This is a genomic window from Prosthecobacter sp. Pr1, from assembly GCF_057652315.1.
Map to the genome: position 1 here is coordinate 1 of NZ_JBYFBS010000015.1, position 115343 is coordinate 115343.

The window sequence follows — 115343 nt, forward strand, 5'->3', positions numbered from 1 at the left end:
TCGGAGGTCCGCGCGCCTGGGACGCTGGGCTTAACCGATCCTCATTCGAGCAGTCATTTTTTCTTCTCCAGCGACATCAGCTCGATCTTTCGGAACCACACGGGCTGGCCTTCGGCCTGAAGGGCGATGTGGCCGTAGCCCAGCATCACATCGCCGCCGGCTTCCACGATGTCGCCGGCAGGAGCGATCTTGCATGCTGCGTCGAGCTGCGGGCGCTGGTAGCGCAGGACCTCGACGCCGTTGATGCGGTGGATGATCTCGTCATTGCCACGCACTTCGACTTCGGCACGCACCCATTCTTCGGCAGGAAAAGTCGGCGCGCTGGATTTGACGATGTGCTTGGTGATCAGCTCTCCGCCCATCTCGACATGTGTGCCGGGTGTACAGAGATTCCCCGTGGAGCGCGGGCCTTTGCCCTCATCGGCCAGAAACTGCATTTCGAGGCTGGAGGGGAAGCCCTGATCAAAGCGCATGCTCTGCGGCGGCTGGGCATGCAGCATCACGCCGCTGTTGAGGTTCACATACTTTGGGGCGTCCGCCATCATCTTGCCGGTGAAGCGGTACTCCATGCGCAGGATGTAGTGGGAGTAGGCCACGTTGGTGAAGAGGTGGCCGTACTGCTGGTCAAACTTGTCGTAGCCGTCGTAGCTCACCTTCAGGATGCCATCCTCCACCTGAAACGTTTTTGCGAAGTTTTCGCCGAGCGGGTGCTTGGCGATCTTGATCGTCCAGCCCGTGAGGTCCTTGCCATTGAAGAGAGGGATCCACTTGGGTTCGTCGGCCATCGCCACGGAGGTCAGGCATGTCAGGGCGAGAAGGAAGGTTCGAGTGGTTGGGAACATGAGGTCATCTTGGCGGTGGCAGCGCTGTTTCCAATCAGAACCTTTCACGGCGCGTCGCACATACGGCTGAAAAATTTTCACCCAAAACGCACGCTTCATTCGACGCCTCGCGAAGTGCCGCTAGGGTCGGCGGATGGACAAACAATGGAACGACAAGATCGTCATCGTCACCGGTGGTGGCGGCGGCATGGGACAGAGCGCAGCGAAGCGATTTGCGGATGCTGGCGCGAAGACATTTATTTTTGGACGCACGCTGGAGTCACTGCAGGCGACGGCGGCGCTTTCCCCGCGCATCACCTCCATCGTGTGTGATGTGGCCGATTCCGCCAGCGTGGCCACCGCGCTCGCGCAGGTGCTGAAGCACGGGCCTGTTGCCGCTTTGATTCACACTGCTGGGATCAACACCCCTGACCGCTTCATGGCGCATGCCGACCCGAGCAAACTGGCCAGCGAAGCCAGCTGGCGCAGCGTGCTGGACGTGAATGTGATGGGCGTGGTGAACATGATCCAAGCCGTTTCCAAGCCGATGGCCGAAAGCGGCGGCGGCAGGATCGTCGTTGTCTCCTCCACGGCCGGGCATGGCTTTGACTCGTTTGCCGGCGTGCCTTACACGGCCAGCAAGTGGGCCGTGCATGGCCTGCTCTTCACCGCCCGCATGCAGCTCAGCGCGCATGGCATTGTCCTTTCCGAATATGCCCCCGGTGAAGCCCTCACGCCCCTCGTGGAAAAGCGCCCTGTGAAGCCCACCGCTGAGCACCGCAGCGCCATGATCCAGACGGAAGACTGCGCCGAGACGCTTTTCTTCATCGCATCGCAAGCGCACTGCATGAGCGTTCTCCAGCTTCCCGCGTATCAGCCTTTCGGCGGAATGCCGCCGCAGATCACGGCACCGTGGCTGGCGGGTTTGGATATTGGGCCGAAGAAGTAGCCTTTTATCCTTCTCTTCCTCCCCCAGGTAACATTCGCGCCAAGGGAGGAAGAGTATGAGGAAGCACCAGACGTTGAAAATACGTCGGTTCATTCGCGTTCACTCAGCACTCATGATTCGCGCCCTGCTACTCTATCTCGCTCTCTCGACCTTTACGGTCAATGCCGCCGACCTCTCCGTCGCCGCCTATCCCTCCATTCAGGAGGCGCTGAATGCGAATCCGAACCGCATGCTCTTTGTGCCGGCGGGGGATTACTTAATTACCGAGAAGATTCGCATCCGTGGCGAGCGCAGCGGGTTGTTTGGGCCGGGGCGCATCGTTCAGCAGAGTGCAGATCAGCCGATCATCGAGATTGAGAATGCAAAGGGGGCGGAGGTTCGTGACCTGACGCTCACGCGGCCGGAGGGGAAGATGGAATCCCGCAATGAGGGCGTGCTAGCCATCAAGTGCCGCGATCTTGTGCTCGACAACGTGCGCGTCATCGACAACCGCAGCCCTGCCGGAGCCATCAGCGTGCGCGAGAGCAAGGACACACGCATCAGCCGCTGCGTGGTGCGCAACTACATGCGCGTGAGCATTGATGACCGCACGCAGAGCACGGACTGGGGCTACGCCTTCAACTGCACCGACGGCACCGGCATCAGCGTTAGCTACAGCACCGGCACACTGATCGAGGGCAACCGCGTCATCGAGGACAACTTTGTTCCCACTCCGGAAGTGAAGGCCAAGTACAAGCTGGGCGACTACGTGAAGAAGAACGCGGTCAAAGGCACCATCATGAACCAGCAGGCCTGGGACTCGAACTACACCGATGCCTGGCAGCAGGGCTCGGGCATCGTGGTGAATGCCCCGGAGGTGAATGATCTGACGCGCGTGATCGGCAACCACATCGAGAACGCCGCGCAGGGCTTGGACATTCATGCGGATCACGTCATCGTTTCACAGAACATCATCACGAATGCCTTCATCGGCATGAAGGCCATGCACGGCTCGCGCAACGTGCTCATCACAGGCAATCAGTTTGTGCGCAACTCGCTCTGGGCCATCGGCCTCATGCCCGGTGCCGGCGCGCATCCTGCCGCCGATGGCAAACCGGAGAACGCCGACGGCGGCTCCATCATCAGCAACAACATCATCTCCGACTTCGGCCACGGCGACGCGCATTGGATCTGGGGTGATGAACGCTCTCCCATCAAATTCGACAACGGCCAGCAGCCCGACGACCCACCGCTCGCTGATGTTATCATAACCGGCAATGTCATTCACAGCATCGGCAAGCCTCGCTATAAGTATGCGGTGATTATTCCGGGTGGGCCGAATGCGCCGAGGGGGCTGCATTTTTCGAATAATTTGTTTCATCCCGGCGCGCAGGGCGTGTGCAATGGGGAGTTGCCGGAGTGATGCAGGGAATTCGAATGATCACGCAGCTCAGCTGACACTATATAGTGGAAGGTTCGGGTTCTGGTGAGTACGATAGACACTCCTGTCTTTCGGTCAGCGTTCCGCTGGAACTAAGAGCTTGCAAGTCACTCTTCCAGGTCGCCGCCGCAATCTGACGGCTTTCGCCGGTCAATTTGAAACTCGGTGCATATCTGGAGAATGTCGGTGCCGCTGACCGACAGACAGGAGTGTCCGTCGTACTTCAAGCCATGCTTCGCACGGCTCGCTTGAGTCTCCGCTGGTTTCTAACTGTTATCTCCGAAACTCGCTGAACCTCACCTTGAGCTTGTCTTCGAGCTGGGTGATCTGCCATTTTTCCTTGGCGTTGATCAGCGCGAGTGACATGCCTTTCTTCCCGGCGCGGGCGGTGCGGCCGCTGCGGTGGGTGTAGTATTCGAGCTGGTCGGGGAGCTGGTGGTGGATGACGAAGGACAGGTCTGCCACGTCGATGCCGCGTGCGGCCACGTCGGTGGCGACGACGAACTGGACGCGCTGCTTTTTGAAGGCGCGCATGACTTTGTCGCGCTCCTTCTGCATGAGGTCGCCCTGCAGCACATCCACGGGCAGGCCGAGGTCGGCGAGCTCCTGATAGAGCTCCATGGCACCGGCTTTGGTGCGGCAGAAGATGATGCCGCGGCGGTCCTTCTGGCGCTGGAGGAAGTCGAAGATGTAGGCGGTTTTTCCGTCCCCTTTGCAGATGGCGAAGCGGTGGTCGATGTCGCGATTGACCACATTCGCCTGATCAATCTGGATCGAGTGCGGGTTGGCGGACATGCTGCCCTTGATGAGGTCCTGGATTCCCGGGGGGAAGGTGGCGGAAAAGAGCCAGGTGCTGCGCCGCATGGCCGCGAGCTTGAGGATTTCCGAGAGCTGCTTCTTGAAGCCCATGCTGAGCATCTCATCCGCCTCGTCCAGCACGACATAGCGGACGAACTCCAGTGTCAGCGCATCGCGCTCGATGAGATCCAACAGGCGGCCTGGTGTGGCGACGACGATGTGCGTGGGGCGTTTCAGCGCGTCGGTCTGGCGGTCGATGTTGTCGCCGCCGCTGACGACTTCGATGAAAATTTTATCCGTGTACTTGGTGAAGCGGAAGAGCTGCTTGCCGATCTGCTTGGCCAGTTCGCGTGTCGGTGCGAGCACGAGCCCCTGGATGTCCCGGTGCTTGGGGTTCATCTTGGTCAGCAGCGGCAGGCCAAAGGCGGCCGTTTTGCCGGTGCCGGTCTGCGCCTGAGCGATGAGATCGCTGCCGTCCTTGAGCAGAAAGGGGATCACCGTGGACTGCACCGCCGTGGGGGTGACGATGCCCAGCTCCTCCAGACCACGGATCATCTCCGGTGGAATTCCGAGGGCGGCAAAGGGATGGGGGTCGGTTTCTGACATCCTGTGTCTTCCATCACAATGGCCCGGAATGCCAGCAGCAATGCGGTTTAACGCGGCAATCGCCACTCGCTGAAACGGCCGGATTTAACGCTCGCACTTGGAATTGAAAGCCTCACGGGCCCTTTCGTGGCGGGCAGTCGTGCTGCCAGCGAATACCGGTCATGGACAAAGACCTCGACCCTGTCGTCTTCGACCACCAACGAGACCTTCAGCAGCCGCCCCTTTGGCAGATCGACGGGCAGTTCGCTCCAGCATTCGCCAGCGGCATCGAGAATGCGAAGCTGGTCGCGCTTCAAAAGGACCTCGCCAAGAGGAGCGAGGCTGATTCGCACCTCACCCGTGCCTTCAGGCAGCGTGAGCGTGAATTCAGCGACTAAATGGCTCCACGCACCGGCTTCACGCTGCCAGGGCAGTTTTTCGAAGTGCTTCAGCAGTTTCGCAGGCAAGTGCGTGCCGAGCCTGCCATCTGGCAAGGCATGTACTTCACGAGGCAGCGCAAGATGCCCGCCCCAGGGCTGTTTGCCTGGTTTCGCGGGTGTGAGCGGTATCCAGCCAAACAAAACGGGCGTCTCACCATTGAAGGCGATTTGTGCGGCACAGAGGTCTTTGCCGTCCAGCACGCCGTCGGGTTCGTTTTTCCACGGCCCAAGCGGAGAGGTGCTGCTCCAATACACAGGCTGGCCCACCGCGCGGTCATAGATGCTTGCGAGCAAATACCAGCGCCCCGCCAGCTGAAACATCTGCGGGCACTCGGGCTCGCCGATGGTGCCAGGATCCAGAATGGGACCGTGATCTTTCCAGTGCACCAAATCGGGCGAGGTGGCGAGGCTTACCGCTCCGCAGGTTTCCTTGGGGCGTCCTTTCATCCAGGTGGTCATCACACAAGCGTACTGCTTCATCTCGGGAATCCAAAAGATGAAGGGATCCCGGCGCCGCTGGTAGTAGCCAGAGGCAGGCACATGAAACTCCTTCGGCGCGCAGGCCCAGTGTAGAAGATCGTCGCTCACAGAACTGACCATGCGTCCCTGTGCATGCCCGTAGAAACTGCGGAAGACCCTGGCCACCGGGTCATGAAAGACGCCGAGCACGAAATAGGGACTCATCCAGTCCGCAGGTTTGACCTCATCGTGTGTGAGCGGCGTTTCAGTCCAGCGCAGCCAGTCTTTTGACCGCGCAAGCACGGACTCATACTTCCCGGGCTTCAGGTAGTAGAGGAAGCACTCCCCCTGATGGAAGAAGGGGTGTACATCGCCCAGCGCATGATCGCGCGGCTTGAAATGCAGCATCGTCGCCTCTTCCTGCGCTTTGATGGGCGGCGCGAAAAGTTGGAGGACAGCAAGGAGCCAAAAAATGCGCATGAATAACAGAGGTAAAATGATGCCTGCCGAGATCGTTCATGCATTCATCCATTTCATGAAGTTTTTTCTCCTCACGTTTTTCATCAGCAGCGTATCGCTTCTAGCGGCTGAGAAGCCCATTGTGCTTTGGCAGGCGGGAGCTCCGGGGGCTCTGGGCACGGCGCCGAAGGACATCTCGACGCTCACGCCTTATGTGCCTGAGAAAGCCAGCGGTGCGGCGATGCTGCTGATTCCGGGCGGCAGCTACTCAGGCATCTATGAGGGGCAGGCGGAACCGTTTGCGCGCTGGCTCAATGAGCAGGGCATCACGGCCTTTGTGCTGCGCTACCGGCTTGGCAGTGCGGGTTATCGCTACCCCGCGCAGCTGCAGGATGCGGTGGAATCCATGCGGCAGATCCGCGGCAATGCCGCACGCTGGAAGATCGACCCCGCGCGCATCGGCGTGATGGGTTTCTCCGCTGGAGGACATCTCGTCTCCACCTTGATCAACCACCCTGAAGACGGCGAGATCGAAGGTCGCACCCCCGGCGTGAGTCCACGGCCGGATCTCGCCATCCTCTGCTATCCCGTGATCAGCATGATCACCAAGCCGCATGCGACTTCGCGCAAGATGCTCATCGGTGACAAGCCCAGTGACGAACTCGTGCGCCAGACCTCCAGCGAGCTGCAGGTGCGCCCCGGCCTGCCGCCCTGCTTCCTGTGGCACACCAGCGAGGACAAACTGGTGCCAGTGGAGCATGCGCAGCTGTATGCCGCCGCGTTGCATCAAAACGGCGTGCCCCATGAGCTGCATCTCTACCAGCATGGTGACCACGGCACCGGTCTCATCGGCACGCAGCACCCGTGGTTTGCGGATCTGGTGTTCTGGCTGAAGGCGCAGAAATGGATCTCTGAACCTTGAGTTCAACTCGCTGACACAAATCCCGCACCTTCACGTTCCTTTAAGAACATGAAGTTTGTACTGACCAGTCTTGTCCTTCTGATGGTCCACACTGCGGCAGCCGCAGCGGGGCCGAATTTTGTGTGGATCATCGCGGATGACATGTCGCCGGACATCGGGGTCTATGGTTTGAAGGAGGTGAGCACGCCGAATCTTGACCGGCTGGCCGCCGAGGGGCGGCGCTACACACGGGCCTACGCCACGGCGCCGGTGTGCAGCGCCTCGCGTTCGGCCTTCATCCTGGGGTGCTATCAAACGACGACCGGGCTGCATCCGCACGATGTGGAAAACCCGCAGCCGCTGCCTCCGCGCTACAAACCGCTGCCGGACCTGCTGCGCGAAGCGGGGTGGTGTGTCACGAATGCGGCGGCTCCTGATACGGTGCGCAACGGACGTCCCGTCACCAAGGCCAAGACGCACTACAACTTTGCCCACGATCCGGCGAAAATGTATGATGGCAATGACTGGCGGAAGCGCAGCCCCGGCCAGCCGTTTTTCGCGCAGTTTCAGATCACCGAGCCGCACCGGCCGTTTCCGATTCCGGAGGAGTATGACGAGGCGAAGCTGAAGGCCATCCAGATCCCGCCCAACTACCCCGATCATCCGCTGGTGCGCCGTGACTGGTATGCGTATCAGCGCAGTGTGGAAATGGTGGACCAGCGTGTCGGCGTCATCCTTGATCAGCTCAAGACGGAAGGCGTGCTGGACAACACGATCGTCATGTTCTTCGCTGATCACGGCCGGCCGATGCCCTGGGGCAAGCAATGGCTGAGTGTGGAAGGGCTGCAGGTGCCGCTGATCATGCGCGGCCCGGGCGTGGCTGCCGGGGGCGTGGAGGAGAGGCTGGTCAGCCTCATCGACCTCGCGCCGTCCATGCTCCAGCTCGCGGGTCTGCCCGTCCCGCCATGGATGGAAGGCCGGGGTATTCTAGGTCGTGAATTCCCCGAACGCAGCAGGCTGTTTGCCGCGCGCGACCGCTGTGGTGATGCGATGGACCGCATCCGGGCGGTGATCGAGACGGACGCGCTCTTTGTGCGCAATTTTCAGCCCTCCCGCTCACGGCTGAACTGGTCCGGTTACAAGGAGTACAGCTATCCCGGTATGCCGCTCTTGCGAGTCCTGAACGAGACCGGCAAGCTCAATGAATTTCAGGCGCAGTGGCTGGCACCACGCCGTGAGGCACTGGAGTTTTACGATCTCAAAGCGGATCCGCAGGGGCTGCACAACATCGCCAAAGATGCCAAGGTGGCGGACCGCATGGCGGCCATGCGCAGCGCCATGGACAAGTGGATCAACACCAGCCCGGACCGTGGTGCGCAGGGAGATCCGCCCACAGATCCGCCGCTGAGCGCCATCCAGCGGGTCAAGCGCCTCGAATACGAACGCATCTGGAAATCCCGCGTTAAGAAAGCCCAGCCCAGCGATGCCGAGCGCGTGGCGTGGTGGGAGAAAAGCTACGGGCTCTCTGCAGACCCACGCATTCCCTGATCTCAGGCGGAAGATTGGCGGCGCTGGCTTCGTTCGCAGAGGTTCATGAAATCTGTTTTCGCTTTGTTGTCCCTGGGTTTGGCGGCGGTGTCTGCTGCTGAACCGTCACGCCCCAACATCCTCTTTCTCTTTGCCGATGATCAACGGTGGGACACGCAGAGCTGTGCGGGGCATCCCATCGTGCAGACGCCCACGGTGGACAGTCTCGCGGCACAGGGGGTGCGTTTCAGCAATGCACACGTCACCACGGCAGTGTGCTGGGTCAGCCGTGCGGTGGTGCTGACGGGCCAGTGGGCGCGGTCTCATGCGCAGCGCGATGCCATCCCCACGGTGAAGCCGGAGGCGCTGGCCACCATGTATCCTGTGCTGCTGCGTGCGGCAGGCTACCGCACGGGCCATTTCGGCAAATGGCACATGATCGCCCCGCAGGGTTTCAAACCACAGGAGCAGTATGACGAGTACGAGGCCATCGGCCGCAATCCGTATTTCAAAACGATGCCGGACGGCACGAAGCGCCATGAAACCGATCTCGTGTGTGACAAGGGCATCGAGTTCATCAAATCCCAGCCCAAGGACAAACCCTTCGCGTTGAATCTGTGGTTCAATGCGGCGCATGCGGAAGACAATGATCACCGCCCGGGCATCGGGCTCTATCCATGGCCGCAATCGGTCGATGGCATGTATGAAGACCGCTCCATCCCGCCCGCGCGTCTGGGAGATCCCGCCATCTACGAGGCGCACCCGCAGTTCCTCAAAGACTCGATCAACCGCGAGCGCTGGTTCTGGGGCTACGACACGCCGGATAAATTCGAAACGAACGTGCGCGCCTACTACCGCATGATCAGCGGTGTCGACAAAGCCATCGCGCGTGTGCTTGCCGCGCTGAAGGAGGCCGGGCTCGCGGACAACACGATCATCGTCTATTCCGCCGACAACGGCTACTACCTCGGGGATCGCGGCTTTCAGGGCAAGTGGTCGCACTATGAGGAATCGCTGCGCGTGCCGATGATCGTCTATGATCCGCGCCTTCCCAAGGAGCAACGCGGCCGCGTGGTGGATGACCTCGTGCTCAATGTCGATTTGCCTGCCACCTTCATTGACTGGGCCGGAGTGAAGCGCCCGGACGCCTACGAAGGCCGCAGCCTTTCGACGCTCATCGAAGGGAAGGGGAGCGACAAACCCTGGCGCGAGCATTTCTTCTGCGAGCACCTCGACCTCGCGCCCACGCTCACCTGGGAGGGCATTCGCGGCCAGCGCTACGTGTATGCGCGCTACTTCGATCAGAAGCCTGCGTATGAGTTTCTGCATGATTTGGAAACGGATCGCGATGAGCTCAAAAATCTCGCCACCGATCCGGCACACGCCGAGGCACTACAGAAAATGCGTGCGCTGTGCGATGCCGAGATGAACGCCCGCGGTGGTGCGCTGCTGCCGATGGACCAGCGCGGTGCGCGCAAATTCACCCCCAATAAAAAGAAAGGCGCAGGCAAGAAGGCCAAGGCCGAATAATGACAGGTTTTAGATCACACTCAGCTCTCCCAATCATGAAAGCCCTCCTTCTCCTCCTTTCGTCATTGTGCCTTTTGGCATCGTCATTTGCCGCTCCGGCAAAGCGTCCCAACATCCTCTTCATCGTCGTGGATGACCAGTCACCCTTTGACTTCAAGTTCTACAACCCGAAGTCGCCGCTGCAGTCCCCGAACATCGACATGCTTGCGGCGGAGGGCATGGTCTTTGATTCTGCGCGGCACATGGGCTCCTTCAGCGGTGCGGTATGCACGCCTTCACGACACATGATCATGAGCGGACGCAGCGTGTGGCATCTGCCCATCGGCCCCGGGGCGAAGGAGCATTGCCCGCCGAATCTGGAGCTGAACACGCTGGCCGCAGTGTTCAATCGCGCCGGCTACGACACCATGCGCACCTGCAAGCAGGGCAACTCCTATGAGGGCGCGAACAAACAGTTCACCGTGCGGCATGATGCCACCAAGCGCGGCGGCACCGATGAGACCGGCAGCACCTGGCATGGCGACCGAGTGATGGAGTACCTGAACGAGCGCGAGTCGAAGAAGGACACCGATCCCTTCCTCATCAACTTCGGCTTCTCCCATCCGCACGACACCCGCGACGGCCGTCCCGAGTTGTTGGCGAAATACGGTGCGACCAATCATGAAGATCCCAACACGCTGCCTGCATTGAACCCCAAGCAGCCTGCACTTCCCGCGAACTACCTCCCCGCGCATCCCTTCAACAACGGCGACGCCAACGTGCGCGATGAAGTGGAAGTCAGCGGTGTGTGGAAGAACCGCGATGAAGCCACCATCCGCAACGAGATCGGCCGCGAGTTCGCCTGCAATGAGAACATCGACATCCAGATTGGCCGTGTGCTGGAGAAGCTCAAAGCCATGGGTGAGCTCGACAACACCTACATCGTTTACACGGCTGACCACGGCATCGCCATCGGCCGCCATGGATTGCAGGGAAAACAAAACCTCTACGAGCACACCTGGCGCGTGCCCTTCATCGTCAAAGGCCCCGGCATCAAGCCCGGCTCCCGCGTGCCGGGAAACATCTACCTGCTCGACATCGTGGCCACGCTTTGCGACATCGCGGGCATCCCCGCACCGGAGAGCAACGAAGGGGTCAGCTTCAAGCCGGTGCTCGAAGGTAAAAAGACCGCCGTGCGCGATGTGATGTACGGCGTTTACTGCGGCGGCACCAAGCCCGGCATGCGCTGCGTGCAGCAGGGCGACTGGAAGCTGATCAAGTATGATGCCATGAACGGCGCCGTGCATGAGACGCAGCTTTTCAATCTCGCCGCGAATCCCGACGAACTCCTCAAGGAGCACGGCAGCAAAGACCCGCTGAAGACCAATCTCGCGAGTGATCCGCAGCATGCCGCGAAGCTCGCTGAGATGGAGGCGCTGCTTCTTGCCGAAATGCGCCGCCTCGATGATCCTTATCGCCTTTGGAACCAGCCGGATGATGGACTGCCGCCAGTGCCGGAGCCTGCGCCGAAGCAAAAAAAGAAACAGAAGTAATATGGATATGAGTAAGGACTGGCCGTTCAAGGATGCGACCAACACCGCGACTTTCGCATCCCAGTACATCTTCAAAGGCGAGCCGATCCTTCGTGTCTATCACGATTGGGATGATGGCTCATGGCAATTCCATCCTGATCGAGACCCTGAGCAATCCGATATAAAGATTGTGTGCTTGGAAACAGTGTTCAAGCTCGATCCGACCGTCGGAGAGCTGAACGATCTGCCTCCGGGCTGGAAAGCCGAACGCACTAACTCACATGCCGCGTGGGTACGGTCACGGCATCATCCCTACCCTGTTTTCAAAGATGACGGCTTTTATCTTGATGATGCCACTGCGTATTCAGAGTTCTGCAAGATTCCGGATGCGAAGGATCGCGACGGACTTAAGACAGGACAAGTAGCGCAGCTGATATTCCGATTTGCAGACGAATGGTCAGAACGCCATGACAACGACTGCGAACGTATGTGGGTGGAGGTGATTGAGGTGAATGATGATTACGGAGATTATCGAGGACGCCTCTTGAACCAGCCTCATCTGCATACCGCCATCAATGAAGGCGACGAGATTTGTTTTCATCCCACCCATGTGTTTGCAATCAATGGCTGATTTACCAACAAATTTCCGCTGATCAGTTTCCCCACCCATGAAGCACCTCACTCTCATTGTTTCGTCATTCTTCATTGTGGCTTCGTTGTTCGCTGCGGAGCAGCGGCCCAACTTCCTGATCATCTACGCTGACGATCTCGGCTACGGTGATGTCTCGACTTACCATCCCTCGGACTGCCACACGCCGAACATCGACAAGCTGGCGGCGGAGGGCATGCTCTTCCAGAACATGCGGGCGAACTGCACGGTGTGCTCGCCTTCACGGGCCGCGCTGCTCACCGGGCGCTTTCCAGATCGCGTGGGGGTTCCCGGCGTCATTCGCACGAACCCGGAGGACTCGTGGGGTTATCTTGCGCCCGGCATTCCGACGATTGGGAATGAGTTGAAGAAGGTCGGCTATCATACGGCGGTGATTGGCAAATGGCATCTTGGGCTGGAATCCCCGAATACGCCGAATGAGCGTGGCTTTGACCTGTTTCACGGCTTCCTCGGCGACATGATGGACAGCTACACGACGCATCTGCGTCAGGGGCACAACTACATGCGCCGCAATGCGGAGGTCATCGACCCGCAGGGCCATGCTACGGACATTTTCGCGGGCTGGGCGGCGGATTACTTTCGTGAACGGGCGAAGGAGAAGCAGCCCTTCTTTCTCTACCTCGCTTTCAATGCGCCGCATTTCCCCATCGAGCCGCCGGAGGAATGGGTGGCCAAGGTGAAGGCGCGCGCTCCGCAGCTGGATGAAAAACGCGCGATGAATGTCGCGCTGGTGGAGCATCTGGATGATCGCATCGGGCAACTGCTGGCCGTCTTGAAGGAAACCGGGCTCGATCAAAACACCGTCGTTGCTTTTGGTTCTGACAACGGCGGCTCGCTGCCGCATGCGCAAAACAACGACCCCTGGCGGGATGGCAAGACCAGCCACTACGATGGCGGCCTGCGCGTGCCTTTCATGTTGCGCTGGCCGGGGCACATCAAGGCAGGATCACGCAGCGACTACGCAGGGCTGAACTTTGACCTTTTCCCCACTTTTCTCGAACTTGCTGGTGCGAAAGCTTCACCTGGCATTGATGCCATCAGCCTCGTGCCGATCCTCAACGGTGGCAGCATCGACGCACCGCGAGATCTCTACTTCGTCCGGCGTGAAGGTGGTGCGGCCTACGGCGGAAAAAGCTACGAGGCCATCATCCGGGGCGAGTGGAAGCTGATGCAAAACACGCCTTACAGCCCGTTGGAGCTCTACAACCTCAAGAACGATCCGCAGGAGAAAAACAACCTCAGCGGCAAGGCACCCAAGGTTTTCAAAGAACTCTCCACCGCCCTGAGTACGCACGTGCAGATCGGCGGCGCCACGCCTTGGCAGAAGCCTGAAACTCACGAGCCATGAAAAGCTTCTTGTTGATCCTTTCGACATTCGTTCTCTGGCATTCGTCATTCGCGGCACAGCCGAACATCATTCTCATCATGGTCGATGACTTCGGCTACGAGTGCGTCACGGCGAATGGCGGGGAATCATACCAGACGCCAAACATCGACAAATTCGCGGCCAGCGGGGTGCGTTTCGAAAACTGCCATGTGCAGCCGCTGTGCACGCCCACGCGTGTGCAGCTCATGACCGGACGCTACAACGTGCGCAACTACATCAACTTCGGCACGCTGCTGCGCACGGAGACGACCTTTGGCAATCTCATGAAAGGCGCTGGCTATGCCACCGGCATCTGCGGCAAGTGGCAGCTCGGGCACGAAGTGGACTCACCGCAGCACTTCGGCTTCGACGAATCCTGCCTGTGGCAGCAGACACGCCGCCCGCCGCGCTACGCGAACCCCGGCCTGGAATACAACGGCGTGGAGAAAGATTTTACTCACGGCGAGTACGGCCCCGCGCTGGTGAACGACTTCGCGCTCAGCTTCATCACCCGGAACAAAGAGAAGCCCTTCTTTCTGTACTACCCGATGATCCTTACGCACAATCCGTTCCAGCCGACGCCGGACAGCCCGGACTGGGATCCGACGATCAGCAGCGAGAACAAGCAGCAGTCGCCCAAGCACTTCGCCGAGATGACCGCCTACATGGACAAGCTGGTGGGCAGTGTCGTTGCCAAGCTCGAAGAACTCGGCATCCGCGACAACACACTGCTGCTCTTCCTCGGCGACAATGGCACCAACTCCGGCATCACCAGCCGCTTCAAAGGCGCGGACTACAAGGGCGGCAAAGGCAGCACCACATCGCACGGTACCCATGTGCCGCTGATCGTCAGCTGGCCCGCCGTGATGAAGCAGGGCCGCGTCTCCGCCGATCTGGTCAGCAGCACTGATTTTCTCCCGACCCTCTGCGCCGCCGCAGGTGTGAAGGTGCCTGAAGGCACCGATGGAGTGAGCTTTCTGCCGCAGCTCAAAGGTGACGCAGGCACGCCGCGCGAGTGGCTCTATACCTGGTACTCACCGCGGCAGAGCCAGGATATGACCGTGCGTGAGTACACCTTTGACCAGCGCTTCAAACTGTATCGCACCGGCCAGTTCTACGATCTGAGTACGGATGAACTGGAGAAGCAGGATATTGCCGCTACCACGCTGAGCAGCGAAGCGACCGCCGCCAAGACCAAACTGCAAACCGCTCTCGACCAATTCAAAGACGCCCGACCCATTGAGCTTGATCGCGAGTTCCAATCCTCGGGCAAAGGCAAGGCTGCGAAGAAGGCCAGGAAGAAGAACAAGAAGGAGTAGCGCAATGAGTTCTGAAATTAATTCCAAGTCGACGCAGAGTTGGATCTCAGGCGGGTAATCCATACACAACTATCCACCACTCCTATGAAACACTCCATTCTTGCCACCCTCCTCCTTGCCTGCCTGCTTTGCTCTGTGACTCAGGGCCAGCCCGCACCTTCTGTCCCCAGCCCAGCAGCCGTTCCTGAAGTTCAGCTCATGGGCACGCTCGAGCAGCGAGTCGCCATCGGTGGTGAAACCACCGGCTGGGTGCTGCGTTACGGTGAAAAGCAGCGCGTTCAGGTGCTCCTGCCGCCAGCGGCTTTTGCGTGGATCAGAGATGGCGTGGTTGTTTCCGTCAGCGGCGTCCATGCCACGAAGCATTACCCAGAGCGCGGTGATGTGGCGGTCTTCATCGTGAAGAAAATCAGCGAGGTGGTGCAATGATTCATCCGTGGTATGTTTGAACCTGCTGCTGCGTGTGCTGCGGCTCAGTTCTGAACCCCACCCCGCCGCACCCGATGTCCGACAAAAAATGGCAGATCAAGTGCCCGCATTGCCAACGCAGCATGCAGCTCAATGCGGACCAACTCAGTGCGCGGCACATGATCGGCAGCATGTCGGTGCTGAAGGATCCCGCCAATGCGCGGCGCATGCTGGAAGACTACACCATCGCCTGTCCGCAGTGCGACGCGCTGATGCCTTTTGAACCGCGCAGTGAATACCGCCGGCGCAAGGCGCTCGCTGTCAGCCGACGCATCGAACGACTGGTCTCTGAGCTGGAAAGCCTCAAAGGCAGTGAGCGCGATTTTCACGCGATGGCCGGCCAGCTGGGTTCCATTGTCCTGCAGATGCTGGAGACGGACATGCCTCTCGAAACGCTCTTCGACAGCGAGGACAAGCTGCTCGCCGTGTTTGCCGACGAAATCCGCAAAACCGATGCCGAGCCCAAGCGGCACCGCGCGTGGCGCTGGTTGCAGGAAACCTTTGCCATCGCCTGCTCCGGCATTGGCGAGCGTGATGATCTGCCGACAGCGCCAGTCGAAGACGTGGAGGAAAAGAGGGAGGCCCTGCTGCGTTCTCTGGATGAGCTTCATCAGGAGCAGCGCCAGTCGGCGACCATGGCTCAGCCGGCTCCCGCATCTGGGGCAAAGACGCAGGAAAGCCTGCGGTTTCAGTTCAAGCGGGCGCACGACAACAACGTGGAGGCCTTGGCGATTTCGCGTGATGGACGCATCGGGCTATCTGTCGGCTGGAACTCTTTCGTGCGCGTCTGGAACCTGGAGACCGGACAGGAACTGCCGCCCTTGAAAGCGGATGGCAACTTTCTCACCTCCGTGATCTTCCTGGGCGATGAATCACGGGTGGCCGCTGCGGGTCAAAGCGGTGCGTTGTGGATTTGGGACCTGGCGAGCGGCCGGGTGCTTCACTGCTTGCGCAAGCATTCCTTCACCATCTTCAGTCTCGCGGCCTCGGCTGATGGACGGCTGTTGATCACCGGCAGTGGCGACGGCACCGCACGGCTGTGGGACACGGTCAAAGGATCGCATGTGCGGAAGTTTGGAGGCTTCTTTGGCGGTACGCTTAACGGGGGTGTGGCTGCGGTGGCCCTTTCCCCTGATGGCGCGTGGGCGCTCACGGGCGGCGGAGATCATGCAGACACGGTCAAAGTCTGGGATACCAGCAACGGACAGCTGGCCAAAACGGCCCACTTTCTCGCACGTGCAATCAGTGCGGTCGCTTTTATGTCCGTGCGCTGGAAGGCCCTTGTGCTTTCGGGGTCCAAGCTGTGCGTAATGGATGTCACGGAAGGCAAAATCATCGATCGCCTGGCTGATTCCAATGACGATTATTTCACGGGGTTCCAGCTCGCTTCAGGTGGCCAATGGGCGGCGGCGGGATCTGGCGCCGAGGTTTGTGTCATCGAAGTCGGTGCCGATTCAAAAAGCAGCATCAGGCAGCGCCTGCGCGGCCATGAGCCGGGCATGTCGGTCAATGCCTGCGCGATCACGCCCACCGGTGGACGTGTCATGAGCGGAGGACATGACTGCTCGGTGATGGTGTGGGACACCGGCCTTTGATGGCCTCAGTGGCACAGCAGGCAGAGCACTGCCAGTCCCAGACTGCCTGCCAGCAGACCTAGTACGATCACTGCGCAGCCGGACTTTCCAGACGACCCAGAGGCGGGTCCGTTCATGAGGGTGCCACCCACATCGGCATTGGCAGAGCCATACCAAAAGGCCTTTTGTTTTTTGGTCATGTCTTCGTCCCATTTCAGGCTGGGCTGGGCATCCAGCAGCTTCTGGTATTCGGACGGCACCTGGGTCTCCGGTGACATGCGACGGATCAGACTGATGAGATTGCCAAAACAGAGAATCCCGTCGTCCCAGCTGTAAAACAAACGCACGGCGACCACGCGTGCGCGGATCTCTTCAATGAGCTTTGCGGCATCACGCAGGTTGCCCGTTTTGGCCAGTGCAGCGGCTTGATTGAGCTTCTCCGTCAGCCATTCCTCACTCGGTGAATCCACATGTCCGCGGCTGGCGGAGTTGCAGAACCTTTGGAAGTCATCATCCCAGTCGTAAGCCATGATCAGTGCAGGGTGAAATCATCGGAGCCGGAGCAGCGCAGTTGTCGCTGGGTGATGATCCGGCACTGACACATGCCAAGGAATAATCGACGGCGGTGCAGCCGTCAATCCGCCTCCTGCAAACAGGGAGCAGTCGTCTCTGCGTCACGAAGTGAAATTATTTTCAGGCCTCACGCAGAGTCGGCGCACGGACCGGTAATCCATCTGCAGAGAGGCAAATCAGCCGATCAAACTTAACCAACAAAATACAAACAACATCCGCATCCCATGAAAACGAAACTCATCCAAACCCTGCTGCTCCTTGTCGCCGTCTCCTCCATCACCGGAGCCCAGGCCGGCGAGTCGCTCTCCGATCGCATCAAGGAAATCTGCAAAGACCCACCCCGCCCTCGTGGGCCCACCGCCGTCGCCGCCGTCCGCGGGTAAGACTCACCACATCCTTCCACCCTTCACCCACTCCATCCCATGAAAACATCAATGCTTCACCTCTGCCTCCTCACCGCCGCCACACTCGCCTTTCATCCGAGCGCCCAGGCTGACACATGGATCCGCCCGCTGCCCATCAGCCCGCTGCCCCTGTGTCCGCTACCCATCTACCCGGCGCCCACTCCTGAATTGCCCAAGCCCTGCCGTCCCTGCGTGCCGCTGCCACCTACCGCTGATCCCTGGGATCAGCTGGCAGTGACCGGGACAGACGAGGGGTGCGTCAGGCTGCCGGGGAAACCCACCCGTCCGTCTTCCGCCAGCACAACGATGATTCCTGCCTGAATCGCCCCTGCATCAAACCACCTCATCTCTACTCATCATGAAAACATCAATCCATCTCGCGCTTCTCCTGCTTGTCACCTTGAGCGCTCCGCTTTCAGCAGCGGATTCCGATGACAAGCTCGACGCCGCCAAGAAACTGGTGGAGCGCATCAGCGAGGCGCAGCCTCCACGCGAAACCGGCAGCGGGCGCACGCCGGAACAGGCCATCAAGGAATACAAGGAGTCTGGCAGAGCGCCCGGCATCCGCCTGGAAGTCCACCCGGTGCCGCCGCCTTCTCTCTGAGAGGTCGCGTCAAACACAACGGCAAGCCCGGTTCCATGCGGGCTTGCCGTTTTCGTTTTGCCCCGTAGCCTGCGCGGCATGAGCAACGACGGCGAGATGTTTCCGCAGACGCGCTGGTCACAGCTGGCGCGGCTGAAAGACGGTGATGAAACGACCAAGAGCGAAGTGCTCGGCACGCTGTACCAGCTGTATCGCAAGCCGGTGCTGGCCTATCTCGCGCGGCGTGGCTTTGGCCATGAAAAAGCCGAGGATCTGGTGCAGGACTTCTTCCTCCACTCCATGCAGCATCAGTTGTTTGAGAAGGCGGAGACGGCGCGCGGGCGCTTTCGAGGCCTGATGCTTTCCGCGCTGCAGCATTACGCCGCCAATGCGCACCGGCATGATCAGGCGCAGCAGCGGCGGCCAGCGGGCGGATTCATTTCCGCAGATGAAGTGCTGGAAGAAGGCGGCAGCGCTGCGGTGATGGGTGTGGACAACCACACTCCGGAGGATGCCTTCACCCAGTCATGGGCGCGCATGCTCCTGGCACGTGTGGTGGACGCTCTGGACCGCGAGTGCCAGGCCACTGGCAAGCAGACGCACTTCAGCATTTTCAAACGCTTCATGCTTCTGCCCATTCTCGATGGCGTCGCGGCACCTTCGCAGCGCGACATGGCGGCCGAGTTTGGACTCACGGAAAAAGAAGTGGCCAACCGACTCGTCACCGCACGGCGCGCCTACCAACGGCTGCTGCGCGAGGAGATCGCCCAGTATGCGACGGACAGCGATGAGGTGGACGCGGAGGTTCGCGATCTCTTCGCCGCGCTCAGCCGCCCCGCTTGAATTCCGCCATGCCACCCGATGCCAATTCCCGCAGCTTGCGTGATCTGCTTTCCGCCCTTAGGCGCGGGCTGATCGATGCGAGTGAAGCGCGTTCCGCCATGACACCGGGTGGTTCGGTGATCGCACGCTTGGAGCGCGGCAATGCGCTGGAGGCAGGCGGTCTTGCAGACTTGCTTGGGCTGGACAGCGGCTCACAGGAAGAGGCCGATCTCACCCGCCAACTCCAGCACGAGTGCCGTTTTTTGGAGCAGGTGCCCTTTCAGCCCGGAGCCTGCATCGGCGGGAAATATGAGGTGCTCAAAATCCTGCATGGGGGGTTCGGGCTGGTGTACCTCTGCCGCAGCCTCGGACCGGAAACTTATCAGCGAGGGGATTCGCTCGCCGCATTGAAGAGCCCGCTGCCGCAGCATCTGACTGATCCGGATCTGTGCGAGCAATTCGTGGCGGAAGCTGTGAACTCCGTGGCGCTCACGTTGCATCCCAACCTCGTGCTCGCCTACGGCGTGGAAACGCACAACCGCATTCCCTTCCTCGTGATGGAGCACATCACCGGCGGGCGGACTTTGGCGGAGGAGATAGCGAAGGGCCGTACTGACTGGCGCAGTACTCTGCGTCATGGTCTCGGCATGGCGCGCGGACTGGCACATGCCTTCAAAGAGGAGCAGCTGGTGCATGGCGATCTGAAGCCTGCCAATGTACTGATCACCGCCGATGGCGTGGCGAAGGTCAGCGACTTCGGGCTTTCGCTCACCGGAGGCGATACCGGTCCTGCGGGACTCATTGCCGGCACGGACGGCTTCATGGCTCCTGAGATGGTGGCGCTGCGTTCGGGCCGCAGCATCGCGGCAGACGTGTATGCCTATGGCGTCACACTGCTGTGCGCGGTGCTTGGTCACTTTCCGCAGGCAGCATGTCCTGCGGAGCTCTGCACCACCGCCCGCATGCCGGAGCCGCTGGCCGTGCTGCTGCGGGAGTGCCTCGCCATTGATCCCGCTGCACGGCCCGCGAATTTCCAGGTCATCGCTTCACGTTTGGAGGCCATGTTCACCTCGCTGCTCGGAGCACCGCCTCCACGCACGACGGCTCCTGATTCACCGCTGCAGACGGATGCTATGGTCAATGCCGCGCAGACCTGGCTCAATCTCGGTCAGCCGCGCAAAGCCCATGCCGAGGCTGAACGTGCGCTGCGCCTGAACCCCGCCAACTGGAAGGCGCATCAGATTCAAAGCTGCATCCACATGGAACGGCGTGAGTTCGACACCGCATTTCGCAGTGCCGCGAAAGCCCACCAGCTGGCCTCTGACGAACCCGGCCCTCCGGCCAATCTCGCGCAAGCCGCGATGGGTCTTGGCCGCCGTGAGGATGCTTTGAGCTGGCTGGATCAGGCGCTCGAGCTCGCCTATGAATCCAACCGCATGGGCGAACTGGATGGCACCTCGCATCTTTTCATCGAACTTTTGCCCGCAGAGCAGGCCTGCAGCGTGCTGGATGCCATCGTGACTTCTCAGCCCGGCGCAGCGATCACCTGGAACAATCGAGCCATCCTTATGCGGCGGATGAAACAGCCCGAAGAAGCGCTGGCCAGTGCCGACCGCGCCATCGCCCTCAATGCTGCGTATGCCAAGGCCTGGGTGAACCGCGCCAATGCGCTCATTGAGCTGCACCGGTTTGCGGAAGCACAGACCTCTGCCTCCAAGGCGCTCGATCTCGATCCCTGCCTGCCGGGTGCCTACTGCGCCAAAGCCACGGCACTGGCCCAGCTCAATCAGCTTGCTGAAGCCCGCGCCGTGATCCGCAGCGGCCAGTCCATTCTTCCTGCCGACCCGCTGCTCCAGAAAGCAGCGCAGATGTTTGCACGGTGATCCCGGCTGCGATCAGGCATGCTCCTTCAATTTGCCGAAGGAACCTCTCATGCGCATCGTTCCCTCGCCATGCGCCAACCAGCAGCCCTCATCCTTTCGTCATTTTTAGTTTTGGCTTCGTCATTCGCGGCAGAGCCGCCGCCAAACATCCTCTTCGCCATTGCTGATGACTGGGGACCGCATGCGAGCGCCTATGGCACGCCGTGGGTGAAGACGCCGAACTTTGACCGCGTGGCGAAGGAGGGGCTGCTCTTCAGCCAGGCATACACGCCGAATGCGAAGTGCGCGCCCTCACGCGCCTGCATCCTCACGGGGCGCAACTCATGGCAGCTCAAGGAGGCGGCAAATCACATCTGCTACTTCCCGCCAGAGTTTAAAGGCTGGGGCGAGGCCCTGGCGGAGAAGGGTTGGAATGTGGGTTACACCACCAAAGGCTGGGGCCCCGGTGTGGCGGTGGATGCGAATGGCAAGCCGCGCCAGATGACGGGCACGCCCTACAACAAGCGCAAAGCCGAACCGCCCACACCCGAGATCCTGAACTGCGACTACGCGGCCAACTTCAGCGACTTCCTCAATGCCGCACCTGCCGGCAAGCCCTGGTGCTTCTGGTATGGCAGCGTGGAGCCGCACCGAGGTTATGAATTCGGCAGCGGTGTGGCGAAGGGCGGTAAAAAGCTCACGGACATCGATCACGTGCCTGCCTACTGGCCGGACAACGAGGTGATCCGCAATGACATGCTCGACTACGCCTTTGAGGTGGAGCACTTCGACCGGCATCTAGGGCGCATGATCGCCGATCTCGAAAAGCGAGGCCTGCTGGAAAACACACTCATCATCGTCACCGCAGATCACGGCATGCCCTTCCCGCGCAGCAAAGGCAACGCTAATGTGCAGGCCAATCATGTGCCGCTGGCCATGATGTGGAAGAAGGGTATTCTTCAACCGGGCCGCACGCTGAGCGATTTCGTGAGCTTCGTCGATCTCGCGCCCACGCTCGTTGAAGTGGCCGGTTTGAAATGGGGAGACACCGGCATGGCGGAGTCACCGGGCCGCAGCCTGATGGATCTCTTTGCCAACAAGCCCGCGCATGTGCGTGATCATGTGCTCATCGGCAAAGAGCGCACCGATGTGGGCCGCCCGCATGACTGGGGCTATCCGATTCGCGCCATTGTGACGAAGGACAGCGTCTTCATCGAAAATTTCGAGCCCTCGCGCTGGCCCGGCGGCAATCCCGAGACCGGCTACATGGACTGCGATGCCGGAGCCACGAAGAGTTTCATCATCGACGCGCACCGCAAAAATCCTGCCGATCCGTTCTGGCAGCTTTGTTTTGGATTGCGCCCTGGTGCGGAGTTCTATGACCTCAAGTCCGACCCCGATTTCGTGAAGAACTCGCCCGCTGATCCACGCGCCACAGCACTGCGTGAGCAGCTTCACACCGAGCTCAAAGCACAGGGCGATCCGCGCATGTTTGGCCAGGGCGAGATCTTCGACAAATACGAGCACGCCTCCAAAGCGAATGTTGGATTCTACGAGAAGTTCATGAGCGGCAAGCCCATGAAAGCCGGATGGATCAACCCCAGTGACATTGAACCCAAGCCCGTCCTGCCATGAGATTTTCTTTTCTGCTCATCCTTGTTTCGTCGTTCTGCGTTTTGCAGTCGTCATTTTCGGCCCCGCCGAACATTCTTTTCATTCTCTCCGACGATCACAGCTACCCCTTCATCCACTGCTACGGACGTGAGGAGATGAAGACGCCGAACCTTGACCGCTTCGCCGCCGAGGGGATCATGTGCCGGCGCATGTTCACGGGTGCGCCGCAGTGCGTGCCTTCGCGTGCCACGATTATGACCGGGCGCTCGCCGGTGGCCTGCCGCATCACGCGGTTTTCATCACCGCTGCCGCGGGATGAGATCACCTTTCCGGAGATCTTGCGGAAGGACGCAGGCTACTTTGTTGGCTGCTGCGGACGGACGTATCATCTCGATGGTTCGGGGCGCAGCCCGGAGGCATCCGCGCAGGTGTTTGATGAGCATCACATGGTCACCTTCAAGGATCGCTTTAACTATGTCGATGCGAGCGGTCAGGAGAATGTGCCGGCGAAGATGAATGAGTTCTTTGACCAGCGTCCGAAGGACAAGCCTTACTTCCTGTGGGTCGGTTTCAGCGATCCGCATCATGCCTGGAACACCGGCAAAAATCCGCCTGACCCCGCGAAGCTCAAGGTGCCCGGTTTTCTGCCGGACCTGCCTGGCGTGCGCAGCGATCTCTCCGCCTACGAAGGGGAGATCGAGCATTGCGACGGCGATTTTCAGCGCGTGCTCGACATCGTCAAAGAGCGCGCCGGACTGGAGAACACGCTCATCATTTTCATGGGAGACAACGGCATGGCATTCCCCAGCGGCAAAGGCTCGCTGCATGATCCCGGATTGAACGTGCCGCTGCTCGCGTGGTGGCCGGGTGTGATCAAACCGGGAGGCGACTCCAGCGCGCTGATCTCTGGAGAAGACATCGCGCCCACCTGCCTCGAAGCCGCCGGACTGCCGGTGCCCGAGCGCATCAGTGGCGTGAGTTTTCTGCCGCTGCTCAAAGGCGCGAAGTTTGAAAAAGAGCGCCAGCACATCTTTGCCGAACGCGGTCCGCATGGCAGCGCCACCTTCAATGAAAGCACCACCGCCAGCGGGGTGGACTACAGCCGCTGCGTGCGCAGCGCGCGCTACAAGCTCATCTACAACGTCACCCCGAACCTGCGCTACACGCCTGTGGACAGTGCGGGCGATCCGAGCTGGAAGGACATCACCCAAGCGCACGAGGACAAGACGCTGGCGACCGAGTTTGAAGATCTCTGGTTCACGAGTCCGCGCCCTGTGTATGAACTTTACGACCTCAAGGAAGACCCGAATGAGCTGCACAATCTCTACGGCCAGAAAGGTCTGGAGGAAGCCACGCTGGAGCTGAAGACTGCGCTCCAAAGGAAGATGATCCTCGACTTCGATTATCTGCCGCTGCCCATCGCTGGTGAGGCGAGGCCCAAGGGCAAGGCGCAGGCGAAAAACAATCCCAACCGCGCCGAGCAGTTCAAGAGACTCGACATCGATCATGATGGCAAACTCAGTCGTGAGGAGTTCAGCGCCAAACGCGATCCCGCCGATGCCGCCGCATGGTTCAAAGCCCGCGATGTGGATGGCAACGGCTCCATCGACGCCGCCGAATACACCGCCAGCACCGTGCCCAATCCACCCAAATAATGATGCTTATGAAACGCCTCCTCATCTTCCTCACTCTCTGCCTCTCTCTGCGCGCCGACTTCATCATCCCGGTCTTTTCCGACGACTTCTCCCGTGATGAAGCCACGCCGGGCAAGGAGGACATCGGCAACGGCTGGACCAGCAACAGCGCGTGGCGCGCCAAGGGGCATCAGCAGGTGGATCTCATCGACGGCTACATGCATGTGACCAAGCATGCCGAGGCTGATCATGGCGTGGCGATCTTTCACGCGGCGGAGTTTCAGGACGGCATCGTGCAGTTGAAGTTCCGGCTGGGAGAAGGCGATGATCTCGGTGTCGATTTCGTGGATCGTGAGCTCAAGACCGTGCACGCGGGACATCTCTGCATCGCACGTGTGACCAACAAGGCGGTGACAATCACCGATTCGAAGACCGGCGGCATGGACAACGAGATCCGCGCCCGCCGCGAGAAAGGCGACAAGTCACCTGAACTCGCCGCTCTCCTCAAATCCAAAACCAAATCCTTCAAGCTCGACCTCAAGCCCAACGAATGGCACAGCATGAACATCAAGATCGTCGGCGACCAGATGACCGTCCGCATCGACGATCTGGAAGCCGTTTCATTCAGCAGCAAAGGCATCGCCCATCCAACGAAACGAATGATCACCCTCGCCGTGAACAAATCGGCGGATGTGGATGACGTGAAGGTTTCGAAACTGAAGTGAGTTTTTAACTCCTGCCATGCGCTTCATCCTCTTCCTCGGTCTCTTCGCCACGGCGTCTTTGGCGCAATCCCAGCATGAGGTTGTCCCTGGCTGGCCGCAGTTGCCGGAGGGCATGTGCTCGGCCTTTGTGCCGGGGTCGGTGTCGATGCGCAGAACCGCGTGTACGTTTTTCATCGCAGCGGCCGGGTGTGGTCCAAGCCGTTTCCCAAAGAGGCCATCGCTGCGCCAACCGTGAGTGTGTTTGATGGCGCGACGGGACGGCTTCTCAATAGGTGGGGGGCGAAGCGCTTCATCATGCCGCATGGGCTCACGGTGGATCACGCGGGCAATCTCTGGCTCACGGATGTGGGCCTGCATCAGGTCTTCAAATGTTCGCCGACTGGCGAGGTGCTGCTCAGCTTGGGCGGGGCGGGTGTGCCCGGCAGCGATGACAAGCATTTCAATCTGCCCACGGATGTGGCGGTGCTTTCAGACGGCTCTTTTTACGTGAGCGACGGCTACCAAAACACGCGCGTGATGAAATTCACCGCTGACGGCCGCTTTGATTTTCAATGGGGCACGAAAGGCCGTGGGCCGGGTGAGTTTCATCTGCCGCATGGCATCACCGTGGATGCGCAGGGACGCGTCATTGTCTGTGACCGCGAGAATGAACGGCTGCAGGTCTTCGATGCGAAGGGGGCATTCCAGCATGAATGGAAAGGCCCGCAGATCGGCAAACCGTATGGCATTGCTACTGCTCCTGACGGCCATCTGTTCGTCATTGATGGCGGTTCTCCCTCCTTGAAGCCGCAGATGCGGGGCAAGGCGGTGGAGCTGGATCCTGCCGGGAAGGTGCTGGACACCTTTGGCAGCCACGGCAAAGCAGCCGGGCAGTTTCAGCTCGGGCATGACATTGCGGTTGGCCCGGATGGTGCGGTTTATGTCGCTGAAGGAACCGGTGCGCGGGTGCAGAAGTTTGTGCGCAGGAAAGCGGCGGAGTGATGGTTGCCTCACCTCTCACACTGGTTCGGTGTTCGGACCAAGGGTTTGCTGCGAAAGCAAACACAGCGCTCGCGTAATCTCCAGCATCATGACTAATCGACGCCGCTTTCTTGCCACCACGACCTCCGCACTTGCCTTTCCGTTCATCGCCCGGGGAGCCGCGCCTGTAGCGAAGATCATTGAGACCAAGGTGATCTCCCAGCAGCCGGAATTTTATCATGGCTGGCCGACCGTGGTGCGCAGACAAAATGGCGAGCTGTGGGTTTCGTGGTCCGGCGGCCGTGAATCGCATGTGTGTCCCTTTGGGCAGGTGCATGCCATGACCTCGCGTGACAACGGCGCCACCTGGACCTGGCCGCGTGTGCTGCTGGACACGGCAACGGATGATCGCGACTCCGGTGTGCTGGAGACGGCCAAGGGCTCTCTCATTGTCAGCACCTTCACCTCGCTGGCCTATGAAGATCATTTCAAGAAGGCCAGCACCTTTGCCGAGCACACGGACAAGGGCTGGACCTCGAAAACCATGCCGCAGGAACAGTTTGTGAAGTGGAAGGCTGCGCATGAGCGCCTCAATGATGAAGAGCGCAAAGCGGAGCTCGGCGAATGGGTGATCCGCTCCACCGATGGCGGCAAGTCCTGGTCCACCCGCATCCCCACCATCGTGAACAGCCCGCATGGCCCCATCCAGCTCAAGGATGGACGCTTGCTCTATGCGGGGAAACAACTCTGGACCACCGACAAAAAGGTCGGCGTGGCGGAGTCGAAGGACGACGGCCAAACCTGGCAGTGGCTGGCGGAAATCCCCACGCGCAAAGGAGACAACGCCGTCAGGTCGTATCACGAACTGCATGCGGTCGAGGCGGCGGACGGCACGCTGATTGCGCAGATCCGCAATCACAATGACGCCAACAAGGGCGAGACGCTGCAGACGGAGTCCAAGGACGGCGGCAAGACCTGGAGCGAACCACACAGCATCGGTGTGTGGGGGCTGCCCACCCATCTGCTGCGCCTGCGCGACGGCCGCCTTGTTATGACCTACGGCCACCGCCGCAAGCCTTATGGCAATCAGGCCCGCATCAGCAGCGACAACGGGCAGACTTGGAGCGAAGCCATGATCCTCTCCGGCGATGGCATTGGCGGTGATCTCGGTTATCCCAGCACCGTCGAGCTGGCCGATGGGACGCTGCTGAGCGTGTGGTATGAGACGATGAAGGAGCCGAAGCTGGCGGTGCTGAGGCAGGCCACGTGGCGGATCGAGTGAGGGCGGCTCAAGGAGGGGAGCGCGGAATGAATTCCGTGCTCCTTGTGCAGCAGCACGGCACTGCGCTACATTGCGATCCTGCCATGAAATGTTTTCTGCTCCTGTCTGTCTTCCTCTTTGCGCTGTGCAAGCTGCATGCGCAAACCACACCACCCGAAGCCGCGCCTGCCCAGCTCAAACTCAACGCACCGCTCGATTACCAGGTCTTTCAACGCAGGGATGCTCACCAAGGGAACATCACGATCTCCGGCGTGTTCGCACAGATGCCGAACGAGGTCTTGGTACGATCCGTGGTGAATGGACAAACCAGTGGCTGGACACCGCTCAAGGCAGCGATCAATGATTTGTCATTCAGCGCAGGATATGAACTGCCCGCAGGTGGCTGGCACCGGCTCGAACTTCGCACCAAGCTGAACGGCAAGGTGATCGAAGAGGCGACGGTCGAACACGTCGGCATTGGTGAGATTTTCATTGTCGCCGGTCAGTCAAACTCGGCGAACCACGGTGAAGAAAAGCAATCCACGCAGACAGGTCGTGTCTCGGTCTGTGATGGCCGGCGCTGGCAGCTTGCGAACGATCCGCAGCCCGGCGCCAGCGGCCAGGGCGGCAGCTTCATGCCGCCGCTTGGCGATGCACTGGTGGAGAAATTCAAGGTGCCGGTCGCCTTCATCCCCTGTGGTATCGGGGCGACCAGTGTGCGGGAATGGCTGCCGAAAGGCGTGCCGTTTCCGCAACCTCCAACGATCGAATCCCGTGTGCAGAAGCTCCCCGACGGCGAGTGGGAAAGCAACGGCACGGCCTATGCCAGATTGCTTCAGCTCATGCAGGGCGCCGGCCAGCATGGCTTTCGTGCCGTGCTCTGGCATCAGGGCGAGAGTGATGCGAACCAGAAGGACCCAAATCGCACACTGCCAGGAAAGATGTATCGCGAGCATCTGGAAAAAATCATTGCCAGCTCCCGCCGCGACATCGGCTGGCAGGCTCCGTGGTTTGTCGCCCAGGCCAGCTACCATGTGCCGGGAGATGAAGGCTCCCCCGACATCCGCTTGGCACAGGCATCCCTGTGGCGGGACGGCATCGCTCTCGCTGGGCCGGACAGCGATGCCCTCAAGGGCGAACTCCGCGAGCGAGGTGGCAAGGGCGTGCACTTCAGCGGCGCAGGCCTGCGTGAGCATGGCAGCCGTTGGGCCGCTCAAATCATTCCCTGGCTGGAGCGGGAGTTGAAATGAAGTGTTCTGCGCGAAAGACTCGGGCCTGCCGCCCGCTTCTTATGTCCATGCTACTCCGCCATCTCCTGCTCTCCACGATATTCATCACTCCGTGTCTTGCTGAATCCAACTGGCCGCAGTTTCGGGGTGAGGGCGGGCTTGGGCTCGGCACGGGGAACCCACCGGTGGAGTTTGGTGCGGGGAAGAATGTGAAGTGGCAGGTGGAGGTGCCGTTTGGGCATTCGTCGCCGTGCCTCTGGCAGGACAAAATCGCGCTCACGGGGCTGGATGGCGGTAAGCTGGTGACGCTTTGCCTGAGCCGGAAGGACGGGCATGAGCTGTGGCGTGCGGCGTCCCCGGCGGAAAAGGTGGAAGGCGCGCACCGCATCGGAAGCCCGGCCACTCCGACGTGCTGCACGGATGGTGAGCGATTGATCACTTACTTCGGCTCATACGGTGTGCTGGCGTATGACTGGAATGGCAAGGTGCTGTGGCAGAAGCCGCTGCCTGCGCCGATCGTGGAGTTTGGCACCAGTGCCTCGCCCATCATCGCGGATGGCAAGGTGATCATCGTGGCGGATCAGGATGTGGGCAGCTACATGATCGCGCTGGATGTGAAGACGGGTGAGCCCGTGTGGCGCGTGGATCGCAGCGAATTCCGCCGGAGTTTTTCCACGCCGTTCGTGTGGAAGCATGATGGCATCGAGGAACTCATCGTGAGCGGATCGCTGCGGACGCGCAGCTATGATCTCAAGGACGGCAAGCTGCGCTGGTCTGCCAGCGGCATGGCGCGTGTGTCGAATACGAGCCCCATTGCGGTGGGGGATGTGCTGATCGTCTGCGGCTGGAACGCGGGCGGGGATCCGGATGACCGTGTAGAGATGGAGCCGCATGACGCCTTCCTTGCTGCGCATGATGCGGACAAAAACGGTCTGCTCAGCGAGAAGGAGTTTCCCGAGGGCCCCTTGCGCGACCGCTTCACGATCATCGATGCGGACAAGAACGGCACGGTCAACCAGGCCGAGTATGACGCCATGCGCGACATCTTCGCCAAGGCGGCGAACCAGCTCTTTGCCATCAAGGCCGGTGGCAGCGGCGACATCACGGACACGCATGTGATCTGGCGGCAGACGAAGCAACTGCCGTATGTGTTTTCTCCCGTCATTGCCAACGGGCGCGTCTTCACGGTGAAAGGTGGCGGGCTGGCCTCAGCGTATGATGCGAAGAGTGGCAGCCCGATCTTCCAAGCAGAGCGGCTTGATGCTTCCGGCGAGTACTATGCTTCTGCGGTGACTGCGGATGGGCGCGTGTATGTGACGTCCCAGCGTGGCGTCGTCTCGGTGATGGATGCGGCGACTGACACGCTGAAGGTGCTGGCGAAGAATGATCTCAAAGCGCCTGTGTTCGCCTCGCCTGCGATTGTGGATGGCGTGATCTATGTGCGCACGAACAAGCACCTGTGCGCTTTCGGTCACTGAGAGATGCGCTCATTGCGAATCAGCAGCCAGAACGCGGCGGCAATGATGTAAAGTGCGCCAAAGCCGGCCAGCACGGCATTCCAGCCACCGGCGTGGGCGAGCAGCCAGGGCACGAGGATGGGGAAGGCTGCGGCGCCCAGATTGCCGCACATGTTGGTCGTCGCGCTGAGGGTGGCCACATGGGGGCCGCCGATGTTCATCACGGTGGCGCCGAGGCAGGGATTGGCCGTGGCGGCGCAGAACATGCCCACGCTGATCACCAGCACGGCGATCACCGGATTCGCGACAAACCAGGCGCAGAAAATCAAACCTGCACACAGCAGCAGGGCGGTGGCGGTCAGGCCCTGCCGCGCAAGGCGCTGGCTGCCCGTCCGGCGCAGCAGCGCATCTGACAGCAGGCCGCCGGCCATGCAGCCCGTCACATCGGCCAGCAGCGGCAGTGTGGTGAGCCAGCCGGAACCGAGGATGGTCACCCCGCGTGCCTCCTGCAGGTAGGTGGCAAACCAGCTGGCAAAGAAAATGTACCCTGCCGCACGGCAGAACTGCTGGATACACAGGCACCACAGCGCCGGACTCCGCAGCAGCAGCCCCCACGGCACGCGCGGAGTTTCTGCGGGCTCATGCGGAGCGTCCTGTTCGATCTGTGCGCGTTCGGCGGCATTCACCGCCGGATGGTCCGCAGGCCGGTTCCGGTACCAAATCGCAAACCACGCCGCCCACAGAACGCCGGGCACGGCATACCACACGAACATCCAGCGCCAGCCGATGCTCACCACGAGCCAGGCCGTCAGCGGCGCGGCGATGATGCTGCCCACGGACATGAAGCCGCTGAAAGCACCCGAGGCCGAGGCCTGGGCCGTGCGTGGAAACCAGCGCGCCATCACCGTGGTGCCCACGGGCACCAGTCCGGCCTGCGCCATGCCCATGAAGGCGCGTGCGCCCGTCATCACGGCCAGATTTCCCCAGGCCAGACACGCGGTCGCCAAGGACCACAGCACGCCAAACAGCGACAACGACCAGCGCGAGCCCAGCCGCTGCGCCAGCATGGCCGCAGGGATCTGACACAGCGCATAGGGCCAGAAGAACGAGCTCATAAGCATGCCCGACTGCTCCTTGGTGATGCCGAGCTCCGCACGGATGGTGCTCTCCGCCGGTCCCACGCCGTTGCGCGTGAAATACGCCAGCGCCGCCCCCGCGCAGATGCCTGCGAGGACGATGAAGCGTGTGCGGGTGGGTTTCATGGCGTGAAGATCACCAGTCCGCGACGCCACCATCGGGGCTGAACTCACGCAGCACGATCTCCTGCTGGAAGGGATGCTTCTTCACTTCCGCTTCGTTGATCGTGATGCCGAGTCCGGGCTTGGTGTTCGGGCGGACGATGCGGCCTTGTTTTTCGATGATGAAGCCTTCCTCCACGACGTCCTGGCGCCACGGCACATCGTTGTGGACGGTTTCGCAGATGATGTAACTGGGCTGTGAAAAGCCGAACTCCAGTGAGGCGGCGGTGCTCACGGGTCCTTGCGGATTGTGCGGTGCGAGAGAGATGCGATGCGCCTCTGCCAGCGCGGCGATGCGCTTGGCGGCACTCAGCCCGCCGCAGTGGGTGATGTCGAGCTGGCAGATCTCGACCGCGCGTTTTTCAAACATGTCCTTGAAGGCCTCCAGGTTCGTCACGCGCTCGCCACTGGCCACGGGTGTGGTGAGTGCGGCATTGATGCGGGCGAGTCCGTCCACGCATTCGGGCCAGCAGGGTTCTTCGAAGAAGTAGAGGCCGAAATCATCCAGGGCTTTGCCAAACTTTAGCCCCATTGCGGGTGAGGGCCGCGCATGGCAGTCCACCATGATGTCGATGTCCGGCCCCACGGCATCCCGCATGGCGGCCACGGCGGCGGCAGCGGCGCGCACGGGCTTCTGGCCCTCGATGGGCATTGTGCTGGGCACCGCCATGCTTTTGAAGGCGGTGTAGCCATCTGCCACGGCGGCCTGTGCCAGCTCCGCGAAGCGTTTGGCGTTGTCGGCAGGTGTTTGATAAAAGTCCTCCATCTTGCCGCCGCCGAGGTGGCAGTAGGTGCGCACAAAATCACGCACCGGACCGCCGAAGACCTTGGAGAGCGGCATGTTCGCCACCTTGCCCACGATGTCCCACAGCGCGAGGTCGATGCCTGCGATGGCCGTGGCGCGCACGATGCCGTGCCCATGCCAGAAGTGCTGCCGGTACATCACCTGCCAAAGGTACTCCACCCGCGTCGGGTCTTCGCCGATGAGGAGATGCGACATGTCCTCGATGGCACCAACAATGCTGCGCGTGTGCCACTCCAGCGTCGCCTCGCCCCAGCCGATGAGACCGGGCTGGTCCGTGACGACCTTGACGAAGATCCAGTTTCGCATCCGCGCGTGGCAGACGAGTGTTTCGATGGCGGTGATTTTCATGGGTGGATAGTGGTGGGCAAGTCTTGGGTTCGAGTTTGAAGCCAGCTTTCATAGGCAGATGCCATGCTGGCGGCGGCATCGGTTGGATCAACACCTCCGACCAAGGTTGCCAGTCCTGGGCAAAAGACATCGCCATCAAGACAAGGTTCGCGGTCAATCAATCGCAACGCTGCACGCAATGCCCTGCCCGCGTGGGAGGCTGGGACTGTTTCGGGTATTTCCATCGTTGGAGCTACGATCAGGTATGGAATCTTTTCATGGCCCGTGCTCACTGCCAGCGCGGCACCCACAGGAAGCATTCCCTCGGGTCTGCGTTGAATGGCTGTTTGCACGGTGGACTGAATCGATGGCCCAAAGAAATGATAATAGGCCGCATCCATCCCGCCATCCATGTACCCGAAGCTGTTGGCAGGAGAGATGACACAATGCGAAGCTGCGGCGAGGATGTCGCCACAGATAACTTCAACCTCTTCGTGACTGGCAAACGCAGCCGCAAGGGCGTCGGCGACTGCTTGATTGATGTCCACGAAATGGAGTCTCATGGCAGGTCTTGCAGTCGTTTGGAAAGGGATTCGATTAACTGCTCCAGACTGCCAGCTGCGACAACAGCGATGGTCTCCTGATAGATGCCGGTGTCGTAAAGCTCACGCGGTGGCAGGTAGGAGGCGCCCCAGTCGGCGGCGATGGTGGCGACGATGATGACTTGATCCGGGAAACGGCGGCGCAGTTCGGTTTGCAGGAGGCTGTAGCTCTCTCCCTGCACGCCGACCCATACTGCATCGCCCATGTGCCAGACGACGACTTGCAGCGGGTAGCGGTCTCCCGGCGGAAGCTGGTGGAGACGATGCAGCAGGCGGGTTTTGCGCTCGCTCATCGCACGGCATTCGGCCGCGCGGGGCTCATCGCCAGCGGCGCGCGCGGCGGCCTCGGCGGCCTGGAATTGATCGAGTTCGGCCTGCACCTGCGCCACGGTGGGCTGGCCGGGGCGGTAGTGCAGCGGTTCGTGCCAGCGCTGGAGCTTCCACCCGGCTTTGGTGTCCAGATCGATCTTCTCGTGCTTCCACGCGCCGAGGGTCGCGCCGGAGACGACGGGGCCTTGATAAACGAAGGTGGTGCCTGCGGCGGGCAGTGCGGTGAGGGTGGAGAGCGCGGCGTAACCCAGCTCGCGACCGTTGCGATCCGCGACGGCGGTGTCGCCGACGAAGCCCTCGCGCGGGCCGAGCTCGCCGCTGGCACCTTGCAGAAACAGGCAGGGCGCGGAGGTCTCGCGCTCCACGAGCTCGCGCATCGCGCCGATGTAGTCGGGGCTGATGAGCGTGTTCTCCCACGCGAGCGTGGTGGGATGGCAGGCGTAGTTCACGATGCTGGCGAGCATCCGCCCGTCATCCGTCGTCACGCGTGCCACGATCACGCTGTCATCCGCAGGCACGCCGGGATTGTGGCCGCAGATGAACTGGCTGCCGTCCCAGAAATCGCGCTGCGTGGCCAGGCTGCAGCGGCCCCGGCCATAAACGATGCACGCCGGCACCAGCGAGGCGAGGCATTGCCGCACGAGCTGGCCTGCTTTCTCGCCCAGCGCATGCAGGTAGGGCGGGATCAAATCGCCACCTGGCAGTGCGGCGCGGTCCAGCCCCATGAGGCCCGCGCCATGGGTGTGGGAGAAGACCACGAGCACCTCCTCCGGCGCAACGCCGCCGATCGCGGCGGCTTGCTTGACGAGTTGCTCGTGCTCGGTGGCGCCCATCACGCAATGATCCAGCGCGAGGAGGATCTGCCGCTGCTTTGCATCCATGGACTCAAACACCGCCACCGTGGCCCGCAGCGGCCGGTGCACCCCGGTGGCGCGCTCATGCTTCGCCGCGCCCCACATGCGGTAGTAGATGTCCGCTGGAGGCGTGATGTCACACCACGCGAGCGCAAAGCGGCATCGGCTTTGCGGTGTGGGGTCTTCGGTGCGGGAGGGCTGGCGCATGAGACTTGGTAGAATGATGAGGGGTAAAATGATGAAAAGGCCCGAATCCTTCAAAACATCCTTTTACCCGTCATTATTTTACCGCCGGCTGCTTCGTGCTGCCATGAAGCTGTCTGCCTGTCCTTCTGGTCTGTTTGTCATACCAGAGATTATTTGACTATCTGGCTGCGTAGTTCTGCCATGAAGCTGATTCTCTTCTCCTGCCTGGTTCTTTGCTCCTTCTCTGCATTTGCTGCCGACGCCATCGACATCGGCTCCCGTCGCGAGCTGTTTGTGGATGACCTCCTCATCGCCAAACTGAGCGGCAAGGCGGAGCAACTGCTGCATCATCCGCAGATTCAGGAGATCGCTCTGGAGCATGACCTGCCGTGGGAGGGCAGCGGCAGCGGGTATCACAGTGTCTTCAAAGATGGAGACAAGTACCGCATGTACTACAAGAGCTGGCAGCTCACCGTGACAGCACCGGGCAAAGTGAACACCGGTGAGCATCCGCTCTTCACCTGCTACGCAGAGAGCGATGACGGCATCCACTGGCGCAAGCCGGAGCTGGGCCTGCATGACTTCAAGGGTTCGAAGGCCAACAACATCGTCATTCCCCATGGCAAGATGGGCAAGGTGGACCCCGATGGCGGTCATCCTGCCGTCTTCAAAGATGAAAATCCCGCCGCGCCTGCGGACGCGAAGTACAAGGCCATCGTGCGCTCGAATTCGCCGAAGGGACTGCTCGCGCTGAAATCGCCCGACGGCCTGCGCTGGTCGCCGATGGCAGATGCGCCTGTCATCACGGACGGCGCGTTTGATTCGCAGAACCTCGCATTTTGGGATGCGCACAGCGGGCAGTATCGTGCCTACTGGCGCTATTTCACCGGCGGCACCACGGATGAAAAGAACTGGAAGCCCACGGGAGACCGCGCCATCCGCACCGCGACCTCGAAAGACTTCATTCATTGGGAAAACCAGCACGATCTGAGCTACGTCGATTCCCCCAGCGAGCAGCTCTACACCAACCAGGTGAAGCCCTACCACCGCGCGCCGCATCTGCTGCTCGGCTTTCCCACGCGCTACACCGAGCGCGGCTGGTCCGACAGCATGCGCGCGCTGCCAGAGCGCGAGCACCGCGAATGGCGCTCCAAGGCCAGCGACCGCTACGGCATGGCCATCACCGAGGGTTTGTTCATGAGCAGCCGTGACGGCGTGAAGTTCAAGCGTTGGAACGACGCCTTCCTGCCGCCCGGCATCGAACGCCCCGGCACCTGGAACTACGGCCATCAGTACATCGCGTGGCATCCTGTGGAGACGAAGTCGGCGCTCGAAGGCGCGCCCAACGAGCTCAGCTTCTACGCCACCGAAAGCTACTGGACCGGCAAGAGCAGCCAGCTCCGCCGCTACACCCTGCGCCTCGACGGTTTTGTCTCCATCCGCGCTCCGATGAGTGGTGGCGAGCTGACCACGAAGCCCCTCACCTTCACCGGCAAGGCGCTCACGATGAACTTCGCCTCTTCCGCTGCGGGTGGCATTCAGGTGGAGATTCAGGATGCCGCTGGCAAGCCCATTTCTGGATTCGCGCTCGCCGATTCGCAGCCCGTCTTCGGTGATTCCATCAACCGCACCGTGACCTGGAAAAGCGGTAGTGATGTGAGCGCGCTCGCGGGGAAAGTCGTGAAGCTGCGCTTTGTGCTGAACGATGCGGATTTGTATTCGATCAAGTTTGAGTGAGGCGAAACTTTGACATTGTCGCTAAAATATTTGTTTCGAGTTTGACATTGTCAGACATCCGCTGTCTCATGCATTGGGAGAATGCATTATGCGTGATGACCTTCATAAATCCGCACCTGTTCGAGCCGTCTGGAAACGGTTCTTGCGCAGTTGCCTCAGAGAAGCAGAAAGAGGTGAGACTGCTGAACAGCGGTGTACCGAGGCATTGAGACAGGATTGCAATTCTGAATTTACGCCGAAGTTTTTGTCCGAATTGCGCCGCTTAGCCGCCGAAGCTGAATCCGACCTGTTTGGAGGCAATGTGCGTTATGCCAATTCTTCGGTGCCCCTCGGTGGTTCCGGCAGTGTCCTTGAAGAACAGTTGTTAACTTGCGTAAGGATGCAGGTTAAAACCAAAACCCTATCTTCTGAGACACTTAAAGACGCGATAACGGCAGTAATCAAACAACGTCTTTCAGCCATGGTAAACGCCGCGCATGGGCATGTGCAGCGTGAGGGCAAAGGGAGGGAGGCGGATAATACTCTAAAGGAAATTAGACGCTGCGCATCATTAGTCGTGCCTGGAGAAATTGCGCGTGAACTGATTGAGAATGGCGGGCATCTCGCAAAGCCAAAACGGGTGGCGTCCATGGTTTCATTGGACGAAAACCTCTTATCTTATTAATAGTCATGACTGAAGTCACTGAAGTTCAGGCTAGTTTTGATAAAATTAATCCTTCCAAAGGTAGCCATCTTTCATGCCTCATTGGCCGTGATGTTAAACTCTGTACAAAACGCCTTGAGAATTTCTGCTTTAAACCAGTCAGTGAACTCGATAACGAGTTAGTGTTGCTGGTTGGTGTGGTGTCATTTGCCGACCGATCTATTCGGCGGCACTTAAGTAAGGGCTGGTGTCGGCGAATTCGTATTGTTATGCCGGTCGGAAATCCCAGCTATTGGCAGCGCGCCACTATTAGGGATTCTCTAGAAGATGCCCTAAACTTCCTGACCGGTGATTCTTGGAGCTTTGAATTTATCCAACGTGATGAAAAGCTTCCAAAGTTAGACCAGCACGAACTTGATTTGAGTGCAGAAAATACCGTTGTGATACCTTATAGTCAATGGACTAGACTCTTTTGCGCAGTCTAAATTGCTTAAGCTTGATGGATTCGACCTCACCCCAATTCGAATCACAGCAGCCAATAAGGGTCTCTCTGGAAATAGGGATTGGATATATGATTCTGATGGGTCTCGATACAGGCGTGTTTCAGTGCCAGTTCACATCGCTGCAACAACCCACGCCGAGCCAACTTATCGCACTCGAACCTTTATTTTCTCGGTACTTGCGGGCCTGACTGCTCATTTGGCGAGTTCACAATATATTGTGATACCGGAGGCCGGTCAAGGCTCGTTTGGGCCTTCCTTGATTCCTGTTGGCGGAGAGTCGCCTCATCGAGGTTCTCATCCTGGCTTTACTCGGCGAATGACCGCATTTTTTAATGCATTCTGGGGAGAAAAGATCGAAATCAAACATCCTCAAGTGTGGCGCACCAAAGGGCAGGTTTTACTACGCTTGTTCGAACATGACAGGCATGAGGGTTGGCTTTCTACACACTCGTGCTCACAGGGTCCACGGCAAATTCGCACAGAAAGACGTAAAATTTTGCACTGCGGACTCTGTGCAGGTTGCCTCCTTCGCCGGATGTCAGTCCATTCAGCAGGTTTGAAGGAGCCAACTGATCATTATTTTTGGCCTTATCTGAAAGCACCTTCATTGGAAAGAGCAATATGCGGCGATGCACGGCGCGGACCAAGCGAAAATGACTTTGATATTGCAGCACATGCGGTAATGGCTATGGAGCTATTAGCACGTGCAGCGGATTCGACACATGATGATATAATGTTTAGACAGACACTTTTTGAAGCATTTGATACTGATGAACTTGACGATGCTGGCTATAATTTACTCGGGCTTCTAAAAGCACATAGGAGTGAATGGCGCACATTTACAGGCAGTCTTCCCAGTGATGCCTGGATCAACCAACAGATAGCCGCGTTATGAACGCCGTTGATGCTATCAACCCCATCAAGTTGGGCGAGAGACTTCGTATCGCTCGTGCAAATGTAGGAATCAAACAAGAGGAGGCGGCACGTAAGGCGGACATCTCACGGACAACGTTAGTCGCTATTGAACAAGGGCAGCGAAGGATTCGTGGCGAAGAACTGCGTGAACTTGCTGGACTATATCGAGTTAGTATCAATGATCTTCTTCGCACAGAAGCAATTCATGTAGACCTAGAGACGAAGTTTCGCAAAATTGAGCGAAACGACGCATCTGAAAATCCAGCAGCCGATGCAATGCGCATATTAACTAAACTTGCTACCTCGGCTGCTGAGATCGAATCGCGAATGGGGCAGAGTGCATCTTTGTCCTACCCTCAAGAATATGTAATTCTTCCGGGCAGTCTTGACCAACAAGCCGAAGACCTCGCTTTGGAATTACGGCAGCGTCTTGGTTTGGGACTGTCTGCTATCAGCGACATTGTTTCATTGGTCGAAATGGAATTAGGAATTCGGATTTTTTTCCGTCCGCTAGATGGCTCGATTTCTGGCGCATTTGTATATGATCGATCAATAGGCGGCTGCATTCTCGTAAACTCTAACCATAGAACTGAACGTCAGATTCTGACAATCGTCCATGAACTTGGACACTTTATGTGCACAAGAAATTCTGCCGATGTTTGTCTTGGTGGTGTGGATGCTACGCGTGAAGAAAAATTTGTAACATTGTTTTCTGTAGCTTTTCTCATGCCTGCATCGGCTGTTCGGCGCCGATTTCGAGAGTTTGTGGGACGTGGTGGGGCCTTTACTGTCCGGCATCTCTTGCTCTTGGCCCATTCGTTCGGAACATCATTTGAGGCAATGGCCCGACGCCTTGAAAGCCTTGCTCTGATTCCTAAAGGAACATTTGATTCGCTCAAAGATCGCGGTTTCTCTCCCGAGAAGGCGAAGTCGGCAACCGGACTGGCTCCCATGCTCCCAATTTCGATGTCGCCACCTCGTTCAGCACTACTTGCAATAGAGGCTCATAGACGAGGGGTGCTTTCTGAAGGCCAATTAAGCGAAATGCTTGTGCTTGATCGTCTGCAACTTCGAAAGTATCTTGATTCGATGGGCGGGGAGGAAATGAACGATGAAATCACCTTCCCAACTTAGAGACGCTGACGCACCACTCTTTTTGGATACGAGTGTGGTGGTCAACTTGATCGCGAGCGGTAGCTTAGAAGACTTGTACCGGGCTCTTCATCGTCCTTTCTTGATTGAAAAGGCTGTCATAGCCGATATAGGGCGACAGTCACGTTTGAACAAAGATGATGCGCTCGCCATTTGTAAATTAACTGGAGCCGGGGTGCTTAAAGTCGCTAACATGACCGAGGAACAAACAGAAGACTTCCTTCGCCTCGTGGCTGCTCCGATCCCAGATGATTTAGGCGACGGCGAGGCAGCCACGATTGCGTGTGCAATCCATGGCGGATGTGCCGCAATCGATGATCTGAAAGCGCGCAGAATCATTTCACAGTCGTTTCCTTCCCTTGTTACCTACGGCACGCTAGATCTTCTGTGCTCCGAACAAGCATTTAGAGCGATGAGTGCAGATACCATAACACGAGCAGTCAAATCCGTTATCTTTGATGCCAGAATGAGTGTCCCACAAGAATGGAGGCTTTTTGTGTCTGCGCTTGTAAACGCAGACACCAATGAGCCTACATAGCGAGCACGGCTTACTAATTACACCTTCGCCAAGATCGCATTGAACGTTGCGCTCGGGCGCAGCGCGGCATCGGCTTTCGCGAGGTCGGGCTTGTAGTAGCCGCCGACTTCGACGGGGTTGCCTTGCACGGCGAGGAGTTCGGCGACGATCTTGCTTTCGTTGGCGGTGAGCTCTTCGGCGATGGGCTTGAAGTGGGCCTGGAGTTCGGCGTCGGCGGTCTGGGCGGCGAGGGCCTGGGCCCAGTAGAGGGCGAGGTAGAAGTGGCTGCCGCGGTTGTCGATGGTACCGAGCTTGCGGCCGGGGCTGCGGTCGTTTTCGAGGAACTTGCCGGTGGCGGCATCGAGGGTTTCTGCCAGCACCTTGGCCTTGGGCAGGCTGAAGTTTTCGGCGATGTGCTCAAAGCTCGGGGCCAGTGCGAAGAACTCGCCGAGGCTGTCCCAGCGGAGGTAGTTTTCTTCGAGGAACTGCTGCACGTGCTTCGGCGCGGAGCCGCCGGCGCCGGTTTCAAACAGACCGCCCCCGTTCATGAGCGGAACGATGGAGAGCATCTTGGCGGAAGTGCCCACTTCGAGGATGGGGAAAAGGTCGGTGTTGTAGTCGCGCAGCACGTTGCCGGTGACGGAGATGGTGTCTTCCCCTTTGACGATGCGCTCGAGCGAGAAGGTGCAGGCTTCGGCGGGCGTCATGATGCGGATGTCGAGACCGCTGGTGTCGTGATCCTTGAGATACTTCTCCACCTTGGCGATGATCTGGGCGTCATGGGCGCGGGCCTTGTCGAGCCAGAAGATGGCGGGGGTGCCGGAGGCGCGGGCGCGTTTGACGGCGAGCTTCACCCAGTCCTGGATAGGAGCGTCCTTGGTCTGGCAGGCGCGCCAGATGTCGCCAGCTTCAACGGCGTGCTCTAGGAGCACGGCACCTGAGCTGTCGGTGACGCGCACGGTGCCATCAGCAGGGACTTCAAAGGTCTTGTTGTGGCTGCCGTATTCTTCGGCGGCCTGGGCCATGAGGCCCACGTTGGGCACGCTGCCCATGGTCTTGGGGTCGAGCGCTCCGTTCTTCTTGCAGAAGTCGATCACGGCCTGGTACACACCGGCGTAGCAGCTGTCGGGAATGACGGCCAGGGTGTCCTGCTCCTTGCCCGCGGCGTTCCACATCTTGCCACCGCCGCGGATCATCGCAGGCATGGAGGCATCGACGATGACGTCGCTCGGCACATGGAGATTGGTGATGCCTTTGTCGCTGTTTACCATAGCCAGCGCCGGGCCGTTGGCGTAGGCGGCCTGGATGTCGGCTTCAATTTCGGCCTTCTTGTCCGCTGGCAGCTTGGAGAGCTTCGCGACGAGATCGCCGAAACCGTTGTTCAGATCGACACCGATTTCAGCGAGCACGGCGCTGTGCTTGGCGAGGAGGTCCTTGAAGAACACGCGCACGGCGTGGCCGAAGATGATGGGATCGCTCACCTTCATCATGGTGGCCTTCATGTGCAGGGAGAAGAGCACACCGTCCGCCTTCGCCTTGGCGATCTGGCTTTCGATGAAAGCGACGAGCGCCTTCTTGCTCATGAGCGTGGCGTCGAGGATTTCGCCGGCCTTGAGCGGGGTTTTGTCCTTCAGCACCTTGGTGGTGCCGTCCTTGCCGATGAACTCGATCTTCACGTCGGTGGCGGCAGGCACGCAGACGGATTTTTCGTTCGAGAAGAAGTCGTCCTTGCCCATGGTGCCCACGCTGGTCTTGGAATCAGCGCTCCACTTGCCCATCGAGTGAGGGTGCGCCCGGGCGTAGTCTTTCACGGCCTTCGGCGCGCGGCGGTCGGAGTTGCCCTCGCGCAGCACAGGATTCACGGCGCTGCCCATGACCTTGGCGTAGCGGGCCTTGATGTCTTTCTCGGCGTCGGTCTGCGGATTCTCTGGGAGATTCGGCACGGCGTAGCCTTTGCTCTGCAGCTCGGCGATGGCGGCCTTGAGCTGTGGCTGGGAAGCGGAGACGTTCGGCAGCTTGATGATGTTCGTGGTGGGCTCCTGGCAGAGCTTGCCGAGGTAGGCGAGGTCATCGGGCTGCTTCTGTGCGTCCGTCAGGAAATCGGGGAAGTTTGCCAGGATGCGGCCTGCCAGGGAGATGTCGCGCGTTTCGACCGTGATACCGGCGGGCTTCGTGAAGGCCTGCACGATGGGCAGGAACGAAAAGGTGGCCAGCAGGGGGGCTTCGTCGGTCAGGGTATAAATGATCTTCGCGGACATGATTTAGAAGGGGAGAATTGAGAGCGGCAGAGCTAAACGAGACCACGCTCCGGCGCAATCCCAAGGTGCGTCGCGGCGCACTGAAAACAAGAGAAGCGGACCCGTTTGGGGCCCGCTTCTCCGCAGATGTTGCCTAGGCGATGCGCCGACTCAGCACGCTGGCGCTGGCTGGCCCGTGAGCAGGGCGTCCATTTTGTCCATGCAGGTGTTCCAGCCCTGGCTGTGATTGCCTCTGCTTTCGGCTGATGGGAAGCCGCTTTGGGTGAGGCGCAGCTCGGTTTGATCCCCGCTGGCGATGAACTCCACGGACACGACCGATTCGCAGCCTGCCCATTCCTCATCGCCTTCATATGTCCAGGTGAAAACCACCTTGGCCGGCGGCGTGATCTCACGATAGACGCCCGTGACAATGAAGGTCTCGCCGCTTTCCGGGGAATGGGTGACGAGGCGGTAGCTGCCGCCAACGCGGAAGTCCGTGGTGCAGGTGGTGGTTTTGCCGCCGCAGCCAAACCATTGGTCCATATATTGGGGGGTGGTGAAGGCGGCAAACACGCGCTCGCGCGGGGCTTTGAACAGGCGTGTGAGGTTGAGGGTGTCGGATTCGGTGGTGGTCATGGGTGTGGAATGGCGGTGTGGCGCCATTAGTTAACCAAAAGGTTAACAATGCAAGGGCGATTTTCTGGCAAGTTTGACCGCCCACATTCCACTCACCGCAAGACTCTGCGGATCGCCGGCACCAGCAGCTCCGCGACGAGCTGCTGTCCGAGGTCATTCGGGTGCATGCCGTCCAGCAGCATCCCCTCAATGGTGGTCTGGTGCTTGGCTGCGAATTCCGGGTAGGCCGCGCGGACATCCACCAGCGGCACTTTCAGCTCTGTGGCGAGCTTGCGCAGGGCTTCGTTGTAACCTGCGAGCGTGGCGGAATCGAAGCCATCTTCCGCAGCGGGATTGTAGGGCGGTTTGCCATACAGCTCGCGGAGCTTGGAGGTCCAGCGCAGCGGATTGGTGGTCATGAGGATGACCTTGGCCTTCGCCTCCTGGGCGGCGGCGATCATGCGGCGCAGATTGCTGAGGTATTCGGCCAGCGGCACGCGAGGCTCAGTGGCGGGCGGGTTCTTCCACACATCCATGGCTGAGTCATTGATGCCGAACTGCATCACGACAATGCGTGGCTGGTACTTCAGCACATCGGTTTGCAGACGCTTGAGCGCATCACGCGTGGTGTTGCCGGGGATGCCAGCATTGTGCACGCCGAGCGAGGAGCCGATGCTTTGCAGCATGGTCTCCACCCGCGTGGCATACACCTTCAGGCTGCCGCGCGGCGCGGTGGTGGAGTCGCCAAACATGACGATGCCGCCCGGTTTCGGCTCCGCCTTGGGCGGCGGGACAAAGACCGGGATCTCGCCTGCGCCGAGATCTGCTGTGTTGATTTTCATGCGCAGGCCGCCCTGCATCGTGGTGATCCACAGCTCTCCGGGCTTGCGTTCGTAAAGGTAGGGATAGGACACGCGGCCACCCGGCACGTAATTCGCCGCCACGATGACGGGTTTGGACCATGTGGCCGTTTCATCGTCCGAAAAGGCGAGCGACAGTTCCACCCGGCTGGAGCCGCTCTTCGGATCATGCCGCGGCGGTGCATTCCACAGCAGCGCGATGCGTCCGTCGCTCAAACGCGCCATCTGCGGGCAGCAGGTGACGGAGGCGATCTTCGTCTGCTTCAGCCCCTCCCATTTCAAACCATCGCGCGAAGTCGCCTCCCACAGAAACCCGGACTCCGTACGCAGCAGCAGGTAGAGCGAGCCGTCTTTGCGCTCAATGACCGTGCCTTCGAGGGAGCCCGCGTGATCGTGCGTACCGACGCCGTAGTCGAGCATGTCGCCGCGCTGCCAGCTTTTGCCGAGATCATCCGAAGCCCACATCACCGTGGCATGCCGCCACTGCGGGATGATCTCCTGCCCCACGAGCACGATGCGGCCCGACTTCATCTGGATCATCGAATGAATGCAGCCGCACCATGGCGTGCTGAGCAGCACGGGTTTTTCCCAGGTTTTGCCATCATCGGTGCTGCGGCAGGAGTACGTCGGCAGCACAAAGGCGTGCCAGTCCACGCCCGGCTCGCCCCAGTGCCAGCCTTTGGGCTCCTTGCGCTCCGCACCGTTCATCCAGGCGGAGATGATGACACCTTCGCGGGTGCGCAGCAGCGCGCGCTCGTTGCTGACGTTGAACTTCGCCGGTTCGGCAAACAACGGCGTGGTGCTCCAAGTGCGGCCTTCATCCGTACTGCGCAGCGCGTTCTTGGCATCAATGCACATCACGCCGCCGTCTGCCGTGGTGACAAACGGCCCCTGATGAGTGAAGGGCAGCGCCGCCGCCTTGGGATGAAGCTTGGGTGAGTCAGCGGCAAAGGCAGTGGCGGTGATGCCGAGGAGCAGCGTGAGGAGTCTCATGGTGGTTCATTTCTACGCGTTAAAACAGGAGCTTGTACTCATGGCGCTCTGGTTCTGTAAGCAGACCAGCACGGGCAGCGCTGGCAGGAGTGACCATCGTACCTTTCCTCACGCGATCACATTCTCACCGCGATTCTCCTTCTGCTGCAGCGTCACAGGCCAGCCGGGGAACTGATTGCCCGGCTGGCCGTCTTTCACATCGATGAGAAAGCGGAAGGACTCGATGAAGTAAGTCTTCTTCACTGTGTCGAAGGTGATGAAGCCGAAGCCGCTGCCTTTCTCATGTGCCTTCTCGTAGCGGTTTGCCGCCTGGCCGACCACGGGGTTGCCCACGGCGTAGACGTAGGCCTTGTTGCCGAGGCCGTCGATGAACTCGCCTGTGTCCGGCAGGCCATGCTTGGGCCGGTTTTCATGCGGCATCTTGAGCTCATCCGGCCGCCACCAGCGGGGATAACCGGCGGAAATGGCAGGCGTGCAGAAGGACCAGCTGCTGTCGCGCTGCTTTTCCACGCCGTACTGCGTCAGGGTGGTGAGATGCTGGTCGCCATTGATGTGCAGCGCCATGGAGGGGCGCATGATTTCCACCGCACGATTGCGCGGCGTCTGCGGCCAGCCGCCAGAATCGAGATCGGCCTTCAGGTAACCATCCGGCCCGCCATGATGCGTGGCCACATTCGCAAACACCGTCTGGCTGAGCATGGCCTTCAGCGTGTGCCCGCGCCAGTCCTGCGCCCACTTTTTGAGGAACTCCTCCTGCCGTTCGCCGAGCAGCACGAGGCCGGGTTTGTCGAGCGTGGAGGTGTCAAAGTTCGGATCGGGCACATGGTCGGCACGTGCGCCGCCGGTTTGCACATGCTCCGGCCCGCTCTTCCACTGGCGGTCAGCGATGATCGCGAAGCTCACGCCGCCATAGACCATGTCGCCATAATACACGCTGATGTCCTGCTGCACCGGCTTGGGATCATACGCATCCGGATGATGCGCCACATTCGTCTTGTGCACCGCATTGACCATGCGCGCGGGTTCGATGTAGCCGCCCTTTGAGGAGGCGCCCGTATCGCCCACGTCCATCTTCTTGCCGCCCTCGCCCCAGATGTTGCCCTGCAAGACATCATGATCATCCGGCAGGCACAGGGTGGGTGCATTGCGCATCACTTCGCGGAAGGCCCAGCCGTGCTGGTAAAACTTGCGCAGGTAGTTCAGGATCGCGGGTTCAGCGGGTTCACGGATGATGCCAAAGCCGCCGTGGTTCTCATAGATCTGGTCGCCGGAGAAGAAGACGAGATCAGGATCGAGCTTGAGCAGATTCTCCGCCACAGGCGCATAGGGGAAGCCGTAGTCGTTCTGGCAGGTGAGTGCGGCCATGCGCAGCGGGCGGCCTTCAGGGTTGGCCTTGATGGTGCCGGTCCACTCGTGCGGCGTCTCGCTGCCGTCCGTATGCTTTTCGCGATACACCAGCTTGTACGGCGTCGCCTGCTTCTCATTCCATTTGGGAATGCGGAAGGTCGCCACCCATGCATCAGGATCCAGCTTCGCCTCGCCAAGTGATTTCCATTTGCCGCCCTGTTGCACCTGCAATTCGACCACCTGACTGTCCTTCGCACCCATGGGACCTGTGAGCGCGCTGAGCTTCATCACAAAGCCCTCGTTCGTGCGTGAGTCGCTCAGCGAGTACATTGACCACAGCAGCGGTCCAAACTGGTTGCCCGGCGTCACGGTGAAGGCGCTGCCTGCCATGGTCCAGTTTTGAAACCGGTAGCGTCCTCCTCCTGCTGCACCCGCCTTGCCCTTGTTTTTCTTTGCCCCCGCCACAGCGCCGGCGGCGAAGTTGTTGGCGATCGAAACATTGCCGAGAATCTCCTCTGCACCGAAGGGGTGCGAGATCGTCCCCAGCTCCACGCCGGAGTCTGCGTTATGCGCCGTGAGTGTCAGCACGCACTTGTCTCCTTCAGTCGCGCCCTTGAGCGTCAGCCGCAGCTGTTTCAAAGCATTGCCGTCTTTGAGCTGAACGGTCTTTGGTCCCAGCACCAGTTGATCGCCCTGCCACCCGGCATTGATGCCCTTCTGCACAAAGCAGTTGCTGCGGTATTCGTTGATTTCACTGCGCAGGCCAATGCGGAAGCCCGCGCCGCCGTCGGCTTTGCCGATCTCCAGACGGGTCAGCGTCACGCTCATCGTGAAATTACCGCCTTGCGTCAGTTGATGCGTCAGTGAATGCACGCTGCGGCCACCGCCCATGCTTAGGCACTCCGCACCGCCTTCGCTCACGCGCCAGTCTTCCATGGGATTCGCCCAGAATTCACCGCCGAGAAATACGCGGTCATGCGTTTTGGCCCAGGCATCCGTTGGTGCGTCGGGTTTGGCCGGAGCGGCAGGTGCGTTGTCACGGGAACCAAGCCCCATGAGTGTGCCTGCTGTCATCAGCTTGAGTCCAGTGCGTCGGGAGATGTTCCGTTTCATGAGCCCGATGCAACGATGACGAAGGGGCCCGCCCATCATCAAATTTGGTTTTTATGAGGGCGGACAGACCCAATAATGATCGAGTGCGTGTTGAATGTGAGGGCGATCAAATTCCTCGTCGGGGTCGTTCAAGAGAAAGAGCAGGAAGCTCCGCACACTAAGTCGCTGCTCAGGTGACAGGAGATCGAATTTGGTATGATCGACTACAGCTGCATGGGCCAGATGAAATGTCATGCCCATGCGATCGCCGCCCTGCAGATTCAAAATAAGAAAGGCAGGCAGATGAAACCGCATTCCTTCAGCATCGAAGAAGCTTAGACTGCTATGGCAGCGATTCAGCTCCTCGGCGGTGATGCGCCTCCAGTCTTCTTTTTCATCCTTTTCTCGATAGGCAGCACAAGTCACCTCATCTGCATAATCATCCAGACCCTGGGCCTGAAGCAGGCCGACACCTGAGCCGAGCGTCACTCCATGGAATGCCGTTTCAATGACCTCGCATAGTTTCAGCGCCTCCTTGCCCCGTTCCATCTGCTGCACTGCCAGCCTGCTCGTTTCGGCTTCATAGCCTCGCGTCTTCATTTCAGCGATCTCTGCGGCTGTCGGATAATTCATGAGCCCGATGCAACGTGAGTCACGATCCACACTCATCAGCGAATTTTGACTTTTTCCTCAACTGCCTGCCGGAGCCTCAGAGGCGACGCGTCGATAGATTTCCTTCGCCGCCTCATACGCGCGTTTGGCGTCTTCCCGCTCTGCCGGGGCGATGTTTTTCTCCCGCACGCGCCAGAGCTGCTCAATGCAGCCGAGGCACCACTGCGCACTGCGGCGTGAGGCGCGGATGGGTTGTTCTGCGACTAAGACGTTCACCGGGTTCGTGTGAAGCTGTGGAAACTGCCGCACCGCCACCCAGCTGCTGCGGGGGATGTCGGCGCTGAAGGTGATCTCATGAATCTGATCATCTGCAGGCACCTCGCGCATGGCCACGGGCTGACCATTGACGATGAGCTCCACCTTGCGTTTGCCGCCGGCATAGGGCTGCGCTGCGGTGACATCATGATAGTTCACCGTGTCACCGGTCAGACGTGCACCTGCGACGGGTGTCGCGCCGCCGTAGGCGATCTCCAGCGGTGTCTCAGAACTGAACGCCACTTTGACGCTGACCTTCACGCGTCCCGGCTGCGCGAGCTTCACTTCACCGCCTGCGGTTTGTCCCTCGACCGCAAAGTTCAATGCGTGGGCGTAGCCATCGCTCACATAGGTGTCGCGACCGTGAGCCATGGCCTCGCACCACTTCGTGAAATCAATGCGGTCGGTCTTGCCGAGCTGAACATACGTGCGGCCCTGGCCCACGCGGGTGCCGCTCATGCAGGGGAAGTCGGTTTCGCCGGCGGCTTTGAGGGGAAAGCCGCAGTTCATGAGGTGGTACCAGGTGTTCCACTCCAGCAGGCGTGCTGTGTCCATCGCGCTGATGAAATCACACACGCCATGCGCGGTGGTGACGAAGATCTCATGGCCGCCCGCGTCGGGAATCGCGACATTCGGCAGGAGATCCAGCACGCGCTCATGGCTGCTGATGAGTTCGGCTTCGTTGAGTCCGCCATCGTGGTCGGCATCGATTTTATCAAACGGCTCCGGCAGCAGCGCGTTCTGCGCTTCGGCTGCCGTGAGCCGCGCATCCTTGCTGGCATCGTAGAGATCGAGCAGGCGCTTCGCCGCTGTGGCGGAGTTCACCTGCATGCCACTGCCAGAGTGCGGGTAGCCGGTGAAACCGCCCTGCTGCTTGGTCCAGCGCAGCGCGGGCAGGGTCCAGGTGGGCCAGCCTTTGATGCCATCGGCACCAGGATACACCAGCTCCCTCAGGTTCAGCAGACACACATGGCCCAGCGCCGCCGAGCCAAAGCCGCTCACTTCCATGTCATATTTCATCTGCGTCAGCGGCTCGCTGAAGAGATCGACCTTCGGGCCGAAGAACTGGCGCTGATAGTCGAAGCAGTAGCCCCAGGCGAGCACGCAGCCGACATTCAACCCCTCGCCCTTCACCTGCTGAAACATGTGCTCCGGCCGCATGCCTTCGGAAGGCGAGGTGTAGTGCGCACAGCCCGCCGCGTGGATGTGATGATCGCCGCTGTAATAACCGAAGTCCGCCGCATGGATCCAGCGCGCAAGCTTCACGGGAAGCGTGGTCTCCTTCGCTGAAGGGATCATCACCTTTGTCTTCACCGTGCGGTATTCCGGGCCTCGTGAGGCCTCCATCGTGAATTCTCCCGGTGGTAGCAGGACGCTGCCGCCGCTGGGGCGGTACAGGTGTTTTTGGAAAAAGAAATCCGGCGCAAGACGACGTGCCTGCGGCGGAAAGACCTGCCCCTGCGCATTGGTGAAGGTCAGGCGTGCTGTGGTGTCACTGCCGTCGAAGTCCTTAATGTCGAGCTTCACCGTCACTGCCGGTGAGACCTGAAACAGGACCGGGACCTCCGCGCGGAAGCCGAGATCCTGCGTTCCCTGGCCGATGTCGAATACGAGTGTGGCCTCGCGTTTGCCCGCCTCGCTCGAATAGACAAGTGCGATGGCGTATTCGACTTCCAGACCGCTGAGGTTTGCGGTCATCGGCGGTGAATCGTACACACTCACTTCCAGAAAGCGGTCGGCACCCTGCGTGTTCTCATTCTCCCGCAGATGCGTCTGCCGCTCGCGTTCCATGGTGCCCTTGGCCACGCCAGCGTAGGAGGGCCCGGCCTGCGGGCTGCCGATCTGCAGGCGCGCCACGCTGGTGGCGTGGTTGATCACCTTGATCAGCACAGGCGTGTAGCCTGCCTGCTGCACCTGCGCGGTGGCCGGGCCGCGCTGCGCCTTCACGCGTGATTCGGGGCTGATGTCCACCACGCACAGCACCTGCGGATCCAGCGCAGACTGCACGCCTGAGCCATCACGCGCCGTGATGGCGGTCTGCAGTTTCGTGCGCATTTCGTCCGCGAACGGCCTGCCGAGAAAATCCAGCGCCTGAACGACCCGCTGCGCATTCGCCGCCAGCGGCTGGCCTTCCACTTCGATCACTGGCAGCGACTCAGCGTAGGCTGCGAGGGAAAGCGTCACAAAAAGGGCGCAGAATTTGTTCATGACCTCTATACGTCACGAACACCCGCATCTTGGATCACGGGCCAAATTGCACAGGCGTGCTCACCATCGCATCGCGTTCATCGCTGACGGTGATGAACCAGGTGTTCGCCTCGGCGGGCGGTTTGAGGGCGGTGATGGTGCCGTCCTTGATCGTGGCGGGGACAGATTTCCATTCGCGCTTGGAGCGCAGGCCGGTGTCGGTGGTGTAGTTGAGCTCGGCTTTCTTGAGAGGCACTTTGCTCTCGCAGGTGACGGTGACGTTCTCACCAGACACGCTTGGTGCGCCCGGATTGGGCAGGGCATCACCGCCACGGCATTTTGAATCGATGAACAGTGCGATCTCCTTCGGAGCCCAGCCAGGAGGATGTCCATGCGGCATCTTGATCTGGATACGGATGTGCTTCTCGCCGGGGACGGCGTTGTAGCTCTTCATGTAGCTGTCGAGCACGTAGTGGACGTCGTTGGTGCCATTCACAAAGAGGATGGGCACATGGCAGCGTGGCAGCAGGCTGCCGGGATCGTATTCCTTCACCCACAGCGCGCGGTGCTCGGGGTCCAGCTTGTCGATGCTGGGCTTTTGCACGGACTCGCCTTCATGCAGGAAGCCGCAGCCATAGACGGGCACGGCGGCTTTGAAGCGATCATCCAACGAAGCCACGAGGCAGGTCGTGTACCCACCCCAGCTGATGCCAGTCACAGCGGTGTGCTCCGCATCCACTTCGGGAAAACTGCGCAGCAGGGTGTGCGCGCGCATCACGCTCGCGGCGGCGTGGAAGGGCCAGTCGTCGCTGGTGTCAGGGGTGATGATGCTGTCGAATTTTTCGGGATGACCGTGCATCGGGCCACCATTCGGCAGGCGTGTGCGCACACCGCGGTGACCGTTGCCAATCGCCATGCCGGTCTTGGGATCAAACTCGGGCTCAGGTGGGCGCGAGCCGCTCAAATCCATCGCGATGGCTGCGTAGCCGCGTTTGGCCCACAGGTGCACCCAGTCGGCAAAGGCCGTGCCGCCACCGCCGTGAATGAGCACCACGCCGGGGAACTTGGTGCCGGGTTTCACCTTCTCTCCCAAGGTGATCGGTGAGGCGTAAAACGCGAAGACCTCGGTGTCATGGCCCTGGTACTTCTCGCCCGCATAGGTCAGCGAATGAATCGGCTGATCCTGCCGCACCCACTTCATGGCGGGCACGTTGTTTTTGAGGGCATCAAGATCCCAGGGGCCGACTTTTTCGGCATGGAGTGATGTGGCGAGACAAACAGCGGCGGTGAAAAGAGAAAACCTCATGGCGGAAGATCAAACGCTCCCGCCAAGTCAATTCAGCATCTTTTTTCTACCGCTTCGGCACGCGGTTGTTCTCCTCGTGCCACGGGCGGATCACGGCGACATCAAAGCTGGCAGCACGCGAACTCTCCCGAACAAGGTGGCATTCGAATTCATGCTCATGCTCTGGTTCATCGTGGCACCCGTGCCCTCCAGAACCGCCGATACGGGAACCCAGTTTTTGAGATCACTGGACGATTCCACGATGTAGAGGCGTCCGGCCTTGGATTTCCAGGTCAACACCAGTTCGTTGCCGGGTACAGCATGCGAAATGCTGGGCGCCGTCTCCAGTCGGTCCAAGGCGGAACGAGGGTCCGTGCCAGCTTTGAACTCGGCAAGGTCGGTCATTCCATCCCCATCGCTGTCAGAGGCGGCCGTGGCGGCGGAAAGACTGCCGTAGAACTGCATTTCCCACCAGTCGGCAATGCCATCGCCATCAGAGTCGGCAATGGTGAAGGAAGCCTCATGGATGCGGCTGACTTCCGAGCCTTTGACGGAGATGGCGCGGATTTTGCCACTCCAGCTCATGCGGACGGGAGCCCCGGAGACAAGCCATGGGCTGGTGAAATCTGGTGCCGAGCCATCGACAGTGTAGTGGATTCTGGTGGTGGGATCCGCCGCACCGATGATCACGCCCACCGGCTGGTCAAAGCTGCCCCCGGGCGGCGTGAAGGTGATCGCCGGCTGCGCAGCCCATGCGGAGACGGTGCCGGTGGCCGGGCTGGAGATGATCAGCGCATCATCGACCACGGCAGGGCTTCCTCCGCGGTTCAGCGTGGCGATCAATGTGCTGTCGTAGCGGCCAAAGATAAACGTATTGCTGTCAGAGGCGGCGATGACGAGGTCATCCGTGACAATGGGCTGGCCGGAAAGGTAGGTGCCGGATGGCGTGTCATACGTGGTGATGAGGCTGCCATCCGCTGCCAGACGAGCCTGGACGACGTTCCCACTGAGTGCAAAGACGGTGCCGTTGGAGATGGCAGGAGTGCCGGTGAAGTCGCCATTCACAGACCAGACGACAGTTTGGGTGTCGAGATTGATGCAGGTGAGATCTTCATCGTAATAGACGGTCGTGGGGCTGTCGTTGACGAGATAGGCGCGGCGGCTGTCCAGCGCGGTGGTGCGGTCCATGCTGTAACCAAAACCGCCCCAGCCAAGAGACCGGGTCCAAAGGACGGCACCAGTCGAAGGATTATGGCGGACAAAGTCGCCATTCACAAAGGCGTAAACTTCGGAGTCCAAAATGGAGGGCGTCCATCCGGATGATTGTGGCTTGGTCAGAAAGAACTTCTGCAAACCGTCAGCGAGAGCGAAACCATAGATGCCGCCATAGGTGCCGCCATTGACGAAAACACCGAGATTCGTCACCGCTGGCGCCATGTAGCTCTCCGACTGCGCGGCAAAAGGTGCAGACCAGGCGGTGGTGCCGGTGTCTTCCTGCAAGGCAATAAGCTGGGAGTCGCCGCTATGATTGCCGCGCTGCACATACACACGTCCGTCATAGCAGGTGGGCGGATTCATGGAGTAGGCACTGGCGAAACTGCTTGACCAAAGCTGGGCGCCACTGCTGGCATCAATGGCGACGACGCGGCTTAAGGAGTCGCGGAAGGAGGCGAAAATCCTGCCGCTGGCGCTGACGACGGGCTGCAGGTTGTTGCCGCTGCTGCCCGTGCTATAGCTCCAACGCTGAGCCCAGCCGGTGCGGCCAAGTGCGGATGAGGAGTAGCCCGTATGTGCGGGGCTGTTGCCAAAGGTGGGCCAGGCCCCCGTGATGTTCTCCACAATGGAGATGACGACGTTCGCACTGGCGGTGGCCCCTGACGGATCGGTGATGGTGTAGCTGAACTGGGTGCTTCCCACGGCCACATCTGAAGGCGCACGATAGCACAGCGTGCCGTCTGAATTGAAGGCGACCGTGCCAAGCGTCGGCTGCGTGAAGGAAACAACGGTGAGCAAATCCCCGTCCACATCGAAGTCGTTGAGCCGTTCACGTAGAGGGCTGACGATCTGCCCCGGCTGCGCCACACGAGCATCCGCACGCGCAATGGGCGCATCGTTGACGGGCTGGACTATGACGGTGGCCGTGACTGGGGCGGAAACAGCCTTTCCATCGCTGGCCGCGAACTGGAAGCTCGTCAGAGGTGAGCCAAAGCGGTCGGCAGCTGGTTGGTAGATGACTTTGCCTGCTGCATTGGTGACCAGGGTGGTTGCTGTAGTGATGGGGGTGCCGACAGAGGTCCCATCACTTGTTTGATACAAGGTGCCGAGGGTTGGCAGGGTGGAGATCACAAAGTTCACAGAGTCATTGTCCGCGTCCGTGGCCTGCAGCGTGAAGGTTACGCGCGTATCCTCCGGTGTTGTGGCGGTCTGCGCCAGAGCCACCGGTGAGTGGTTCAGTGCATCTGGCACACCGAAGGCACGAATGATGCCGTTACTGGAGGCAATGTAGAGGGATTCACCAGCGAGGCTGATGTTGCCGCCAAAAGCGATGGTCTGGCGCAGGGCATGGCTGCCGAGATCGAAGACATAGGTCTTCGTGGCCGAAGAGGCGATGACGGAATCGTTGGTGACAATAGGCTGCACGGTGAGACCGGTGTCCGTCCCCGGCAGAGGGTACACTCCAATGTAAGCACCCGTGGTGGCATCATAGGATTTGATGGAGTTGCCATTGGAGATGGCAAACACGGACTGATGTGCCAGAGCAGGTGTGCCAGTAAACTTGCCCCGCACTTTCCATGCAGCCGAATGAAGGACGAGATCCACGCAGATGAGTTCTTGATCACCAGCCGGAATGGTCACGGAGTCATTGACGAGGTAGGCCCGGTCGTTCAAACAAGCTGCGGTCCGATTCATGGAATACCCCCCTGACCAGCCAAAATTCAGGTTCCACAGTGTGGCACCAGTGGTCTTGTTATGACTGCGGAAGACGCCTTTCACGAAGGAATACAGACCATCATTGTAAAGTGTGGGCGTCCACTGGTCATATTGGTCAAGGCTCTGGAAAAACAACTGCGCCCCGGATGATGGATTGAAACCATACATGCCCCCGTAGTTCCCACCATTAATGTAGACACCCGAGGCATCTGCTGCAGGGGCATAGTAGGTCTCAAATTGAGCGGAAAAAGGGGAATTCCAGAGTGTGGCACCGGTTGTCGCATTCAGATTGTAGAACCGGCTGTTGTAGCTGTTGCCGTTTTGCATGAAAACGTTCCCATTGAACCAAGTGGGGGGATTTGTGGAGGTCCCTGAGGGAAAGTTTGACCTCCACAGCTCCCCACCCGAGGCGGTGTCCACTGCGACCAAGCTCTGAGCTGTCAGACCATTAAAGTTTATCAGGCTGGCATAAACGCGCCCCTCGGCGATGGCGAGCTGTCTGGCGGCATAGGTCTGGTTTGACTGCCAGCGCTGCGTGAAGATCGTCGTGCCGAGCCGGATGGGCTGGAAGCCTGTGTGATCCGGACCCGCGCCAAAGGTGGGCCAGGCGCGACCCAAGGTGGTGCTGAGGGTGATGCTCACCGTGCCGGTGGCATGCACATCTGCAGCATCGCGAATCATGTAGGTGAAGGCATCCGTGCCCGTGGTGAAGCCCTCATCGGGAACATACTGCAGAGAGCCGTCTGCACTCTGCGTGACCTGCCCCGAAGTGCCTTGGGTGAAAGCCACCACCGAGAGCAGATCCCCGTCCGGGTCACGATCATTGGCTTCGGGGCGGAAATTCAGCAGGGGCTCGCCCGGACGAAGGGCCACAAGGTCAGAGACTGCCACTGGAGGGTCATTGACCGGCGTGATGTTGACGGTGATCGTGGCTGTAGCGGAGGAGGAGATTTGATCATGCGCCGTGAAGGTGAACGACCCGGCGCCTGCACCAAATACATTGAACGGGGCCTGGTAAATGATGGCACCAGTGCTGTTAAGCACCTGGGCCGGCACTTGGTTGATCACGGCCCCCTTGGTGGAACCGTCGGTCGTTTGATACAGAGTCCCCTGTGTCGGAAGTGTGCGAACCACATAACTGAGCACTTCTCCATTGCCATCCGTGCCTTCGAGTTTGATGGCGACCTCCGCCTCCTCAAGAATACCAACTTGAGCCGCCTGCGCAACGGGTGCCAGATTCGTCGGTACGCCTCTGCCATAGACGTGCACTTTGTTATCCGCGCCGGAAAGGTAAAGGAGATCGTTGGCGACGGCGATCTGACTGCCGAAACTCAGCGTCTGAATCAATGCGCGCGTAGCGAGATTGAAGATATAGGTCTTGCTGGAGGAACCGATCATCAGAAGGTCGTTGCTGACTACAGGAGCTCCGTTCAGGCTGGTTTCCGTGCCGGCGGTGTAATCGGCCACTGACCGGCCACTGGAAGCATTGAATCCTTTCACCACGCCACCGCTGCATGCGTACACGACGCCGTTGGAGGCGGCGGGAGTGCCGGTGAACGCCCCTGAGACACGCCACGTCACCGCCGGCCCTGCAAGATCGACACATACCAGCTCGCTGCCGCTTGCAGTATTGTTTACGACATAGGCTTTGCCAGAGTCCAGACAGATAACCCGGTCCATCGACCAGCCGGACCAATTCCATCCGAGATCCAGCGTCCATTGAGAGACGCCGGTGTCGGGATGATGCTGGCGCAGCTTGCCTTCGACAAAAGAATACACCTGCCCGTTATAAACTCCGGGTGTCCAACGATCATATTGAGCCAGAGTCGAGTTGAAAAACTTCTGTGTTCCCGTCGTGCGGTCAAACCCGTAGATGCCCCCGAAAGTGCCTCCGTTAATACACACACCAAGATCCGACACCGCCGGCGAGTAATGTCGGTAACCCTGACTTCCATACGAAGTACTCCACAGGGCGGCACCGCTTGCCGCATCGAACGAACGAACGCGATAGTCATTGGTAACCGCATGCTGGATGTACACCTTGCCTTGATAAAAGCTGGGCGGATTCACACCGCCTGCGGCCATCTGCGCGCGCCACACTTCTGCGCCAGTGCTTTCATTTAGCGCAATCAAATAGCTGTATCCATTGACGCTGTCCGTAGGAGCCACGAAGACTTTTCCTCCAGCCACTGCGAGGGGTGTCATGGCAATGGTGGAAGCGTATTCCCACCGCTGGACCCAGGTCTGCGTCCCAAGCGAACCAGGATAGCGTCCAGTATGATCCGGCCCATTGCCGAACTGCGTCCACTCCGTGCCATAGGAGGCACTGACGAGAACCTGCACGACTCCTGTAGATCTCAAGCCCGCACCATCTTGAATCGTGTACTGGAAGCTGTCGGAGCCTTCCTGGAAATCCGCTTGTGGCACATAGCGCAGGGAGCCATCTCCATTCTGAGTGAGAGAGCCCTTGGACGGAGTGGTGAAGGAGACGGTCTGCAGCACCTCGCCATCCACGTCCACATCATTGGCTGCCGGCAGGCAGGCCGCCAGGGTGTTGCCTGGTCGCAGATAGATCGTGTCATTCACCGCGATGGGAGGGTCATTGACATTAGTGACATTGATCGTGGCTGCGGCCTCGGTGGAACTGATCTTGCCGTCGTTAATCCTGAATTTGAACGTTGTGTAGGGGGTGCCAAAACCATCAGGTGCAGGGCGGTAGATCACCTTGCGCGCCGGGTTTTGTACGATGACGGGCACTTGGGTGATCGGATTCCCCACCTGCACGCCGTCCGTGGTCTGGTAGAGAGTGCCTTTGGCTGGCAGGGCAGTGATGAGACCGGCGAGGGGATCGCTGTCAGCGTCTGTCCCAGGAAGTGTCAGGGTGACGGTCTGATCCTCCACGCAGGTAGCGGTCAGCGCCGTGGCGACGGGGGAGGTGTTGATCAATGCGGCGTAGCACCGCAAAACTCCATCGGTTCCTGCCAGCAGCAGATAGCCGTTGCTGAGGCTGGGGATGCCCCCGGCGGCGATTGTCTGGATTTTTGTGCCGGTGCTCAGATCGTGAACGGCAGTGCTCGTCGCGGAGGAGGCAATGAGAGCATCGTTGGTGACAATGGGCTGGTAGGTGCCGTAGGTGCCGATCCCCGTGGTGTAGGTCTTCTGCAGGGTGCCGGTGGCGGTGTCGTAGGCCTTGACATTCCCTGAAGTGTCAAAGGCATAGACCGACGCTCCAGCCACGGCTGGCGTGCCGATCAGGACACCCGGCACACGCCAGCGCACAGCCTGGGTGGTCAGATCAATGCAGACGAGTTCACCACTCGATGCGGAACTGACATTTACGACGAATGCTGCACCCGAGGCGATGGCCATGGTGTGAGATATGGTCGTGTGCATGTTTGCCCAAATCAGATCCACCATCCATTCGACAGCACCCGTGGCCATGTTGTGCTGGCGGAACTTGCTGGTGACGAAGGAATAGACCTTGCCATTATAGACACCGGGCGTCCAGCCGTCGCCTGTCTCCAGAGTGTTGTTAAAGAACTGCTGGCTGCCCGTTGTGCGGTTAAAGCAGGCCACGCCGCCGATACTGAAGCCGCTGCTCATAAACACTGATGTGTCAGTGACTGTCGCGGGCATATAGCCGGACGACAAACTTGAGAGATTGGAGGACCAATTCAGCGCACCACTGCCCGCATTGATGCTGACTATCTCAGGAGAATCCGTGTAGGTGGTAGATTTCGAACGTTGCACATATAATGCGCCGCCAAAATAGGCGGGGCCATTCATCTGGTAGGCCTGGACAGGCCATGTTTTTTTCCACGCCAGGAGCCCTGTGGCCAGATCCACCGCGCTAACCTGCGTTTCGTTGTAATAGATGTTCGGCGTCGCAAAGACTCTTCCTTCCCCAATGGACACCTGATTGAGTGCCTGCGGAGCCACCTGCAGCGTCCATGCCTGCGAAAACGTCTGCCCGTTCAGGGTGCCCGGATAAAAGCCGGTGTGCGCCGTGTTGCCGCCAACCATGGGCCAGGGCCCGGCGGCCAAGAGGCCCACGTACACGGTCACCGTGGCGGTGGCGCTGCCTCCGGCACCATCATTGATGGTGTAAGAAAAGGAGTCCTGCCCGCTGGTAAAGCTGCCGCTGGGGGTGAAGCTCAGCGTACCGTCCCCATTGCTGGCCACGGTTCCTTTGAGACCCTGGGTGAAGGAACTGACTGTCAAAGTCTGGCCATCGGGATCGATGTCATTCGCCAGCACCGTGATGGGCGTGATCATCTGCCCTGGCAGGCCGGAGGCAAAATCATTGAAGGCCACCGGGAGGTCATTCACCGTCGTGACATTGACCGTCACCGTGGCCGCTGTGGACTGGGAGCGCTTGTCATTCAGCACAAACTGGAAGCTGGTATAAGGCGTGCCGTTCTCGTTCGGCGGCGGCACAAAGATGACTTTTTTCGCGTTGTTGGAAACGATCGCCGGCACTGTGACAATGCGTTCGCCCATGCTGGTGCCATCGCTCGTCTGGTACAGGCTGCCCTGGGCAGGCAGCGTCTGAATTTGCGCGGTGAGGGCGTTGCCATCCACATCACTGCCTGTAAGCGTGATGACCGCCTGTGTATCTTCATTGAACGTGACGGTCTGCGCATCCGCCACGGGCGGCGTGTTGGGCTGCTGCTGCACCGTCATGGTCACCGGCACGGACACCACGGGGTTGGCAGGATCATTCGAACTGATGTCAATCTGGCCCAGATAATCTCCCGCAAGCTTGCCGGTCGCATCAAAGGTCACGGTGAGTGTGGTGGACTGCCCGGGTGCCAGCGTGGCGCCGGTGGGTGTCTGGGACAGCCAGCTCAGGCTGGAATCCATCATGCGGATGTCATCCCACCAGGCTTCGGACCCCGTGCTGAAGTTATAAAGCCACAGCTGAGAAACTTCGTCCACATACGCCGCATTCCGGAATGGAATGTTGGCCTTCACCAGCGTGCCGTTGACGTAGTAGTCGAAATTTTTCGCCGTCCAGTCGAGATCCTGAAACTCGACGTGGTACCACACATTGGCCTGATAGCTGAAGGTCTCGTCGCCACCGACATCGCCATTGACGTAAAACTTGCCTGAACCCCGTGCAAAGAACCAGATCAAGTCATCACCATAGGTGCCGTCTGTGAGCACGAAGTAGCCATCATGAGTGGTCGTGGAGCCGGATCTCACCCAGAAGGAGATGGTTTTGGGCTTGGAGCCAGGGCTGAAGTCACGGTTGATGCCATGAAAGTGATCGGTGCTTCCCTGGTAGTTGTAGTGAAAACTCTTGCTGCCTGAGGCGGCCGTGCTGGACACGATTTCTCGTGTGCCGGCACCGGAACCGGTTGCCCATCCGTTCAAGGTGCCGCTTTCGAAGCCGTCCGAAAATGGCAGTGGCGTCGATCCCGACGCGATGCGCATGAGCTGCTTCACGCCTGCAGGCTGCGTCTCGGCCGCCGCATCCAGCACACCCAGAATCGGCGGAGCCTGAATGCTGGCCGTGCCCGGGTCCAGTGAAAGCACCGAGCTGCGCGGCACCGAATTGACGTCAAATGTCAGCGGCTGGTCACCATTGTTGGTCAGCGTCAGGGTTTTCGTGGCCACCGCATCCTCATACTGGGTGGAGGCAAGGGTGGAAGGTGCAACCTGGATGCGAGATTTCCCGAGCGCAAAATCAACCGCGGCAGGATTTGGCGGCACAGTCACGGAGGTGCTCGCGGACGGATTGTAGCCGGGCGCTGTGGCGCGGAACTCATAAGTTCCGTCGGTAAGTTTCACACTGTAGGTGCCATCGGCCGCCGTCACGACGCTGCCCGTGGACGTCCCGGTGTAGTTGATCAAAGCTGCTGCGATGCCCGAGCCGCCCGTCACCGCCGTCACCCGGCCGGACACGGTGCTGCTGGTGAAAACCGTGAGCTGTGCCTGGGAGGTCCACGCGTGGCCGTCGGTGTCCGTCGTGTTCAAAATCAGCGAAAAAACATGCGGCGTAGGGGTGTCTGCGGCGATCCGGATGAGAAAAGGCGTACCTCCGGTGGACGCGGTGCCACCCACGGCAAGATCGCCCCACGAGTTGCTGCCCTGAAGCACGGTCACCTTGTTCCCCGCAGACGTCACCGTCAGCGTGCTCGCGGCGCCCTTGGCAGTTTTCGCCCCCACATTTTTCAATGTCACCGCCAGCGTGATGTCCTCGGCGGGATTCAGCACACCGTCGTTGTTGCCAGCACCTCCCTGCAGGCCGCTGTCGGAGGCCTGCAGTGCAGTCAGTGTCACATACGGCTCCGATGCGATGATCAAGGCGCGTGCCAGGTTCATGCGCCCGTTCGCCGCCACCTTGCCGGTCATCCCCGCCACCCCATCGACATTGCTCATCAGCGAGCTCTTGATGTCCGACCAGTTCATCGCGGGACGGGCTGATTTGATCAAGGCACAGGCGCCTGCCACGTGCGGACACGCCATGGAGGTGCCGCTCAGCGTGCGGTAACCACCACCCGGACTGGTGGAGTAAATGCTCACCCCAGGTGCCGCCAGATCCACCGTGGTGGCACCATAGTTGGTGAAGCTGGCCAGCACATCCGCGTTGTCGCTGGCGGCCACGGAGATGATGTTCGCCGAGTCATAGGAGGCGGGATAGGAGGCAGACAGGTCCGTGTTGATGCCGCTGTTCCCTGCCGCCGCCACAAACAGAATGCCGGCCGTCCCTGCGGCGTCGATCGCATTTTTCAAGGTCTGCGAATAGCCGCCACCGCCCCAGCTGTTGGATGTCAGGGTCACGTGGTTCGCCGTCGCATACAGCACGGCCTCGATGGCGTCTGAGGTCGAACCTCCGCCGCTGCCGGAGAGGAATTTCAGCGCCATCAGCCGCACCGTATGACAAACCCCGGCGACTCCGATGCCGTTGTCTCCCACCGCGCCGATGGTCCCTGCACAGTGCGTCCCGTGATAATGGTCATCGGCCGGATCATTGTCATTCGACACGAAATCCCAGCCCCGCATGTCGTCGATGTAGCCATTGCCATCGTCATCAATCCCGTTCCCCGGGATTTCGCCGGCATTCAGCCACATGTTTGCCGCCAGATCAGGATGGGTATAGTCAATTCCCGTGTCGATGATGCCGACCACGACGGCAGAGCTGCCCCGGGCGACATCCCAGGCCTCCGGCGCGTCAATGTCCGCGTCGCCCACTCCACCACTCTGGCCGGTGTTGTTCATGCCCCACAGGGAGGAGAAGGAAGGATCGTTCGGCGTCAGCGAAGCAAAGACCACGTAGTCCGGTTCCACGATCTGCATCGCAGCCCCGCTCAGCCGGAAATCCTTCAGCTTGATGTCGTACAAGTCCAGGTCAGAAGTGCCCGTTTCCACAATGTAAACCTGCGAATTCGGCAGATGCCTGCGCACCTTGCCGCCCAGGCCGTCCAGCACCGTTTGCAGCTCCCCGGCGGTCACTCCGTCTTTCAGCGTCAGGAGAAAATGGTCCGCCACCATCACCTTCTGCTCCTGCATGGTTTCCACACCTGTCGCCGCATCACGTTTCCATGACTCCTCAATGCGCAGGAACGGGTATTTGAACTTTGCCTCCACCACCCGCTTCTTGGTGAAGTTTCCCTGCGCATCCGGCGGCGTGGCGCGTTCCTGCAAAATGCGCGCGTCTTGCAGGAAGCGGGCCCGCTCCGTAGTGGCCGCCAGATCCGCCGGCTTCTGCGGCGCGATATACGGTGCCGGCTGAGCTTTGACCTCGGGATTGGCCTCGCGGGTGCCAAAAACGGCGGGGGCAGCAGTCGGGGCAGGTTTTAAATTCGGCGGGCTGGATTTGAGCGCCCCGGCGTCCGCAGGGGGCTTGGACACTAAAGGTGGGGCAATTTCTCTTGTCCCAAAAAGGTACCATCCGACCAAGGTCAGCAGCACGAGGGTTAAAACAGGGACAAAAAATCGTCGGAGCATATACGGCCAGAATTACGAAATTCCGCCCCAGAATTCAACTGTTTCCTTTCTGTTTCCTAGGCAGACCCATTATTTAATTGGGATAAAATCCTATCTATACACCCTGCGGGAAATTCCAAACTCCACCCGAGGACGCTTGAATAAAACAAAACCGCCGCAGCGAGCGACTCCCGGCACTCACTACGGCGGTATGTTTGGGTCAACGAGAGAGGGACGGCTCTCAGTTGGCCTTCTTCGGACGGCCAAGCACATCGTCCTTGGTCGTGAGCGCGACGGCGACGACCTGGTCGATGAGTTCCTGGCTGATCTTGAGATCCTTCAAAGTGTTCACGAGGTTTTCAGCGATGGCGTTGAAATGCACCTCGGTCAGGCCCATGCCCTCGTGGGCTTTGCGCATGTCCTTGCCGGTCCATGGCAGCGGACCACCGAAGGCGGCGCTGAGGAATTCCTTCTGCTTCCGGCGCTGTTTGTCCATGCTCACGTCGTCGAAGAAATGCTTCACGCGGTCATCGGCCAGCACTTTGACATAGAAGGCGTCCACCGCAGCCTCCATGGCGGCCTTGCCTCCCAGCTTTTGATACAGGCTGTCTTCGCGGGCCTTCAGCCATTTGGTTTTGCAGGCTTCCTGGGCAAAGGACCATTTCCGGCCTTCGTAGTCGGCGGTGATGGCAGGATCGACCGGTTTGCCGCTGATCGGGCAGACGGTGTTGGAGGCTGTTTCAGTGGCTACGGCAGCGGGTTCGACCGCGAGCGCGGCGGCATTGACCAGCAGGGTCATGACAGCGGTGATGGTGACGATGGAGGAGAGAATAAGTTTCATGGTTTGGTTGGGCTATTTAATAAGTTGCATCGCCGATGCATCAATGCGCCGATCCTGCGCAGAGGTGCGCGTTTGTTGCGCGCAGCCAGCACGCGCCAATTCCTGCGCACAAGGCCGCACAAACAGAGAAGCGACAGGTGCGCTTAATGTTGCATGGTAAATGCATGTTTGAAGCCAAGCCTGACATCACCGGACGCGCCGAAATCGAAACTCTGGTGAACACCTTCTACGACCGCGTGCGCACCGACGAGGTGCTGGGGTTCATCTTCAACGACGTCGCAAAGACAGACTGGACCACGCATCTGCCCAAGATGTACGCCTTCTGGGAGACGGTGCTCTTTCGCACCGGTGGCTTCACCGGCAATCCCATCGCCGCGCATGCGAAGCTGGTGCCGCAGACGGCCATGGGCCGTGCGCAGTTTGATCACTGGCTGCAGCTCTTTCGCAGCACGGTGGATGATCTCTTTGCCGGAGAGCGCGCGGAGCACATCAAAAGCTGCGCGGCAGACATGGCCAACGTGATCTACTCGCGCATCAACCAGGTGCCCGATCCCCGCTTTGATCCCGCCAACCTCACTCCGGAACAACGCGCACGTTATTCACGTTATCAGCAGCCTGCCGCATGAGCCAGTTCCCCGCCTGCAAGCACAAGAAACACAAGGCCACCGGCCCGCGCCGGGATGGCCTGCGCTGGCTCGCGTCGGAGCCCTACCGCCTGTTCTTTTTCAGCGGTGCGGTGTGGAGCATCATCGGCGTGGCGCTGTGGCCGCTGTATTATGCGCAGCAGCTTGGTTTTTATCCCAGCTTCGTTCACGCGCGGATCATGATCGAGGCCTTTGGTGCGGCGTTCGTCGTCGGCTTTCTCGGCACCGCCGGGCCGCGCATGGCCACTGCTCCGAAGCTCACGCCTCTGGAGCTGTTCTGGCTCTTCGCGCTGCATCAGGCCTGCGGCATCTCCCATCTCACCCTGCACATGGCCTGGGGAGATATGTTTTTCATCGCGCTGCTTGGTTCGCTGCTGCTTAGCCTCGTGATTCGTGTGGTGAAGTTTCGCAAGGAGGCGCCTCCTCCTCAATTGCTGCTCGCTCTCACCGGCCTGATCTGTGGCATCACAGGTGCGTCGTTGCTGCTGTCGTCAGCGACCCTGATCGATCCACAGCGCCTTCGTCTCGCAAATTTGCTGCTTTATCAGGGACTGCTGCTGCCGCCGGTGCTGGGCATCGGCGCGTTTGTGTTTCCACGCATGCTCGGCGGAGATTTTGGTGATCCGAAAACGGCGGCGCAGAGCCGCACAAAGCTCATGCGCGCTCTCATGGCGGCAATCCTGCTCGTGGGCAGCTTCTTGCTGGAGGCCTGCGGCCAGATCATCGCAGGCTATGCACTGCGCGCGCTCGTGGCGGCAGGCTATTTGCTCATGGAAGTGCGCTGGAAGACGGCGCAGAGCGGCTCACTCACCACGGGTTTGTTTTGGTCGCTGATCCTCGGCTGGCTCGGTCTGGCGCTGGCCGGATTCTTCTACACCCAGCATGTCAGCGTGGAGCACCTGCTCTACATCGGCGGCTTCGGCATGCTCATGCTCATTGTTGGCAGCCGCGTACTGTTTGGCCACAGCGGCGATCTCGACGGCTTTTTTGTGACGAGCAAGTGGGTGCGCTTACTGATCTTCCTTGGCGTTCTGGCCGCCATCACCCGCGCCACGCCCGCTTGGGTGCCTTCGACGACGATGTCCCATCACATCTACGCTGCACTGACGTGGGCACTGCTGGCGCTGTTCTGGCTGCTGTGGCACCGCCGGCGTTTTGTGAAGCGGGATGAGGAGGATTAAGCTGCGGCGGGTTCCAACACCCCCGCAAAATCAGCACAACATTCCCCACGCATAGAAAGGACTGCAACGTCCTCCTCCCGTTAGTCTCACGCATGAACCCTGCGCTGATGAATCCCGAGTGGTCCAAGGTGGCCTCGATGGCCTATGACGGCTTTGATGAACGTCCCTTTCTCGTCTTTTGGGAGATCACGCGGGCCTGTGCGCTGGCGTGCCAGCACTGCCGTGCCGAGGCGCAGTCGCATCGTCATCCCGATGAACTGAATCGTGAGGAATCTAGCCGGCTGATCCGCCAGCTCGCGGAGCTGAATCCACCCATGCTCATTCTCACCGGCGGTGATCCGCTGATGCGCACGGATGCGCTGGACCTCGTGCGAGAGGCGACGGCTGCCGGGCTGCATGTGGGCCTGAGCCCTTCGGCGACGGCGCGGCTCATGAATGCGGATTTTGCGGAGATCAAAGCGGCGGGCGTCGAGCGCATCTCGCTAAGTCTGGACGGTGCCTCACGCGAGACGCACGATGCCTTTCGCGGTGTGAAGGGCACCTTTGACCGCACCATCGCGGCGGTGCATCGAGCCCATGCGGCAGATCTAAGCGTGCAGATCAACACCACGCTCACGCGCGGCAATCTGCGTGAGTATGAGGCCTTCAAGAAACTCATGTTTGAGCTGAAGCCCGCCATGTGGAGCGTCTTCCTGCTGGTGCCGACCGGTCGTGCCGGCATTGCCGACTTGCCCGATCCCCTGGACATCGAACACGTGTTTCAAGACATGGCCTCGCTTGTTGGCAAGGCCCCTTTCGCCATCAAAACCACGGAGGGCCACCACTTCCGCCGCGTGCTGATTCAGAAGCATGGCGCGGGTGGCAGGCAGCGCCCTGGCATGCGCTCACCGCTTGGCATTCGCGATGGACGCGGGGTGATGTTCATCTCCCACACCGGCGTGGTGTCTCCCAGCGGCTTCCTGCCCTTTGACTGCGGCAATGTGCGCGACGAGCACCCTGCAGAGATTTACCGGCACCATCCGCTCTTCGTCTCACTGCGCGACAACGATGCGCTGGGCGGCAAATGCGGGCGCTGCGAATTCCGCACCGTCTGCGGCGGCTCCCGGGCACGCGCCTATGGCGTGACGGGAGATCCCTTCGCGGAAGATCCGGCCTGTGTGTATCAGCCGCGGCAGGGCAGCGCCGTGCTCAGTTAGAGCGAAGGCGGAGACCAGTCGGGAATGCCACCGGACTTGAGCTGCTTTTCATAAAGCTCCCAGTAGGGCTTTGTGGGAGACATGGGCGCGGTTTCATTCACCATGAGTGGGCGTGCTTCCTTCCAGAAACTGTCATAGGCGGCGCTCATTTTCTGCACCACTTCGGGATAGTCGCCGCTGACATCCGTCTTCTGATACGGATCGGCCTCGAGGTCATAGAGCGCGCCTTTCGTGGGCTTGGCGGCGGCTTGTTGTTTCTTCTTCGGATTCCCAGCGCCACCACGCGGGCCCACGTAGCGGAAGCGCTGGTTGCGCACGCCGTAGTTGAGAAATTCCTGCGTGTTCGGCTCCGTGCCTGTGGGCCAGCGGGCCACGTGGGTGAAGAGGAAGCGATCCTCCCACTTGTCGGCCTTGCCCTCAATCAGCGGCAGCAGGCTGCGGCCTTCCACCTGGTTCTTCGGCAACTCTGCACCAGCCAGCGCGGCAAAGGTGGGCAGCAGATCAATGTGTGCGGCGACGGTGCTGATGTCACGCCCAGCATTGATATGTCCATCCCAGCGGATGAAGAACGGCACGCGCACGCCGCCTTCATCGGTGGAGCCTTTCAGGCCGACTTGATCGCCGTTGAAGAACGGATAGCCGGGCGCAAGATCCTTGCCGGGAACGCCTGAGCCGCCGCCCGTGGTGCCGTTGTCAGACATGAAGATGACGACGGTGTTTTTATACAGATCCCACTCCTTCAGCTTCTTCGCGAGGCGGCCCATGTTTTCGTCGATGTTCTCGATCATGCCGTAGAATCCGGCCTGATCTTTGCCGAAGCCAAGATCGGTGAAGCGCTTGGCATTCTTCTCCGGTGCGATGTACGGGCCGTGCGGAGCGTTGGTGGTCAGATAAGTGAAGAACGGCTTGCCGCTGTCCTTCTGCTGCTTCATCCAGCCGAGTGCGGCGGTGAAGAAGACGTCTGTGCAGAAGCCGTGCGTCTTCACAAAGCTGCCATTGTGACGAATGACGGGGTCCGTGTACTTGTTGTCCGGCGCATCCGCACAGGAGCAAGGATAGGCCTGGCCGATGCCGCCTGCGCCGTGAATGAAAGCTTCGTCAAAGCCGCGCTTGTTCGGCTGATAGGCTTCTTCATCACCGAGGTGCCATTTGCCAAAGATGCCAGAAGTGTAGCCTGCTGTTTTAAGGACCTGTGGCAGGATGGTGGCGTTCAGCGTCATGCGCTCGCGCTCAAGAATGGTGTGCGTGATGCCGTTTTTGAGATCATGCCGGCCCGTCATGATGGCGCTGCGTGTGGGCGAGCATGTGGGACTGACGAGGAAGCGCGTGAAGCGCAGGCTCTGGGCGTGAAGCGCATCGATGTTCGGTGTCTTCAGCCAGGGATGCCCATGACATGCAAGTTGAGCGTAACCCTGATCATCCGTCATGATGAGAATGATGTTTGGCTTGCCGCCCGCGAGATCCGCGAAAGCATGCAGGGTCAGGACAAAGAGAAGGGTCAGAACGAGTTTCATGGTCGGGAGTGTGAGGACGCGGATCAAGCCGCGCTCTTTCAACGCAATGCGGTCAGATGTTCACGGCACTACTTTTTGTACGGCATGCGTTTCACCTCTTCGATGACAGGAACGTCCTTGTTCATCGCCTCATAGGCGGCCATGAGCCGTTTCACTTCTTCGGGATGCTGCGCCGCCACATCGTGCTGCTCACCAGGGTCGTTTTGCAGATCAAAGAGCTGCATCTTCGCCGCGGCGTCCCCGGTGTTGAGGCCGGGAAAGGCGTCGATGTTGTACTGCTCGTAAGGCGCGAGAATCGTCACTCCATCTGGCGCGCGAGGATCGAGCCACCTGCCATCTGAGCCGGGTTTGAGCTTCAACTGCGTGGCTGGCAGCACGTGCAGCTTCCAGCGTGCATCGCGGATGTTGGCCAGCTTGGAGTTGAAGTGTCCAAAGAGGTGCTCGTGCGGTGACATGGCAGCGCTGGTGAAAAGCGGCATGATGCTGCGGCCATCCAGCACGCGTTCATCCGGCATTTTGGCTCCCGTTACCTCCAGGACCGTGGCAAACAGGTCCATCGTGATCGCCATTTGATCGCTCACATGTCCGGCAGGAATCTTGCCGGGCCAGCGTGCGATCATCGGCACGCGATAGCCGCCTTCCCACTGCGAGCCCTTCATGTCGCGCAGTCCTCCGGTGCTGCCGCCGAACCAAGCACCGTTGTCACTGCTGAAAAGCACGAGCGTGGTTTCATCCAACCCCAGCTCTTTCAGTTTCGCCAGTACCTGGCCCACACTCCAGTCGAGCTCTGCCACGGCATCCCCATAAAGTCCTGCGCCGCTCTTTTTGTAGAACGCTTCGGAGGCCGCGAGCGGCTTGTGCGGCATCGCCTCCGCGAGATAGAGGAAAAAGGGCCGATCCTTGCTGCGCTCGATGAAACCCAGTGCGCGCTCCGTGTAGCGCCGCGTCAGCGTGGCCTGAACCACGGGGTATTCGATGACCTGCGTGTTTTCCAGCACCTGCACGGGCCGCATGTCATTCGAGTACGGGATGCCGTAATACTCATCAAAGCCACGCTCCGTGGGCAGAAAGCCCGCTTTGTGACCCAGGTGCCATTTGCCCACCATGCCCGTGGCATAGCCAGAGGACTTCAGGACCTGCGCCAGCGTGACCTCCTTCTCAGGCAGATGCAGCGCATCTGCCACCGGTCCGCCATCCGGCGCGGGATTGGCCGTCATGCCGCAGCGAAACGGATAACGTCCTGTCATCAGCGCGGCGCGCGTGGGTGCGCAAAACGGTGCCGGACAGTTGAACTGCGTGAGTCTGGCACCCTCCGCCGCCATGCGGTCCAGGTTAGGCGTTTTGATCTGCGTATGCCCATAGCAGCCGAGATCGCCATAGCCGAGATCATCCGCGAGGATGATGATCACGTTGGGCTGCTTCGCGGCCAAGGACGAAATCAAAAAGACGAGGAGGGAAAGCAGAGTGATGAGAGGAGTCTTCATGTGCGTGGTCGGGCTGCGACGTGTACTTCACGAAGCCAGATCGGTACTCTTTCGCATCATGGCGATCATGCGCTCAGTGTCTCAGTCCTCCCCCTTGCCACCCGTCGAGTCCGGATTGCGCGGCTCATCATGCTTTGGCAGCCACTGCTGCAGTTCGGATTTGATTTTGGCAGATTGCGGCTTGGTGGCGAGGTTGCTGCGCTCCAGAGGATCAGTGGTGTAGTCATACAATTCCTCCGCACCGTCTGCATAACGGATGTAGCGCCAGCGGTCATTGCGTAGTGCGTGGTTTTTGTAGCCGGCGGTGGTGAGTGCGGGACGATCCCAAGCCGCCGCAGGATTTTTGAGCAGCGGCATGAGGCTCACGCCATCGAGGCCAGATTTGGCGGGCAGTCCGGCCATCTCTACCAGCGTGGGGTAGAGATCCAGCAGGCTGACCGGATGCATGCAGGTCTGCTGCGCGGCAATCCCTGGCCCCGAGATGATAAGGGGCACATGGGCTGAGCCCTCGCGCAGGCTGCCCTTGGACCAGTTGTGCTTTTCGCCGAATTCATAGCCATTGTCGCCGCAGATCACGACGATCGTGTGCTCACGGTTTGGGCCGTCGGTGAGGCCCTTCAGAATGCGCCCCACGCAATCGTCCGCATAGCGTGAGGAGGCGAGATAGGCCGAGATCAGTTGCTTGCGCCGCTGAATCAGCTCCGCCTCGGTCTTGTGCGTTTTTTCACGCACGGACTCCGGCAGTCCTGCGCTTTCATCGGCAGCCAGATCAGGCACGGTGATGCTCCCGGGTGGGAAGAGATCGAAGTACTCCTGCGGCACATACCAAGGTGTGTGCGGTTTCACGATGCCGCAGGCCAGGAAGAACGGCTCCTCATGCGGCTTCGTCAAAAACTCCGCCGCCCATCCGGCCAGCTTCCAGTCCTCCATCTCCTCCTTGCTCTTGTAGAGTGGCCCCCAAGCATGCTTGCCGATGGCATTCATGCCCTCGCCTTCCGGGGGTGCCGGAGCATGTTTCTTGGCCTTGCGGCCCAGCTCGATGCTCTCAGCCCAGATGCGCTTGCCAGCAGCAGCGGCGATGGCGGAGCTGAAAACTTTGCCTGCGCCCGCGAGGTGATAGCCCTGATCGCGGAAGTACGTCGGCAGCGAGATCGAGCGCATCAGAAGATGATCTTTTGGCAAAGAGTCCTGGCTGTTGTCATAGATGCCCGTGGTGGAGGGGCGCAGGCCGGACAGAAAGGCCGTGCGCGAAGGATTGCACACCGGCGCAGCGCACTGTGCATTGGCAAAGGTCATCCCACTTTTCGCAAAACGATCCAGCTGCGGCGTCACTGCCTGCGATGCAATATCCGTGCGGCCCGCGAAACCGTTCTGATCATCAATCACGATCAGCAGCACATTGGTCTTCGGCGCAGTGGCTGCCTGACCTGAAACAAGCGGTGCCATTACCAGGAAGAGGAGTGCGCGTGTTTTCATGAGCAGCCCCTCAAACGTTGGCGCGGCCAAGTCTTTCGTGAAATATTCGCCGGGCTTCCACCTCCCATGGTCATGAAGCCTGCCTTTTTTGCCCTCGCCCTCATGCTGCCTTCACTGTCCTGCACTGCCAGCACCCCCGCTCAGCCCGAGGAGGCTGGAAAAGTGCGCTGGAGCCGGATTCTGGAAACCGCGCTGGCCTCCAGTGCCCAGACAGGAAAACCGGTGTTTGCCCTGTTTCAGGAAATCCCTGGCTGCGCGGGCTGCAAGCAGTTCGGCCGCGATGTGATGTCGAACCCGCTGCTGGTCGAGGCCGTGGAGACCGAGTTCACCCCGCTGCTCATTCATAACAACAAAGGCGGACAGGACGCCGTGGTGATGCAGCGCTTTGGCGAGCCGGCGTGGAACTATCAGGTGGTTCGCTTCCTCAATGATCAAGCGGAGGACATCATCCCGCGCAAAGACCAGGTCTGGGATGCCGGCGGCATCGCGGAGCGCATGATCGCGACACTGACGCAGGCGAAAAGGCCGGTGCCCGCCTACCTGACACTGCTGGCCGCGGAGCACTCGCTACGGCTCAAGCAGGCCGTGTTTGCCATGTACTGCTTCTGGACCGGCGAGATGGCGCTGGGTCAGATTGAAGGCGTGATCACCACCGAAGCAGGTTTCATGGCCGGGCATGAGGTCACGCTGGTCAACTATGATCCGGCGGTCATTTCACTGCCCCAGTTGATCACCGCAGCGGAAAAGGTGGAATGCGCGAATGCGGTCTCAGTGTACGCAACAGATCTTCCCGCCGCGAAGACCACGCGGCTCAAGATCGGCACCATCTCCGGCTACCGCAAGGCACCCGTCAGCGATCAGAAGAAACAGATCGGCGGCACCCCGGCGGAGAAACTGACGCTTTCCCCAGCCCAGGCCACGAAGGTGAATGCATGGATCCGCACGGATCCGGCCAAGGCGCTGAACTTCCTCACGAAGTCGCAGCGGGCGCAGCTCAAGTGACGAGCTCAAGACCGGGGCTTGACGATGAGGCTGTCGATCGGCGGTGCCTTGTGCTCGCCTGAGTTTTCGTAGCCGGGCAGTTCCTTGCCGCCATGGCGCTTGCCGCGTGACTGCCGATCGGGATCAAACTGAATGCAGTCGCCCGAGGTATGAGAGATGTCACAGTTGCGGATGGTCACATCGCCCCAGCGGCCGGTGATGCCATGGGCGTCGTTTTGATTCTCAAAGGTGCCGTTTAAGTGATGATGAATGCGGCAGTTCTCGATCACCACACGCGTGCCAAACACACCGACGCCGTTGCCCGTGCCATTGAAGATCTCGCAGTTGCGCAGTGTGACATCGTCCGCGGTGATCTTCACGATGTTGCCGCCCTGGCCCTGAGCATCGACACGGAAGTTTTCATACACACCGGGCTTCGTTATTTCCAGCCGATGCACGAGCTTGGCCCCGGAGATGGTGCCCACCGGACCGGGAGCCCCTGCCAGTTCGGCGGCGTGAAGCGAAATGAGCACGCCGCACACGGCCCAGCAGATGAGGAAGGTCTTTTGCATGGCACCTAGAACGCCGCCGTAGCGCGTCTGTTACCAAGGAATCACCGCACGATCCTTCACGAACTTCCCGCGCAGCGCATGGGGCGCATCCAGCGCCAGCCATGTCAGTGTGTCCGCGCCTTCATCCGGCGTGCGGGGTGCCTCGCTGCCCCCCATCTCCGTGCGGCACCAGCCGGGGCACATGCTGTTCACCATCACGTCTGGCAATGCGGCGGTAAGCTGCTGCGTGAGCATGTTGAGCGCGGTCTTGCTGATGCAATAAGCCGGTGCCCAAGACTGCGGCTCACCATCCAGCTGCCCCGCACCACTGGAGACATTGACGATGCGCGGCGCACTGGAGTTGGCGAGCAGCGGCGCGAACGCCTGACACACCCGCAGCGTGCCGACCACATTGGTATTCAGCGTCTCCATCAGCACCTCGGGCTTGAGTTCGAGCAGACTCTGATAGTGATCCAGCAGGATGGCGGAATTGTTGGCCAGTACATCGAGCTGACCAAACTGGTCCTCGATTTGTTTCACCGCAGCTTCCACGCTCGCCTGATCCGTGATGTCCAGAGCCACGCCGCAGGCGCCGTCACCCACCCGTACAGCGGCCTCAGCAGCGCGTGCGCCATCGCGACTGGCGATGATGACTTTCGCGCCGCGTGCGATCAGCTGCCTCGCTGCTGCGAATCCAATGCCACGCGTGGCTCCGGTGATGAGAATGACAGTGTTCATGGAGAGGTTAAGGTCGCGAACCCTCAGGCCCGCTCCCAGCGGAACTTACGCTCCTCTTCGCGAATCGGTTGGTCATTGATGCTGGCATAGCGCCTGGCCATGTAGCCGTTCTTATCAAACTCCCAGTTCTCATTGCCATGGCTGCGCCACCACTGGCCGGCCTCGTCATGCCACTCGTACTCAAAGCGCACGGCGATGCGGTTTCCCGTGAAAGCCCAGAGCGTTTTCTTGAGGCGGTAGTCCTGCTCCCTCAGCCACTTCTTTTTCAGAAACTCGACGACTTCGGCACGACCATTGAGAAAGACATCGCGGTTGCGCCATTCCGTGTCGGGTGTGTAGGCCAGCGAGACGCGCTCAGGATCGCGGCTGTTCCAGGCGTCTTCGGCGGCCTGGACTTTCTTGATCGCTGTTTCTTCGGTGAAGGGTGGCAGGGGTGGGCGTGGGTTCATGGTGTTTGCAGTTTGAGCTGGGATTCGAGTTCGGCAATGCGCGCCTTCAGCGGCGCCACGGCATCTTGTACTTCCCCGGTGGTGAAGCGCGGCGTGATGAATTTGGGGCAGTTCCAGTCGTAGGATAAAACGTCGATGACAAAGATGCGCTCCACCTTCGCGGCGTGACCTCCGGGCGGAGCAATCTTGGCGACCAGATCCGGATGCTCGCGCGCATCCAGCACCCGCGCATGGCCAAGGATCTTCAATCGCTCCCGCGCCGGGTAGTCCATGAGGAAGAGGCTCACGCGGTCATTCTTCGCCAGGCTGCCCACGCTGATCATCTGGCGGTTGCCCCCGTGATCGGCAAACATGAGTTCGTTCGGTCCGGTGACGCGAAGAAAGCCCTTGGCCCCGCCGCGATGCTGGAGATAGGGCCAGCCATTTTCCGTGATCGTGGCCATGTAAAACGAGTCACGTTCCGTGATGAAAGCGGCTTCTCCGGCCGTGAGCGCATCACGCTCGGGCGTGGTGTCAAAGGCGGGATAGGTCCGCCCATAGTAATGGCGCTCCGCCTCGAACACGGCAGGCGTGAGCACGGTGTGCATGAATCGGTCGGCCATAGTCGAGGAGGGAGCGAAGGGTTGCTGACGATGAGGAAGATTGCCGGATGCTTTTTAGAATACGAGCGTCTGCCAGCCTTCGGCGAGATATCGGCGGATGCTGGCAAATCCGGGGGTGCCGGCCAGCGCGAAATCTTTGATCTCTGGCAGGCCGCAGGCTTCGACTTCCTTCGTCGCGCCAAACACGGTGGAACAGCCGCAGGAGGCGCCAGCGATGGAGGGGCGCACGGCATTGTAGAGACCGTGGGCCGGATGCGTTGGCTTCGAGAATTCGGCCGGCCAGCGCACGCCGGTGCCGGCGAACACGACACTGACTTCGTCGCTCTTTTCCTGGGCTTCCGCTGCAAGAGCAAGGGCATTGAAGGCGCGACCAAGGGCTTCTTCGCCGTTTTTAGGATCGGAGGTGATAATGATTGCGAGTTTCATAGGAGGGTATGTTTGGGTTGATGAGCTCTTGAGTGAGCAAGCGGACACTGCCGCGCCGATGAGGCTGCGGGTAATGCCGGTTGCTTGTTGCCGTTATGCCGGATGTGCATACCCTCTGCGGCATGATGGACCGCATCCGAGCCCTGCTCACCGTGATCGAAGAAGGCAGCGTCAACCGCGCCGCAGTGCGGCTGCGCATCACGCAGCCTGCGCTGAGCCGGCAGATGCAGGCTTTGGAAAATGAACTGGGCGGCAAGCTGCTGGAGCGCGAAACCAGCGGCGTGAAGCCCACGGGTCTTGGCCATGCCCTGGTGAAATCCATGAGCCCTCTGGTCGCCAGCTATGATGCAGCATTGGCCGAGCTGCGCCGGCAGGCGCGTGGCGAGCGCTCCGAGCTGCGCGTGGGCTATCTTCTTTCCGCCGCGCAGAGCATGCTCACCCCGGCTCTGGCAAAGCTGCGCAAGTCCCACCCGGAGGTGAAGCTGAAACTGCACGACATGTCCCCGCGCGAGCAGCTTGACGGCCTGCGCGCCGGAGAGCTCGATCTCGCGCTCATCGGCCAGGAAGGAGTGATGGCGGCGCGTGAATTTCACAGCGCCAAGCTCTGCTCCCTGCATGTCTGCGTGGCGGTGTCGGATGATGATGTCATCGCATTGCGCAAAAACATCGCGCTCAATGAGCTGAAAGGCCGTGACTTCATCGGTGTGGACGAAGACCAGGTGCCGGGGCGCAATCGCTGGGTGACCGCGCTTTGCAAAACGGCAGGGTTCAAGCCGCGCTTCGTCGTCATCGTGGATGGCATCACGAATGTGCTTTCCCAGGTCGTCTCCGAGTCGGCTGTGACGCTGCTGCCCGGCTACTTTGAAAAGCTGCAGCATCCCGGTGTCACCTTTGTGCCCGTCAGCGATGAGAGGGCTCGCTGGGACTTCATCGTCCTCTGGCAGAAAGGCCGCGCCTCCACCGCAACGCGTGCCTTGGTCGAGGCACTGAAGCAGGTCGCAGTGAAACTGCGCTGATCAATGCAGCCGCAGGCCATGCTGCTGCCAGAAGGACTGCAGTGCCGCATGCGAGCCGTTGAACACATTGCGCTCCACCGGCCGGTCGAGATTGCCAAAGTAGAGGCTGTTGCGGTGCAGGCCGTGATTGTACACCTTCGGCTGTGAGCGGCCATGTCCCCAGTCCACACCACCGTACTGCCACAGCGTCCAGTCAGACCACACCTGGTATTGATGCAGCAGCCCCCTCGGATTTCCAGGTGCCGGATACACCGGCCCCGCACCACTGTCGTGCGCATACAGCGCCAGCCAGTAGGGCATGCGGCGCAGCTTCGCTTTGGTGGCCGGATCAGCGCTGCTGAGGAGCTGCTTCAGATGCGTGCTGTTTTCCAAATACGCGACAGGCACCACACCCGTGCGTGATTCCACACGATCCATGAACCGAAGGATGTCGGAGAGACGCGAGTTTGCATCAAAGTCCGCACACAATAGCAGAGCCGGTGCATTCCAAGCGCGACCCCGTGCCAGCGAGCGCGCCCGTGCGCAGAATTGATCCGCCTGTGCCACCGCATCCACGTGATTTTGCAGGCGATAGTAAACTCCCGGCAGCATCCCGGAGCGATCCGCTGCTGCAAGGAAGTTCCTGCACTTCTCATCCAGATTCCCGCCCTTGCCCGCCCGCGCGATCAAGCCGCTGGCCCCGTTCGCCCGCAGCGCAGACACATCGTGCTCCGAGTAGCCCTGGCCTGCCCGCTGCTTCTCCTTCGGATCATAAGCCGAGACATTGATGATCTGCGGCATGCCCCAAGAGGATGGCGGCAGACTCCCCGGCGTGCCGCCTGACTGCGGAGTGGTACAACTGGCAAGGGCAAGGAGAAGCGGCAGCAGAAAGTGTTTCATTGAAGAGAATGATTCACTTCAGCAGCTTAGGTGCAAGGAGCCGTTTTAAAGTTCAGTGCTGTTTTTGCAAGATGGCCTGCACGGAATTCAATCCAATCCCAGGTCTTCGATAAACCTTTTGTCCTCGCCGTACTTTTCTTCCTGCAGCCCAAGCTGATCGAGAATGATGTGTTTGACGAGCAAGGCGATGTCTCCCTGTGTCAAAGCCTGGCGCTCATCTTCGGCGAGACGCAACAGATGATGATGTGACATCCAGTCAGACAGATCCCCGAGTGTTTTGAGGTTGGAGGGAAAGTCCGTACTCAGCCCGAACCATCGAAGACGTGGCCATGCTTTGACATCGAGTTGTTCTTCAAGCTGCCGCCACCGCTGCTGGCGCGAGCTCCGATCTGCAAAAACATCATCAAGTTTTTGATTTCTTACGCCCTCGCCATCCATGACGCCCAAACTTTGCAGAGCATGGGTTAGTTGTACCCATGCAGTCTCCTCTTTAGCCCGAATCACGACGGCGGGGCATCCCACTTTCGCATCCAGCTTCGCAGTGATGCAATCGATCACATCCCGAGGAGTACGCATCCTTTCAGCTTCCTGATCCGAGATCGAAATCTGAAATACTTCCTCAAATGCCATCACAAGTTCAACGCTATCTAGGCCCATGACGGATGATATTTTATAAGAGATGGGAACGAGGGAGCTATGCCTGCAGTCATGGACTCTTGACGTTTTACCAAGGAGCCTCATGCCATTCCAGCGGTTCTGGCAGTGGAAAACCTGCGAATTCAATGTGCAGCACCCGTCGCCGTCTTGGGCTGGAAGAGCGAGAGGACGCATGCAACAGCAACGGACGCATCAAAAGCACGTCACCAGCTTTGGCCTCACAAAGAACTTCCTCATGGGTTTCACGACAGCTTTGGATCGCTTCAGCGCTCAGACGGCCCAGTCGATGCGTGCCAGAAAGAATTCGCAAGGCTCCGTTGCTCGAATCGGTGTCATCCAGGTGAAGGCGCACGGTGAGCATCTGCTCCAGCAGCTTCATCGGTGGCTGTACATGCGGCACACCTTCCTTCAGGCTCCAGGGTCCGAATCCGGGCACTTCGGCTTGTTCTTTGAGAGCCAGCGTCAGGTCCTGATGCCAAGCAACCAGCCAGTTGGTTTCCGGCCGTTTGTCAAAATAGATGCCGCGTACTGGAATGGGACAGAGAGGAAGATGCGGGCGCACCAATTCGGCAAGCAATGACTCTGCGAGCTCAGCCACCTTTTGATTGCTGAGCATGCCACGACTTCCCGCCCCGTTTGCATCGCCCAGCAAGGATGCCAATGCATGACATGCAGAAGCATCGAGTACGTTCGGCACAATGGCGAATCCACGTGTGTCCAGATTGGAGGCGATGGTCATTAAACGGATGTCTTGCTTGTTCCTTGCCCATTTGCAAGCCAGCCATGGCGTTGAGAAAAACTTCAAAACTCAGTCCGCGTCACTTTGCCGTCGTTCTCGGATCGAAGCTCGATCCAATCAATCTCGACAGGCTGCTCCTGCATGGGCAGATACAGGCGCACGATGCCCAGCGGACCCGTGGCGGGGATTTGAACAGTGATCTCCTGCCAGTTGCCGCCCATGAGGGTGAAGAGCACGCGCTGGGCCTTGCCGCCTCCGGGCACCCAGTCAAAATGCGAAGTGCCTGCCTTGGCCTTGATGCGGAAGGTCGCGGTGCTGGGGCCGCCGTGCTTGCCGGCACCGAAGCCGAGGAAGCATTCAAAGCCAATGTTCGTCACACGCACGATGCCGTCCTTCACCACCGCTTTGCAGTCGCGGGCCTTCCAGCCTTGCAGGGCGGGATCGCTGTCATCTTTGGCCGGTGCTTTCGCCCTGGCCTTCGGCTGCTGTTTGCCCTCAAGTTCAGGGTGGTATTGCTTGGGATCAAAAGCCGGATTCACCACCGGCACCACGGCATGCGTGTCCTTGAGAAAGGTTTCAATCAGCGCGTCCAGCTCCGCCACGAGTTCCGGCTTCTGCGTGGCGAGATTGTTCTTCTCGCCAAGATCGTCCTTCAAATTGAACAGCAGATGTCGATGCGACCCGTTCTCGCCGCCGTGAAAGATACGGATCAGCTTCCAGTCATCGCGATGCACAGACACCGCAGGCGGGAGCCAGTCCGGCACGGTGCCATAGTGCGGGAAGTACTGGAAGACCGCCTTGCCCGGCAGTTCGCCGCCTTTCAGCGCAGGCAGGATGCTGCTGCCGTCAAAGCGTTGCTCAGGTGCTGACTTGATCGACAAACCTTCGAGCAGTGTGGGATAATAATCCTCACTCTGCACCAGCGCATCGCTGCGTGCCCCCGCCTGGGTGATGCCAGGCCAGACGACAATGCCCGGCACACGCGTGCCACCTTCAAACAAGCAGGCCTTGCCACCGCGCAGCGGCGCGTTGCTGGTGGGAGTGGTGTCGTCCACCTTGTCATACATGTTGCCACCATTGTCAGCGGTGAAAATGATGATGGTGTTGTCCGCGATTTTGAGGCGGTCCAGCGTATCCAGCAGTGTTCCCACAGCGTCGTCCATGCTCTCAACCATCGCGGCATACGTCGGGCTGTGCTGCGGATCAGCGGGATTCACGCGGCTGCGGTATTTCTCAATGAGCGCCTTCTTCGCATCAAACGGCGCGTGCACGCTGAACATCCAGTAGTTCAGGTAAAACGGCCCGCCCCTGTGCTGCTCTATGAATTTCACCGCCTCCTTCGCCATGCGGTCCTCGATGTGCTGGTCCGGCACGTCGGGATCCGCGTCAAAATCCGCAAACTTCCACGGCGCCACGTAGCTGCCAGCCGGTCCTGGTCCTGGATGATGCGGCACATCCACATCAAACCCCTGCTGCAAAGGGGAGAAAGGTTCCGGGCCAAGATGCCATTTGCCAAAATGCCCAGTGGCATAGCCCGCATCGTGCAGCGTCTCCGCCAGCGTTCGATACTCGGTCTTCAATCGTGTTGGCGGGCCCGGCTGCACCACCTTCTGATTGGGCGGTCCCTTCTTGGCCACGGTGGCTTCCAGGACCACCTGCGGCATGTGGCAGTTCGGGGTGGTGATTCCCGTCCGCGCCGGACTCAGCCCGGTGAGAAGCGCTGAACGCGTGGGCGAACACAATGGGCTCGCCGAATACGCCCGCGTAAAGGTCATGCCACGCTTCGCCAGACGCTCCACATTCGGTGTCCGGTAAAACTTCGTCGTGCCGTAGAGCGTCGTATCACTCCAGCCGAGGTCATCGGCCAGGATGATGATCACATTGGGCTGCGCCGAAAATGACGCTGGCAGAACGGCGAACAGGGAAAGGAATGTGGTGAGGAGAAAAAGCTTCATGGTGCAGAGACGGCTTTCAAATGTGCAGCGAGTCGCTCGCGCATGCGGTTCATACGATCAGCCTGCGCAGGTTGAGCAGCGAGGTTGTGAAGTTCGTCGGGATCTGTGCGCAGGTCATACAGCAGCTCACCACCGTTTTGTTCCCAGGCGATGTAGCGAAAGGCATCCGTGCGCACGCTGTGGCCGGTCAGCTTCGTGTGCGGGGCGACCATCGTGCTGATGGCAGTCTGGCGGCCTTTGGCGGCGGGGTCCTCAAGCATGGGCTTGAGACTGCGCCCTTGAAGATGCTTGGGCTTTGGCAGTCCGGCGAGATCGCAGAGTGTTGGGTAGATGTCGACCTGTTCTGCAAGTCCCGCACATGATCCGGGCTTAACGCCGGGTGCGGCGATGAGCAGCGGGACGTGATTCGCACCTTCAAACAACGTCTGCTTCGCCCACAGGCCATGCTCCCCGAGTTGATAGCCATGGTCGCCGGTGAGGACGACGATGGTGTTATCCGTGAGTTTCAATTCATCGAGCCTGGCCAGCGCACGGCCGATCTGCGAATCCACAAAGCTCGTGGCGGCCAGGTAGGCCTGCAGCGCATCACGGGCTTCGTCTTGCGTCGGGTCCACATAGCGAAAAACGTTGTTGTTGGGCCGCAGCGACGATTTGGGCAGGTGCGTGAGCACTTCTCCGTCTGCGCGATAAAACTGCGGCAGCGTGAGCTGGGTCTTGTCGATGGAGTCGAAGAACGCTTTCGGCGCCACATAGGGCGTGTGTGGCCGGATGAAGCCGACGGCGAGAAAAAACGGCTTCGCTTTGAATGCATCAAGTGTGGCGATGGCATCATCGGCGATCTGGTAGTCCGTGAAATCGGCCGCCGGTCGCGCTGAAGCAGCGAAAGTGCGGTTGTAGCCTTCACCCTTGGCCTTGGCGCGCGGCTTGTCATCAGGGTCGTTCTCTGCCTTGGCCTCGACGAGGATTTCGCTGTCTTTGTGCAGGGCGGGGCCAAGTTCCACATCCAGCTTCGTCTTCGGATCAGCCACATGGAAGACCTTGCCCACACGTCCGGTGACATAGCCGTGATCTTTGAAATGCTGCGGCAGCGTCACCACCTCCGGCAGCGCCTTTCGCAGGCTCGTCGTGAGATCCATCACGCCCGTTTTCTCCGGATAGCAGCCAGTCAGAAACGAGCAGCGTGAGGGATTGCACAGCGCAAACTGCGTGTAGGCATGGTCGAATCGTACACCGCGTGCCGCCAGCGCATCCATGGCTGGTGTATGGACGTGCGTATTGCCGTAACAGGAGAGTGTGGTCGTCAGATCATCGACGATAATGAAGAGCACATTCGGCTGCGACGCATGGAGTGACGCGTTCAGTAAAAGGAGGATGAGCAGAAGCCGGTTCATGGATTTACTTCCTGTTTTGAAACTGCAGGGGCTTCACCGCCGCCTTCAAATAGGCATCATAGCGCTGCCGCAGTTCTTTGACTTTCTCGGGCTGTGCGGCGGCGAGGTCTTTGGTTTCACCGGGATCATCGCGCAAATTGAAGAGTTCCGCCTTGGGTTCGCTGCGCCTTTCTTTCTTTGTCTTCCTGCCGTCCTTTTTGCGTTCGCCGGTGGCCAGATCGACGGACGGCGTGACGCCGTCGTTGCCATTGAGGATCAGCTTCCAGTCGCCCATGCAGATGGCACCGTCATTTGCCGTGATGGCATTGAGCAGGATGTCCTCGTGCGGCGAGGGTTTGCCTTCGGTGAGCACAGGCATGATGTCGCGACCATCAAGCGGCAGCTTTTGCTCCAGACTGCCACCGGCGAGCTTCACAAAGGTGGGGAAGAGATCGACCATGTGAAGAGGTTCGGTGATGATGGTGCCGGGCTTGATATGCCCCGGCCACGCGGCGAGTGCGGGCGAACGGATGCCGCCTTCGTACAGCGATGATTTGAAGGCCCGGTAAGGCAGATTACGTCCCGGTGGCATACCGCCGTTGTCACTGCAGAAAACGATGAGCGTGTTTTCCCGCCGACCTGTTTCATCGAGTGCGGCAAATATCCTGCCGCAGCCTTCATCGACCGCCGTCATCGTGGCGGCCAGAGTGGCGCGCTGTTCGTTCATCGCGGGTTGATACGCGGCCGCGGCTTCCTTGCTGGGGGGCTGCAGCGGCCCATGCACGCCCGTGAAGGGTACATATAGGAAGAGCGGCTTGTCCTTCGGTTGTCGCCGGATCACTGCAGCGGCTTCATTGGCCTCTAGAGTGGTCGCATAGCCTTCCTCCACCACATCCTCGCCATTGCGCCGCCAGTCCAGCTCGCCGTTTTTGAAGTAGTTGTGATGCGTGAAGTAGTCGATGCCCTCCAGATGACCCAGTGAGTGATCAAAGCCGCGCGCATTCGGCCAGTACGCCTTGTCAAAGTGGCCCACGTGCCACTTGCCGCAGATCGCCGTGGTGTAGCCGGCATCGTGCAGCGCATTGGCGACGGTGCGCTCCTCAAGCGGCATGCCATATTTGGATTGCTGCCGCAGCACGTTCAACTGCATGCCTGAGCGAATCGGATAGCGCCCGGTGAGGAAGGCCACGCGCGTCGGCGTGCACACCGGCAGCACATAGAAGTGCTCCAACTTCGCGCCGTCTGCCGCAAGCTTGTCGAGGTTCGGTGTCCTGATGTCGCTGCCATGCCAGCCGACGTCCGCATTGCCCAGATCATCGGCGAGCAGGAAGACAATGTCCGGCGGACTGGCAGAAAAGAGCGCAGGACAAAAGGCAAGGAAGCAGAGCAAAATTCTTGTCATCGCGAAGCGGGTTGGAGGTCAATCGTGCGAAACTCAGTGTTGCCGGCTGGCAGATGCAATCGCACGTGAATGACACGGCCTTTGCCAGGAATTTGAACTTCACGCGTCTGCCAGTCCTCGCTCGCTTTCACTTCAAACGGCGCGCGGTTCTTTGGGAGGAAGTCTTTGTCTCCATCCATGCGCCAAGCGATGGCACCCTGGCCGGACACAGCCGTTTTAAATGTCATCGTAGCCGTAACAGGTCCAGCGAGTTTAAGATGGCTGCGGGTGATGAAGGTGCCTTTGCCGGCTTTGTCCGGGGTCAGCACGAGCACACCGTTCTTCTCGATAAGACTGCCACCCCGGGCCAGCCAGCCGTGTGTGGCGCTGGTGTTGGGTTCGGCCTCATGTTTCGGTGCGGGTTTGCCTTCGAGGTAAAAATCGAAATAGTCATTCCACACAGAAGCCATCGGGCCGAGCGCAAGCCCTGGCGGATTGAGCGCCGTGCACCAAGCCGTGAGCTTCGCGCGGAGGCGTGCGGCGATGTCGGGATGCTGTGAGGCGAGGTTGTGCTTCTCTTCCAGATCGGTGGCCAGATCATAGAGATACTCACGCTCCCCGCCGCGCAGCAGTTTCCAGTTACCCTCACGAATGGCGCTCTGGGCCATCCAGCGCCACATCAGCGCTTCATGCGGTGGCGTGGTGATCTCGCCTTTGAGATAAAGGATGAGGTTCACGCCATCAAGATCGCCGGGCTTCACGGCAATGTCCGCCATAGCTGCCGCCGTGGCGGCGACATCCAGCGCGCTCACGGAGTGCTCATAGGTCTGGCCACCGGGAATCGTGCCGGGCCATGCGATGAGAAACGGCACATGCATGCCGCCCTCGGCCAGCATGCCTTTTTCACCATTGAGCGGTGTGTTCAGGCTGCCATCCCAGCCGCCGGCATCGCCTTCCAGCGGTGAGTCGATCTTGTGAATCTTGAGCGGTGCGCCGTTGTCGCCGATGAAGAAGATCAGCGTTTTTTCGGAGAGGCCGTTTTTCTTCAGCGTGCTCGTGACGAGCCCCACGCCATCATCCACCGCGGCCAGCATGCCCAGCGCGGCGCGGCGGCGCTCAGGCATCGCGCCGGGGAAGCGGTCTTTGTACGACTGCGGCGCATCCAGCGGCGTGTGTGGGGCGCGGAAGGCGATGTAAAGAAAGAAGGGCTGCTCCTTGTAGCGCTCGATGATCGCCGCCGCGGCCTTCGCACAGCCATCGACATGGTAAAGCGACGGCGGCAGGTCACCCATTGGTCTGTCTTTGCCCTCCAGCGTGATGTTGGCGGAGAACCTCTGCTGCCCGTGCTGCGAATACACATGCTTGAAACCATGCTTTGTGATCTCGCTTTGCGGGCCGAGGTGCCACTTTCCAAACTGCGCCGTGGTGTAGCCTGCGTTCTGCAGTCGCGTAGCGATGGTGGTCTCCTTGTTAAAGCCGTCCAGCGCGGAGCCGTTGTTGTCGAGATTGAAGCGCCCCTGAAATTTTCCTGTCATCAATCCACCACGCGAAGGCACGCACTGCGGCGCGGTGCTGTAGCCATTTCTGGCGATGACGCCGCTGCGGGCCAGCGCATCCAGATGTGGAGTCTTCACGTCCTTTTCAACACCACGAATGCCGAGATCAGCAAAACCGTGATCATCTGTGTAGATGACGATGATGTTGGGTTTCCTCTCGGCATGAGAAGTGAGTGCGAGACTGCCGAAACTCCAAAGACAGATAAGGAGGTGCTTCATGGGCGTTTTTTCTTTGGCTGTTCAATCAAGGCAGTGGCCTCGTGGCCCACCTGGCCGGGGATCACGGCGTCTTTGAGAAACTCGGCCAGGCGCGCACGCATGGTGGCAGTGCGCTCAGGCTCTTTGGCAGCAAGGTTTTCCTTTTCACCGATGTCGGTGGCTAGGTTGTAGAGCGCAAGAGTTTCACCGGACTCAGCGGCCTTGGGCTTGCCCTTCTTACCTTTGCCCTTCCCTTTGGCACCACCTGCGGGGGCTTCTTCGCTGTCGGCATCGCTGCCGTTCATGACGAGCTTCCAGTCACCTATGCGCACAGCAGCCACAGTGGGAGATTGAACGCAGAGGATGGCGTCATGCGGTGACGGTGCACCTTGGGTGAGCATGGGCCACACGTCCTTGCCATCCAGTACAGTCTCTTGCTCCAAGCTGCCACCAGCGAGCTTCACGAGGGTGGGATACCAGTCCACAGTGTGCATGGGTTCCTTGAGGCGTTTGCCTGCGGGGATGTGGCCGGGCCAGTTGGCGAAGGCGCAGCCGCGTACGCCGCCTTCGTAGATGCTGCCTTTGAAGGCGCGTAGGGGACCGTTGCTACCGGGAGGCGGTCCGCCATTGTCGGTGGAGAAGATGATGAGCGTGTTCTCGCGCTGGCCGGTGGTTTCCAATGCGGCGACGATCTGTCCGATCGCCTCGTCCACGGCAGAGAGCATGCCGGCGAGTTTTTGGCGGGCACCTTTCAGCTCGCCATAGGGCTTGAGGTACTCATCCGGCACTTCGTGCGGCGAGTGCACTCCGTTGAACGGTACGTAGAGGAAGAGGGGTTTGGTTTTGTCCTTCTCCGTGATGATGCGGCAGGCTTCGCGAGAAAGAAGATGAGTAGTGTAGCCCTCCTCCTTGATTTGTTTGCCGTCGCGGTACCAATCGAGATCCTGGCCGCGCATGTGAGTGAAGTAGTCGAGCATGCCGAAGTAGTGGCCGTAATGGTGGTCGAAGCCGCGAGCGGTTGGGAGATAAGCGGGCTCGAATTCACCGAGGTGCCATTTGCCGGTGATGGCGGTGGCGTAACCGGCATCGTGCAGCGCATTGGCCAGCGTGCGCTCAGTAAGGGGCAGGCCCCAGGTCGCATGCGGACGCACGATGGTGTAAACGCCCGTGTGCGTGGCGTAGCGGCCAGTCATCAGCGCGGAGCGCGTGGGCGAGCACACTGGCTGCACGTAGAGCGACTCCAGCACCGTGCCCCCCGCCGCGAGCTTGTCGATGTTCGGAGTGTGGATGTCTTTGCCGCCATTGAAGCCACAGTCGGCATAACCCAGATCGTCGATGAGCAGGAAGACGATGTTGGGCTGTTTCTCTGCAGCGAATGACGATGCCAAAAGGAGCAACGACGAAAAGAGGAGTGTGATGATTTTCATGGGAGGAGAGTAAATTTGAGCAGTCATTTAGCCTTCTTCTTTTTGCCAGCGCTCGGATCGACCATAGTGACGGGTTCGCCGATCAGCAGCGGCTTGCCGAAAACGGTCTGCTTGTCGTCCTGCTGTTGCATCCAGGTGTCCACGTCGGTGCGCATTTCCTTGAGGCGTTCTGCCTGGGCGGGGTCGTCCGCAATGTTGTGCAGCTCATTGGGATCACTCTTCAAATCATAGAGTTCTTCTGCGGGGCGCACGGAATAGCGTTTCAAGACTGCCGCTGCCGCAGGATTGCTTTCGGCCGCAGTGAGCCAGCTCTGCCAGTAGTTGAAGCCGCTGGTCACATTGCTGGAGCGCGAGATGTGCGTGTGATGCTGAAACTCGGGATGCAGATTGCGGATGTATTTCCAATCGCGGGTGCGCACGCTGCGGATGGGATAGACATTGAAGTCGCCATCACCGCTGTGTGTGGTGAAGATTTTTTCACGATGCGCCGTCGCTTTCCCCAGCAGAACGGCGGCAAAGGATTTGCCATCGATGCCCTCCGGCACGGTGCCGCCGCCGAGCTCGATGAAGGTGGGCAGCAGGTCCGGCCAGGAAATCATGGCGTCATTGGTCGAGGCGGGCTGCAAATGGCCGGACCATGCCGCGATGAAGGGGATGCGGATGCCGGCATCGTAGAGGTTCCATTTGGCGAAGGGCCACTGCGCGCCGTGGTCGGCGGTGTAAATGAAGAGCGTGTCTTCCGGCACCTTGTCCTTGGCCAGCGCGCGAAGTTCTCCGAGCAGGGTGTCTGAGCGTGTGATGTCCGAGCAATAGCGGGCGCGCTGTTCGCGAGTGGCTGCTGTGTCCACATGCATGGGTGGCAGCTTCAGCTTGGAAGCATCGTAGCCTGCATTCTCCCCCCATGGCACATGCGGATGATGGGTGCCAAAGAAGAGGCAGAGCGGTTTCGATGCATCGCGGTTGGCCAGGAATTTGCCGACTTCCACGGTGTCGATGTCTCCCTGCTGCTGACCGCCCAGAACATCGAAGCCGTGATCCTTGCCGTAGTTTCCATGGGCCACCTTGCCAAAAGCCGCCACCTCATAGCCCAGCGCGTGAAGCACCGGAGGTAGCGAGCGCACATCGGGGTTCTTCGCCTTGTGATTCGGCTCCGCGCCATTGCGTGCCGGCCAAAGTCCGGTGCAGAGCGTGGTGCGGCTCGGCCCGCAGGCAGGCGAGGCAACAAAGGCGTGGGTAAACTTCACGCCCTCGACGGCCAGCTTAGCCATGTTCGGCGTGCGGATGTCCGCGGACCCGTAGGGCTCGGAGTCCAGCATGCTGTGATCATCCGAGATGAAGACGACGATGTTTGGCTTTTCAGCGGCAAAAAGCGGCAGGCTCAGGAGAGCCGCGAGTAACACGAAAGGCTGGAGGGACATGAGCCGGTAACGAACGGTTTTGAGGCAACATCTCAGCAAATGCGCATCAGGGTGCCGCCTGCTTTTTCTTCTTTGCCTTTTTCGGGGTGAAGGTCTCTTGCTTCGCGTTTGGATCAAAGTTCGGATTGGGCGTCGGCATCAGTGCGCCGACTTCTTTGCGCCAAGCGATGAGTTTGGCGTGCAGCTCCTTCACCTTGTCAGGCTGTGCAGCGGCCAGATTGTTCTTTTCGCCGATGTCCTGCGGGATGTTGTAAAGCTCCAGTGCGCTGTCTTCATGCCACTCGATGAGTTTCCAGTCGCCATCGCGGATGGTGGTGCATGGAGGGCCTCCTTGGTTGGCATAGTGCGGGTAGTGCCAGAAGAGCGGCTTGCCACGCGCTGCGGACTCGCCTTTCAGCAAGGGCAGAAAACTCACGCCATCCAGATGCTGCTCCGGCTTCAAAGGCTGGCCAGCGACTTGCAGCAGGGTGGGATAAAAATCGGTGCTGATAACAGGTGAATCGCAGGTCGTGTCCGGCTTGGTCACGCCGGGAGCCACGACGATCATTGGTTCGCGCACGCCACCTTCATAGGGCCAGCCTTTGCCAGCACGCAGAGGCAGATTTGAGGTGGGATGTCCTTCCGCAGTGGCGAGGCCGCCGTTGTCGGACATGAAGACGATGATCGTTTTCTCCGTGAGTCCGTTCTTTTCCAAAGTGGACAGCACGCGACCAATGGCGGTGTCGAACTGCTCCAGCATGGCGGCATAGACCGGATTGTTTTGCACGAGGCGCACCTGGTTCGCCCGCTCCTGGCCCCAGGAATCTGCGGGAGCCTGCTTGGCCTTTTCCTGCCACTTCGCCACGAGATCGGCGCGTGCGCCGATGGGCACATGCGGTGCGTTGTAGGGAAGGTAGGCATAGAAGGGCTTGTCCTTGTTGGCCTCGATAAATTTCACCGCCGCGTCGGTGATGCTGTCGGTGTTCTTCGGATCGTCCTGCTTTTTACCCTTGCCGCCCTTCGGCCCGGTGTTTTCGCTTTCGTCGTGAGTGAAGCCTTGGTCACGCGGCATGAAGCCCGCGCCGCCCAGGTGCCATTTGCCGGCAAAGAACGTCTCATAACCCGCATCGCGCAGAGACTCCGCAATGGTGACCTCCGCCAGCGGCAGCTGACCGGCATTCGGCGCGGGCAGCAGTTTGCCCGCACGGCCGCCGGGAATGAAATTGGTGATGCCGAAGCGCGGTGGATACTTCCCGGTCATGAGGCTGCCGCGTGTGGGCGAGCACACACAGCAGGCCGCATAACCCTGCGTGAACTTCATCCCGCGCTTCGCCAGCCCGTTGATGTTCGGCGTTTCATAAAACGTCTTCGGGTTGAATGCACCGATGTCCATCTGACCGAGGTCATCGGCGAGAATGAAGACGATGTTGGGTTTTGTCTCTGCGAACAAGGACGAGGCGAAGGTGAACGCAAGCAGGGCGAGGAGCGGGGCTTTCATGGCTTTGTGAGAAATGTGCGATGGGTGCGGTGGATGATCTTCAAGGCAGAGACGGCAGAATCATGGTGTTGTCCTGGGTGTCTGCGTGCCATTGTTTCAGGGCAGCATAGAGACGTTCGAGGTGCGCGCGCTGCGTGGGATCTGGAGCCAGGTTGTGGAGTTCGTCGGGATCACTTTGGAGATCGTAGAGCTCGATCACCGGTGGTTTTCCACCCAGAGCGTGCGGGTCCATTTCCTGCAGGATGCGAAAGGCCTCGGGAAACTGGGCTTTGACGCGCACGGTCTCGCCATAGATGCGATTGATCCAGGGTTTCATGTCACGGAGGTCGGCATTGATGACCTTGGGCTCGTCGAGATGGCTGCGGACGATGAGCTGATGCGTGGCGTCGATCACACTGCGCTCCTCCATGCCGCGCTGCTGGTTCAACGAACGGCCGGAGACCTCGCTGAAGATGAAGTCGTGGCCCTTGGCGTCATCCTTTCCTTCCAGCAGCGGTTTGAGGCTGATGCCGTGAAGCGATGACTCGTACGGAATGCCAAGCAGGTCCAGCAGAGAAGGCAAAAGGTCGAGCTCGCTTACCAGGGCATCGCTGACGAGCGGCCTGCCTCCGGGGAGGCGAATGACGAGCGGAATGTGCAGGCCCAGATGGAATGGTGTCATCTTGCCATGCTGGTAGGCCGGGCCGTGATCCCCCATGAAGATGACGAGGGTGTTTGCTTCCTGACCGGACTCCCGCAGAGCGGTCATGACTTCGCCGACGACCTGGTCGTTGTGCTGTACACCGTCGAGATACTCGGCCCAGTCACGGCGTGCGACGGGTGTGTCCGGCAGATGCGCGGGCAGTTTCACCTTCGCAGGGTCGATGGTGATGGGCTGCTTCTCGCTGTTCACAAACGGCCGGTGCGTGTAGGCCGTGCTGTTGTGCAGCAGGAACCATGGCTTTCCCGCCGCCCGGGCGATGACGCCGGTGAGGGCTTGCTTGGAGCCAGCCTTCGGGATGAAGTCATTGTAGGGAAAGCGTTCATTCGGAGCGATGTGGAGCTTTCCGCACACTGCGGTGTGATAGCCCTGCGCAGCGAGCACCTCGACCATCGTCTTGCCTTGGGAACGGATGCGGGTGTGCAGGTAGGGTGGAGCTTTTTTCTCTGCCTCTGTGAGTTTGTCGGCGGGCTTGAGGTAGTTGTTGGTGTTGTTAACCAGGCCGTTCGTGTGCGAGTGCAGGCCGGTCATGATGCAGGCCTTTGATGCCGAGCAAACTGGATATCCCACATAGGCCCGGCGAAACAAGGCCCCGCTGGCCGCCAGCGCATCCATGTGGGGTGTTTTGACATCCGTCGTGCCCAGAGCGCCCATGTGCGCGCCTTGATCTTCGGTGAGGATGAAAAGGATGTTGGGGCGCTGCTCCGCCGCGAATGACGAGAGCACGCTGAAGAATGACAAAACAAGAATGGCCGGGACGCGATGCATGGTGGGTGGTGCGCGTGTAACGAACGGCTCTGTCATGACATCTCAGCAAAAACTGTGTCGGATTCAGCATGCAGGCTTGTCATTCAAAGGGTGGCATTTTAGTTTTTCGCGCCATGACCTCGAAATCGACCGCCGGTTCCTCGACTGCTGCCGCCACCAAGCAGTCCGCTGAATATGCCATCTACAAACCCAACGGTCGCGGCACCGGGGGTGTGATTCGTTTCGAGTTCAATCGCAGCAAGGGCGCTGTGTTTGTGGATGCGGCGTCGCAGAGCGGGGAGAAGCAGTTCGACTGGGAGCAGAAGATCACCATGAAATGGGGCCTTTCGGATCTCGGTGCCGTGCTGGCGACGCTGCAAGGCCGCCAGGAACAGGCGAAGCTTTTCCATCAGTCTGAGAAGGCCAACAGCGCCTTTGAGCTGACATTCCGCGATGATCCGCAGAAGGCGCCGTACTTTATGAGCATGTCACGCCAGGACGCGTCCTCGAAGAGCGTGAAGAAGGTCACGATTCCCGTGACGCATGCCGAGGCGGTGATTCTCGAAACCGCGCTGCGGGCTGCGATCACGCGGCTCATCGGGTGGTGAGGTTTTAGAGGGCTTCCATCTTCACCGTCAGCGAGCTGTAGCCGAGGGTGCGGTCGAACTTGGCTTCATGCTCGACACGTTCGTCGGCTTTCAGAATGGTGATACTCTTCACGCGCTCGCAGCACAGACGCAGCAGCGTGCGCAGGATGAGGCGGGCATGGGGAGCGCCGAGGCAGAGATGGGTGCCGAAGCCGAAGGAGAGATGCGGGTTGGGCTTGCGATCAAGGCGGACTTCTTCGGGCTGCGGGAAGGCGTTGGCATCGAAATTGGCGGAGGCCCAGGCAAGGGAGATGCGGTCGCCGGCTTTGACGGTGATGCCATTCACATCCGTGTCTGCCGGACAGACGCGACCAATGTGGGTGAGCGGCATGAAGACGCGGAAGAACTCCTCGCTGGCGAGGGTGATGCGCTTGGGGTCTTCGCGCAGAAATTCCAAGGCTTCAGGATGTTCGGCCAGATAACCCAGGGCGCAGGAGATGGTGTGGATGATGGTGTCACGCCCGCCGGCGAAGGCGAGATTGGCGAAGCCCATCATCTCCTCACGTGTGAGCTTGCGACCGCGATACTGCGCCTGTGTCAGAGCGCTGAAGAAGTCTGCGCCGGGATTCGCCTCGGCGCGGTCGAACTGCGCGTGGAGGTAGTCTTCCAGCACGTTGCCGGTTTTAAACTCGCCGCCAGTGACTTTGAAGACGTGGATGCCCCAGCCGATCCAGGTTTCGCCTTCGGACGCAGGCACGTTGAGCAGGTGGGTCAGGGCGCGTGATTGGATGGGCAGCGCGAACTCGTTCACAATCTCAATCGAGTCACGGTTCAGCGCCTGCGTGAGCATGCCGTCCATCAGCGCCTCCACCTGCGCGATCATCGCGGGATCTTTGGAACGCTGGAAAAACGGCTCCACGATGGCGCGGTAGTCGGTGTGTTCCGGCGGATTGGTCTCGATGGGCAACTGACGCATGGTACGCACCGCCTCCTCCGAAGGGATCGGCACACGGAAGGGCGCGTCGGAGCTGAATGTCTGCCAGTCTTTGGCGGCCTTGCGCACGTCTTCGTGGCGCAGGATCATGGTGATGTCTTCGCCATGAAAAGGGCACTGCAGCACGCCAGTGGCGTTGCGGACTTCGCGGAAGGGGTCGGAGAAAGCGGGCATAAAAGAAAAATGACGAATGCGGAATGACGAATGACCAACGCTGAATGCGGGCTGCTTTCAGTGCAACCTTTGCTCTTTGTAGGATGATGCCTGCGGCCTGTGTTAAGGCCGTTTGCTCACTTCCTTTTCGCTTTCCCGGCCTTTGCCGCAGGCTTCTGCGGTGCGGTGGGATCTTCGTTGATGGCACCATGCCACTGCGGGGCGATGTTTTTGGCATTCCAGTTGTCCCAAGCCTTGGAGAGTTGGGCGACGAGTTCGGGCTTGTCGGCGGCAAGGTCGTGCTGTTCGCCGATGTCGGTGCTCAGGTCGTAGAGCTGCCAGCCGGACTGGGTTTTGGCCTCCATGTCGCGCACATCGACGAGTTTCCAGTTTCCCTGGCGGATGGCCTTCTGCGGGCCGAAACGCCAGGCGAGGGTGTCATGTGGAGCGGTGGTGATTTCACCTTTGAGATAGGGCAGGAGATTCACGCCTTCGACGCCTTCGACGCTGTCGGGCTGCGGTGCTCCGGTGACGGCGCAGGCCGTGGGCAGGATGTCCATGGCGCTGACCGGTTGGTCGTAGGTTTTGCCAGCGGGCAGCTTGCCGGACCAGCTCACGAAAAACGGCACGCGAATGCCGCCTTCGAGCGTCTGGCCTTTGTCGCCACGCAGGGGTGTGTTGAGGCCCGTGTTGTAGGCAAAGAAGGGTTTCCTGCCGGAGCCGCCGTTGTCGCTGAAGAAGAACACGAGGGTGTTCGGGTGCTTCGCTTTGAGTTCGGCGGTGATGCGGCCGATGTCGTCGTCAAGCCCCAGCAGGAGCGAGAGGTAGCCGCGACGATTTGGATCGGTGACATCGGCGGGAATGCGGTCCTTGAGTTTCTCGGCAATCTCCAGTGGTGTATGAACCGCATTGTAGGCGAGGTAGAGGAACCAGGGCTTGGCCGTGTTGCGGTTCATGAAGCCGAGGGCTTCATCGGTGAAGAGATCCGTGGTGTAGCCGTCGAGGTGCTGCAGCTCTCGTCCACGGTAGATCATGTTGTGCGAATGCGCGGAGCCGAACTCGGGCTCGGCATCCTTGTGCAGCAGAAAATTATGCCCGCCGACGAGAAAGCCCAGGAATTCGTCAAAGCCACGCGACAGCGGATGATGCGCGGCATCGAAGCCCTGATGCCATTTGCCGATGAGTGAGGTGGCATAGCCCGCATCGTGCAGCACATTGGCGATGGTGCGCTGATCCAGCGGCAGGCCGAGCTTGGCCTCATCACCGACATGCGGATTGAACTCATGGCCGAAGCGTGTCTGCGATTTGCCCGTGAGAAACCCCGCGCGTGAGGGGCTGCAATAGGGTGCGGTGACGTATCCATTCGTGCAGCGCACGCCGCTGGCGGCGAGGGCATCAATGTTCGGAGTTGGCACCACTTTGCCGCCATGAACGCCGATGTCCGCGTAACCTAGGTCGTCAGCGACGATGATGAGGATGTTGGGTTTGCCTTCCTGCGCCGAAGCTGTGGAAAACAAAGCAGCGGCCAGGATGAAGCCACCGAAGGCGCGAAAGATCATGGATGGGTATTTCATGGGACGTTGATTAACGATGAATGGATGACGATCTCCCAGCAAAAACCAATGATGTGGGTTTCTTGAGCCGGAGATCGTGAGTTGAGCTTTGGAGAGAGGCGTGTAGCATCATTCTCATGGTTTTAGAATCACCCAGCTCAGCAACTCCTCTCGGGCTTCCCCGGGCGTTGTTTTGGGATATGCAGATGGAGTCTCTTGATCCTGATAGCCACGCCAAACAGATCATTGCCCGTGTGGTGGAGCGTGGAGGTCTGGAAGGGTGGCACAAACTTCGCAGGCACTATGGTGATGAAAAACTGAGACAGGTGGTGACCCGTCTGCGGACTCTTGAGCCGCGCACCGTTAATTTCCTCTGCTTGATGCTGAACCTCAATAAAAACGATTTCCGATGCTGCACTTCGAGACCCTTCCCGTCGGCACCCTGGATCTCCTGAAGGATCTGTCTGCGCATCCGGCTCTTCAACAGTTCTCACTGGTGGGAGGCACGGCGCTTGCCCTGCGTTTTGGGCACCGCCGATCCATTGATTTTGATTGCTTCACGCCGGACAGCTTCGATGTCGAGGCACTTGCGGATACGCTGAGCCGTGAGCTGCCGCAGTTCGCAACGAGTGGCATGAACAAGGGTGGATCAATGCTTCCATCGGCGATCTCAAGGTGGATTTCGTGACCTACCGCTATCCGCTGCTTGCCCAGCCGAGACACAGGACGGCATTCGCATGTTCAGCCTGCCTGACATCGTGGGGATGAAGCTCAGTGCCATTACAAATCGTGGAGCCAGAAAAGACTTCTATGACTTACATGCGCTCATTCAACACCTGGGCGTGGACGCGCTGATCGACATCTACCGGCAGAAATACCCCAGCCACGATCCCATGATTGTGCTGCGCGGCATGATCTACTTTGACGATGCTGAGGAGGACGCCGACCCCGACCTTCTCATCAGCAAAAGCTGGGAGGAGGTCAAAGAGGAGATCCGTGAAGCGGTGAAGTCATGCAAGGCTCTCAAATCTTGAGAGCCTTGCAGAAAATGGTCGAGCCTCACTTCCCAAACATCGCGTTCGTCTTGTCGCCGCCGCTGAGGACGTAGGCGAGGAGGTCGAGAATTTCGTCTTTCTTGAGCATGGCGAGGAGCATCGGCGGCATGGGGGAGACGGTGCTGAGTTCGATGCTCTTCACTTCCTTACGGTCCACGTTCACACGCTGGTTGGGGTCGGTGAGGTCGGTGTTGAGGGTGACGCCGTCGCCGCTGAGATTCACGACGACTCCGCTCATCACGGTGCCGTCATTCTTGGTGACGATGATGGGTGCGAACTGTTCGTTGATGACCTTGCTGGGGTTGATGATGTTGTCGAGCAGGTCGTGCGGGCTGTAGCGGCCACCGGCACCCGTCAGGTCAGGGCCGGTCATGCCGCCGGCGTTGCCGAAGCGGTGGCAGGTGTAGCAGGCGGCGGCGGTGAACATTTTGCGGCCGTTGTCAAAGCTGCGTTTTTTCATGCCGGTCTTGGCGGCTGCACTGAGCTCATCGAGCGTCCACATCGTGGGCGTGCGGCCCACGAACATGGTGCCGACGTTTTCGATGGCGCTCTTCGCCTCGGGTTTCTTGGCGATGAGTTCGGCGAGCTGCGTGTTTTCTTCGGGGGTGAAGGTGGCCAGCGAGTCTTTGCGGATGAAGTCGATGAAGATGGCGAAGCTGCTGCCGCCCTTGTAGTTCGCGGCTTTGAGGAGGAACTCGAGCTGCTGCGTGCGCAGCTCCTTGGTCCAGCCGGTCTTCAGAAAGCGCAGGCTGCGGGCGTATTCGATTTGCGGCTCCTGGCTTTCTGCGGCTGCGATGAGAGCCATGCCCTTTGCGGCGGTGTTCGGGGCCTGGAGATAGGCGAGGGTTTCGGTGAGCAGCCAGTTGAGCTCGAAGTTGTCAGCTGGATAGGCAGGATCGAGCTTGGCGATGATCGCGGCGATCGTGGCATCATCCGGATTGCCGAAGCGGTGCAGCACGATCTCGGTGAGGCGTACGTAGGCCATGCGCTGCTCGTTGTTGAGCTTCTTGAAGTCGCGCTTCAGCAGGACGGCCCAGAGCTTGTCGCGCATGGCGGTGTTCACGACGTGATCGGGAGCACGATGCGTGGGGCACACGCCCGTCATACGAGTCAGCGCCAGCAGGGCTTCGAGCTGCGTGGTGGGGTTCTTTTCATTGAGCGCCTTGGTTTCCCATTCGGAGACGGGGTTGTGCTCCAGCACGGTGCGTGCGGCACTGCGGATGAAGCGGTCCTTGTCGCTGAGATGTGGCCAGGCAAAAGCCACGGCTTTGGGGTCGGCTTTGCCGTGGTAGGCGGCGAGTTCATGACGCAGCTCGCTGGCGCGTGTGATCTGCGGCTTGGATGTCACTGGGGCTGTCGATTCCTTCCCGGTGTAAGTCACGCGATAGAGTCCTGACTGCACGCGGCGGCCGCCGATGGTGAAGTACATCGCGCCGTCTTGGCCGATGATGGCATCGCTGACTGGCAGCGGGCCGCCAGTGACGAACTCTTCCTTCGTGGCGGTGTAGGTAGATCCGCTGGGCTTGAGATGCACGGCGTAGATCTTGCCCCAGCTCCAGTCGAGCACGAAGAAGGCGTCCTGGTATTTGGCGGGGAACTTTGCGCCATAGCCAAAGGTGCAGCCGGTGGGCGATCCTGGGCCGATGTTCAGGGTGGCGGGCAGGTTGTCATAGTAGAATTCGGGATACTTGCCCGCGCCGTTGCGCCAGCCGTACTCCGCACCGCTGACGACGTGATTGATGCGTGTGGGGCGATACCACGATGTGTTGAAGTCATACTCCATGTCGGCGTCATAGACGAAGAGCTCGCCGTCGCGATTCACGCCGCCGTCGAAGATGTTGCGGAAGCCGTTGGCGAACTGGATGAATTCTTTTCCATCGGGTGAGACGCGATAAACATTCCCGCCCGGGGCCATGACGTGGCGATTGTGACCGCGACCGTCAGGCATGCGTGGAAGAAGGTGGTCGTCCCCCCAAAGCTTCTGCACAGGCGAGGTTGGTACGGTTTCCGTGAGCACGGCGTTGTTGCCCGTGATGAGATACAGGCCTTTGCGGTCGGGCGTGAGAAGCACCGCGTGCACGCCGTGGTCGCCGCCGGAATCAATCGCACGCAGCAATTCCACCTTGTCGGGCATGTCGTCGTTGTTGCTGTCAGTGATCCGGTACAGGCCGCTGGGGATTTTCTTTTCGTAGTCGTTCACGCCAACATAGAGCGCGCCAAAGGCAAACAGCATGCCGTTCACCGCACGGATGTCGGCGGGAACTTTCTGCACATCGCCCGGGCTCAGCGTCTGGCCGGGGGCGGGCATCTTGAAACGATAGAGCCCGCCATACTGGTCGCTGGCATAGATGCGGCCTTTGTCGTCTGTGCAAAGATTCACCCAGGAGCCTTCTTCGCCGCCTGGCACGGAGTAGAGCAGCTCCACTTTGAAATCCGGCAGGCTTTTGATGTTGGTGACCGGTGTGGCCACATTCGCGCCGATGGCCGGACCGACGGCATCTGGACGTTTCGGTTTCACTTTGGCAGCCTTGCCTTTCCCATCGCCTTTGGCTGGCGCGGGAGCTGGAGCGGCGGCGGGTGGCTGCGCTTTGCCTTTACCTTTGCCTTTCGCTGGTGCTTTGGCCTCGATGATCTGCGCATCGCTGGGGATGGCGGATTTCTCAAACGAGATCAAGCCGCCATCGGGCAGCTCCTTGAGCATGACGTCTTTGATCTGCACGTTCATGGCGGGGCCGCGATGAATCTGGAATGCGATCAGCCCTTCGAGCGAGCGCTTGGATTCCTCGAAGTCGAGCAGGTCGATGGTGACCTGGCCGTCGATCTTGTGAATCAGATGATTGCCCTGAGCGATGACGGTGTACTCGTGCCATTGGGCGATGTCCACTTTCACCGGTTCATGCTCGGAGGCGAGCCAGCGTTTGCCTTCGGGATCGATGACCACGCCCTGCCCGTTCTGAACGATGATGCCGCGCCCGCGTTCTTCATAGACCATCGCATTGTTCGGATGTGCAGGATGAATATCGCACTGATAACCGCCGATGGACCACTTGCCGTTTTCGGGAAGTTCCTTGGAGCGGTACTGGATGCCGGTGTTGTTGCCGGTTTCCTTGATCTTGGCGTGCAGTTCAAAGTTCTTCACCTTGCCGCCGCGCCAGATGAGAAACTGATTGTAGGCGAGCTGTTCGGGGCCGGTGGTCTTGCCGGTGATGCAGCCGTCTTCGACGCTCCAGAGTTCTGGATTGCCATCCCAGCCGGTGAGGTCTTTGCCGTTGAAGAGCGGTTTGAAGCCGTCCTGCGCGGAGGCGAAGGAGGCAAACAGGAGAGGGAGGAGAAAGAGGCGTTTCATGGTTGGGCGCGTGGATAAACGTGCCCGTCTGTCAAAAACTGCCAGCAAAGGATGTGTCGGATTCAGCAAGTGGGGGTCGGTTTCTCCATTTCAGACCCGCCGAGAGAAGCATGGCATTGTGAATGCCATTGAAAATGGCATTTCTTATGCCAATATCGTTCCCATGACTGCGACTGTAACTCTCGACAAAGCCGGACGCCTCGTGCTTCCCAAGCCTGTGCGTGATCAACTGCACCTTCGTGCGGGATCCAAACTGCGTCTTGATGTCATGGGGGACCACATGGAGCTCACGCAGGAAGTTCCAGAGGTGAAGATTGTAAGGCGTGGAAAGCGTCGCGTGGTGGTGGGCTGGGAGGGCTTCGACGCAGCCAAGGCCGTACGGGAAATGCGCGAAGAACAGGTTGCTCGTCTTGAATCCTCGTCTGGCTCGTGAGCGATTTTATTGACACTTCTGTCTTGGTGGCGGCCATGGTCGCCACAGAGCCTTTTCACATTGAATGTGATGCGTTGCTAAATCGCAAAGCATTGGCTGCATACTCCCATGTCCTGGCGGAGACATTCAGTACACTCACCGGCGGTAGAAAAGCCTTCCGCCTGCCAGCAGCAGTCACTGCCGCTGTTTTAGAAGAGGACTACGTACCCGATCTTACCATCACCACCCTGACTCCCACGGAGATGCTGCGCGCCATGCGCGAGGCAGAAGCTCGTGGCGTGAGAGGTGGAGCGATCTTCGACTTTTTGCACCTCGTCGCAGCACGAAAGGCCAAAGCTGTCAGGTTTTACACGCTGAACATCTCAGACTTCCGCGCAATTCATCGCTCGGGTGATCCAGAGATTGTACATCCTTGAAGAGGGTGGCGGCCTGCCACCCTCTTAGCGACAAAAGCCTACTTCATCGGGTGCTGCTTGAGCAGCTCATCGGTGGTGTAGAGCATCATGCGGCCGGGGTTGGCGTCGCGGATGGCTTTGACTTCGGCGGCGGAGATGGGGTCGGCTTTGTTGCCGAAGTGGTTGCGGACGAAGGTGAGGACGCTGGCGATTTCCTCGTCTTTGAGCATGCCGCCGAAGGGGGTCATGGGGACCTGGCCGTTGTATTCCTTGGCACCGACTTTGAGGGGGCCCATGAGGCCGTACATGGCGATCTTGATGAGGCGGTCGCGGTCGGTGGTGACCCAGGGGCTGCTGGCGATGCTGGGGAAAGCAGGGTCGAGGCCGGCGCCGTTGGGCTGATGGCAGGTGACGCAGTGGCCTTCGCGGAAGTAGATTTCCTGGCCGAACTTGAACTGCTTCTTGGCGGCATCGCTCAGGTAAGCGGGTGGCTGAATCACGGGATGCTCGGGCTTCACGATTTCCGCGATGCCCGCGAGGCGGTCGGCGGCGGTTTTAGTGGCGGCCTTGTTCCAGTCGTCCAGCGGGAGCTTGGAGGCGATGGCGACGATGTTTTTCGCGGCAGGAATGTTGGGGAGCCAGGAGGCGGCGACGACGGCTTCGAGACGGACGCGGCCGTGTTCATCGGCGGCCGCTTTTTCGAGGAGAGCCACGTGATCGGCGATGCGGTGGGTGTTGTAGCGCAGCACGCGGACGGCGGCGGCACGGGCGTGGAAGTCGGAGGAGGCGAGCATTTCGCGCAGGAGGCCTTCATCGGCTTCGTTCAGGCCCCAGGTGACCCAGAGGGCTTCGAGCTTGGCGTGGGTGTCCTTCTGCTTGGCGGCCCAGGCTTTGATGGCGGGCAGCACTTCCTTGGCGTCGTGGGCGCGGAGTTCGCGGCGGGCGCGGTAGCGGGTGCGGAGTTCGGGTTCCTTGAGGTCTTCGAACAGCGTGGCGAGCGGTGCGTCGGCGACTGGCACGGGTTTCACAAGCGGGCGGCCGGGGTAGGTGATGCGGTAGATGCGGCCATGGACGTGATCGCGCAGGGGATCGCGGGCGTTGTGCTGCATGTGGCCGATGAGGACGTTGTGCCAGTCGATGACGTAGAGGGAGCCATCGGGTGCGAATTCGAGATCGACCGGGCGGAAGTTGCCGTCGGTGCTGACGAGGAGATCCTGGCGATGTGCGGTTTTCCAGCCGGTGCCGTTGTCTTCAATTTTGACCTGCTTGATGCCGAGGAAGCCGATGGCGTTGCAGTAGATGAGGTCGCCCTGCACTTCGTCGGGGAAGTTGCGGGAGGAGACGATCTCAAGGCCGCTGGTGGGGCGCACTTTGTGGCCGTCCGGCACGAGGTCGGCGGTGGAGGGGGTCTTGCTGCCAAAGGTGGGCTTCACCTCGACGGGGAGGGCCCAGTTCATGGTGGTGCCGGAGGTGTGGAGGAGGAAATCCTGGCCCCACTGGTCAAAGACGAAGCCCCAGGGATTGGGGATGCTCATCTGAATGCTGCGCTCCAGCATGCCGCGCTGTGGGCTGTAGCGGAAGAAGCCGCCATCGACGCAGCGCACGGGGCCGTAGGGAGTCTCGACGTTGGAGTGGAGGAAGACGCCCTCGCACAGCATGAAGGCACCGCTAGGGTCGGCGGTGAAAGCGCTGATGGCGTGGTGGGTGTCGTGCGTGTCAAAGCCGCCGAGGACGATCTCCATGCTGTCGGCCTTGTCGTCGCCGTTGGTGTCGCGCAGCAGGACGAGGTTCGGCTCCTGGGTCACATAGACGCCTTCGGTGGCGAATTCGAAGCCGATGGGCAGGTGCAGCTTGTCGGCGAAGACGGTTTCCTTGTCGGCCTTGCCGTCGTTGCTGGTGTCTTCGTAGATGAGGATCTTGTCATCCGGCATGGCATCGCCGGGGCGATAGTGCGGATAGGTCGGCATGGTGGCGACCCAGAGGCGGCCCTTGTTGTCGAAGGACATCTGCATCGGGTTCGCGAGGTTCGGGAACTCCTTCTCGGAGGCAAACAGCTCGACCTTGTAGCCTTCCGGCACTTTGAGAGACTTCAGGGCGTCCTCGCCATAGAGGTACTTCTCACTGCCGTTCTTGACGCTTGGCACGTAGTTGGTCGGCACGGGTGGCAGAGAGTGGGTCTTGCTGTCGTCCACCTTGAGTTTAGTGGTTTTGCCGGTGGCGACGGCGTGGATGAGGTTGTCGCGCAGGGCGGTCATCTCGCGGGACTTCTGCACTTCATCCGGGTAGTTCTGCGGGCCGTAAGGATTGTAGCGGCGACCGTGGGCGTGGACGCCGTTGAGGATGTTGTAGTCGGTGTTCCAGAACCAGTCCTTCTCCTTCACGGCTTCATGCACCAGCTTGGGATCTGCTTTCGACTCGTAGCTTGCGTGGCCGTAGAGGCCGGTGGCGAGCATCTTGGCCACTTCCACGTAACCTTTGTCGGTCGGGATGAAACCGCCGGTGGTGAAGGATTCGCCGTCCTTGGCTTCGAGTTCCTGCGTGGGGGCAAAGAGGTCGATGTAGGTCAGGCCGTGCTTTTTGGCGACTTTCTCAATGGAGCTCGCATAGAGAAGCAGGTTTGAGTTTTCGACGTCGCCCTTGGGCAGATCGCGTTTCGCGCTCTGGTTTTCGTAGGCGATGGGGCTGACGAGCACGACGCGGGGAGCGGTCTTGCCGTTGTAGGCCTTGCTCAGGGTGTGGACGACCCAGGCGTCGAGTTCGGCTTCGAAATTGCCCACTTTGGAGGGACCGTCGAAGGATTCATTGTAGCCAAAGAAGCCGACGATGGTGTCTGCCTTCAGATGCGTGAGCCACTGGTCGGGTGTGGCGTAGAAGCCCTGGCCGTTGTGGATGGGCTTGTCTGGATGGAACTTCTCTGCGCCGGGGAAGGCCCACTGGGTGGTGCGTGAGGGATGCGGGCGGAAGCCGGGGGTGTCTCCCACATGGCCCATGTTGCGGAAGAATAGCTCGCGGTCCGGGTAACGAAGCTGCAGCTCGGTTTCGATGCGGCTGTACCAAGTGTCGCGTTCGGCGAGGCCGTTGCCGATGAGCACGATGTGCTCGCCTTTGCTCGGCGGTGCGACGGCCTGCGGGCGTGCGGAGGTGGCTGCGATAGGCTCAACGCTTGGCTGATGCGGGGCTTTGACATCTTCCGGCTTTTTCGCGTCTGGCTTCTTGGCGGCGGTCGGCTTGGATTTGTCCTCGGGCACACCCATCGTCGGGCTGCTGCCGGTGGCGAAGTCGCCGGGTTTCAGATTGCGCTGCTTGAAGTAGCCGGCGTCCTTGGTGAAACCGAAGGCGGTGGGTTTGAAGGGATCGATGAAGGCGACGTCCGCCTTGTCGGCGACGGGGAGCTTCAGCAGTGAGTGCACCGCATTGACGATGAGGCGGCGGAGGTTTTCGTCCGTGTAATCCAGCGAGGCACCCATGGTGGTGCAGAAGGAGCGGCCCTTGGTGCTGCCGTCCGGGGCGGTGTAGTCATGCAGCCAGGCGATGGGCTGCATGGGGTCGTTCTTTGGGCCGGCGACGTTCTTGGATTTGGGGTCGAGGGTCTCGGTGACAGCGCCGCGGAGCAGGATGGTGTCGCTCTCAGGCTTCACATCGGGAGCGCCATAGACATCGGTGGTGCAGAAGATTTCGCCGACACCACGCAGGATTTCATTCTTGCTGTTGGCCTCCACGACCACGCTGCGGGTGCCTTCTTTTTTGTGCTGTCCATGATGGCTGACCCATTTTTCGCCGAGGATCTTCAGACCGAACTCGCTCCACTTGAAGTCGCCCGTTTTGGCGCTGCCGGTGAAGGCGTGGGTGGCGGTGCGGAAGCCGATGACGGGTTTGCCGGAATTCAGGAACTTGGCGAAGTGAGCCAGGCTTTCGTCGGGAAGCTGGCGGAAGCGGGTGCCGATGATGAGGAGATCCGCGTCATCGAGCATTTCCGTGCCACGGATGTTCTTCTGGTTGTTGGGGTCGATGTAGCCCGCCTTTTCGTCGGTGGAGAAGAGCACGATGCAGTTGAAGCCGTGGGTCTTGGCCAGGATTTTGGCCAGCATGGGCATGCTCTCTTCGGTGTGGTATTCCTCGTCACCGGCCACCAGGACGATCTTTTTGCCTTTGCCGGCACCGACCGGATTGGCGGCGACTTCGAGATATTCCTGCGCGTGCGCGGATGCGACCGAGCCTAGCAGGAGGAGGGTGAATAGGAGATGCTTCATGGGTTGGAAAAAACGGACGGGGAATGCTTATACCGCACGGCCTGGAGAAACCGGACAATAAAAATGGAAGGTGGGGGTGAGAAATGCACTGGAACGGAGGCATGCGAGATTTCCGCCCATGACGGTGAAAGGGCGCGGTGCCTCAGGCAGCGTCCGTCAGGAGGCACGAGGTGACACGCCAGAAGGCTCGTCGCCCCAGCTGGATCAACTCAGGGCATGCAGCCCTTGATACTTTGCTTCCGCCGGTCAGTGCCGGGGCAGCTTAGTTGGTACCGTGGGAGCGGCGCCAGCCTTCCTGGAAGGCATTGCCGTAGTCCTCGGTGCCGGTGCCAATGACTTTACCGTCGGCTCCGAAGCGCACGACGTGCTCTTCGACCTTGGCCCAGGTGCCATAGACCGGCACATGGCGTTTCCAGCCCTGCTGGGCCCAGCGCCAGGTTTCGCCGCTGGCGGTGGATTTCTTTTCATCGGGCTCTCCCCACGCGGCAACCACCTGGGCTTTGGTCATTCCAGGCTTGATCGCTCCGTCACTGGAAGAAGACCCAGCCGGCGCCGAAGCGCTGCCGTCATTGCTTGCGGGGGCCACACATTGGGAGAGGCTGAGAGTGAGGGCGGCGAGAGAGAGGAGGGGAATGAATTTAAAGGTCATAAGCCGCCGGTTTTATCCAGAGAGGTTTCGTCCGTCAAGCTTGGATGCAATGTTGGTCGGAGGGCTCCAGGGCAAATGAGCAAAGTGCAGACACCCGTTTGCTATTGAACATGTTCTAAAGAACAGTATTTAATGCTCTCGCGGTTCAAGTTTAGGCATTGAGCACTGAAAAATCGGCGGCGCAGACGGCAGGCACGTAGAGCCAACTCAACATGGACATCACCCGCAAACTCGAAATCCTGGCCGATGCGGCGAAGTATGATGCTTCGTGCGCGAGCAGCGGCGCGGCGCGGAAGGACTCGCGTGGCGGGAAGGGCGTGGGGTCCACGGGCGGGATGGGGATCTGCCATTCCTACACGCCGGACGGGCGCTGCGTCTCGCTGATGAAGGTGCTCATGACGAATGCCTGCCTGTATGACTGCCACTACTGCATCAACCGGAGGTCCAGCAATGTGACACGGGCACGGTTCACGCCGGACGAGGTGGTGAAGCTGACGCTGGATTTCTACAAGCGGAACTACATCGAGGGATTGTTTCTGAGCAGCGGGATCATCCGCAGTGCGGACCACACGATGGAGCTGGTGATCGAGGTCGCACGGAAGCTGCGGGAGGTGCACCAGTTCCGTGGCTACATTCATTTAAAGACGATCCCGGAAGCCTCGCAGGAGCTCATCGCCCTGGCCGGGCGCTATGCGGACCGCATCAGCATCAATGTGGAGCTGCCCAGCCAGCAGAGCCTCAATACGCTGGCACCGGAGAAGAATCTGGCGCGCACGGAGGAGGCCATGGGGCACATTCGGGGAAAGATCGAGGAGAGGCATGCGGAGAAACGCAAGCCGGATGCCCCCAAGCCGCCGCCGTTTGCCACGGGCCAGAGCACGCAGATGCTGGTGGGGGCCGATGCCTCGACGGATGCGGTGATCCTGGGGTGTGCGGACAAGCTCTACACCTCCCACCGCCTGCGCCGGGTTTATTACTCGGCCTTCAGCCCGATCCCGGAACCGTCTTCGATTTTACCGTTGAAAGCACCGCCGCTGATCCGCGAGCACCGGCTGTATCAGGCGGACTGGCTGCTGCGTTTTTATGAATTCAAGGTGGAGGAGATCGCTTCCGCCGCCGACCCCAATCTGGATCTGGCGCTGGATCCCAAGCTCTCCTGGGCGCTGCGAAACCGCGCCACTTTTCCTGTGGATGTGAACAAAGCGCCCCGGGAGCTGCTGCTGCGCATTCCGGGTCTGGGCGTGCGCAATGTAGAGCGCATCCTGGGTGCGCGGCGCTACACGCGGCTGCGGCTGGCGGATCTGGTGCGGCTGCGGCTGCAGATGAAGAAGCTGCTGCCTTTCATCACCACGGTGGATCATCATCCGGCAAGGCTGGGGCTGGACAGCGACTCGCTGCGGGCGCGGTTTTTGCCGCCACCGGAGCAGCTGGAGATCAATTTTGACGCACCGCCCACACCTGCTACGAGCGACTTTCTCTCGGTGAGATCCGGGGAGCTGTAAAAACCGAGCATGCGCACCGTTGTCATCGAGCCTGAGTATGAAGCCTGGAGGGCTGCGGCCCGCCAGTTGCTGGCGCAGGGCGTGACTCCTGAGGAAGTGCTGTGGACGGATGATCGCCAGGAGGCATCGTTGTTTGTCGGCGAAGAGCCTGCCGCAGCGGTGCAGGGGGTCAGTGCCATCAAAGTGCCGGCGGCTTTCATGGACCTGGCACGGAGCGTGGCGGCGCATACGGATGCGCGGCGCTGGGGCATGCTCTACCGGGTGCTGTGGCGGCTGACGCGGGGGGCGGAGCGGCACCTGCTGGCCATGGCCACGGACCGCGATGTGCGACAGCTCCAGGACTGGTCCAAGGCGGTGGGGAGGGACATCCACAAGATGCATGCCTTTGTGCGCTTTCGACTGGTAGGGACGGATGCGGCCACGGGACGCGAGCAGTTCGTGGCGTGGTTTGAGCCGGAGCACCGCATTGTGCGGCTGGCGGCGCCGTTTTTTGAGAAACGCTTTGCCGGGATGGACTGGTCCATCCTGACACCCTATGAATGCGCGCACTGGGATGGCGCACGGCTGCATTTCACCGCAGGCGTGTCACGCAGCAGCGCCCCGAATGAAGACGCGCTGGATGACCTGTGGCGCACCTATTACCGGAGCATCTTCAATCCTGCCCGGGTCAAAATCAGCGCCATGCAGTCGGAGATGCCGAAGAAGTACTGGAAGAACCTGCCCGAGGCATCGCTGATTGCCGAACTGATCGCCGAGAGCACGGGACGTGTGCAGGGCATGCTGGAAACCGAGGAACGAGCCGCCAAGCCCGCGCCCAACAATGCCTATTTGAAATCGCTTCACGCCATGAATCAGAGCGAAGCCGCCGCCCAAAACCCCGAATCAGACCCGGCATGAAAGGCGTGAAAAAGCAGGATCTCCCAACCAAGCCCTGTCTCGTTTGCGGACGGCCCTTCACCTGGCGCAAAAAGTGGGAGAAGGTGTGGGAGGAAGTGAAGTTTTGCAGCGAGCGCTGCCGACGAAACAAGTCGAGCGCACTTGGCTCGGTCACTTCGCGAGCGCCGCAATCTCCGCATCGCTGAGCGCGCGGTCCCAGAGGGCGAATTCATCCATGGCGCCGCTGAGGTGGCGGATGGCGACGCCGCCGGATTTGCGGCCGTCGTTCCAGTTGCCGAGTTCGGCGATGCCCATCTTCAGGGTTTCGGTGGTCTTGAGGGTGGAGCGAGTCAGGAGTTCGCCGTTGGCGTAGTGCCGAACTTCCTGGGTGGCGGGATCAAAGACGACGGCGAGATGCGTCCAGCGGCCGAAGCGTTCCGGGGTGAAAAGGACGGGGGTGTCGTGGTCGGCGTGGTGGGCACCCGCGCTGCCGGCGATGCCGAGGCGTACTTTGCCGTCCCGCGTGATCTGCCAGTGGACTTTGCGGTCGCCCCAGCCTTCGGACATGAAGAGGGAGTTGAAGGTGCGGTCGAGGCCGTTCACCCGGACCCAGACGGCCATGGTCAGGGTCTTGGTTTCGCCGGGAATGTTCAGGCGCACGCGATCGCTCACATTGCGGAATTCGAGGGCGCGTTTGCCCGGCCATCGGCCGGTGGTCCAGGAAGCGCCGACGATGCTGCCGTCTTCGATCTGGCCGCCGTTCACGGCGTGATTGCGCAGGGAGCGCGAGCCTTCGTCGTCCTGGAAATCGAAGCGCAGCCGGAGTCCGGCATCGGCGTTCAGTTTGGAGCTTGAGGCCAGCCACTTTTCGAACTGGAAGCGCTGGGACATCGCGCTGCGGGCGTCGATTTCGTTGAGCGAGGCGAAGCTGGAGGCATTGGCGGTGAGCATGGCGGTGTTGCCTGCGATCGCCATGGCCTGACCTTCTTTGAGGGATTTCATGGTCGCAGAAGGCTGATGCAGCTCCACCTCGCCTTTGAACACATGCACTTCCTCATTCGCGGCGCTGACATCCAGGCCGAACTCGGTGCCGAGATCGACGATGGTGCCTTTGGGGGTGTTGATGCGGAAGCCTTTGGCCTGAGGCGGCACTTGGGCGCTGAGTTTGCCGCGTGTGCAGGTGGCCTCGCCGGAGGACACGAGCTGCAATTCGGCGGGGCCTTCGATCAAGACGCGGGCGCCTTGATAAAACTCGATCTGAGCGATGCCGGATTTCAGTTTGAGCAAGCCCGGTGAGAGCGGCGTGCCGGGGGTGATGGTGGCGGAGTCCCATTCCAGATTTACGCCACGTGTCAGCACGGCCACGGAGGCGGTCGTTTCCTCGGTTTCGGGGCGTAGGTCCAGTGCGGCATTCATCAGCCAGGTGCCAAGCAGGGTGATGCAGGCGGCCATGGCCGCCACACTCGTGACGGTGGCGAAGGTGAAGCGGCGCTTGGGCAGCAGGGCGGGGCGGATGATGTTGTCCGCGACCAGTGGCTTGGTGGCGCGCAGCATGGCATCCATGTCGAAGTGCTGGAGCAGGCGCTCGCCCAGCTCCGGCTGCGTTTGCAGCAACTCGTGCAACTCCTCCGCCTCGGCGGTGGTGAGCGTGCCTTCGAGGTAGTGCTGGATCAAGGTGTCGGTGTCAGGCATGTGCGGGGCCTCCTTGGTTCGTCGAGCGCTCGATGCACTCGCGCAGTTTTTCGCGCACGCGGGAGAGGGCGCGGCAGACGGTGTCCGCCTTCATGTTGATCTGATCGGCGATCTGCGGCGTGCCGATGTCGTTGTAATAGTAGAGCTCCACCAGCTCACGGCTTTTCTCCGGCAGCTTTTGCAGGCAGTTGCGCAGCACGCTGATTTCTTCTTCATAGCGCGGCGGGGCTTCGCGTTCTTCGGCCAGGAGGCGGATGTGATCGGCCAGCTTCTGCACCACCTCGGGCTGCTGTTTGGTGCGCTCGCGCCATTGCCGCATGGCGATGTGCCGTGTGATCGTCGCCAGCAGCGGCCGAGCATCCGTGCTGAGGTCCCACTGGGACTCCTTGGCCATGAACTCCAAAAACACCTGCTGGGCGATGTCCTCCATCAGCCCCGGCCAGGGTGCATACTTCAGCGCCACGCCCCTCACAAAATCGTGATGGGCGAGGAAAACCTGCGCGGCCTGGGTCTCATGCGAGTTCATGCGTGTGGCAGTATCTCACGCGGGAAGGGGAAACCGGACAGAAAATTGTGCGTATAGCCGGATCAGTTTCCGCAGGTGGCGAAGTCCCTCATCGTGTTGAGCATGATCACCACGGAGCAGGCGCCGGCGTCGGGGAAGCCGAGGCAGGCTTCGCCCAAGGTTTTGGCGCGGCCGAACTGGGCGATCATGGCTTTGCTGGCTTCTTTGCCGGACTCGGCTGCTGCAGCAACGGCGGTCAGGGCTGCGGTGAGTGAGAGGGCGACGGATTCGCGGGCTTTGGTGGCGGCGGGGGCGAGGGCGTCGATCATGGTTTTGTCGCCGGGCTTGGCGCCACCGCGTTTCATGACGCCTTCGAGGGCGGCTTCGAGGAGGAGGGCGAGGGCTTCGGCATCGAAGAACTCACGGCCTGCGAGGGCTTTGCCGCCGGCGCGGTAAACGGTGCCGAAGAGGGCTCCGGAGGCGCCGCCCATGCTGGTCATCATGGCGGTGCCGGTGGTGACGAAAACCTGCTCCACGCTGGTGGGTTCCATGGGCTCAAGCTGGGCTTTGACGGCTTCCATGCCGCGCTTCATTCCGAGGCCGTGGTCGCCGTCGCCGAGATCGCGGTCGGCCTGGGAGAGCATGGGTTCAGCGGCGATGATGGCATCGGCGACTTGCAGCATCATGAGCCGCACCTGGTTGGATTTGAGTTCCATGGTTGAAGGGGAAAGAGAAGGGCTGGAGAGGTGAGTGAAAGAAGGGGGATCAAGATGATCCCCCTCCTGTGAATGCGTTCGATCTGCTGAGGCTTACTTCTTCTTCAGCTCCTTCTTCTTGAGGTCGTTGTAGAGTTCGAAGGCCTTGTTGGCGTTGAGGCCGCCGTGGACGACGCCTTGGACGGCCTGCATCATGGAGACCGGAGCGTCGCTCTGGAAAATGTTGCGGCCCATGTCCACGCCGCTCGCACCTTGCTTGATGGCGTTGGCGCACATCTTCAGCGCGTCGAGCTCGGGCAGCTTCTTGCCACCGGCGATCACGATCGGCACCGGGCAGCAGCTCGTCACCGTGTCGAATTCCTTCTCCGTGTAGTAGCACTTCACCACGTTCGCGCCCAGTTCCGCCATGATGCGGGTGGCGAGGCGGAAATACTGCGGCGTGCGTGCCATCGCACGGCCCACGGCGGTCACGCCCATGACGGCGATGCCGTAGCGGCTGGCAGCGTCCACCAGATCCGTGAGGTTTTTGAGGGACTGGCGCTCATACGCGCTGCCGATGAAGACCTGCACAGCAAGGATGCTGGCGTTGAGGCGGATGGCTTCCTCGATGTTGAGCGCGGTGCTCTCATTGGAGAGAGGCTCAAAGCCGGGGCGGGCAAACTTGGCCTTCTTGCCGTCGATCTCGCCTTCCCACTCTTCCATCGGGCTGATCATCGAGGTGCCGCCGGAGGCGCGCAGGGCGATGGCCTTGGTGGTGGAGGCAGGAATGACGGAACGCTGGATGCCACGGGTGAGCATGAGGCAGTCGGCGTAGGGGGCCAGGGGGAGGATCGTCTGGTCCACGCGCTCCAGGCCGGTGGTCGGGCCCTGGAAGTAGCCGTGGTCAAAAGCGAGCATGACGGTGCGGCCGTCCTTGGGGTTGAAAACCTTGGCGAGGCGGTTTTTGAGGCCCCAGTCATACTGGTGGCAGCCCTTGAGGAAGAAGCCGGGGGCCTCCTGGGGGACGTCGGTGAAGAATTCCTTTTCCTTCTTGTCTGCAGCGCTGGTTTGGATGTCGGCCATGGTGTGTGTTCAGTTTTGGTTGAGTGATCATCCATAGTCACTCCCTGCTTGCCGTCCATGCACGGGCTCGCCAGATTTGTGTCGGATTTTGCAATGGCCATGCAGACGAACAAAAACATCCTCAGCCTCGTGCCCACCGGCTCGGCACATCGCGTGCAGGGTCAGCGGACGGTGGCGCTGCCGGGGGTGACGGTGGACATCCTGACCACGCGCAAGATCGAACTGCAGCAGTGGGAGCTGCGGCGGCTGAACGATCCGTACTGGCGGCTGTACTGGCCGGTGAGTGCCGGAGGGGTGGTGGAAATCGAGGGTGAAAAGACGCTGCTGGAGCCGGGCTTCATGTATCTGATTCCGCCACACACGACTTTCAGCACGACGACGAGCAAGCCATTCAGCAAGTGGTACGCGCATTTCAATCTGGGTCCGCTGGCGGACCGGGCGGCACCGGGCATCCACAAGTTCCCCACGAATGCGCTGATGCAGAGTTTGATCCCCGGCCTGATCAAAATGAGCAAGGAGAAGGTGGCGGTGAGGTTTCCGTGGCCCACGATCCAGCTTGTCATCGCTGCCGTGCAGTGCCTGCCGGAGAGTGTGTGGGAGAAGCAGCATCTGGATGCGCGGGTGCTGCGGGCGATGGAATTCATGCACCAGCATCATGGGCTCAAGCTGACTGCCGAGCAGGTGGCGAAGCATGCGGGGCTGAGCCTGCGGAATTTGAACCATCTCTTTCAGCAGGAGCTGCAGCAGCCGCCTATGCGCGTGCTGCTGGACTACCGGCTGGATGAAGCGTGCCGCAAGCTGAGGCACACGAAGGATAGCATCGAGACGATCTCCGAGCAGTGCGGGCTGACGAATCGCTACTACTTCAGCCGCATGCTGCGGCAGTACCGGAATACCTCGCCCGCGACGTATCGGGATGAGAGCTGGGGGTGAGGCCGCAGGGACGCAAGCGTACGGGGAAGCTTTTGATGTTGGGTGTGCTGGAGCGCTGGTCGACAGACAGGAGTGTCTGTCGTACTTTCCGGAGGTGCTCGCGCTGGGAATTGGAAGAAGAGAGCGGTTTAGAGGTCCAGGCCGAGGAGCTGCAAGCTGTCGCGGTGGATCATGGCTTCGATCTGGGTCAGGTCGAGGCGGGGGAGATTGGTGCCTTCGAGCATGTCGTTGAGTTTGCGGATGCCGTCGATGGAGGCGTTGACGGTGGTGAAGGGGAAGTCGGTGCCGAAGAGGAGCTTGTGCCAGACGCCGTACTCCTGCGCGAGCATGAGGGAGTTGTAGAGCTGCCAGGGGCGGTAATGCAGCGCGCTGACGTCGGCGAAGACGTTGTCGTGCTTGCGGATGGTGACGAGGCATTCGCCTTCGTAGGGGTGGCCGAGATGGGCGAGGATGATTTTGACGCCGGGATGTTTTAAGGCCACGGGCTCGATGAGGCGGGGCAGGGTGAAGGCGAGGGGGGCCTGGGCGATGAAGGTGGTGCCCATGTGCAGGAGCACGGGCAGGCGGTGTTTTTCCGCATACTGCCAGAGGGGTTCGAGCGTGGGGTCATCGGGGCTGAAGCCGGCGTACATGGGCAGAAGCTTGATGCCGCGCAGGCCGAGGGTTTCGTGGCCGAACTGCAGCTCGCGCTGCCAGTTTTCCTGAGTGGGATCGATGGAGAGGAAACCGATCAAGCGTGCGGGATCGCGCGCGACGTAGTCTGCCACGGTCTGGTCATTGACCCAGAGGCCGCTGAGTTTGGCTTTGCCGCCGAAAACGAGGGTGCGGGTGTCTTCCGGGGCGCTGGCGCGATAGGCCTCGTAGGTCGCGCTGATGTCGACCTTCACGCCGGGGCGGGCGCGTCCGGCTTGATGGATGAAATCGTCGGAGAAGTCGGCGGGGAAATTCCAGGCGTGGGAGTGGACGTCGATGATCATGGGTTTGAATCAAAGGGTGGCGGCGATCATGCGGTCGAACTGGCGCTCGACTTCGAGTTGCGATTCAGCGTCGAGTTTGAAACCGACGGGGCCGCGGACGAGGGTGTTTTTAAAGATGCCCTGGCGGACGAGGAGATGCTTTTCGACGGCGAGGAAGCCGTCGAGGCTGGTCTGCATGGAGATGAGGGCGGAGAGGGGGCCGTGGATGCGATCGGCTTTTGCGGTGTCGCCGGCTTCCAGTGCGTTCCAGAGGGGGACGAGACCGCGAATGAGGTCCGCACCGGGCATGGTGCCGACGACGCCGCGCTTGAAGGAATCCACGAGGGCGATGCCGCCGGTGCCTTCGAAGACTCGGGCGCGGCCTTGGGTGGCATCGCGGAGTTCGGAGAGCTTGGGGCCGATGGGGGAGGCCTCGGGTTTGTATTGAACGCGTTCGGGGCCGAACTCGGCGAGCAGTTTGGCCTGCATGGCGATGGGCATGGGCTTGCCGACATAGCCGCTGGCGTCCTGCACGATGACGGGAATCTGGATGGCGTGGATGATGCGGGTGTAGTAGGCGAGCAGCTCGCTTTCGCCGATGCCGATGGACACGGGCGGGATGGCCATCACGGCATCGGCTCCGACGCTTTCGGCGTGTTTGGCGTAGCGTTCGGCGACCTTGGAGGACTCTGCGCCGACGCTGATGATGACGGCGCCGCGTGATTTGCCAAACTTGCACGAAGCGGCGGCGAGCTGTTCGCGCTCTTCGCTGTCGAGGCGCAGGGTTTCGGAAACCATGGCCATGACGATGCCGTGGGCACCGGAGTCGTAGAGCCAGGCGATTTCGCGTTCGAGGGTGTCGAGGTCGAGGGTTTCATCGTCATGCCATGGGGTTTGGAATACGGGGAGGACGCCGTGGAGTTCGTGTTTGGGGGGAGTCATGGGGGAGATTGAATGCCGCAGAGATTGTTTCTGAAGAAGAGCGGCGGTGTTTTAAGGTTCCACGCTTAGCGGAGTGAGGGGAAATGGGTGGCCGCAAAAAGGCGCAAGAAGCGCAAAAAAAGGGACCGGAAAGGGATGGCCGAAAGAAGGGAAAAAGGGTGAAAAAATTCAGAGAACGAGAGCAGTTTCAAAAAACTTGGGACATTGGCCGGAGGGGCACTGGTCACCAGAGCAGTTTGCCGCCGTCGATGATGAGCAGGCTGCCGGTCATGTAGCTGCTGGCATCGCTGGCGAGGTAGAGGGCGAGGGGACCGATTTCTTCGGGGCTGCCCCAGCGGCCCATGGGAATGCTGGTGGCGACTTCGCCTTCGAACTCGGGGCGCTCGCCGATCCAGCGTTTGTTGGCGTCGGTGAGGAAGGGGCCGGGGGCGATGGCGTTGACCGTGATGCCGTGCATGGCCCAGTCGGCGGCGACGGCTTTGGTGAACATGGTCAGGGCGCCTTTGGAGGTCTCGTAGCTGCGGCCGCGCATGGCTTTGCCGGGCCAGAGGGCGTTGATGGAGGAGATGTTGATGATGCGGCCCCATTTGCGTGGGATCATCGCGCCGCCGATGCGTTTGGTGAGGATGAAGGCCTGGGTGAGATTGAGGTCGAGTATGCGCTGCCAGTCTTCGAGGGTGAGGTCCTCGGTGGGGGTGTTGATGCGGCGACCGCCGACGTTGTTGATGAGGATGTCGATGGGCGGGTGATCGCGGAGGAGGACATCGCAGAGGCGTTCGGCTTCTGAGGGCTGGGAGAGGTCGGCCTGGATGGAAGTGACGTGCAAATCCTCGCTGCAAAGCTCCTCGCAGGCCGCGTGCAGCTGCGCTGCATTCGAACCGGCGATGATGATCTCGGCTCCGGCTTCGCCCAGTGCACGCGCCATTTCCAGACCAAGGCCGCGTGAGCCGCCGGTGATGAGGGCGCGGCGGCCGGTGAGATTGAAGCGATCGAGAACAGACATGAAAACAGATCGGCGCGATGAAGGGAGTCTTTCAAGCACTGCGTATGGCTTGCATGATCCTGCGCCTCTTTTTCTGTTTTCTCCTCATTCTCGAAGCTCATGCCGGTGATTTTCGTGTGGGGGCGGCGAGGGTGGACATCACGCCGAAGGATGGGACGCCGCTGGGCGGGTTTTACAAATTTCGGGGTTCGGAGGGGGTGATTGATCCGTTGTTTGCGAAGACGATCCTTTTTGAAAAGGATGGAACGCATGCGGCCATCGTGGTGCTGGATCTTTCGGGCACGGTGCGGCCGCTGGTGGCGGAGGCGCGGAAGGCGATTCAGGAGCAGTGCGGGATCGAGGGGGATCATGTGATGATTTCCGGAACGCACACGCATTCCGGGCCGCAGCAGCCGCGTGGATCGCTGATGGATGACATCACGAAGGTGAACTCGCCGCCGGGGGTGGCCTACATCAGCGCGCTGCCGGGGCTCATTGCGCAGTCGGTGAAGGAGGCGAAGGCGAAGCTGACGGCAGCGAAAGCCTCGGTGGCGGTGGGCAAGGAGGAGGGTATCAGCTTCAACCGGCGTGTGCTGCGCGAGGGCGTGAAGGAGGCGATCTGGCAGCCGCAGAAGCTCAATCCGGCGACGGACAAGCCGGCGGGGCCGATTGATCCGGATGTGGGCGTGGTGGTGTTTGAGTCCGAAGGCAAACCTACCGCGAGCCTATTGAACTTTGCGATGCATCCGACCTCTGTGGGCGCGGGCACGAAGATCTCGGCGGATTATCCCGGAGTGTTTACGAAGCTGGTCAGCGAGCGGCACGGACCTGGCATGATCTCGGTGTTTGCGAATGGTTGCTGCGGGAACATCAACCACGGGGACTACATCAACGGCAAGCGCCGAAGCACATTGGAGCTGGGCACCGCGCTGGCGGATGCGACGGATGCTGCGTGGTCCAAGCTGCAGCCGACTGCCGCCTACGCACCCCGTGTGCGTTCCGAGCAGGTGACGCTGCAGCGGCGCAGTTTTACGCCGGAGCAGATTGCCAAAGCGAAGGACATGGCGGCGAACATGTTCACAAAGAATTTCGGCACCGTGCCGATGGCGGAGACCGTGTGCATCCTTGAGACGGTGGAAAAGCAGAACGTGCCGCTGCTCGCGGAGGTACAGGTCATCGCGCTGAGTGATGAGCTGGCCATCGTGGCGCTGCCGGGGGAGATTTTTGTGGAGCTGGGGCTCGCTTTGAAGAAGGCCTCGCCGTTCAAGACCACGATCATCGCGGAGCTGGCGAATGGAAGCATTGGGTATGTGCCGAACCGAGAGGCGTATCCGCAGGGCAATTATGAAGTGGTGAGCGCGCGAAATGAAGTTGGCAGCGGCGAAAGGCTGGTGGAGGTGGCGCTGAGGCTGCTGGGCGAGGTGAAGGCGGGGAAGTGACTGCGAACTCGAAGAGGCAGTTTGTGCTTCACGCCGAGAATGGTTTTTGCTCTATTATCAGGGCATGAGCCTTTCGCGATTTTTCCAAGCATTCCTGATGCTGGGATTGTGCGATCTGAATGCACGGGAAGATGACAGGCAGCAATGGCTGCAAAGTGAGCTCTACCGGGCATGCGACAATGGTACTCTGGAGGCGGTGAAAAAGCTGCTTTCAGAGGGTGCCAGCGCGAAGCTGGTGTCCGAGGACTACCATGAGCTGCCTTTGAACAGGGCGATCTCGATGGGGAATGAAGAGATGGTGAAGCTGCTGGTAGAGCATGGCGCGGCATTGAATGATCCCGAGGGCTCGGCGCTGGCGGTGGCTGCCAAAGGCGTGCCGGTGCCTTACTCGGAAATCAAGACCAAGCGCATGATTGATCTGCTGCTGTCGTTGGGAGCGGATGTTCATGTCTATGATGATGAGGCGATTGTCGAAGCTGCGGGAACAGGGCTGGCGATTGTGCAGCAGCTAGAAAAAGCGGGGGGAA

General features: G+C 60.2%; 94 protein-coding genes (1 of these 94 running past the window's edge). 46 read left to right on the forward strand and 48 right to left on the reverse strand.

Annotation, left to right across the window (positions count from 1 at the left end):
- Positions 1-53: 53 nt before the first annotated feature.
- Entirely contained in the window at positions 54-842 is a 789-nt protein-coding gene (locus tag AC24GY_RS20855; RefSeq protein ID WP_487686773.1) for a 3-keto-disaccharide hydrolase, read from the reverse strand.
- Positions 843-975: 133 nt separating this feature from the next.
- Here AC24GY_RS20855 and AC24GY_RS20860 point away from each other — a divergent pair, with 133 nt between their 5' ends.
- Both AC24GY_RS20860 and AC24GY_RS20865 read left to right on the forward strand, forming a co-directional pair.
- Positions 976-1770, forward strand: coding sequence for an SDR family oxidoreductase (locus AC24GY_RS20860; RefSeq protein ID WP_487686774.1), 795 nt, complete (start codon positions 976-978; stop codon positions 1768-1770).
- A gap of 112 nt (positions 1771-1882) precedes the next feature.
- Positions 1883-3172 carry a right-handed parallel beta-helix repeat-containing protein gene (locus AC24GY_RS20865; protein ID WP_487686776.1) on the forward strand — a complete coding sequence of 430 codons (1290 nt, stop codon included), beginning with the start codon at positions 1883-1885 and terminating at the stop codon, positions 3170-3172.
- 291 nt (positions 3173-3463) lie between these two features.
- Here the strand turns inward: AC24GY_RS20865 and AC24GY_RS20870 are convergent, their stop codons facing one another.
- Both AC24GY_RS20870 and AC24GY_RS20875 read right to left on the reverse strand, forming a co-directional pair.
- Complete coding sequence (locus AC24GY_RS20870; RefSeq protein WP_487686777.1) at positions 3464-4594, reverse strand: DEAD/DEAH box helicase; 1131 nt, start codon at positions 4592-4594, stop codon at positions 3464-3466.
- A gap of 47 nt (positions 4595-4641) precedes the next feature.
- Complete coding sequence (locus AC24GY_RS20875) at positions 4642-5952, reverse strand: glycoside hydrolase family protein (protein ID WP_487686778.1); 1311 nt, start codon at positions 5950-5952, stop codon at positions 4642-4644.
- A 55-nt stretch (positions 5953-6007) separates the two neighbouring features.
- Between AC24GY_RS20875 and AC24GY_RS20880 the strand changes: the two genes are divergently transcribed.
- The 9 genes from AC24GY_RS20880 to AC24GY_RS20920 all read left to right on the forward strand — a co-directional run bounded on the left by AC24GY_RS20880 (position 6008) and on the right by AC24GY_RS20920 (position 16815).
- Complete coding sequence (locus AC24GY_RS20880; RefSeq protein WP_487686779.1) at positions 6008-6853, forward strand: alpha/beta hydrolase; 846 nt, start codon at positions 6008-6010, stop codon at positions 6851-6853.
- A 48-nt stretch (positions 6854-6901) separates the two neighbouring features.
- Positions 6902-8380, forward strand: coding sequence for a sulfatase family protein (locus AC24GY_RS20885; protein ID WP_487686780.1), 1479 nt, complete (start codon positions 6902-6904; stop codon positions 8378-8380).
- A gap of 45 nt (positions 8381-8425) precedes the next feature.
- Positions 8426-9889: a sulfatase family protein gene (locus AC24GY_RS20890; RefSeq protein ID WP_487686782.1), complete on the forward strand. Its 1464-nt coding sequence runs from the start codon at positions 8426-8428 to the stop codon at positions 9887-9889.
- A gap of 35 nt (positions 9890-9924) precedes the next feature.
- Positions 9925-11421, forward strand: coding sequence for a sulfatase family protein (locus AC24GY_RS20895; protein ID WP_487686785.1), 1497 nt, complete (start codon positions 9925-9927; stop codon positions 11419-11421).
- A gap of 7 nt (positions 11422-11428) precedes the next feature.
- Positions 11429-12031, forward strand: a complete 603-nt coding sequence (locus AC24GY_RS20900; RefSeq protein ID WP_487686787.1) for a DUF2314 domain-containing protein — start codon at positions 11429-11431, stop codon at positions 12029-12031.
- Between the two features lie 37 nt (positions 12032-12068).
- A complete protein-coding gene (locus AC24GY_RS20905; RefSeq protein ID WP_487686790.1) occupies positions 12069-13418 on the forward strand; it encodes a sulfatase family protein in 1350 nt (449 codons plus the stop codon).
- Positions 13415-14755: a sulfatase family protein gene (locus AC24GY_RS20910; RefSeq protein ID WP_487686792.1), complete on the forward strand. Its 1341-nt coding sequence runs from the start codon at positions 13415-13417 to the stop codon at positions 14753-14755. The genes AC24GY_RS20905 and AC24GY_RS20910 overlap by 4 nt, the downstream gene beginning before the upstream one ends.
- An 84-nt stretch (positions 14756-14839) precedes the next feature.
- Positions 14840-15181 (forward strand): hypothetical protein, encoded by a 342-nt coding sequence (locus tag AC24GY_RS20915; protein ID WP_487686795.1) that lies wholly within the window; start codon positions 14840-14842, stop codon positions 15179-15181.
- A 74-nt stretch (positions 15182-15255) separates the two neighbouring features.
- Complete coding sequence (locus AC24GY_RS20920) at positions 15256-16815, forward strand: WD40 repeat domain-containing protein (RefSeq protein WP_487686798.1); 1560 nt, start codon at positions 15256-15258, stop codon at positions 16813-16815.
- Positions 16816-16820: 5 nt separating this feature from the next.
- Here AC24GY_RS20920 and AC24GY_RS20925 read toward each other — a convergent pair whose 3' ends face one another.
- Positions 16821-17324, reverse strand: a complete 504-nt coding sequence (locus AC24GY_RS20925) for a hypothetical protein (protein WP_487686800.1) — start codon at positions 17322-17324, stop codon at positions 16821-16823.
- 267 nt (positions 17325-17591) lie between these two features.
- Here AC24GY_RS20925 and AC24GY_RS20930 point away from each other — a divergent pair, with 267 nt between their 5' ends.
- From AC24GY_RS20930 to AC24GY_RS20985, 12 genes are all read left to right on the forward strand, one after another.
- Positions 17592-17750: a hypothetical protein gene (locus tag AC24GY_RS20930; protein ID WP_487686803.1), complete on the forward strand. Its 159-nt coding sequence runs from the start codon at positions 17592-17594 to the stop codon at positions 17748-17750.
- A gap of 39 nt (positions 17751-17789) precedes the next feature.
- Positions 17790-18092 carry a hypothetical protein gene (locus AC24GY_RS20935; protein ID WP_487686805.1) on the forward strand — a complete coding sequence of 101 codons (303 nt, stop codon included), beginning with the start codon at positions 17790-17792 and terminating at the stop codon, positions 18090-18092.
- A gap of 37 nt (positions 18093-18129) precedes the next feature.
- On the forward strand, positions 18130-18375 hold the full coding sequence (locus AC24GY_RS20940) for a hypothetical protein (protein WP_487686808.1): 246 nt from the start codon (positions 18130-18132) through the stop codon (positions 18373-18375).
- A 78-nt stretch (positions 18376-18453) separates the two neighbouring features.
- Complete coding sequence (locus tag AC24GY_RS20945; RefSeq protein WP_487686811.1) at positions 18454-19197, forward strand: RNA polymerase sigma factor; 744 nt, start codon at positions 18454-18456, stop codon at positions 19195-19197.
- A gap of 8 nt (positions 19198-19205) precedes the next feature.
- Positions 19206-21059, forward strand: a complete 1854-nt coding sequence (locus AC24GY_RS20950; RefSeq protein ID WP_487686814.1) for a serine/threonine protein kinase — start codon at positions 19206-19208, stop codon at positions 21057-21059.
- A gap of 18 nt (positions 21060-21077) precedes the next feature.
- Entirely contained in the window at positions 21078-22673 is a 1596-nt protein-coding gene (locus AC24GY_RS20955; RefSeq protein WP_487686816.1) for a sulfatase family protein, read from the forward strand.
- Positions 22670-24307, forward strand: a complete 1638-nt coding sequence (locus tag AC24GY_RS20960; protein WP_487686818.1) for a sulfatase family protein — start codon at positions 22670-22672, stop codon at positions 24305-24307. The genes AC24GY_RS20955 and AC24GY_RS20960 overlap by 4 nt, the downstream gene beginning before the upstream one ends.
- A gap of 8 nt (positions 24308-24315) precedes the next feature.
- A complete protein-coding gene (locus AC24GY_RS20965; protein WP_487686819.1) occupies positions 24316-25011 on the forward strand; it encodes a 3-keto-alpha-glucoside-1,2-lyase-like domain-containing protein in 696 nt (231 codons plus the stop codon).
- A gap of 159 nt (positions 25012-25170) precedes the next feature.
- On the forward strand, positions 25171-25992 hold the full coding sequence (locus AC24GY_RS20970; RefSeq protein ID WP_487686821.1) for a peptidyl-alpha-hydroxyglycine alpha-amidating lyase family protein: 822 nt from the start codon (positions 25171-25173) through the stop codon (positions 25990-25992).
- 88 nt (positions 25993-26080) lie between these two features.
- Entirely contained in the window at positions 26081-27253 is a 1173-nt protein-coding gene (locus AC24GY_RS20975; protein ID WP_487686824.1) for a sialidase family protein, read from the forward strand.
- Positions 27254-27336: 83 nt separating this feature from the next.
- The gene (locus tag AC24GY_RS20980) at positions 27337-28482 is read left to right on the forward strand and encodes a sialate O-acetylesterase (protein ID WP_487686826.1); all 1146 of its coding nucleotides are present in this window, start codon (positions 27337-27339) and stop codon (positions 28480-28482) included.
- A 47-nt stretch (positions 28483-28529) separates the two neighbouring features.
- A complete protein-coding gene (locus AC24GY_RS20985; RefSeq protein ID WP_487686829.1) occupies positions 28530-29939 on the forward strand; it encodes an outer membrane protein assembly factor BamB family protein in 1410 nt (469 codons plus the stop codon).
- On the opposite strand, the gene AC24GY_RS20990 is transcribed toward AC24GY_RS20985, so the two are convergent.
- Genes AC24GY_RS20990 through AC24GY_RS21005 form a run of 4 tightly spaced genes read right to left on the reverse strand, consistent with a single transcriptional unit; the run spans position 29933 to position 34341 of the window.
- The gene (locus AC24GY_RS20990) at positions 29933-31180 is read right to left on the reverse strand and encodes an MFS transporter (protein ID WP_487686831.1); all 1248 of its coding nucleotides are present in this window, start codon (positions 31178-31180) and stop codon (positions 29933-29935) included. The two genes, AC24GY_RS20985 and AC24GY_RS20990, sit on opposite strands and share 7 nt — an antisense overlap.
- A 10-nt stretch (positions 31181-31190) precedes the next feature.
- The gene (locus AC24GY_RS20995) at positions 31191-32369 is read right to left on the reverse strand and encodes an enolase C-terminal domain-like protein (RefSeq protein WP_487686833.1); all 1179 of its coding nucleotides are present in this window, start codon (positions 32367-32369) and stop codon (positions 31191-31193) included.
- Positions 32366-32911: a macro domain-containing protein gene (locus AC24GY_RS21000; RefSeq protein WP_487686836.1), complete on the reverse strand. Its 546-nt coding sequence runs from the start codon at positions 32909-32911 to the stop codon at positions 32366-32368. Before AC24GY_RS21000 ends, AC24GY_RS20995 begins: the two co-directional genes overlap by 4 nt.
- Positions 32908-34341 carry a neutral/alkaline non-lysosomal ceramidase N-terminal domain-containing protein gene (locus tag AC24GY_RS21005; RefSeq protein WP_487686838.1) on the reverse strand — a complete coding sequence of 478 codons (1434 nt, stop codon included), beginning with the start codon at positions 34339-34341 and terminating at the stop codon, positions 32908-32910. The genes AC24GY_RS21000 and AC24GY_RS21005 overlap by 4 nt, the downstream gene beginning before the upstream one ends.
- Positions 34342-34521: 180 nt before the next feature.
- Here AC24GY_RS21005 and AC24GY_RS21010 point away from each other — a divergent pair, with 180 nt between their 5' ends.
- The 6 genes from AC24GY_RS21010 to AC24GY_RS21035 all read left to right on the forward strand — a co-directional run bounded on the left by AC24GY_RS21010 (position 34522) and on the right by AC24GY_RS21035 (position 39808).
- Positions 34522-36057 carry a hypothetical protein gene (locus AC24GY_RS21010; RefSeq protein WP_487686841.1) on the forward strand — a complete coding sequence of 512 codons (1536 nt, stop codon included), beginning with the start codon at positions 34522-34524 and terminating at the stop codon, positions 36055-36057.
- Between the two features lie 88 nt (positions 36058-36145).
- Positions 36146-36721: a hypothetical protein gene (locus AC24GY_RS21015; protein ID WP_487686843.1), complete on the forward strand. Its 576-nt coding sequence runs from the start codon at positions 36146-36148 to the stop codon at positions 36719-36721.
- 5 nt (positions 36722-36726) lie between these two features.
- Positions 36727-37185, forward strand: a complete 459-nt coding sequence (locus AC24GY_RS21020; protein ID WP_487686846.1) for a hypothetical protein — start codon at positions 36727-36729, stop codon at positions 37183-37185.
- Positions 37186-37519: 334 nt separating this feature from the next.
- Positions 37520-38098, forward strand: coding sequence for a hypothetical protein (locus AC24GY_RS21025; protein WP_487686848.1), 579 nt, complete (start codon positions 37520-37522; stop codon positions 38096-38098).
- Positions 38095-39252 (forward strand): ImmA/IrrE family metallo-endopeptidase, encoded by a 1158-nt coding sequence (locus AC24GY_RS21030; protein ID WP_487686851.1) that lies wholly within the window; start codon positions 38095-38097, stop codon positions 39250-39252. Before AC24GY_RS21025 ends, AC24GY_RS21030 begins: the two co-directional genes overlap by 4 nt.
- Positions 39230-39808, forward strand: a complete 579-nt coding sequence (locus AC24GY_RS21035; protein ID WP_487686854.1) for a PIN domain-containing protein — start codon at positions 39230-39232, stop codon at positions 39806-39808. Before AC24GY_RS21030 ends, AC24GY_RS21035 begins: the two co-directional genes overlap by 23 nt.
- A gap of 17 nt (positions 39809-39825) precedes the next feature.
- Here AC24GY_RS21035 and AC24GY_RS21040 read toward each other — a convergent pair whose 3' ends face one another.
- The 9 genes from AC24GY_RS21040 to AC24GY_RS21080 all read right to left on the reverse strand — a co-directional run bounded on the left by AC24GY_RS21040 (position 39826) and on the right by AC24GY_RS21080 (position 63034).
- Positions 39826-42045 carry an NADP-dependent isocitrate dehydrogenase gene (locus AC24GY_RS21040; protein WP_487686855.1) on the reverse strand — a complete coding sequence of 740 codons (2220 nt, stop codon included), beginning with the start codon at positions 42043-42045 and terminating at the stop codon, positions 39826-39828.
- 150 nt (positions 42046-42195) lie between these two features.
- Positions 42196-42660 (reverse strand): SRPBCC family protein, encoded by a 465-nt coding sequence (locus AC24GY_RS21045; RefSeq protein WP_487686858.1) that lies wholly within the window; start codon positions 42658-42660, stop codon positions 42196-42198.
- A gap of 92 nt (positions 42661-42752) precedes the next feature.
- Positions 42753-44492 (reverse strand): GDSL-type esterase/lipase family protein, encoded by a 1740-nt coding sequence (locus AC24GY_RS21050; protein ID WP_487686861.1) that lies wholly within the window; start codon positions 44490-44492, stop codon positions 42753-42755.
- A 108-nt stretch (positions 44493-44600) separates the two neighbouring features.
- A complete protein-coding gene (locus tag AC24GY_RS21055; protein WP_487686862.1) occupies positions 44601-46952 on the reverse strand; it encodes an alkaline phosphatase D family protein in 2352 nt (783 codons plus the stop codon).
- A gap of 51 nt (positions 46953-47003) precedes the next feature.
- A complete protein-coding gene (locus AC24GY_RS21060; protein ID WP_422319999.1) occupies positions 47004-47564 on the reverse strand; it encodes a DUF6714 family protein in 561 nt (186 codons plus the stop codon).
- 57 nt (positions 47565-47621) lie between these two features.
- Positions 47622-50066 carry a CehA/McbA family metallohydrolase gene (locus AC24GY_RS21065; RefSeq protein ID WP_487686865.1) on the reverse strand — a complete coding sequence of 815 codons (2445 nt, stop codon included), beginning with the start codon at positions 50064-50066 and terminating at the stop codon, positions 47622-47624.
- Between the two features lie 34 nt (positions 50067-50100).
- Positions 50101-51351: an alpha/beta hydrolase family protein gene (locus tag AC24GY_RS21070; protein WP_487686867.1), complete on the reverse strand. Its 1251-nt coding sequence runs from the start codon at positions 51349-51351 to the stop codon at positions 50101-50103.
- A 90-nt stretch (positions 51352-51441) separates the two neighbouring features.
- On the reverse strand, positions 51442-62118 hold the full coding sequence (locus AC24GY_RS21075) for an Ig-like domain-containing protein (RefSeq protein WP_487686870.1): 10677 nt from the start codon (positions 62116-62118) through the stop codon (positions 51442-51444).
- Between the two features lie 316 nt (positions 62119-62434).
- A complete protein-coding gene (locus AC24GY_RS21080) occupies positions 62435-63034 on the reverse strand; it encodes a globin domain-containing protein (RefSeq protein ID WP_487686872.1) in 600 nt (199 codons plus the stop codon).
- 164 nt (positions 63035-63198) lie between these two features.
- Here AC24GY_RS21080 and AC24GY_RS21085 point away from each other — a divergent pair, with 164 nt between their 5' ends.
- From AC24GY_RS21085 to AC24GY_RS21095, 3 genes are all read left to right on the forward strand, one after another.
- The gene (locus AC24GY_RS21085) at positions 63199-63660 is read left to right on the forward strand and encodes a group III truncated hemoglobin (RefSeq protein ID WP_487686875.1); all 462 of its coding nucleotides are present in this window, start codon (positions 63199-63201) and stop codon (positions 63658-63660) included.
- A complete protein-coding gene (locus tag AC24GY_RS21090; protein WP_487686877.1) occupies positions 63657-64859 on the forward strand; it encodes an NnrS family protein in 1203 nt (400 codons plus the stop codon). Before AC24GY_RS21085 ends, AC24GY_RS21090 begins: the two co-directional genes overlap by 4 nt.
- Before the next feature lie 92 nt (positions 64860-64951).
- Positions 64952-66055, forward strand: coding sequence for a radical SAM protein (locus tag AC24GY_RS21095; RefSeq protein ID WP_487686880.1), 1104 nt, complete (start codon positions 64952-64954; stop codon positions 66053-66055).
- On the opposite strand, the gene AC24GY_RS21100 is transcribed toward AC24GY_RS21095, so the two are convergent.
- From AC24GY_RS21100 to AC24GY_RS21110, 3 genes are all read right to left on the reverse strand, one after another.
- Positions 66052-67569, reverse strand: coding sequence for an arylsulfatase (locus tag AC24GY_RS21100; RefSeq protein WP_487686883.1), 1518 nt, complete (start codon positions 67567-67569; stop codon positions 66052-66054). The two genes, AC24GY_RS21095 and AC24GY_RS21100, sit on opposite strands and share 4 nt — an antisense overlap.
- Positions 67570-67637: 68 nt before the next feature.
- Positions 67638-69053 carry a sulfatase family protein gene (locus AC24GY_RS21105; protein WP_487686886.1) on the reverse strand — a complete coding sequence of 472 codons (1416 nt, stop codon included), beginning with the start codon at positions 69051-69053 and terminating at the stop codon, positions 67638-67640.
- 81 nt (positions 69054-69134) lie between these two features.
- A complete protein-coding gene (locus tag AC24GY_RS21110; RefSeq protein ID WP_487686888.1) occupies positions 69135-70529 on the reverse strand; it encodes a sulfatase in 1395 nt (464 codons plus the stop codon).
- 72 nt (positions 70530-70601) lie between these two features.
- Here AC24GY_RS21110 and AC24GY_RS21115 point away from each other — a divergent pair, with 72 nt between their 5' ends.
- A complete protein-coding gene (locus AC24GY_RS21115; RefSeq protein WP_487686890.1) occupies positions 70602-71531 on the forward strand; it encodes a VPGUxxT family thioredoxin-like (seleno)protein, type 2 in 930 nt (309 codons plus the stop codon).
- Positions 71532-71536: 5 nt separating this feature from the next.
- On the opposite strand, the gene AC24GY_RS21120 is transcribed toward AC24GY_RS21115, so the two are convergent.
- The 5 genes from AC24GY_RS21120 to AC24GY_RS21140 form a co-directional block, all read right to left on the reverse strand.
- Positions 71537-72082 carry a right-handed parallel beta-helix repeat-containing protein gene (locus tag AC24GY_RS21120; protein WP_487686893.1) on the reverse strand — a complete coding sequence of 182 codons (546 nt, stop codon included), beginning with the start codon at positions 72080-72082 and terminating at the stop codon, positions 71537-71539.
- 30 nt (positions 72083-72112) lie between these two features.
- On the reverse strand, positions 72113-72799 hold the full coding sequence (locus tag AC24GY_RS21125) for an SDR family NAD(P)-dependent oxidoreductase (RefSeq protein ID WP_487686895.1): 687 nt from the start codon (positions 72797-72799) through the stop codon (positions 72113-72115).
- A gap of 23 nt (positions 72800-72822) precedes the next feature.
- Complete coding sequence (locus tag AC24GY_RS21130) at positions 72823-73248, reverse strand: nuclear transport factor 2 family protein (protein ID WP_487686898.1); 426 nt, start codon at positions 73246-73248, stop codon at positions 72823-72825.
- Positions 73245-73835 carry a pyridoxamine 5'-phosphate oxidase family protein gene (locus AC24GY_RS21135; RefSeq protein ID WP_487686900.1) on the reverse strand — a complete coding sequence of 197 codons (591 nt, stop codon included), beginning with the start codon at positions 73833-73835 and terminating at the stop codon, positions 73245-73247. Before AC24GY_RS21135 ends, AC24GY_RS21130 begins: the two co-directional genes overlap by 4 nt.
- Positions 73836-73904: 69 nt before the next feature.
- A complete protein-coding gene (locus AC24GY_RS21140) occupies positions 73905-74276 on the reverse strand; it encodes a hypothetical protein (RefSeq protein ID WP_487686903.1) in 372 nt (123 codons plus the stop codon).
- A gap of 122 nt (positions 74277-74398) precedes the next feature.
- On the opposite strand from AC24GY_RS21140, the gene AC24GY_RS21145 reads away from it, so the two are divergent.
- The gene (locus tag AC24GY_RS21145; protein ID WP_487686906.1) at positions 74399-75292 is read left to right on the forward strand and encodes a LysR family transcriptional regulator; all 894 of its coding nucleotides are present in this window, start codon (positions 74399-74401) and stop codon (positions 75290-75292) included.
- On the opposite strand, the gene AC24GY_RS21150 is transcribed toward AC24GY_RS21145, so the two are convergent.
- From AC24GY_RS21150 to AC24GY_RS21200, 11 genes are all read right to left on the reverse strand, one after another.
- Positions 75293-76171, reverse strand: coding sequence for a GH25 family lysozyme (locus tag AC24GY_RS21150; RefSeq protein WP_487686908.1), 879 nt, complete (start codon positions 76169-76171; stop codon positions 75293-75295).
- Positions 76172-76258: 87 nt separating this feature from the next.
- A complete protein-coding gene (locus AC24GY_RS21155) occupies positions 76259-76828 on the reverse strand; it encodes an acyl carrier protein (protein ID WP_487686910.1) in 570 nt (189 codons plus the stop codon).
- Positions 76829-76895: 67 nt separating this feature from the next.
- Positions 76896-77567: a phytanoyl-CoA dioxygenase family protein gene (locus AC24GY_RS21160; RefSeq protein ID WP_487686912.1), complete on the reverse strand. Its 672-nt coding sequence runs from the start codon at positions 77565-77567 to the stop codon at positions 76896-76898.
- 62 nt (positions 77568-77629) lie between these two features.
- The gene (locus tag AC24GY_RS21165; protein ID WP_487686914.1) at positions 77630-79522 is read right to left on the reverse strand and encodes a sulfatase; all 1893 of its coding nucleotides are present in this window, start codon (positions 79520-79522) and stop codon (positions 77630-77632) included.
- On the reverse strand, positions 79519-80913 hold the full coding sequence (locus tag AC24GY_RS21170) for a sulfatase (protein WP_487686916.1): 1395 nt from the start codon (positions 80911-80913) through the stop codon (positions 79519-79521). Before AC24GY_RS21170 ends, AC24GY_RS21165 begins: the two co-directional genes overlap by 4 nt.
- Positions 80914-80917: 4 nt before the next feature.
- Positions 80918-82294 (reverse strand): arylsulfatase B, encoded by a 1377-nt coding sequence (locus AC24GY_RS21175; protein WP_487686918.1) that lies wholly within the window; start codon positions 82292-82294, stop codon positions 80918-80920.
- Positions 82291-84048: a sulfatase family protein gene (locus AC24GY_RS21180; RefSeq protein WP_487686920.1), complete on the reverse strand. Its 1758-nt coding sequence runs from the start codon at positions 84046-84048 to the stop codon at positions 82291-82293. Before AC24GY_RS21180 ends, AC24GY_RS21175 begins: the two co-directional genes overlap by 4 nt.
- Positions 84045-85454: an arylsulfatase B gene (locus AC24GY_RS21185; protein ID WP_487686923.1), complete on the reverse strand. Its 1410-nt coding sequence runs from the start codon at positions 85452-85454 to the stop codon at positions 84045-84047. The genes AC24GY_RS21180 and AC24GY_RS21185 overlap by 4 nt, the downstream gene beginning before the upstream one ends.
- Positions 85455-85477: 23 nt before the next feature.
- Positions 85478-86872, reverse strand: coding sequence for a sulfatase family protein (locus AC24GY_RS21190; protein ID WP_487686925.1), 1395 nt, complete (start codon positions 86870-86872; stop codon positions 85478-85480).
- Positions 86873-86918: 46 nt separating this feature from the next.
- Positions 86919-88349 carry a sulfatase gene (locus tag AC24GY_RS21195; RefSeq protein ID WP_487686928.1) on the reverse strand — a complete coding sequence of 477 codons (1431 nt, stop codon included), beginning with the start codon at positions 88347-88349 and terminating at the stop codon, positions 86919-86921.
- A 40-nt stretch (positions 88350-88389) separates the two neighbouring features.
- Entirely contained in the window at positions 88390-89853 is a 1464-nt protein-coding gene (locus AC24GY_RS21200; protein WP_487686931.1) for a sulfatase family protein, read from the reverse strand.
- 77 nt (positions 89854-89930) lie between these two features.
- Between AC24GY_RS21200 and AC24GY_RS21205 the strand changes: the two genes are divergently transcribed.
- Positions 89931-90404 carry a hypothetical protein gene (locus tag AC24GY_RS21205; RefSeq protein ID WP_422320026.1) on the forward strand — a complete coding sequence of 158 codons (474 nt, stop codon included), beginning with the start codon at positions 89931-89933 and terminating at the stop codon, positions 90402-90404.
- A 4-nt stretch (positions 90405-90408) separates the two neighbouring features.
- Here the strand turns inward: AC24GY_RS21205 and AC24GY_RS21210 are convergent, their stop codons facing one another.
- Both AC24GY_RS21210 and AC24GY_RS21215 read right to left on the reverse strand, forming a co-directional pair.
- The gene (locus tag AC24GY_RS21210) at positions 90409-91551 is read right to left on the reverse strand and encodes a cytochrome P450 (RefSeq protein ID WP_487686933.1); all 1143 of its coding nucleotides are present in this window, start codon (positions 91549-91551) and stop codon (positions 90409-90411) included.
- A gap of 116 nt (positions 91552-91667) precedes the next feature.
- A complete protein-coding gene (locus AC24GY_RS21215; RefSeq protein ID WP_487686936.1) occupies positions 91668-93104 on the reverse strand; it encodes a sulfatase family protein in 1437 nt (478 codons plus the stop codon).
- A 116-nt stretch (positions 93105-93220) separates the two neighbouring features.
- Here AC24GY_RS21215 and AC24GY_RS21220 point away from each other — a divergent pair, with 116 nt between their 5' ends.
- From AC24GY_RS21220 to AC24GY_RS21230, 3 genes are read left to right on the forward strand one after another with little or no spacing between them, the layout of a single operon-like run.
- Positions 93221-93538, forward strand: coding sequence for a DUF6922 domain-containing protein (locus AC24GY_RS21220; RefSeq protein ID WP_487686938.1), 318 nt, complete (start codon positions 93221-93223; stop codon positions 93536-93538).
- Complete coding sequence (locus AC24GY_RS21225; RefSeq protein WP_487686940.1) at positions 93493-93771, forward strand: nucleotidyl transferase AbiEii/AbiGii toxin family protein; 279 nt, start codon at positions 93493-93495, stop codon at positions 93769-93771. Before AC24GY_RS21220 ends, AC24GY_RS21225 begins: the two co-directional genes overlap by 46 nt.
- Positions 93728-94117: a nucleotidyl transferase AbiEii/AbiGii toxin family protein gene (locus AC24GY_RS21230; protein WP_487686942.1), complete on the forward strand. Its 390-nt coding sequence runs from the start codon at positions 93728-93730 to the stop codon at positions 94115-94117. Before AC24GY_RS21225 ends, AC24GY_RS21230 begins: the two co-directional genes overlap by 44 nt.
- A 25-nt stretch (positions 94118-94142) precedes the next feature.
- Here AC24GY_RS21230 and AC24GY_RS21235 read toward each other — a convergent pair whose 3' ends face one another.
- The gene (locus AC24GY_RS21235; RefSeq protein WP_487686944.1) at positions 94143-97484 is read right to left on the reverse strand and encodes a 3-keto-alpha-glucoside-1,2-lyase-like domain-containing protein; all 3342 of its coding nucleotides are present in this window, start codon (positions 97482-97484) and stop codon (positions 94143-94145) included.
- A gap of 163 nt (positions 97485-97647) precedes the next feature.
- On the opposite strand from AC24GY_RS21235, the gene AC24GY_RS21240 reads away from it, so the two are divergent.
- Both AC24GY_RS21240 and AC24GY_RS21245 read left to right on the forward strand, forming a co-directional pair.
- Complete coding sequence (locus AC24GY_RS21240) at positions 97648-97917, forward strand: AbrB/MazE/SpoVT family DNA-binding domain-containing protein (protein WP_487686946.1); 270 nt, start codon at positions 97648-97650, stop codon at positions 97915-97917.
- Positions 97914-98333 carry a PIN domain-containing protein gene (locus AC24GY_RS21245; protein WP_422320310.1) on the forward strand — a complete coding sequence of 140 codons (420 nt, stop codon included), beginning with the start codon at positions 97914-97916 and terminating at the stop codon, positions 98331-98333. The genes AC24GY_RS21240 and AC24GY_RS21245 overlap by 4 nt, the downstream gene beginning before the upstream one ends.
- A gap of 38 nt (positions 98334-98371) precedes the next feature.
- Here the strand turns inward: AC24GY_RS21245 and AC24GY_RS21250 are convergent, their stop codons facing one another.
- Both AC24GY_RS21250 and AC24GY_RS21255 read right to left on the reverse strand, forming a co-directional pair.
- Positions 98372-102562 carry a PVC-type heme-binding CxxCH protein gene (locus tag AC24GY_RS21250; RefSeq protein ID WP_487686948.1) on the reverse strand — a complete coding sequence of 1397 codons (4191 nt, stop codon included), beginning with the start codon at positions 102560-102562 and terminating at the stop codon, positions 98372-98374.
- 262 nt (positions 102563-102824) lie between these two features.
- Positions 102825-103211 carry a hypothetical protein gene (locus AC24GY_RS21255; RefSeq protein WP_487686951.1) on the reverse strand — a complete coding sequence of 129 codons (387 nt, stop codon included), beginning with the start codon at positions 103209-103211 and terminating at the stop codon, positions 102825-102827.
- A gap of 212 nt (positions 103212-103423) precedes the next feature.
- On the opposite strand from AC24GY_RS21255, the gene AC24GY_RS21260 reads away from it, so the two are divergent.
- Genes AC24GY_RS21260 through AC24GY_RS21270 form a run of 3 tightly spaced genes read left to right on the forward strand, consistent with a single transcriptional unit; the run spans position 103424 to position 105795 of the window.
- Complete coding sequence (locus AC24GY_RS21260; RefSeq protein WP_487686953.1) at positions 103424-104713, forward strand: putative DNA modification/repair radical SAM protein; 1290 nt, start codon at positions 103424-103426, stop codon at positions 104711-104713.
- Between the two features lie 9 nt (positions 104714-104722).
- Positions 104723-105610 carry a TIGR03915 family putative DNA repair protein gene (locus AC24GY_RS21265; protein ID WP_487686956.1) on the forward strand — a complete coding sequence of 296 codons (888 nt, stop codon included), beginning with the start codon at positions 104723-104725 and terminating at the stop codon, positions 105608-105610.
- Positions 105607-105795: a DUF2256 domain-containing protein gene (locus AC24GY_RS21270; RefSeq protein ID WP_487686958.1), complete on the forward strand. Its 189-nt coding sequence runs from the start codon at positions 105607-105609 to the stop codon at positions 105793-105795. Before AC24GY_RS21265 ends, AC24GY_RS21270 begins: the two co-directional genes overlap by 4 nt.
- On the opposite strand, the gene AC24GY_RS21275 is transcribed toward AC24GY_RS21270, so the two are convergent.
- The 4 genes from AC24GY_RS21275 to AC24GY_RS21290 form a co-directional block, all read right to left on the reverse strand.
- The gene (locus AC24GY_RS21275) at positions 105761-107281 is read right to left on the reverse strand and encodes a LamG-like jellyroll fold domain-containing protein (protein WP_487686961.1); all 1521 of its coding nucleotides are present in this window, start codon (positions 107279-107281) and stop codon (positions 105761-105763) included. The genes AC24GY_RS21270 and AC24GY_RS21275 overlap by 35 nt on opposite strands.
- Positions 107274-107807 (reverse strand): RNA polymerase sigma factor, encoded by a 534-nt coding sequence (locus tag AC24GY_RS21280; protein ID WP_487686962.1) that lies wholly within the window; start codon positions 107805-107807, stop codon positions 107274-107276. Before AC24GY_RS21280 ends, AC24GY_RS21275 begins: the two co-directional genes overlap by 8 nt.
- Positions 107808-107869: 62 nt before the next feature.
- Entirely contained in the window at positions 107870-108502 is a 633-nt protein-coding gene (dhaL, locus tag AC24GY_RS21285; protein ID WP_487686965.1) for a dihydroxyacetone kinase subunit DhaL, read from the reverse strand.
- Between the two features lie 93 nt (positions 108503-108595).
- Complete coding sequence (locus AC24GY_RS21290; RefSeq protein WP_461526163.1) at positions 108596-109564, reverse strand: 3-hydroxy-5-phosphonooxypentane-2,4-dione thiolase; 969 nt, start codon at positions 109562-109564, stop codon at positions 108596-108598.
- A 99-nt stretch (positions 109565-109663) separates the two neighbouring features.
- Here AC24GY_RS21290 and AC24GY_RS21295 point away from each other — a divergent pair, with 99 nt between their 5' ends.
- Positions 109664-110497, forward strand: a complete 834-nt coding sequence (locus AC24GY_RS21295) for a helix-turn-helix domain-containing protein (RefSeq protein ID WP_487686967.1) — start codon at positions 109664-109666, stop codon at positions 110495-110497.
- A gap of 128 nt (positions 110498-110625) precedes the next feature.
- On the opposite strand, the gene AC24GY_RS21300 is transcribed toward AC24GY_RS21295, so the two are convergent.
- The 3 genes from AC24GY_RS21300 to AC24GY_RS21310 form a co-directional block, all read right to left on the reverse strand.
- On the reverse strand, positions 110626-111474 hold the full coding sequence (locus tag AC24GY_RS21300) for an amidohydrolase family protein (RefSeq protein WP_487686969.1): 849 nt from the start codon (positions 111472-111474) through the stop codon (positions 110626-110628).
- Positions 111475-111483: 9 nt separating this feature from the next.
- Positions 111484-112395, reverse strand: a complete 912-nt coding sequence (locus AC24GY_RS21305; protein WP_487686972.1) for a dihydrodipicolinate synthase family protein — start codon at positions 112393-112395, stop codon at positions 111484-111486.
- 223 nt (positions 112396-112618) lie between these two features.
- Positions 112619-113398 carry an SDR family NAD(P)-dependent oxidoreductase gene (locus tag AC24GY_RS21310; protein WP_487686974.1) on the reverse strand — a complete coding sequence of 260 codons (780 nt, stop codon included), beginning with the start codon at positions 113396-113398 and terminating at the stop codon, positions 112619-112621.
- Between the two features lie 53 nt (positions 113399-113451).
- On the opposite strand from AC24GY_RS21310, the gene AC24GY_RS21315 reads away from it, so the two are divergent.
- Positions 113452-114816: a neutral/alkaline non-lysosomal ceramidase N-terminal domain-containing protein gene (locus AC24GY_RS21315; protein ID WP_487686977.1), complete on the forward strand. Its 1365-nt coding sequence runs from the start codon at positions 113452-113454 to the stop codon at positions 114814-114816.
- Positions 114817-114880: 64 nt separating this feature from the next.
- Positions 114881-115343, forward strand: partial view of an ankyrin repeat domain-containing protein gene (locus tag AC24GY_RS21320; protein ID WP_487686979.1) — the 5' end (the start) only. It continues 2057 nt past the right edge of the window; only the first 463 of its 2520 coding nucleotides appear in the window; it begins with the start codon at positions 114881-114883; the stop codon falls past the right edge of the window.

Bases quoted from the DNA above. Each gene is read 5' to 3' on its own strand.
- AC24GY_RS20855 (WP_487686773.1), bottom strand. From the start codon at position 842: ATGTTCCCAACCACTCGAACCTTCCTTCTCGCCCTGACATGCCTGACC.
- AC24GY_RS20860 (WP_487686774.1), top strand. From the start codon at position 976: ATGGACAAACAATGGAACGACAAGATCGTCATCGTCACCGGTGGTGGC.
- AC24GY_RS20865 (WP_487686776.1), top strand. From the start codon at position 1,883: ATGATTCGCGCCCTGCTACTCTATCTCGCTCTCTCGACCTTTACGGTC.
- AC24GY_RS20870 (WP_487686777.1), bottom strand. From the start codon at position 4,594: ATGTCAGAAACCGACCCCCATCCCTTTGCCGCCCTCGGAATTCCACCG.
- AC24GY_RS20875 (WP_487686778.1), bottom strand. From the start codon at position 5,952: ATGCGCATTTTTTGGCTCCTTGCTGTCCTCCAACTTTTCGCGCCGCCC.
- AC24GY_RS20880 (WP_487686779.1), top strand. From the start codon at position 6,008: ATGAAGTTTTTTCTCCTCACGTTTTTCATCAGCAGCGTATCGCTTCTA.
- AC24GY_RS20885 (WP_487686780.1), top strand. From the start codon at position 6,902: ATGAAGTTTGTACTGACCAGTCTTGTCCTTCTGATGGTCCACACTGCG.
- AC24GY_RS20890 (WP_487686782.1), top strand. From the start codon at position 8,426: ATGAAATCTGTTTTCGCTTTGTTGTCCCTGGGTTTGGCGGCGGTGTCT.
- AC24GY_RS20895 (WP_487686785.1), top strand. From the start codon at position 9,925: ATGAAAGCCCTCCTTCTCCTCCTTTCGTCATTGTGCCTTTTGGCATCG.
- AC24GY_RS20900 (WP_487686787.1), top strand. From the start codon at position 11,429: ATGAGTAAGGACTGGCCGTTCAAGGATGCGACCAACACCGCGACTTTC.
- AC24GY_RS20905 (WP_487686790.1), top strand. From the start codon at position 12,069: ATGAAGCACCTCACTCTCATTGTTTCGTCATTCTTCATTGTGGCTTCG.
- AC24GY_RS20910 (WP_487686792.1), top strand. From the start codon at position 13,415: ATGAAAAGCTTCTTGTTGATCCTTTCGACATTCGTTCTCTGGCATTCG.
- AC24GY_RS20915 (WP_487686795.1), top strand. From the start codon at position 14,840: ATGAAACACTCCATTCTTGCCACCCTCCTCCTTGCCTGCCTGCTTTGC.
- AC24GY_RS20920 (WP_487686798.1), top strand. From the start codon at position 15,256: ATGTCCGACAAAAAATGGCAGATCAAGTGCCCGCATTGCCAACGCAGC.
- AC24GY_RS20925 (WP_487686800.1), bottom strand. From the start codon at position 17,324: ATGGCTTACGACTGGGATGATGACTTCCAAAGGTTCTGCAACTCCGCC.
- AC24GY_RS20930 (WP_487686803.1), top strand. From the start codon at position 17,592: ATGAAAACGAAACTCATCCAAACCCTGCTGCTCCTTGTCGCCGTCTCC.
- AC24GY_RS20935 (WP_487686805.1), top strand. From the start codon at position 17,790: ATGAAAACATCAATGCTTCACCTCTGCCTCCTCACCGCCGCCACACTC.
- AC24GY_RS20940 (WP_487686808.1), top strand. From the start codon at position 18,130: ATGAAAACATCAATCCATCTCGCGCTTCTCCTGCTTGTCACCTTGAGC.
- AC24GY_RS20945 (WP_487686811.1), top strand. From the start codon at position 18,454: ATGAGCAACGACGGCGAGATGTTTCCGCAGACGCGCTGGTCACAGCTG.
- AC24GY_RS20950 (WP_487686814.1), top strand. From the start codon at position 19,206: ATGCCACCCGATGCCAATTCCCGCAGCTTGCGTGATCTGCTTTCCGCC.
- AC24GY_RS20955 (WP_487686816.1), top strand. From the start codon at position 21,078: ATGCTCCTTCAATTTGCCGAAGGAACCTCTCATGCGCATCGTTCCCTC.
- AC24GY_RS20960 (WP_487686818.1), top strand. From the start codon at position 22,670: ATGAGATTTTCTTTTCTGCTCATCCTTGTTTCGTCGTTCTGCGTTTTG.
- AC24GY_RS20965 (WP_487686819.1), top strand. From the start codon at position 24,316: ATGAAACGCCTCCTCATCTTCCTCACTCTCTGCCTCTCTCTGCGCGCC.
- AC24GY_RS20975 (WP_487686824.1), top strand. From the start codon at position 26,081: ATGACTAATCGACGCCGCTTTCTTGCCACCACGACCTCCGCACTTGCC.
- AC24GY_RS20980 (WP_487686826.1), top strand. From the start codon at position 27,337: ATGAAATGTTTTCTGCTCCTGTCTGTCTTCCTCTTTGCGCTGTGCAAG.
- AC24GY_RS20985 (WP_487686829.1), top strand. From the start codon at position 28,530: ATGCTACTCCGCCATCTCCTGCTCTCCACGATATTCATCACTCCGTGT.
- AC24GY_RS20990 (WP_487686831.1), bottom strand. From the start codon at position 31,180: ATGAAACCCACCCGCACACGCTTCATCGTCCTCGCAGGCATCTGCGCG.
- AC24GY_RS20995 (WP_487686833.1), bottom strand. From the start codon at position 32,369: ATGAAAATCACCGCCATCGAAACACTCGTCTGCCACGCGCGGATGCGA.
- AC24GY_RS21000 (WP_487686836.1), bottom strand. From the start codon at position 32,911: ATGAGACTCCATTTCGTGGACATCAATCAAGCAGTCGCCGACGCCCTT.
- AC24GY_RS21005 (WP_487686838.1), bottom strand. From the start codon at position 34,341: ATGCGCCAGCCCTCCCGCACCGAAGACCCCACACCGCAAAGCCGATGC.
- AC24GY_RS21010 (WP_487686841.1), top strand. From the start codon at position 34,522: ATGAAGCTGATTCTCTTCTCCTGCCTGGTTCTTTGCTCCTTCTCTGCA.
- AC24GY_RS21015 (WP_487686843.1), top strand. From the start codon at position 36,146: ATGCGTGATGACCTTCATAAATCCGCACCTGTTCGAGCCGTCTGGAAA.
- AC24GY_RS21020 (WP_487686846.1), top strand. From the start codon at position 36,727: ATGACTGAAGTCACTGAAGTTCAGGCTAGTTTTGATAAAATTAATCCT.
- AC24GY_RS21025 (WP_487686848.1), top strand. From the start codon at position 37,520: ATGACCGCATTTTTTAATGCATTCTGGGGAGAAAAGATCGAAATCAAA.
- AC24GY_RS21030 (WP_487686851.1), top strand. From the start codon at position 38,095: ATGAACGCCGTTGATGCTATCAACCCCATCAAGTTGGGCGAGAGACTT.
- AC24GY_RS21035 (WP_487686854.1), top strand. From the start codon at position 39,230: ATGAAATCACCTTCCCAACTTAGAGACGCTGACGCACCACTCTTTTTG.
- AC24GY_RS21040 (WP_487686855.1), bottom strand. From the start codon at position 42,045: ATGTCCGCGAAGATCATTTATACCCTGACCGACGAAGCCCCCCTGCTG.
- AC24GY_RS21045 (WP_487686858.1), bottom strand. From the start codon at position 42,660: ATGACCACCACCGAATCCGACACCCTCAACCTCACACGCCTGTTCAAA.
- AC24GY_RS21050 (WP_487686861.1), bottom strand. From the start codon at position 44,492: ATGAGACTCCTCACGCTGCTCCTCGGCATCACCGCCACTGCCTTTGCC.
- AC24GY_RS21055 (WP_487686862.1), bottom strand. From the start codon at position 46,952: ATGAAACGGAACATCTCCCGACGCACTGGACTCAAGCTGATGACAGCA.
- AC24GY_RS21060 (WP_422319999.1), bottom strand. From the start codon at position 47,564: ATGAATTATCCGACAGCCGCAGAGATCGCTGAAATGAAGACGCGAGGC.
- AC24GY_RS21065 (WP_487686865.1), bottom strand. From the start codon at position 50,066: ATGAACAAATTCTGCGCCCTTTTTGTGACGCTTTCCCTCGCAGCCTAC.
- AC24GY_RS21070 (WP_487686867.1), bottom strand. From the start codon at position 51,351: ATGAGGTTTTCTCTTTTCACCGCCGCTGTTTGTCTCGCCACATCACTC.
- AC24GY_RS21080 (WP_487686872.1), bottom strand. From the start codon at position 63,034: ATGAAACTTATTCTCTCCTCCATCGTCACCATCACCGCTGTCATGACC.
- AC24GY_RS21085 (WP_487686875.1), top strand. From the start codon at position 63,199: ATGTTTGAAGCCAAGCCTGACATCACCGGACGCGCCGAAATCGAAACT.
- AC24GY_RS21090 (WP_487686877.1), top strand. From the start codon at position 63,657: ATGAGCCAGTTCCCCGCCTGCAAGCACAAGAAACACAAGGCCACCGGC.
- AC24GY_RS21095 (WP_487686880.1), top strand. From the start codon at position 64,952: ATGAACCCTGCGCTGATGAATCCCGAGTGGTCCAAGGTGGCCTCGATG.
- AC24GY_RS21100 (WP_487686883.1), bottom strand. From the start codon at position 67,569: ATGAAACTCGTTCTGACCCTTCTCTTTGTCCTGACCCTGCATGCTTTC.
- AC24GY_RS21105 (WP_487686886.1), bottom strand. From the start codon at position 69,053: ATGAAGACTCCTCTCATCACTCTGCTTTCCCTCCTCGTCTTTTTGATT.
- AC24GY_RS21110 (WP_487686888.1), bottom strand. From the start codon at position 70,529: ATGAAAACACGCGCACTCCTCTTCCTGGTAATGGCACCGCTTGTTTCA.
- AC24GY_RS21115 (WP_487686890.1), top strand. From the start codon at position 70,602: ATGAAGCCTGCCTTTTTTGCCCTCGCCCTCATGCTGCCTTCACTGTCC.
- AC24GY_RS21120 (WP_487686893.1), bottom strand. From the start codon at position 72,082: ATGCAAAAGACCTTCCTCATCTGCTGGGCCGTGTGCGGCGTGCTCATT.
- AC24GY_RS21125 (WP_487686895.1), bottom strand. From the start codon at position 72,799: ATGAACACTGTCATTCTCATCACCGGAGCCACGCGTGGCATTGGATTC.
- AC24GY_RS21130 (WP_487686898.1), bottom strand. From the start codon at position 73,248: ATGAACCCACGCCCACCCCTGCCACCCTTCACCGAAGAAACAGCGATC.
- AC24GY_RS21135 (WP_487686900.1), bottom strand. From the start codon at position 73,835: ATGCACACCGTGCTCACGCCTGCCGTGTTCGAGGCGGAGCGCCATTAC.
- AC24GY_RS21140 (WP_487686903.1), bottom strand. From the start codon at position 74,276: ATGAAACTCGCAATCATTATCACCTCCGATCCTAAAAACGGCGAAGAA.
- AC24GY_RS21145 (WP_487686906.1), top strand. From the start codon at position 74,399: ATGATGGACCGCATCCGAGCCCTGCTCACCGTGATCGAAGAAGGCAGC.
- AC24GY_RS21150 (WP_487686908.1), bottom strand. From the start codon at position 76,171: ATGAAACACTTTCTGCTGCCGCTTCTCCTTGCCCTTGCCAGTTGTACC.
- AC24GY_RS21155 (WP_487686910.1), bottom strand. From the start codon at position 76,828: ATGGGCCTAGATAGCGTTGAACTTGTGATGGCATTTGAGGAAGTATTT.
- AC24GY_RS21160 (WP_487686912.1), bottom strand. From the start codon at position 77,567: ATGACCATCGCCTCCAATCTGGACACACGTGGATTCGCCATTGTGCCG.
- AC24GY_RS21165 (WP_487686914.1), bottom strand. From the start codon at position 79,522: ATGAAGCTTTTTCTCCTCACCACATTCCTTTCCCTGTTCGCCGTTCTG.
- AC24GY_RS21170 (WP_487686916.1), bottom strand. From the start codon at position 80,913: ATGAACCGGCTTCTGCTCATCCTCCTTTTACTGAACGCGTCACTCCAT.
- AC24GY_RS21175 (WP_487686918.1), bottom strand. From the start codon at position 82,294: ATGACAAGAATTTTGCTCTGCTTCCTTGCCTTTTGTCCTGCGCTCTTT.
- AC24GY_RS21180 (WP_487686920.1), bottom strand. From the start codon at position 84,048: ATGAAGCACCTCCTTATCTGTCTTTGGAGTTTCGGCAGTCTCGCACTC.
- AC24GY_RS21185 (WP_487686923.1), bottom strand. From the start codon at position 85,454: ATGAAAATCATCACACTCCTCTTTTCGTCGTTGCTCCTTTTGGCATCG.
- AC24GY_RS21190 (WP_487686925.1), bottom strand. From the start codon at position 86,872: ATGTCCCTCCAGCCTTTCGTGTTACTCGCGGCTCTCCTGAGCCTGCCG.
- AC24GY_RS21195 (WP_487686928.1), bottom strand. From the start codon at position 88,349: ATGAAAGCCCCGCTCCTCGCCCTGCTTGCGTTCACCTTCGCCTCGTCC.
- AC24GY_RS21200 (WP_487686931.1), bottom strand. From the start codon at position 89,853: ATGACAGAGCCGTTCGTTACACGCGCACCACCCACCATGCATCGCGTC.
- AC24GY_RS21205 (WP_422320026.1), top strand. From the start codon at position 89,931: ATGACCTCGAAATCGACCGCCGGTTCCTCGACTGCTGCCGCCACCAAG.
- AC24GY_RS21210 (WP_487686933.1), bottom strand. From the start codon at position 91,551: ATGCCCGCTTTCTCCGACCCCTTCCGCGAAGTCCGCAACGCCACTGGC.
- AC24GY_RS21215 (WP_487686936.1), bottom strand. From the start codon at position 93,104: ATGAAATACCCATCCATGATCTTTCGCGCCTTCGGTGGCTTCATCCTG.
- AC24GY_RS21220 (WP_487686938.1), top strand. From the start codon at position 93,221: ATGGTTTTAGAATCACCCAGCTCAGCAACTCCTCTCGGGCTTCCCCGG.
- AC24GY_RS21225 (WP_487686940.1), top strand. From the start codon at position 93,493: ATGCTGCACTTCGAGACCCTTCCCGTCGGCACCCTGGATCTCCTGAAG.
- AC24GY_RS21235 (WP_487686944.1), bottom strand. From the start codon at position 97,484: ATGAAACGCCTCTTTCTCCTCCCTCTCCTGTTTGCCTCCTTCGCCTCC.
- AC24GY_RS21240 (WP_487686946.1), top strand. From the start codon at position 97,648: ATGACTGCGACTGTAACTCTCGACAAAGCCGGACGCCTCGTGCTTCCC.
- AC24GY_RS21250 (WP_487686948.1), bottom strand. From the start codon at position 102,562: ATGAAGCATCTCCTATTCACCCTCCTCCTGCTAGGCTCGGTCGCATCC.
- AC24GY_RS21255 (WP_487686951.1), bottom strand. From the start codon at position 103,211: ATGACCTTTAAATTCATTCCCCTCCTCTCTCTCGCCGCCCTCACTCTC.
- AC24GY_RS21260 (WP_487686953.1), top strand. From the start codon at position 103,424: ATGGACATCACCCGCAAACTCGAAATCCTGGCCGATGCGGCGAAGTAT.
- AC24GY_RS21265 (WP_487686956.1), top strand. From the start codon at position 104,723: ATGCGCACCGTTGTCATCGAGCCTGAGTATGAAGCCTGGAGGGCTGCG.
- AC24GY_RS21270 (WP_487686958.1), top strand. From the start codon at position 105,607: ATGAAAGGCGTGAAAAAGCAGGATCTCCCAACCAAGCCCTGTCTCGTT.
- AC24GY_RS21275 (WP_487686961.1), bottom strand. From the start codon at position 107,281: ATGCCTGACACCGACACCTTGATCCAGCACTACCTCGAAGGCACGCTC.
- AC24GY_RS21280 (WP_487686962.1), bottom strand. From the start codon at position 107,807: ATGAACTCGCATGAGACCCAGGCCGCGCAGGTTTTCCTCGCCCATCAC.
- dhaL (WP_487686965.1), bottom strand. From the start codon at position 108,502: ATGGAACTCAAATCCAACCAGGTGCGGCTCATGATGCTGCAAGTCGCC.
- AC24GY_RS21290 (WP_461526163.1), bottom strand. From the start codon at position 109,564: ATGGCCGACATCCAAACCAGCGCTGCAGACAAGAAGGAAAAGGAATTC.
- AC24GY_RS21295 (WP_487686967.1), top strand. From the start codon at position 109,664: ATGCAGACGAACAAAAACATCCTCAGCCTCGTGCCCACCGGCTCGGCA.
- AC24GY_RS21300 (WP_487686969.1), bottom strand. From the start codon at position 111,474: ATGATCATCGACGTCCACTCCCACGCCTGGAATTTCCCCGCCGACTTC.
- AC24GY_RS21305 (WP_487686972.1), bottom strand. From the start codon at position 112,395: ATGACTCCCCCCAAACACGAACTCCACGGCGTCCTCCCCGTATTCCAA.
- AC24GY_RS21310 (WP_487686974.1), bottom strand. From the start codon at position 113,398: ATGTCTGTTCTCGATCGCTTCAATCTCACCGGCCGCCGCGCCCTCATC.
- AC24GY_RS21315 (WP_487686977.1), top strand. From the start codon at position 113,452: ATGATCCTGCGCCTCTTTTTCTGTTTTCTCCTCATTCTCGAAGCTCAT.